This window comes from Mucilaginibacter ginsenosidivorax, assembly GCF_007971525.1.
Classification (GTDB): Bacteria; Bacteroidota; Bacteroidia; order Sphingobacteriales; family Sphingobacteriaceae; genus Mucilaginibacter; species Mucilaginibacter ginsenosidivorax.
Genome location: NZ_CP042437.1, coordinates 3,106,117 through 3,221,459, shown reverse-complemented (window position 1 = coordinate 3,221,459; position 115,343 = coordinate 3,106,117). Strand labels below are relative to the sequence as shown.

Annotated in this window: 113 protein-coding genes, 1 tRNA gene and 1 pseudogene (2 of these 115 only partly in view); 61 read left to right on the top strand and 54 right to left on the bottom strand. The window is 43.3% G+C overall.

Annotation, left to right across the window (positions count from 1 at the left end; all coding sequences use genetic code 11):
• The 6 genes from FSB76_RS13465 to FSB76_RS13440 form a co-directional block, all read left to right on the top strand.
• Window positions 1–995, top strand: the 3' portion of a protein-coding gene (locus FSB76_RS13465; RefSeq protein ID WP_147054112.1) for a hypothetical protein. The gene continues 289 nt to the left of window position 1, outside the view; only the last 995 of its 1,284 coding nucleotides appear in the window; its start codon lies beyond the left edge, outside the window; the stop codon is at window positions 993–995.
• Window positions 996–1,019: 24 nt separating this feature from the next.
• Entirely contained in the window at window positions 1,020–1,715 is a 696-nt protein-coding gene (locus FSB76_RS13460) for a hypothetical protein (protein WP_147054110.1), read from the top strand.
• Complete coding sequence (locus tag FSB76_RS13455; RefSeq protein ID WP_147054108.1) at window positions 1,708–2,796, top strand: DarT ssDNA thymidine ADP-ribosyltransferase family protein; 1,089 nt, start codon at window positions 1,708–1,710, stop codon at window positions 2,794–2,796. Before FSB76_RS13460 ends, FSB76_RS13455 begins: the two co-directional genes overlap by 8 nt.
• On the top strand, window positions 2,797–3,378 hold the full coding sequence (locus tag FSB76_RS13450) for a DUF6939 family protein (protein WP_147054106.1): 582 nt from the start codon (window positions 2,797–2,799) through the stop codon (window positions 3,376–3,378).
• Window positions 3,379–4,075: 697 nt separating this feature from the next.
• Window positions 4,076–4,528, top strand: coding sequence for a pyridoxamine 5'-phosphate oxidase family protein (locus FSB76_RS13445; RefSeq protein WP_147054104.1), 453 nt, complete (start codon window positions 4,076–4,078; stop codon window positions 4,526–4,528).
• Window positions 4,529–4,746: 218 nt separating this feature from the next.
• A complete protein-coding gene (locus tag FSB76_RS13440; RefSeq protein WP_147054102.1) occupies window positions 4,747–5,571 on the top strand; it encodes a universal stress protein in 825 nt (274 codons plus the stop codon).
• A gap of 107 nt (window positions 5,572–5,678) precedes the next feature.
• On the opposite strand, the gene FSB76_RS13435 is transcribed toward FSB76_RS13440, so the two are convergent.
• The 3 genes from FSB76_RS13435 to FSB76_RS13425 all read right to left on the bottom strand — a co-directional run bounded on the left by FSB76_RS13435 (window position 5,679) and on the right by FSB76_RS13425 (window position 7,835).
• The gene (locus FSB76_RS13435; protein WP_147054100.1) at window positions 5,679–6,068 is read right to left on the bottom strand and encodes an HIT family protein; all 390 of its coding nucleotides are present in this window, start codon (window positions 6,066–6,068) and stop codon (window positions 5,679–5,681) included.
• An 88-nt stretch (window positions 6,069–6,156) separates the two neighbouring features.
• A complete protein-coding gene (greA, locus tag FSB76_RS13430) occupies window positions 6,157–6,630 on the bottom strand; it encodes a transcription elongation factor GreA (RefSeq protein WP_147054098.1) in 474 nt (157 codons plus the stop codon).
• A 275-nt stretch (window positions 6,631–6,905) separates the two neighbouring features.
• Window positions 6,906–7,835, bottom strand: a complete 930-nt coding sequence (locus tag FSB76_RS13425) for a 2-hydroxyacid dehydrogenase (RefSeq protein ID WP_147054096.1) — start codon at window positions 7,833–7,835, stop codon at window positions 6,906–6,908.
• Window positions 7,836–8,025: 190 nt separating this feature from the next.
• Between FSB76_RS13425 and FSB76_RS13420 the strand changes: the two genes are divergently transcribed.
• Window positions 8,026–8,580, top strand: coding sequence for a hypothetical protein (locus FSB76_RS13420; RefSeq protein WP_147054094.1), 555 nt, complete (start codon window positions 8,026–8,028; stop codon window positions 8,578–8,580).
• Window positions 8,581–8,592: 12 nt separating this feature from the next.
• On the opposite strand, the gene FSB76_RS13415 is transcribed toward FSB76_RS13420, so the two are convergent.
• Window positions 8,593–10,482 carry a DUF4153 domain-containing protein gene (locus FSB76_RS13415; protein WP_147054092.1) on the bottom strand — a complete coding sequence of 630 codons (1,890 nt, stop codon included), beginning with the start codon at window positions 10,480–10,482 and terminating at the stop codon, window positions 8,593–8,595.
• A 140-nt stretch (window positions 10,483–10,622) separates the two neighbouring features.
• On the opposite strand from FSB76_RS13415, the gene FSB76_RS13410 reads away from it, so the two are divergent.
• Together FSB76_RS13410 and FSB76_RS32965 are read left to right on the top strand one after the other, a co-directional pair.
• Entirely contained in the window at window positions 10,623–11,606 is a 984-nt protein-coding gene (locus tag FSB76_RS13410; RefSeq protein ID WP_090651446.1) for a pyruvate dehydrogenase complex E1 component subunit beta, read from the top strand.
• Between the two features lie 111 nt (window positions 11,607–11,717).
• A pseudogene (locus FSB76_RS32965) lies at window positions 11,718–11,938 on the top strand (PhnA domain-containing protein).
• Between the two features lie 812 nt (window positions 11,939–12,750).
• Here the strand turns inward: FSB76_RS32965 and FSB76_RS13400 are convergent.
• From FSB76_RS13400 to FSB76_RS13385, 4 genes are all read right to left on the bottom strand, one after another.
• A complete protein-coding gene (locus FSB76_RS13400; protein ID WP_225976505.1) occupies window positions 12,751–14,211 on the bottom strand; it encodes a TolC family protein in 1,461 nt (486 codons plus the stop codon).
• A complete protein-coding gene (locus FSB76_RS13395) occupies window positions 14,211–17,375 on the bottom strand; it encodes an efflux RND transporter permease subunit (RefSeq protein ID WP_147054090.1) in 3,165 nt (1,054 codons plus the stop codon). Before FSB76_RS13395 ends, FSB76_RS13400 begins: the two co-directional genes overlap by 1 nt.
• 161 nt (window positions 17,376–17,536) lie before the next feature.
• Entirely contained in the window at window positions 17,537–18,676 is a 1,140-nt protein-coding gene (locus FSB76_RS13390) for an efflux RND transporter periplasmic adaptor subunit (RefSeq protein WP_147054088.1), read from the bottom strand.
• Window positions 18,677–18,793: 117 nt separating this feature from the next.
• The gene (locus FSB76_RS13385; RefSeq protein ID WP_147054086.1) at window positions 18,794–19,192 is read right to left on the bottom strand and encodes a hypothetical protein; all 399 of its coding nucleotides are present in this window, start codon (window positions 19,190–19,192) and stop codon (window positions 18,794–18,796) included.
• Between the two features lie 237 nt (window positions 19,193–19,429).
• Here FSB76_RS13385 and FSB76_RS13380 point away from each other — a divergent pair, with 237 nt between their 5' ends.
• The 3 genes from FSB76_RS13380 (at window position 19,430) to FSB76_RS13370 (ending at window position 20,588) form a co-directional block, all read left to right on the top strand.
• Window positions 19,430–19,660, top strand: coding sequence for a hypothetical protein (locus FSB76_RS13380; RefSeq protein ID WP_147054084.1), 231 nt, complete (start codon window positions 19,430–19,432; stop codon window positions 19,658–19,660).
• On the top strand, window positions 19,653–19,973 hold the full coding sequence (locus FSB76_RS13375) for a type II toxin-antitoxin system PemK/MazF family toxin (RefSeq protein WP_147054082.1): 321 nt from the start codon (window positions 19,653–19,655) through the stop codon (window positions 19,971–19,973). The genes FSB76_RS13380 and FSB76_RS13375 overlap by 8 nt, the downstream gene beginning before the upstream one ends.
• Before the next feature lie 96 nt (window positions 19,974–20,069).
• Entirely contained in the window at window positions 20,070–20,588 is a 519-nt protein-coding gene (locus FSB76_RS13370) for a hypothetical protein (protein ID WP_147054080.1), read from the top strand.
• A gap of 61 nt (window positions 20,589–20,649) precedes the next feature.
• Here the strand turns inward: FSB76_RS13370 and FSB76_RS13365 are convergent, their stop codons facing one another.
• Window positions 20,650–21,345, bottom strand: a complete 696-nt coding sequence (locus FSB76_RS13365; RefSeq protein ID WP_147054078.1) for a molybdopterin-dependent oxidoreductase — start codon at window positions 21,343–21,345, stop codon at window positions 20,650–20,652.
• A gap of 166 nt (window positions 21,346–21,511) precedes the next feature.
• Complete coding sequence (prfA, locus tag FSB76_RS13360; protein ID WP_147054076.1) at window positions 21,512–22,585, bottom strand: peptide chain release factor 1; 1,074 nt, start codon at window positions 22,583–22,585, stop codon at window positions 21,512–21,514.
• Between the two features lie 233 nt (window positions 22,586–22,818).
• Between prfA and FSB76_RS13355 the strand changes: the two genes are divergently transcribed.
• Both FSB76_RS13355 and FSB76_RS13350 read left to right on the top strand, forming a co-directional pair.
• Entirely contained in the window at window positions 22,819–23,040 is a 222-nt protein-coding gene (locus tag FSB76_RS13355) for a hypothetical protein (RefSeq protein ID WP_090651455.1), read from the top strand.
• Between the two features lie 234 nt (window positions 23,041–23,274).
• Window positions 23,275–23,619 (top strand): hypothetical protein, encoded by a 345-nt coding sequence (locus FSB76_RS13350; protein ID WP_147054074.1) that lies wholly within the window; start codon window positions 23,275–23,277, stop codon window positions 23,617–23,619.
• Between the two features lie 55 nt (window positions 23,620–23,674).
• Here the strand turns inward: FSB76_RS13350 and FSB76_RS13345 are convergent, their stop codons facing one another.
• Entirely contained in the window at window positions 23,675–24,589 is a 915-nt protein-coding gene (locus FSB76_RS13345; protein ID WP_147054072.1) for an AraC family transcriptional regulator, read from the bottom strand.
• Window positions 24,590–24,683: 94 nt separating this feature from the next.
• On the opposite strand from FSB76_RS13345, the gene FSB76_RS13340 reads away from it, so the two are divergent.
• The gene (locus FSB76_RS13340; protein ID WP_147054070.1) at window positions 24,684–25,049 is read left to right on the top strand and encodes a SnoaL-like domain-containing protein; all 366 of its coding nucleotides are present in this window, start codon (window positions 24,684–24,686) and stop codon (window positions 25,047–25,049) included.
• Window positions 25,050–25,229: 180 nt separating this feature from the next.
• Here FSB76_RS13340 and FSB76_RS13335 read toward each other — a convergent pair whose 3' ends face one another.
• The gene (locus FSB76_RS13335; RefSeq protein ID WP_147054068.1) at window positions 25,230–25,982 is read right to left on the bottom strand and encodes a hypothetical protein; all 753 of its coding nucleotides are present in this window, start codon (window positions 25,980–25,982) and stop codon (window positions 25,230–25,232) included.
• Window positions 25,983–26,311: 329 nt separating this feature from the next.
• Here FSB76_RS13335 and FSB76_RS13330 point away from each other — a divergent pair, with 329 nt between their 5' ends.
• From FSB76_RS13330 to FSB76_RS13310, 5 genes are all read left to right on the top strand, one after another.
• On the top strand, window positions 26,312–28,432 hold the full coding sequence (locus FSB76_RS13330) for a prolyl oligopeptidase family serine peptidase (RefSeq protein ID WP_147054066.1): 2,121 nt from the start codon (window positions 26,312–26,314) through the stop codon (window positions 28,430–28,432).
• A gap of 79 nt (window positions 28,433–28,511) precedes the next feature.
• A complete protein-coding gene (locus FSB76_RS13325; protein ID WP_147054064.1) occupies window positions 28,512–29,693 on the top strand; it encodes a DmpA family aminopeptidase in 1,182 nt (393 codons plus the stop codon).
• 11 nt (window positions 29,694–29,704) lie between these two features.
• Window positions 29,705–30,472, top strand: coding sequence for a GDSL-type esterase/lipase family protein (locus tag FSB76_RS13320; RefSeq protein ID WP_147054062.1), 768 nt, complete (start codon window positions 29,705–29,707; stop codon window positions 30,470–30,472).
• 130 nt (window positions 30,473–30,602) lie between these two features.
• Complete coding sequence (locus FSB76_RS13315; protein ID WP_225976504.1) at window positions 30,603–31,448, top strand: hypothetical protein; 846 nt, start codon at window positions 30,603–30,605, stop codon at window positions 31,446–31,448.
• Window positions 31,449–31,610: 162 nt separating this feature from the next.
• Window positions 31,611–33,881, top strand: a complete 2,271-nt coding sequence (locus FSB76_RS13310; RefSeq protein ID WP_147054060.1) for a Tex family protein — start codon at window positions 31,611–31,613, stop codon at window positions 33,879–33,881.
• A gap of 301 nt (window positions 33,882–34,182) precedes the next feature.
• Here FSB76_RS13310 and FSB76_RS13305 read toward each other — a convergent pair whose 3' ends face one another.
• Window positions 34,183–36,273, bottom strand: a complete 2,091-nt coding sequence (locus FSB76_RS13305; RefSeq protein ID WP_147054058.1) for a PAS domain S-box protein — start codon at window positions 36,271–36,273, stop codon at window positions 34,183–34,185.
• A 58-nt stretch (window positions 36,274–36,331) separates the two neighbouring features.
• Window positions 36,332–36,874, bottom strand: coding sequence for a 5' nucleotidase, NT5C type (locus FSB76_RS13300; RefSeq protein ID WP_225976503.1), 543 nt, complete (start codon window positions 36,872–36,874; stop codon window positions 36,332–36,334).
• Between the two features lie 271 nt (window positions 36,875–37,145).
• Between FSB76_RS13300 and FSB76_RS13295 the strand changes: the two genes are divergently transcribed.
• The 5 genes from FSB76_RS13295 (at window position 37,146) to FSB76_RS13275 (ending at window position 42,067) form a co-directional block, all read left to right on the top strand.
• Window positions 37,146–37,655: a 30S ribosomal protein S16 gene (locus tag FSB76_RS13295; RefSeq protein ID WP_147054056.1), complete on the top strand. Its 510-nt coding sequence runs from the start codon at window positions 37,146–37,148 to the stop codon at window positions 37,653–37,655.
• A gap of 138 nt (window positions 37,656–37,793) precedes the next feature.
• A complete protein-coding gene (gene rimM, locus FSB76_RS13290) occupies window positions 37,794–38,321 on the top strand; it encodes a ribosome maturation factor RimM (protein WP_147054054.1) in 528 nt (175 codons plus the stop codon).
• A gap of 228 nt (window positions 38,322–38,549) precedes the next feature.
• On the top strand, window positions 38,550–38,858 hold the full coding sequence (locus FSB76_RS13285) for a GIY-YIG nuclease family protein (RefSeq protein ID WP_147054052.1): 309 nt from the start codon (window positions 38,550–38,552) through the stop codon (window positions 38,856–38,858).
• A 256-nt stretch (window positions 38,859–39,114) separates the two neighbouring features.
• Entirely contained in the window at window positions 39,115–40,476 is a 1,362-nt protein-coding gene (locus tag FSB76_RS13280; protein ID WP_317131373.1) for a UDP-N-acetylmuramoyl-tripeptide--D-alanyl-D-alanine ligase, read from the top strand.
• A 922-nt stretch (window positions 40,477–41,398) separates the two neighbouring features.
• The gene (locus FSB76_RS13275) at window positions 41,399–42,067 is read left to right on the top strand and encodes a hypothetical protein (protein WP_147054050.1); all 669 of its coding nucleotides are present in this window, start codon (window positions 41,399–41,401) and stop codon (window positions 42,065–42,067) included.
• A gap of 337 nt (window positions 42,068–42,404) precedes the next feature.
• On the opposite strand, the gene FSB76_RS13270 is transcribed toward FSB76_RS13275, so the two are convergent.
• Both FSB76_RS13270 and FSB76_RS13265 read right to left on the bottom strand, forming a co-directional pair.
• On the bottom strand, window positions 42,405–42,656 hold the full coding sequence (locus FSB76_RS13270; protein ID WP_147054048.1) for a hypothetical protein: 252 nt from the start codon (window positions 42,654–42,656) through the stop codon (window positions 42,405–42,407).
• Window positions 42,653–42,913: a type II toxin-antitoxin system HicB family antitoxin gene (locus tag FSB76_RS13265; RefSeq protein ID WP_147054046.1), complete on the bottom strand. Its 261-nt coding sequence runs from the start codon at window positions 42,911–42,913 to the stop codon at window positions 42,653–42,655. Before FSB76_RS13265 ends, FSB76_RS13270 begins: the two co-directional genes overlap by 4 nt.
• An 863-nt stretch (window positions 42,914–43,776) precedes the next feature.
• On the opposite strand from FSB76_RS13265, the gene FSB76_RS32705 reads away from it, so the two are divergent.
• From FSB76_RS32705 to FSB76_RS13250, 4 genes are all read left to right on the top strand, one after another.
• Complete coding sequence (locus FSB76_RS32705) at window positions 43,777–43,905, top strand: hypothetical protein (protein WP_262713509.1); 129 nt, start codon at window positions 43,777–43,779, stop codon at window positions 43,903–43,905.
• Between the two features lie 32 nt (window positions 43,906–43,937).
• Window positions 43,938–44,321: a (deoxy)nucleoside triphosphate pyrophosphohydrolase gene (locus tag FSB76_RS13260; RefSeq protein ID WP_147054045.1), complete on the top strand. Its 384-nt coding sequence runs from the start codon at window positions 43,938–43,940 to the stop codon at window positions 44,319–44,321.
• A gap of 1 nt (window position 44,322) precedes the next feature.
• Complete coding sequence (locus FSB76_RS13255) at window positions 44,323–47,469, top strand: DEAD/DEAH box helicase (protein WP_147054044.1); 3,147 nt, start codon at window positions 44,323–44,325, stop codon at window positions 47,467–47,469.
• A gap of 463 nt (window positions 47,470–47,932) precedes the next feature.
• A complete protein-coding gene (locus FSB76_RS13250) occupies window positions 47,933–48,232 on the top strand; it encodes a hypothetical protein (RefSeq protein WP_147054043.1) in 300 nt (99 codons plus the stop codon).
• 429 nt (window positions 48,233–48,661) lie between these two features.
• Here FSB76_RS13250 and FSB76_RS13245 read toward each other — a convergent pair whose 3' ends face one another.
• Window positions 48,662–49,120 carry a hypothetical protein gene (locus FSB76_RS13245; RefSeq protein ID WP_147054041.1) on the bottom strand — a complete coding sequence of 153 codons (459 nt, stop codon included), beginning with the start codon at window positions 49,118–49,120 and terminating at the stop codon, window positions 48,662–48,664.
• Between the two features lie 889 nt (window positions 49,121–50,009).
• Here FSB76_RS13245 and FSB76_RS13240 point away from each other — a divergent pair.
• Window positions 50,010–50,846: an N-acetylmuramoyl-L-alanine amidase gene (locus FSB76_RS13240; protein WP_147054039.1), complete on the top strand. Its 837-nt coding sequence runs from the start codon at window positions 50,010–50,012 to the stop codon at window positions 50,844–50,846.
• 113 nt (window positions 50,847–50,959) lie between these two features.
• Here the strand turns inward: FSB76_RS13240 and FSB76_RS13235 are convergent, their stop codons facing one another.
• Window positions 50,960–52,618, bottom strand: a complete 1,659-nt coding sequence (locus FSB76_RS13235) for a glutamine--tRNA ligase/YqeY domain fusion protein (protein ID WP_147054037.1) — start codon at window positions 52,616–52,618, stop codon at window positions 50,960–50,962.
• A gap of 245 nt (window positions 52,619–52,863) precedes the next feature.
• Here FSB76_RS13235 and FSB76_RS13230 point away from each other — a divergent pair, with 245 nt between their 5' ends.
• The 4 genes from FSB76_RS13230 (at window position 52,864) to FSB76_RS13215 (ending at window position 55,540) form a co-directional block, all read left to right on the top strand.
• Complete coding sequence (locus FSB76_RS13230) at window positions 52,864–53,226, top strand: TM2 domain-containing protein (RefSeq protein ID WP_147054035.1); 363 nt, start codon at window positions 52,864–52,866, stop codon at window positions 53,224–53,226.
• A 31-nt stretch (window positions 53,227–53,257) separates the two neighbouring features.
• Window positions 53,258–54,355: a Nif3-like dinuclear metal center hexameric protein gene (locus tag FSB76_RS13225; RefSeq protein ID WP_147054033.1), complete on the top strand. Its 1,098-nt coding sequence runs from the start codon at window positions 53,258–53,260 to the stop codon at window positions 54,353–54,355.
• Window positions 54,355–55,098, top strand: coding sequence for a zinc ribbon domain-containing protein (locus FSB76_RS13220; RefSeq protein ID WP_090652193.1), 744 nt, complete (start codon window positions 54,355–54,357; stop codon window positions 55,096–55,098). Before FSB76_RS13225 ends, FSB76_RS13220 begins: the two co-directional genes overlap by 1 nt.
• A 67-nt stretch (window positions 55,099–55,165) precedes the next feature.
• Window positions 55,166–55,540, top strand: coding sequence for a ribosomal maturation YjgA family protein (locus tag FSB76_RS13215; RefSeq protein ID WP_147054031.1), 375 nt, complete (start codon window positions 55,166–55,168; stop codon window positions 55,538–55,540).
• A gap of 1 nt (window position 55,541) precedes the next feature.
• On the opposite strand, the gene FSB76_RS13210 is transcribed toward FSB76_RS13215, so the two are convergent.
• From FSB76_RS13210 to rsfS, 8 genes are all read right to left on the bottom strand, one after another.
• Window positions 55,542–56,612, bottom strand: coding sequence for a PA0069 family radical SAM protein (locus FSB76_RS13210; RefSeq protein ID WP_147054029.1), 1,071 nt, complete (start codon window positions 56,610–56,612; stop codon window positions 55,542–55,544).
• Between the two features lie 29 nt (window positions 56,613–56,641).
• Complete coding sequence (locus FSB76_RS13205) at window positions 56,642–57,286, bottom strand: response regulator (protein WP_147054027.1); 645 nt, start codon at window positions 57,284–57,286, stop codon at window positions 56,642–56,644.
• Window positions 57,249–58,082, bottom strand: coding sequence for a sensor histidine kinase (locus tag FSB76_RS13200; protein WP_147054025.1), 834 nt, complete (start codon window positions 58,080–58,082; stop codon window positions 57,249–57,251). The genes FSB76_RS13205 and FSB76_RS13200 overlap by 38 nt, the downstream gene beginning before the upstream one ends.
• 155 nt (window positions 58,083–58,237) lie before the next feature.
• Window positions 58,238–58,735 carry a hypothetical protein gene (locus FSB76_RS13195; RefSeq protein ID WP_147054023.1) on the bottom strand — a complete coding sequence of 166 codons (498 nt, stop codon included), beginning with the start codon at window positions 58,733–58,735 and terminating at the stop codon, window positions 58,238–58,240.
• A gap of 607 nt (window positions 58,736–59,342) precedes the next feature.
• Window positions 59,343–59,699: a hypothetical protein gene (locus FSB76_RS13190; protein WP_147054021.1), complete on the bottom strand. Its 357-nt coding sequence runs from the start codon at window positions 59,697–59,699 to the stop codon at window positions 59,343–59,345.
• 243 nt (window positions 59,700–59,942) lie between these two features.
• Window positions 59,943–60,593: a LutC/YkgG family protein gene (locus FSB76_RS13185; RefSeq protein WP_147054019.1), complete on the bottom strand. Its 651-nt coding sequence runs from the start codon at window positions 60,591–60,593 to the stop codon at window positions 59,943–59,945.
• A gap of 55 nt (window positions 60,594–60,648) precedes the next feature.
• Window positions 60,649–62,745 (bottom strand): ATP-dependent zinc metalloprotease FtsH, encoded by a 2,097-nt coding sequence (gene ftsH / locus FSB76_RS13180; protein ID WP_147054018.1) that lies wholly within the window; start codon window positions 62,743–62,745, stop codon window positions 60,649–60,651.
• Window positions 62,746–62,835: 90 nt separating this feature from the next.
• Complete coding sequence (gene rsfS / locus FSB76_RS13175) at window positions 62,836–63,210, bottom strand: ribosome silencing factor (protein ID WP_147054016.1); 375 nt, start codon at window positions 63,208–63,210, stop codon at window positions 62,836–62,838.
• Between the two features lie 47 nt (window positions 63,211–63,257).
• Here rsfS and FSB76_RS13170 point away from each other — a divergent pair, with 47 nt between their 5' ends.
• The 4 genes from FSB76_RS13170 to pfkA all read left to right on the top strand — a co-directional run bounded on the left by FSB76_RS13170 (window position 63,258) and on the right by pfkA (window position 67,390).
• The gene (locus FSB76_RS13170; RefSeq protein WP_147054014.1) at window positions 63,258–64,031 is read left to right on the top strand and encodes a biotin--[acetyl-CoA-carboxylase] ligase; all 774 of its coding nucleotides are present in this window, start codon (window positions 63,258–63,260) and stop codon (window positions 64,029–64,031) included.
• A gap of 3 nt (window positions 64,032–64,034) precedes the next feature.
• Window positions 64,035–64,487 (top strand): protein-disulfide reductase DsbD N-terminal domain-containing protein, encoded by a 453-nt coding sequence (locus FSB76_RS13165; protein WP_147054012.1) that lies wholly within the window; start codon window positions 64,035–64,037, stop codon window positions 64,485–64,487.
• Window positions 64,488–64,505: 18 nt separating this feature from the next.
• Window positions 64,506–66,269 carry a protein-disulfide reductase DsbD family protein gene (locus tag FSB76_RS13160; protein ID WP_147054011.1) on the top strand — a complete coding sequence of 588 codons (1,764 nt, stop codon included), beginning with the start codon at window positions 64,506–64,508 and terminating at the stop codon, window positions 66,267–66,269.
• A gap of 143 nt (window positions 66,270–66,412) precedes the next feature.
• A complete protein-coding gene (pfkA, locus tag FSB76_RS13155) occupies window positions 66,413–67,390 on the top strand; it encodes a 6-phosphofructokinase (protein WP_090652205.1) in 978 nt (325 codons plus the stop codon).
• Between the two features lie 124 nt (window positions 67,391–67,514).
• Here the strand turns inward: pfkA and ku are convergent, their stop codons facing one another.
• Window positions 67,515–68,282, bottom strand: coding sequence for a non-homologous end joining protein Ku (gene ku, locus FSB76_RS13150; RefSeq protein ID WP_147054010.1), 768 nt, complete (start codon window positions 68,280–68,282; stop codon window positions 67,515–67,517).
• Window positions 68,283–68,514: 232 nt separating this feature from the next.
• Between ku and FSB76_RS13145 the strand changes: the two genes are divergently transcribed.
• Together FSB76_RS13145 and ypfJ are read left to right on the top strand one after the other, a co-directional pair.
• A complete protein-coding gene (locus tag FSB76_RS13145; RefSeq protein ID WP_147054009.1) occupies window positions 68,515–69,201 on the top strand; it encodes an SIMPL domain-containing protein in 687 nt (228 codons plus the stop codon).
• 391 nt (window positions 69,202–69,592) lie between these two features.
• The gene (gene ypfJ / locus FSB76_RS13140) at window positions 69,593–70,459 is read left to right on the top strand and encodes a KPN_02809 family neutral zinc metallopeptidase (RefSeq protein WP_147054008.1); all 867 of its coding nucleotides are present in this window, start codon (window positions 69,593–69,595) and stop codon (window positions 70,457–70,459) included.
• 85 nt (window positions 70,460–70,544) lie between these two features.
• On the opposite strand, the gene FSB76_RS13135 is transcribed toward ypfJ, so the two are convergent.
• Entirely contained in the window at window positions 70,545–71,678 is a 1,134-nt protein-coding gene (locus FSB76_RS13135; RefSeq protein WP_147054007.1) for an NAD(P)/FAD-dependent oxidoreductase, read from the bottom strand.
• Window positions 71,679–71,874: 196 nt separating this feature from the next.
• On the opposite strand from FSB76_RS13135, the gene FSB76_RS13130 reads away from it, so the two are divergent.
• From FSB76_RS13130 to FSB76_RS13110, 5 genes are all read left to right on the top strand, one after another.
• The gene (locus tag FSB76_RS13130; protein ID WP_147054006.1) at window positions 71,875–72,603 is read left to right on the top strand and encodes a zinc metallopeptidase; all 729 of its coding nucleotides are present in this window, start codon (window positions 71,875–71,877) and stop codon (window positions 72,601–72,603) included.
• A 194-nt stretch (window positions 72,604–72,797) separates the two neighbouring features.
• Complete coding sequence (locus FSB76_RS13125) at window positions 72,798–73,379, top strand: RNA polymerase sigma factor (protein ID WP_147054005.1); 582 nt, start codon at window positions 72,798–72,800, stop codon at window positions 73,377–73,379.
• On the top strand, window positions 73,376–73,879 hold the full coding sequence (locus FSB76_RS13120; protein WP_147054004.1) for an anti-sigma factor family protein: 504 nt from the start codon (window positions 73,376–73,378) through the stop codon (window positions 73,877–73,879). The genes FSB76_RS13125 and FSB76_RS13120 overlap by 4 nt, the downstream gene beginning before the upstream one ends.
• Window positions 73,880–74,266: 387 nt before the next feature.
• Window positions 74,267–75,373, top strand: a complete 1,107-nt coding sequence (locus FSB76_RS13115; protein WP_225976502.1) for a PAS domain-containing sensor histidine kinase — start codon at window positions 74,267–74,269, stop codon at window positions 75,371–75,373.
• Between the two features lie 189 nt (window positions 75,374–75,562).
• Window positions 75,563–76,450: a PfkB family carbohydrate kinase gene (locus tag FSB76_RS13110; protein ID WP_147054003.1), complete on the top strand. Its 888-nt coding sequence runs from the start codon at window positions 75,563–75,565 to the stop codon at window positions 76,448–76,450.
• A gap of 157 nt (window positions 76,451–76,607) precedes the next feature.
• Here the strand turns inward: FSB76_RS13110 and ruvX are convergent, their stop codons facing one another.
• Window positions 76,608–77,018 (bottom strand): Holliday junction resolvase RuvX, encoded by a 411-nt coding sequence (ruvX, locus tag FSB76_RS13105; RefSeq protein ID WP_147054002.1) that lies wholly within the window; start codon window positions 77,016–77,018, stop codon window positions 76,608–76,610.
• A gap of 361 nt (window positions 77,019–77,379) precedes the next feature.
• On the opposite strand from ruvX, the gene FSB76_RS13100 reads away from it, so the two are divergent.
• Genes FSB76_RS13100 through FSB76_RS13090 form a run of 3 tightly spaced genes read left to right on the top strand, consistent with a single transcriptional unit; the run spans window position 77,380 to window position 80,562 of the window.
• Window positions 77,380–78,525, top strand: coding sequence for a DNA polymerase III subunit (locus FSB76_RS13100; RefSeq protein WP_147054001.1), 1,146 nt, complete (start codon window positions 77,380–77,382; stop codon window positions 78,523–78,525).
• Between the two features lie 2 nt (window positions 78,526–78,527).
• On the top strand, window positions 78,528–80,078 hold the full coding sequence (ricT, locus tag FSB76_RS13095; protein WP_147054000.1) for a PSP1 domain-containing protein: 1,551 nt from the start codon (window positions 78,528–78,530) through the stop codon (window positions 80,076–80,078).
• A gap of 1 nt (window position 80,079) precedes the next feature.
• Complete coding sequence (locus tag FSB76_RS13090; protein ID WP_147053999.1) at window positions 80,080–80,562, top strand: gliding motility lipoprotein GldH; 483 nt, start codon at window positions 80,080–80,082, stop codon at window positions 80,560–80,562.
• A gap of 212 nt (window positions 80,563–80,774) precedes the next feature.
• On the opposite strand, the gene FSB76_RS13085 is transcribed toward FSB76_RS13090, so the two are convergent.
• Together FSB76_RS13085 and FSB76_RS13080 are read right to left on the bottom strand one after the other, a co-directional pair.
• The gene (locus FSB76_RS13085; protein ID WP_147053998.1) at window positions 80,775–81,161 is read right to left on the bottom strand and encodes a hypothetical protein; all 387 of its coding nucleotides are present in this window, start codon (window positions 81,159–81,161) and stop codon (window positions 80,775–80,777) included.
• A 47-nt stretch (window positions 81,162–81,208) separates the two neighbouring features.
• Window positions 81,209–81,982: a UDP-2,3-diacylglucosamine diphosphatase gene (locus FSB76_RS13080; protein WP_147053997.1), complete on the bottom strand. Its 774-nt coding sequence runs from the start codon at window positions 81,980–81,982 to the stop codon at window positions 81,209–81,211.
• A gap of 338 nt (window positions 81,983–82,320) precedes the next feature.
• On the opposite strand from FSB76_RS13080, the gene FSB76_RS13075 reads away from it, so the two are divergent.
• Window positions 82,321–83,691 (top strand): DNA recombination protein RmuC, encoded by a 1,371-nt coding sequence (locus tag FSB76_RS13075; protein ID WP_147053996.1) that lies wholly within the window; start codon window positions 82,321–82,323, stop codon window positions 83,689–83,691.
• Window positions 83,692–83,856: 165 nt separating this feature from the next.
• Here the strand turns inward: FSB76_RS13075 and FSB76_RS13070 are convergent, their stop codons facing one another.
• The 3 genes from FSB76_RS13070 to FSB76_RS13060 form a co-directional block, all read right to left on the bottom strand.
• The gene (locus tag FSB76_RS13070) at window positions 83,857–84,219 is read right to left on the bottom strand and encodes a TM2 domain-containing protein (protein ID WP_225976501.1); all 363 of its coding nucleotides are present in this window, start codon (window positions 84,217–84,219) and stop codon (window positions 83,857–83,859) included.
• Between the two features lie 476 nt (window positions 84,220–84,695).
• Window positions 84,696–84,986, bottom strand: coding sequence for a DUF2752 domain-containing protein (locus tag FSB76_RS13065; RefSeq protein ID WP_225976500.1), 291 nt, complete (start codon window positions 84,984–84,986; stop codon window positions 84,696–84,698).
• Window positions 84,979–85,386, bottom strand: coding sequence for a DUF4199 domain-containing protein (locus FSB76_RS13060; RefSeq protein WP_147053995.1), 408 nt, complete (start codon window positions 85,384–85,386; stop codon window positions 84,979–84,981). Before FSB76_RS13060 ends, FSB76_RS13065 begins: the two co-directional genes overlap by 8 nt.
• 160 nt (window positions 85,387–85,546) lie before the next feature.
• Between FSB76_RS13060 and mfd the strand changes: the two genes are divergently transcribed.
• Entirely contained in the window at window positions 85,547–88,900 is a 3,354-nt protein-coding gene (gene mfd / locus FSB76_RS13055) for a transcription-repair coupling factor (RefSeq protein ID WP_147053994.1), read from the top strand.
• Between the two features lie 12 nt (window positions 88,901–88,912).
• Here the strand turns inward: mfd and FSB76_RS13050 are convergent, their stop codons facing one another.
• Together FSB76_RS13050 and hpt are read right to left on the bottom strand one after the other, a co-directional pair.
• Window positions 88,913–89,431: a hypothetical protein gene (locus FSB76_RS13050; protein WP_147053993.1), complete on the bottom strand. Its 519-nt coding sequence runs from the start codon at window positions 89,429–89,431 to the stop codon at window positions 88,913–88,915.
• Between the two features lie 67 nt (window positions 89,432–89,498).
• Window positions 89,499–90,035: a hypoxanthine phosphoribosyltransferase gene (hpt, locus tag FSB76_RS13045; RefSeq protein WP_147053992.1), complete on the bottom strand. Its 537-nt coding sequence runs from the start codon at window positions 90,033–90,035 to the stop codon at window positions 89,499–89,501.
• A gap of 155 nt (window positions 90,036–90,190) precedes the next feature.
• Here hpt and FSB76_RS13040 point away from each other — a divergent pair, with 155 nt between their 5' ends.
• Together FSB76_RS13040 and def are read left to right on the top strand one after the other, a co-directional pair.
• Window positions 90,191–91,417, top strand: coding sequence for a M16 family metallopeptidase (locus FSB76_RS13040; RefSeq protein WP_192910166.1), 1,227 nt, complete (start codon window positions 90,191–90,193; stop codon window positions 91,415–91,417).
• 20 nt (window positions 91,418–91,437) lie between these two features.
• Complete coding sequence (def, locus tag FSB76_RS13035; protein ID WP_147053990.1) at window positions 91,438–92,010, top strand: peptide deformylase; 573 nt, start codon at window positions 91,438–91,440, stop codon at window positions 92,008–92,010.
• A 120-nt stretch (window positions 92,011–92,130) separates the two neighbouring features.
• Here def and FSB76_RS13030 read toward each other — a convergent pair whose 3' ends face one another.
• From FSB76_RS13030 to FSB76_RS13020, 3 genes are all read right to left on the bottom strand, one after another.
• The gene (locus FSB76_RS13030) at window positions 92,131–92,757 is read right to left on the bottom strand and encodes a hypothetical protein (RefSeq protein WP_147053989.1); all 627 of its coding nucleotides are present in this window, start codon (window positions 92,755–92,757) and stop codon (window positions 92,131–92,133) included.
• A gap of 115 nt (window positions 92,758–92,872) precedes the next feature.
• The gene (locus tag FSB76_RS13025; RefSeq protein WP_147053988.1) at window positions 92,873–93,151 is read right to left on the bottom strand and encodes a NifU family protein; all 279 of its coding nucleotides are present in this window, start codon (window positions 93,149–93,151) and stop codon (window positions 92,873–92,875) included.
• A 148-nt stretch (window positions 93,152–93,299) separates the two neighbouring features.
• Complete coding sequence (locus FSB76_RS13020; protein WP_192910149.1) at window positions 93,300–94,388, bottom strand: Mrp/NBP35 family ATP-binding protein; 1,089 nt, start codon at window positions 94,386–94,388, stop codon at window positions 93,300–93,302.
• A gap of 117 nt (window positions 94,389–94,505) precedes the next feature.
• Here FSB76_RS13020 and FSB76_RS13015 point away from each other — a divergent pair, with 117 nt between their 5' ends.
• Both FSB76_RS13015 and FSB76_RS13010 read left to right on the top strand, forming a co-directional pair.
• Entirely contained in the window at window positions 94,506–96,755 is a 2,250-nt protein-coding gene (locus tag FSB76_RS13015; RefSeq protein WP_147053987.1) for a transglycosylase domain-containing protein, read from the top strand.
• Between the two features lie 68 nt (window positions 96,756–96,823).
• Entirely contained in the window at window positions 96,824–97,453 is a 630-nt protein-coding gene (locus FSB76_RS13010) for an NAD(P)H-dependent oxidoreductase (protein WP_147053986.1), read from the top strand.
• Window positions 97,454–97,602: 149 nt separating this feature from the next.
• Here the strand turns inward: FSB76_RS13010 and FSB76_RS13005 are convergent, their stop codons facing one another.
• The gene (locus tag FSB76_RS13005) at window positions 97,603–98,613 is read right to left on the bottom strand and encodes a LacI family DNA-binding transcriptional regulator (protein ID WP_147053985.1); all 1,011 of its coding nucleotides are present in this window, start codon (window positions 98,611–98,613) and stop codon (window positions 97,603–97,605) included.
• Between the two features lie 204 nt (window positions 98,614–98,817).
• On the opposite strand from FSB76_RS13005, the gene FSB76_RS13000 reads away from it, so the two are divergent.
• Both FSB76_RS13000 and FSB76_RS12995 read left to right on the top strand, forming a co-directional pair.
• Window positions 98,818–99,183, top strand: a complete 366-nt coding sequence (locus FSB76_RS13000; RefSeq protein ID WP_158642896.1) for a response regulator — start codon at window positions 98,818–98,820, stop codon at window positions 99,181–99,183.
• A 131-nt stretch (window positions 99,184–99,314) separates the two neighbouring features.
• Window positions 99,315–99,545, top strand: a complete 231-nt coding sequence (locus FSB76_RS12995) for a hypothetical protein (protein WP_090652238.1) — start codon at window positions 99,315–99,317, stop codon at window positions 99,543–99,545.
• A 181-nt stretch (window positions 99,546–99,726) separates the two neighbouring features.
• On the opposite strand, the gene FSB76_RS32485 is transcribed toward FSB76_RS12995, so the two are convergent.
• The 5 genes from FSB76_RS32485 to FSB76_RS12970 all read right to left on the bottom strand — a co-directional run bounded on the left by FSB76_RS32485 (window position 99,727) and on the right by FSB76_RS12970 (window position 103,014).
• A complete protein-coding gene (locus tag FSB76_RS32485) occupies window positions 99,727–100,410 on the bottom strand; it encodes a diguanylate cyclase (RefSeq protein WP_225976499.1) in 684 nt (227 codons plus the stop codon).
• Between the two features lie 190 nt (window positions 100,411–100,600).
• Window positions 100,601–100,912, bottom strand: coding sequence for a hypothetical protein (locus FSB76_RS12985; RefSeq protein ID WP_147053983.1), 312 nt, complete (start codon window positions 100,910–100,912; stop codon window positions 100,601–100,603).
• Window positions 100,913–100,942: 30 nt separating this feature from the next.
• On the bottom strand, window positions 100,943–101,680 hold the full coding sequence (locus FSB76_RS12980) for a heavy-metal-associated domain-containing protein (protein ID WP_147053982.1): 738 nt from the start codon (window positions 101,678–101,680) through the stop codon (window positions 100,943–100,945).
• Between the two features lie 86 nt (window positions 101,681–101,766).
• Window positions 101,767–102,327 carry a helix-turn-helix domain-containing protein gene (locus FSB76_RS12975; RefSeq protein WP_147053981.1) on the bottom strand — a complete coding sequence of 187 codons (561 nt, stop codon included), beginning with the start codon at window positions 102,325–102,327 and terminating at the stop codon, window positions 101,767–101,769.
• 273 nt (window positions 102,328–102,600) lie between these two features.
• Complete coding sequence (locus tag FSB76_RS12970; protein ID WP_147053980.1) at window positions 102,601–103,014, bottom strand: hypothetical protein; 414 nt, start codon at window positions 103,012–103,014, stop codon at window positions 102,601–102,603.
• A 222-nt stretch (window positions 103,015–103,236) separates the two neighbouring features.
• Between FSB76_RS12970 and FSB76_RS12965 the strand changes: the two genes are divergently transcribed.
• A complete protein-coding gene (locus FSB76_RS12965) occupies window positions 103,237–103,452 on the top strand; it encodes a histidine kinase dimerization/phospho-acceptor domain-containing protein (RefSeq protein ID WP_147053979.1) in 216 nt (71 codons plus the stop codon).
• Window positions 103,453–103,569: 117 nt separating this feature from the next.
• On the opposite strand, the gene FSB76_RS12960 is transcribed toward FSB76_RS12965, so the two are convergent.
• From FSB76_RS12960 to FSB76_RS12950, 3 genes are all read right to left on the bottom strand, one after another.
• Window positions 103,570–104,553 (bottom strand): ankyrin repeat domain-containing protein, encoded by a 984-nt coding sequence (locus FSB76_RS12960; RefSeq protein ID WP_147053978.1) that lies wholly within the window; start codon window positions 104,551–104,553, stop codon window positions 103,570–103,572.
• A gap of 49 nt (window positions 104,554–104,602) precedes the next feature.
• The gene (locus tag FSB76_RS12955) at window positions 104,603–105,733 is read right to left on the bottom strand and encodes a DUF1624 domain-containing protein (protein WP_147053977.1); all 1,131 of its coding nucleotides are present in this window, start codon (window positions 105,731–105,733) and stop codon (window positions 104,603–104,605) included.
• Between the two features lie 173 nt (window positions 105,734–105,906).
• A tRNA-Pro gene (locus tag FSB76_RS12950) sits at window positions 105,907–105,980 on the bottom strand.
• A 256-nt stretch (window positions 105,981–106,236) separates the two neighbouring features.
• Here FSB76_RS12950 and FSB76_RS12945 point away from each other — a divergent pair.
• Genes FSB76_RS12945 through FSB76_RS12930 form a run of 4 tightly spaced genes read left to right on the top strand, consistent with a single transcriptional unit; the run spans window position 106,237 to window position 110,981 of the window.
• Window positions 106,237–109,566 carry a DUF4175 family protein gene (locus tag FSB76_RS12945; RefSeq protein WP_147053976.1) on the top strand — a complete coding sequence of 1,110 codons (3,330 nt, stop codon included), beginning with the start codon at window positions 106,237–106,239 and terminating at the stop codon, window positions 109,564–109,566.
• 1 nt (window position 109,567) lies between these two features.
• Complete coding sequence (locus FSB76_RS12940) at window positions 109,568–109,990, top strand: ATP-binding protein (RefSeq protein ID WP_147053975.1); 423 nt, start codon at window positions 109,568–109,570, stop codon at window positions 109,988–109,990.
• Entirely contained in the window at window positions 109,990–110,421 is a 432-nt protein-coding gene (gene ybeY / locus FSB76_RS12935; protein ID WP_147053974.1) for an rRNA maturation RNase YbeY, read from the top strand. Before FSB76_RS12940 ends, ybeY begins: the two co-directional genes overlap by 1 nt.
• Window positions 110,422–110,462: 41 nt before the next feature.
• Window positions 110,463–110,981 carry a glutathione peroxidase gene (locus FSB76_RS12930; RefSeq protein WP_147053973.1) on the top strand — a complete coding sequence of 173 codons (519 nt, stop codon included), beginning with the start codon at window positions 110,463–110,465 and terminating at the stop codon, window positions 110,979–110,981.
• A 775-nt stretch (window positions 110,982–111,756) separates the two neighbouring features.
• Here the strand turns inward: FSB76_RS12930 and rplS are convergent.
• The 6 genes from rplS to FSB76_RS12900 all read right to left on the bottom strand — a co-directional run.
• A complete protein-coding gene (gene rplS, locus FSB76_RS12925; protein WP_090651474.1) occupies window positions 111,757–112,104 on the bottom strand; it encodes a 50S ribosomal protein L19 in 348 nt (115 codons plus the stop codon).
• Window positions 112,105–112,292: 188 nt separating this feature from the next.
• Window positions 112,293–112,538 (bottom strand): hypothetical protein, encoded by a 246-nt coding sequence (locus tag FSB76_RS12920; RefSeq protein WP_147053972.1) that lies wholly within the window; start codon window positions 112,536–112,538, stop codon window positions 112,293–112,295.
• Window positions 112,539–112,542: 4 nt separating this feature from the next.
• A complete protein-coding gene (locus FSB76_RS12915) occupies window positions 112,543–113,034 on the bottom strand; it encodes a hypothetical protein (protein ID WP_147053971.1) in 492 nt (163 codons plus the stop codon).
• A 42-nt stretch (window positions 113,035–113,076) separates the two neighbouring features.
• Window positions 113,077–113,640: an RNA polymerase sigma factor gene (locus FSB76_RS12910; protein ID WP_147053970.1), complete on the bottom strand. Its 564-nt coding sequence runs from the start codon at window positions 113,638–113,640 to the stop codon at window positions 113,077–113,079.
• Between the two features lie 249 nt (window positions 113,641–113,889).
• Window positions 113,890–114,564, bottom strand: a complete 675-nt coding sequence (gene trmD, locus FSB76_RS12905; RefSeq protein ID WP_147053969.1) for a tRNA (guanosine(37)-N1)-methyltransferase TrmD — start codon at window positions 114,562–114,564, stop codon at window positions 113,890–113,892.
• Window positions 114,565–114,610: 46 nt separating this feature from the next.
• Window positions 114,611–115,343, bottom strand: partial view of a hypothetical protein gene (locus tag FSB76_RS12900; RefSeq protein ID WP_147053968.1) — the 3' portion only. 125 nt of this gene lie beyond the right edge of the window; the window shows 733 of its 858 coding nt (coding positions 126–858); its start codon lies off the right edge, out of view; it ends in the stop codon at window positions 114,611–114,613.

Sequence of the window (115,343 nt, the reverse complement as noted above, 5' to 3'; positions counted from 1 at the left end):
AGTGGCGTAAAGCCAATCAGGGAAATTCCAACATAGCCTTTGAGAATCAATATGGTTTCGGTGGCGAGGAATGGCTGTTCAACCCGCGTTACATCATCGACGGGTATCAATATGGATTCATAAGAGGCGTAAGTGATCTTGCAACCGATGTAATATTGGTTCCAAAAGCATGGTTATTCAGCTTAAACCAGGAAACCAAGGAGCGTTTTTTAGTCGGACAAATCAACGATCTGGAAGTCATCAAAGCTAAGCCTGATATTATGCGTATAGCTGAAAAATTATACAGGCATCACTTCGAGGATGTGAAAGTTGAATTACACGACGTTGATGCAGATGAAAATGGTTTGGATAATTACGGATTACTGCCAAACGTTCGTTTTCGCCTAACCGGTGAAGAACTTTTTGAAGTCATGTTGCCAGCTCCCGCACTTGACGGCCATCAGTATAACCGTTTTTTACCTTATATCGTCGATGATGAACTGCAGTTACTCATAGATGGTGTGTTGCCCGAAGATGATTTCGTTTTTAATCCTGGTGTGGCCCGAAACAGCGGAGGGCATCAGCGGGTTACTAGTCCGTCCGTCCGTGTAATCCAAAGAATTCACAGTGATATTTCTACCGCATTAGAGCAGTATTTAAGACCGCAATTTGCACGCAGCAACAAAAACATATCAATTGAAAAAACCCGCTTTGGTGATAATATTGCCGATGTAGTACTCATTCATCACGCAAAAGAAATAACGATACTTGAGATAAAAACCTCCGGGCTCGCCCGAAAAAATATTAGGGAGGCCCTCGGTCAATTACTCGATTATGGCTGCTGGTATAGCGGCCTGAAAATAAAAAAACTGATCATCGTTGCACCATCGTTTTTATCAGTACGGGAAACGGCTTATTTTCAACGGGTAAAAAATGTACTTGATATACCGATTGGTTACTGGCAGTATTTACCTAACGCCGTTAAAGGACAACCTGAGTTTGAAGAAATAATATAAACTTATCAACTTATTGATTCGCAAATGCTGACACAACAAATAGCCGAACAAAAGCTGTATGAATCTTTAGCTGATCTGCAGCAAAAGAAAGGAAATCTGATCTTACAGGATGTAGAAACAGAAACCATCAACGTGGCCTGTCTGCTCATCCTGGAAAATCACAGGCAGCAAATATCATCTCATCACGATATTAACCAGCTACAAAATTATGTTAACGCCAATATGCGTTTTCATGATATCGCACTGTGGTTTACAAATTATACTGCGCGGCTTTTTCCGCAGGACTATACTCAAAACCATGTTACTACAGCGTCATTTATGATCGTCCAAAATATCTCATGGGCTGGTATGTGGGATTTTCTGAGGGAGTATTTTTTCAGAACACATGGCAGAGCGATAGATAACGTGGAATCCGACATGTGCATTTTTGATTCCGTTCGCCACGAAAGGTATGAGAACAATTTAATGGTAAACAACTCCATTGCCGATCGTAAGGTAATCGTCAATTTTACAGATGAAAAAAGAAGGGCGATGATTAGTATCGAACCAACCTTGTCTGCGAAAAGTGCCAGGCTATCGCGCCGAAACGGCAACCAGTTGGAATATGCTGGGGAAGATCCTGATTATGCTTTTCAAATTACTGTTAACAGATTTGATCAAATCGAAAAATTTATATTAAAGATGCCAAACAGGCGGCTGGAGATTATTTATTATGTCTGAAAAAGTTATCGGTCCCGATGCACACGCGGAGTATATCAGAACGCTTGAGCGGCTTCTCGGGAACGTCGCTGAAATCAAATCACTGTTACTTAATTATGAACAGAAAGACAAGCAGGTTAATGTCCGGGAACTTATCGGCATCTACGATAATATATTTCAGGATCAGGCATTAAGCCCTCATATCGACTATGAGATAAAGTTCGTTCCGAAATCCACCTACGCTTACATCCCGGCAGAATTAAATGAGGAAAACGCTTACTACCATCTGACGCTCAAAATATCCTCCCCAGAGTTTTCATGGCTGAATGATCTTTATGCTGGTAGGATTGATGAACTGCTGCAATACTTCAGATATTTATTTTCCAGCGTAGATTCTGTCTTTGTACTGCGTAATAAAACGAAGTTAAATCAATTTCAGGCTCTGACAGATGAGATCGCAGCCGACATTACTGCATTTCTGGAAAAAGTGCTGGAAAACGAGCACAATCTGCCTGATTTCCTGAGACAACAGGATGCCGAAATTGAACTGTTACGAGCCCAGCCGAAGGAAAAGGTAATTTACAAAACTGATGCGGAGGCCTTTAACATCATCATTAAAAAGAACGGCATTTACAAGTTGTATCATTTTACAGACCGAAGTAATATTGATTCCATCCTTCAACACGGCTATCTTTACTCTTGGAAATATTGCGAAGAAAACGAAATTTTAATTCCCGCACCCGGCGGCAATTCGCTATCAAGGGATTTGGACAGTCGCAAAAAACTCGAAAATTATGTTAGAACTTCATTTTGCCAAAAACACCCTATGCTAAATCGGGTGATCGGGGACGGGACTGTTAAAAATCCTGTATTTTTAGAAATAGATCCTGAGATCATTTATTGGAATGGTACAAAATTCAGCAATATGAATGCAACCCGAAAAGACGCGATGATTGGCGAGTCTGTTGCAGATTTTACCCGGATAAATTATGCATTAACGCAACGGACGCCTCAATATGGTGATAGGTCTCATTATGATGCTTTTCAGGCTGAAGTGCTTGTATTCGAAAAAATCCCGATTGCTTACATAAAAAACTTATAGATGATCTTTATTGAAAGCAAACGAAAAAAAATGCAGGGATTAGTTCAGAAATACCCGGAAGCGATAATACTAGATTTTACGTCATCGGGCATAGATGAGTACAAACAATTTAGCCCGTTCTATCCCCATGGAGACATACCCGTTCCATTTTGCGATGCGTTCGCGAAAAGCGTTGAAGGAATATGGCAAGGCCTGAAAGTTTTTGAAGATCAGGATATTGATACCACTAAATTTATGATTGAAGACATGAAGAACATAAAACGCTCCGTTAGAAAAAACGGGCGGGTATGCGGACATCGAAAAGGCGTTTACGGAACAGAGCTGCTCGACTATCAGGAGGCCAGAAAAAAAATTTATTTAAAAACGTATGCCTGGGTATTAGATCATAAGCTACAAACATTGTTAGGAAAGCTAACACAATTAGCTCTGCAAAAGGATTTAGTTTTCCTGGACTATGAAACCAATATCGAAATTGAAAACTTAGAAAAGCCCTTATCCCATGCCGGTTTGGTAAAACGATACCTTGAAAAGAAAACACCTGCTATTACTTTAAAAAAATCAATTCCTAATCTTTTATTCTGAATTGATTGCGAGTTTATAACCTCAACCGCGGCAGTTGCAGTGTAGGCAAAGACGTGGCGTACTTGTGCCTTTAACGGTTTTGCTTTTTATAATTAAGAGTGATGTAAGTGTCAAAGCGTTTACGCTGTCGCCAGAAAATGATTAAGAGCATCTACTCAAAAAGCAATCTGCCGGATAAGCAGATATTAATAAAATCGAGTAACTTCTGATTAAAATCAGAGAAGGGTATAATCAGTTTTTAAACAGTAGTTTTAAAAATTCGGCGAATAAAATTGCATCAAAACATACTTTTTCATAGCTTTGACGTAACCCATTTGCACTCAATCAGTTGCAAAAAATAGGTGAGCATCTGGTGAGCACCAGGTTTTTAGAAAGTAAAAACATTGAAATTCAACAATATAAGGGCATGGTTCATGTCCCGTCCATTCCGCTGAAAACATTTAAAAAATGTTAAAAAGCCTTTAAATCATATGATTTAAAGGCTTTTTGGGTTTTAAGCCCCTCCAAAGCGAACCGGATTGTGGAAAAGTGCGCCAGGTTAAATCAATTATTTTGATTGAGCCATATTTTTTCCAGTACCTCGCCTTCAGTCATTGTTTCGTGACGAGCATCACTTTTAAACGATAAAATGATCATTTTTTAACCTGTAGCCGGAGCATACTTTTGACGTTACTAATCAACGTTTAAATTTAAAATCATGTTGGGGGTACTTACAGACATACAGATTGAAAGTTTGCTGAAACAGCAGGTTACCGGTCGTTTAGCATGCCATGCCGGCGGTACTACTTATATTGTCCCGATAAATTACTTTTATAGTGCGCCATATATCTACAGCCATTCGGCATATGGCAAAAAGATTGAAATGATGCGACAGAACCCGGAGGTGTGTTTTGAAGTTGATGACATCCAAAGCATATTCAGCTGGAAAAGCGTTGTCGCCTGGGGGCGTTTTGAAGAAGTGACCGATATAGACGAAAAAGCTCGCCTGATGCAGGGCCTTATACATCGGATAATGCCCCTGGCCAACCACCCGGCTAATCATCCTTCGCATGGGATAACCGAAAACGACAGCGATGTGGGTGAAAAAGTTGAATTGATTATTTACAAGATCAACCTTGATAAAATAACCGGCCGGTTCGAAAAAAACTGACAATCGGTGATGCCGTTTTACCAGGGCCCGATCTGTGTTATCGGCGCCATCTCCCGATGATTTTCTTGCTGCATTTTACCAGAATAGTTTTTTATCCGTTGATATTATAACAATGGTTGTAAGTAAGTGATCATAAGCAATTTATAGAGTGACCAGCATCATGTTTCCTGTGAAAAGCGTTTGTGAAATTTACGACAGAAAATTATAACCCCGATACCATGAAAACAATTATTGTAATTAATGATGGCTCAGCCTCTGCGGCGCACGCATCAAAACTGGCATTTGCAATTGCGCAGGCGGTAAAAGCCAATATTTTAGTGGCCAACACCTATAAGGTTAACACGATGGCAAAAGTGATGGCCGGGCATCATACTGAACAATCGTTGTTGATTGCCAGGGAACCTATAGTAAAATTGCTGAATGAGCTTAGCCATGATGCGGGGGCTTACCGGCCCGAAATATCAGCTGAGGATATCGTGGGATTTGATACTACGCAATTGGCCGCTATGATAATCAAAAGAAATATTTGGCTAATGGTAAGCGGAAGCGGTACCACGTTGCAAAATGGGCCTCGACAACCTTTACTAAACCTCCAAAGTGTATTAAATAAAGTGCAGTGTCCGCTGCTGATAGTGCCCGAAAACTGGACATTAAAAAACATACAACATATAACCTATATGGCCGATTTACGGTATTGCCGCGCTGCCGTTGTAAAATACCTTGTTCAACTGGCCGAACCCATGCAGGCCAGCGTAGCTGTAGCGCATTTGTCGGCTAAAGGAATTCCGGATATTGAGGAAAATTATGGACAGCGGCTGTTTACCGAACAGGTTGGAAACCATATACATAGTTACCCGGTTGGCTTTAACAACATCAGGGAAAAAGATATCCACAAGGCCGTTGATGTGATAATTAACGGGATGCATAACGATGTGCTGGTGCTTGTTAACCACCGTTATCATTTTAAAGAAATCATTGGGGATTATTTGACCGAAGCGCTGCCGGGGCATATTTCAATACCATTGCTGATATTTCCTTATTAACCAAAGCCGGGGGCATCATGGATGCTTTTGCTTTCAGGGTTCAAATAAAACGGGCATTGCTTTAAGCAATGCCCGTTTAAGTTTTTTTCAGATCATGCAGTCAATATTTAAAAAGCTGATTTGATCTTATCTTTTGTAATACTCAACTCTTCGGCGCTAAAACTTAGTTTGGGCCTTGAAAAATTAAGATCGTCAACCCGGTTCAGGGGAATAAGGTGGATGTGCGCATGCGGTACCTCGAGGCCGATAACTGCTACCCCTACCTTTTTGCATGGTATGGCTTTTTTAATTGCGGTCGCTACAATTTTAGCAAATATTTGTAACCCGGTATAAGTTTCATCATCCAGGTCAAAAATGTAATCAACTTCTTTTTTCGGAATCACCAGCACATGCCCTTCGGCCAGTGGGCTGATATCTAAAAAAGCTAAAAACTCATTACTCTCGGCAACAACATGTGCCGGAATCTCGCCTGCTATAATTTTTGAAAAGATGCTCATTTTGGGGTTGATTATGTTGATTAGGTGAGTGGTTGATTAAGTTTACGGACGGCTAACTCAATCAACCACTCACCTAATCAACCAATAACTACCGGCTTACTTCCAGTATTTCAAATTCAATTTTACCTGCGGGTACGGTGATCTCAATTTTTTCGCCTACTCTTTTGCCTAAAAGGCCTTTGGCTATGGGCGATGCCACCGAAATTTTACCGGCTTTCATATCAGCCTCGCTTTCGGCTACCAGCTGGTAACTCATGGTGGCGCCGTTTTTAAGGTTTTTGATTTTAACGATAGATAGTGCCAATACTTTTGATGTATCCAGTTTAGATTCATCAAGCAGGCGGGCATTTGCCAGTGTTTCCTGCATCTGAGCTATTTTAGCCTCGTGCAAGCCCTGGGCTTCCTTGGCAGCATCGTATTCGGCATTTTCAGACAAATCGCCTTTATCGCGCGCTTCAGCAATTTGTTTTGATATATCCGAGCGGCCGGTTGTTTTTAACCTTTGTAATTCTTCTTTTAGTTTTTCTAAACCATCTTTGGTAAAGTATGATACCTCTGCCATAACACGTAAATTAATTATTGTTTATCCTATTGGTTGTCCAAAAAAAACCGCCCTCCCTTTTTTAAGAAGGACGCAACGACTATAAAAACAAACAAGACTATATGGGCCATGCCTACATAGTCTTGTTTAGTATTAAACGAAGATAAGTGATTTAAGTTTTAATATGCAAATTTATTTGAGGGGTGAGTGGTTGATTGAGTTAGATTAGGTTGATTATGTTTTTGCACCTTTCATAGTAGACTATTCAACTTAATCTAACTCAATCAACCACTCACCTAATCAACCAATTTAACCAATTTTTCAGCCATCACTTCACTTATCTTCCGGTACGAATCAAACGTCCAGCCGGCAACGTGGGGGCTAAGAATAACCTTGCCGCTTTGGCGCAGCTCATCGTACCAGGCCTGCTCGGCCAGGGTAGGGAATTTTTCCACTTCAAGCACATCTAATCCTGCACCCAATATTTTGCCTTCTTTAATGGCTTTTAGCACGCTGCTTACTTTTGCGGTTTTTCCCCTGGAGGTGTTGATAAAAAATATCGGCTTTTTAAAGTGAAACAGGTATTCGTCATCAATCAACCCATTGGTTTCTGATGTAAGCGGTACGTGTATGCTTAGCACATCGCTTAGTTTTACTATTTGCTCCATGCTTACTTCGCGCGCATAACGGTCGCTGAAGCCGGTTTTGTACTTATCGTAAGCAATTACATCAACCTGGAAACCCGAAAGCTTACGGGCAAAGCTATGCCCCATATGGCCGTAGCCAATAATGCCCACAGTTTTTCCTTTCAGTTCGTAACCGCGGTTGCCCTCCCGCTCCCATTTGCCATTCCTGATCTCGGCATCGCCCCGGTTAAAATTATTCATTAATGATAGCAATAATCCTATGGCATGTTCGCCAACAGCATCGGAGTTGCCTTCGGGCGCGTTAATCAGTTTAATTCCCTTTTGGGCGGCGTAAGCCTCGTCAATATTGTCCATCCCGGCACCTGCGCGGGCCACAAATTGCAGGTTTGTGGCCAAATCAAAAACTTGCCTGCTTACCTGGAATTTTGAGCGGATAACCAGCCCCGCGTAATTGCCTATAATTTGTAAAGCTTCTTCGGTTTTTATGGTTGGCCTGTAATCGCATGTATAACCCTTGGCTTCGGCCTGATCCATAAATATGGGGTGTACATCATCAACAATAAGAATGTTATTTTTCAACTGGGCTTAAAATTTTTATGAACCACAAATTTACTAAACAACCATGATACTTATATGGTTAACTATCTGCGGGGTAACTTAATTACAAAACAACTACCTATTCCCGCCATTTTTACAGGCTTTATAAACTGGCACGCGAATAGCGTAACAATATACAAGGGCTTGCCCTTTACTACATAAATCAATTAAAATGAAATCATTAAAGCAAATAGGCACCGATATAAAACACTATTCCGAACAATTATCGCACGATGGGTTTAAGCAGGTGTTTGATCATATCGACCAATTGAATGTAAAAAAGGGTGTCGACAAAATGGGCCTTGATAAATTTATAAACCAGTGCGCAATTATGGCTGCCGGCAGCGGTGCTATATCGGGAAGCGGCGGTGTTTTAACCATGGTGATAGGCATGCCTGTTGATGTGCTTAACCTGATAACCCAGCAATTCAGGGTTACCATGGCTATTATGTACCATAACAGGGGCAGCTACCAGATGGGGTTTGATGAGTTTATGAAACTTGTAGCTATATCTTTTAAAGTAGAAACCGGAATTGCCCTCAGCAAAACCATGATGGAAAGCGTAGCCGAAAAAATAATCCTCAACCTGGGCGTACGCACTGCCGAAAGGTTGGTGCCGGTTGTTGGCGCTGTTATTGGAGGAACAACCAACTACTTGTTTATTAAACGGATGGCAAAATCGGTTAAGGAAATGCAAGGCTTGCCAATGGTGATACAGGTGAATTGATACTATGGGCACCTACTTTGTTTTGATTAAATAGGTGCCCAATATTTTTATGTCGGCTGGCTTTTCTTTTCCGGTAATATTAAAATTTATACTGTTGATCTGAAATGCTACTTTATACATAGCTGTTTCTTTGATAAGTAAAGTCTCTTTAGCCGGCAGATCGTAATTTTTATAATATTCAGATTCTGTAGGCGTGTGATATTTATTAAGCGTTGCTGTATCCGCCAAAAATTTACGGGCAACATCAAAAGGTCTGAAATTAAAAGTTTCGCTATTGAGTTTCAAGGTAAATGATCCGTTTGCCGTTTGTGTTTGCTTAATTTGAATGCCGTTGAAATTATTAGTCAGCGTATCAGTATACTCATCGGCGGCGAGGGTTATATCATAGCCCTTTACAACTAATATTTTTTCTTTTTTGCTAAATGTATAGTAACAGGTCATCACGTTATCATTCTCGTTGTACCAGGTTTCAAAATGATGCAGGCCAAGGGAAATTCGGGCCCACTCATACTTGCTTTCCCTTAACTCTCTCCGCCCATAATCTCCCGTAGTGCGCCAGTCACGGCTTTTCAACTTACCTAACGAATCGGACAATGCGGTAAGGTTCTTGTTAAAATACGGCTGCAAGGGTGTGATATCGTATTTGTAAATAAAATAATTTAAAGATGCCACAGCTTTGCTGCCTTCCTTTTCGCTCAACTTTGTGCTATCAACCGCGATGAATTTGCCATTTTTCAACGCATTGTGCTTTTCAAAAAATTTGACAATAATTCGCCTTTGCGAATACATGCTTACCGAAAAAGCACTTTGCGGGCCGTAAACCGATAAAATGGTTACTATACATAAGGAGATGGGCATAAGCTTTATATTCTGCTTTTTAAAAGCTAAAAAGTAAACACAAATAAACAACAGCCAGCAGGCAAGCGCTATTAAAAAATAACGCCATTCAGTAATGCCATACATGAAAACCCTTGCACCAACCGCCACAAACAGCAGGCCCAACAGGGGGATCAATAAAAAATAAAAGCTGCGCGAATAATTTTTGATCCATTTATTGCCATCATGTTCGCGAATGGGATATACCAGCAATAATGACAGCACCCCAAACACCGCATAGCTTAAAATAAGATTTGATACCAGGCCCTTTGGCAGGCTCCAAAGTATAATGATCTTAACTTCGTAGGCTAATAAAATAAGCACATATATGGTTGATAGCGGGATCAATACAAACTGCGTAAATATTTTCAATGCTTTGGGGTAGGTCAAATCGTCGTTAAGAGATTGCGTATTGGCAGGTACGCCAGCCAGGAAAAAGGTGGTGGTAAACAAACCTGCTATCCAAACCCAAAGTATGGCATAAGTATCCCACTCAAACTTAAAGTTGAATAAAAAGTTAGTGGCCGCAATGGCGGCAGCAATCCCTAAAAACAAAACCACACCGTACAACACACTTGTTAAAAAACGAAGGAACAATGTTTTATTAAATTGCCAAAACCCGTTAACCTGCCCCTTACCCGTAAATGCCGCAAAGGCAACCAGCAAATGAAAAGAAAGCGATAGCAGGAAAAACCGGATATAATCGGCCTCGCGGGCTGTGGGATCGATAATGAAAACAAGCGAGGCTGCAAAAAGTGCAGTTATGATTTTTATAATGAATTTACTTTGTTTGCTAAACTGCCGGCTTTGCGTAAAAAGCGTTGCCGACAGGCTTAAAAGCAAACCCAGGTTGGCCGTCATCACACCGCGCATCAGCCAGCCTTCATGTACCCGGTTCAAATGCCGTAATTCAACCTCGGTAGTGCCCGCCAAAGTGCCAATAAGGGCAAAGAATAGCTCGAATGGGTAACGTTTTATAGTAATTAAAAAACCTTCGGCAAGCGTTTTTATGGATGGGAATTTCATTGTGGCAGGGTTTATACAGGCAATGTAAGTACAATTTGTAAAATATGTGTACTAAAAATGTAAAGTGCATGGGTGGCAATTGCATTTAACACATTAGTGATTATATTTGCGGTCGCAAAAAACATCATTTATACAATATAATGAGAGAAATACAATTCAGAGAAGCGCTACGTGAGGCTATGGTCGAAGAAATGCGCAACGACGGAAATATATACCTGATGGGTGAAGAGGTTGCCGAATATAATGGTGCCTACAAAGTAAGCCAGGGTATGCTGGATGAATTTGGTGCTAAACGCGTTATTGATACGCCCATCTCTGAATTAGGCTTTGCCGGTATTGGTATCGGTTCGGCTATGAATGGCTTACGCCCGATCATCGAGTTCATGACCTTTAACTTTTCGTTAGTGGCTATCGATCAGATCATCAACGGTGCGGCCAAAATCATGTCGATGAGCGGTGGCCAGTTTTCTGTGCCAATCGTTTTCCGTGGGCCAACCGGTAATGCAGGTATGCTTAGTTCGCAGCACTCACAGTGCTTTGAAAACTGGTATGCCAACTGCCCGGGTTTAAAGGTTGTTGTTCCATCAAACCCTTACGATGCAAAAGGCTTATTAAAATCTGCAATATTGGATCCGGATCCGGTTATTTTCATGGAGTCGGAATTAATGTATGGCGATAAGGGCGAAGTTCCTGAAGAAACTTACTATATCCCATTGGGTAAAGCCAAAGTGGTAACAGAAGGTACCGATGTAACTTTGGTTGGTTTCGGCAAGATCATGAAAGTGGTTATTGCTGCCGCTGCCGAGTTGGCAAAAGAAGGCATCAACGCCGAAGTGATAGATTTGCGTACTGTACGCCCTATTGATTACGAAACAGTAATCAACTCGGTTAAAAAAACAAACCGTTTGGTAATTATCGAAGAAAGCTGGCCTTTAGGTTCAATTGCTACCGAGGTTGCTTTTAAAGTACAAAAAGATGCTTTTGATTACCTTGATGCGCCTATTCTGCGTATTATGGGTGGCGATGTTCCGTTGCCTTATGCGCCAACTTTAATACAGGAATACCTGCCAAACCCTGAAAGGGTTGTTAAAGCCGTTAAAGAGGTAATGTACGTTACTAAATAATAACACGATTTAAGGATTATACAGGATTGACAGGATTTTTCTTGTCATTTTTAAAATCTAAATAATATCAAAAAGCCCGGTATTTGTATCGGGCTTTTTACTTTAATACAAATGCATAATAGCGTATCAAACGTAAAAGACAGCAACGGAAACATCCTGAACGATGGCGATTCGGTAACACACATCAAAGTTTAAAAGTTAAAGGCGGCGTAGCGCTTAAACAAGGTACGCCGGTAAAAAAAACTCGCTCTACGGATGAAGACAAAGAAGTTGACTGCAAAATTGACGGTATGAGTATTGTGCTTAAAACGGAATTTTTGAAGAAAAGATAATTGCTGATAACCGGAGAAAGCCAAAATTACCATTGGGTGCCCATCAGGTAAAACTAAAAAATGGGACTGCGTGTTGGCTTTAGGTTTCAATAACCTGTCGGGTAGTAAAATTCGCGGATTCCAAAGAGAAAGCGACATTTAAAAATAAACGACTGTCATCTTGAGTTGTAAAATTTCGTGAAATTCTTAAGGGGGAATGACATACAATAAGAGAACTGTCATCCTGAACGTAGTGAAGGATCTATTCGCGAACTTTTCCGTCGGTGATGCATGTCGGTTAACAGACTCTTCACTCCGTTTATAATGACGTGTTTTTAAGTTGTTGATTATCAAATATATTTTTTAGCTTCTAATGTATGAAATGCAATTAGGCGTATCCTATGTTTTATTCCCCTCTCGAGAGGGGGCGGGATGGGAAGCGCGTTAGCAGGGGTGTGTTTTTCCGCGTTTTATCGCGCGTACATAAACACACCCCTCCGCCCCTCTCGAGAGGGGAATCGCACATTTCCTCCGCTTTTTTTAAATGGATCCACAAAATATTATTGCGTCTACAACAGCCCCATTTGCAACGATGTCATAACTGTTTTTTCCAGCCTAAGCTGGTGGTTACTCAGAATGATAAAGGGAGGTGTTTACAACATTTCATGGGTAGGTATGAAGGATCTATTCGCGAACTTTTCTAGCGGTCATGCATAACTGATAGATCCTTCGTACCTCAGGATGACAGGAAAATTGGATATGTCCCATGCATCGTATTATAGGTCTACGATATGGTAGTTTTTACCTCAAAACAACGTACGCAACCTATCAACCTACCGCCACCCCCCTCCTACCGCCTGGTACAAATTCACCGAGCTTAAGAATATATTTCGCTTAATGCTGGTTAGTTCCAGTTCGGCATCCAGTACGCTGCGTTGGGCGGTGATGATCTCGAGGTAATTGGCGCGGCCAACCAGGTAAAGATCATTAGCTACCGATAGCGCGTTGTTGAGCGCCTGCAGCTCCTGTTGTTTAAATTCAAAGGCCTGTTTATAATTGCCGATGCCGCTCAGGTTATTGTTAACCTCCTGGAAACCCGATAGGATAGTTTTCTGGTAATTATAAACCGCTATCTTTTCTTCGGCAATGGTACGTTCATATTCGGCCTTTATGCCCTTGCGGTTAAATACAGGCGCTGTAAGCCCGCCAATCAACCCATAGGTAAACGAGCCGGGGTTAAACAGCAAGCCCGCGTTAAAGCTGTTATAACCGGCGTAAGGCGTTAAGGTAAGTGTGGGAAAAAAGTTTGCCCTGGCCGCTTTAATATCGGCATTCATGGCCGTAAGTTCCAGCTCGGCAGCGCGGATGTCGGGGCGGTTAAGTAATAGCTGTGACGGTACACCCGCCCCGATAATTACCGGCAATGCAATTTTCATGATAGCCGTATCCCTTGTAATTTTTCCATTAAAACTGCCCGATAAAAAATTAAGCTGGTTTTCAGTTTCGGTTATTTGCTGCAACGTTGTGTATTGCAGGCCTTTGGTGCGCGCCAATTGGGCCTCAAACTGCTGTACGGCAAGCTCGGTAGCCCGGCCGCCCAGTTTTTGAATTTTTACAATTTCCAGCGCGTTATCCTGTAGCGCTATGTTTTTTTTGATGATGGCCAACTCGGCATCAAGCGCCAGCAATTGGTAATATAGCCCGGCTATTTGTGCCGTAAGCTGGGTTGTAATTAGCCGGTGCCCGCTTTGGCTGGCCAGGAAACGGGCAAAGGCAGCTTTTTTTTGATTGCTTAGTTTGCCCCATAAATCAACCTCCCATGAACTTTGAAAACCCAGAAAATAATTGGGCGTTGGGTTGGGGATGTGCTGGTTGCTGCTGATGTTTTGCGAAAAGTTGGTATCGTAATTACCAACGCCGTTTTGCGTATAATCACCATATTTTTCCAGCCCGGCATTGGCGGCGATGTTAAGGGTTGGTAATAGTTTTGATGTGCTGAACCTGAGGTTGGCACGCGATGCTTCTACCCGCTGCAATGCCGTCAGTATATCCGGGTTGGCCTTTAGCGCGGTATCAATAAGGCTGATGAGTTTTTGATCGGCAAAAAACTGGCTGATGGGTAAGGCTGCTATGGTTGTAGTATCCGTGCTACTCCCAAAGGTGCCGGGTAAATTTGCGGCCGCATCCGGGCCCTTAACGGGCTTGTACGTTTTGCAGCCTGCTGTTAAAATCAATAAAAACGCGGTAGTCAGGATATATAAATTTGCTTTTTTTAGCATGAGTAGCTTTTTCATTAGTTAACAATTTTCATTTCATGGTGCATTTCGGTAAGCGGCTCTTCGGGCTTTTTGTGTTTACGTGCGGCCATTCCGGCAAATATTACATACAGGCCCGGTATTAATATTACACCGAAGATGGTGCCCATCAGCATCCCTCCCGCCGCCGCGGTACCTATCGACCGGTTACCCATTGCCCCCGCGCCATCGGCAATACATAATGGAATTAAGCCGGCAATAAATGCCAGCGATGTCATCAGGATGGGCCGTAAACGGGATACCGCGCCTTCAATAGCGGCTTTAACTATCGATAGCCCCTCTTTTTGCCGCTGGATGGCAAATTCCACTATCAGGATGGCGTTTTTGCCCAGCAAGCCAATGAGCATTACCAGGGCTACCTGTGCGTAAATATTGTTTTCGAGCCCGGTGATCTTTAAAAAGAAAAATGCACCGAAAATACCGGTAGGTAATGATAGGATAACGGGAAGCGGGAGCAAAAAGCTTTCGTACTGCGCAGCCAGCAGCAGGTAAACAAATATTAAACAGATGATAAAAATGTAAATAGCCTGGTTGCCCGATAAGATCTGTTCCCGTGTCATGCCCGACCATTCAAAGGTATAGCCTTTGGGTAGCTTTTGTTTGGCTATGCGTTCAATAGCGGCGTTGGCATCGCCGCTGCTGAAACCTTTGGCCGCATCGCCGGTAACCATGGCCGATGTGTACATGTTGTAGCGGGTAAGCTGCTCGGGGCCGAAAACTTTCTCCATTTTAATAAAAGTGGAAAATGGCACCATTTCGCCCTTATCGTTTTTAACCTGCAGGTTTAAAACATCCTCGGGCCGGGCGCGGTACTCGGGCGCGGCCTGCACCATCACCTTGTACATTTGCCCAAAGCGGATAAAGTTGGATGCATAAAAACTACCCATTAAGGTTTGCAGGGTCGACATCGCTTTATCAACCGTAATTCCCTTTTGGGCCGCCGTTTGCTGATCGACAGAGATCATGTACTGTGGAAAATTAGGATCGAAGCTGGTAAACGCGCCCGAAATTTCGGGTGATGCATTTAGCGCATCCACAAAATCTTTGGTTACTTTGGCGGCTTTTTGCAGATCGCCCTGGCCGGTACGGTCAAGTACCCTGATCTCGAAACCGCTGGAGTTACCAAAGCCCGGCACCGTTGGCGGCGGAAAATACTGGATAGATGCATCACCTATGTTTTTGGTTTTTGCTGTCAGTGTGGCAATAATATCCTCTAACGATTCCTTACGCTCATCCCATGGTTTCAGGTTAATCATGGCCATGCCGTAAGATGCGCCTGCAATTTCGTTTACCAAACTATAGCCCGATAAAGTGGATATCGACTCAATTGCCTTGATGCTTTTGGTTTTGCTGGCTATCTCTTTTAAAACCTGTTCGGTACGCTCAACTGTTGCACCGGCTGGCGTGGTTACGTTTACGTAAATCATCCCCTGGTCTTCGGTAGGGATAAAGCCTGTTGGTAATATGGCGCTGGTGCCCCAGGTAAGCACAAAAAAGCCCACCAGTAAGGCAATTGTTATTCCTTTACGCGGCGACAGGAACGTCATGAAGCCCGAATACTTGTTTTGCAGGCCGTCATAACGTTTATTAAAGCCCGTGAAAAAGCGTTGGGTGACGCTTTTCTTTTTAGGCTCGGGGTTATGCTTTAGCATTATGGCGCAAAGTGCAGGGGTAAGGGTTAATGCGTTTACACCTGATATCACAATTGATATGGCCAGCGTTAATGAAAACTGCCGGTAAAATACCCCTACAGGGCCCGACATAAAAGCCACCGGCACAAATACTGCCGACATTACCAAAGTAATGGCCACTATAGCCCCGCTAATCTCTTTCATGGCCTGTATGGTTGCATCCATAGCGTTCATGTGCTCTTCGGTCATTTTTACGTGCACGGCCTCAACCACCACAATGGCGTTATCAACCACAATACCAATAGCCAGTACCAACGCGAATAATGTAAGCAGGTTGATGGAAAAACCCAGAAGCTGCATAAAAAACAGCGAACCAATAAGCGCCACGGGTACAGCCAAAGCAGGTATTAATGTTGAGCGGAAATCCTGCAGGAAAATGAACACTACAATAAATACCAGTATAAAGGCCTCTACCAAAGTGCGCAACACTTCGTGGATAGATGCATCCAAAAAGCGCGATACATCATAATTTACATTAAAACTCATGCCGGCCGGGAACGAGCTTTTTTTGAGCTCGGCCATGCGGGTTTTAATGTTGTTGATAACATCCCGGGCGTTTGAGCCGGGGCGTTGTTTTATCATGATAGATGCTGATGGCTTACCATCGGTATTGGATACCATGCTGTAAGTAAGCGAGCCAAATTCAACATCGGCAATTTCTTTCAGTTTTAATACAGATCCGCCTTCTTCGGCGCGGATAACAATGTTTTCATATTGTTTGGGCTCAAAAAACTTGCCCGGATAGCGCAAAACATATTGCAGCATTTGCGGCGATTTATCTGAGCTTTGCCCGGTTTTACCCGGCGCAGCTTCCACGTTTTGCGCGCGGATAGCATCAATGACATCATCAGTAGATACCTTGTAGGCCATCATCCTATCGGGCTTCAACCAAACCCGCATAGAGTATTCTTTGGCACCCATAATTTCGGCACGGCCAACGCCGTCAATACGCTTTAATTCCTGCAGTACGTTGATGTCGGTAAAGTTGTAGATGAATTTCTCGTCCATGCCGGGGTCTTCGCTGATGATATTCAGGTACATCAGCATACTGTTTACCTCTTTTTCGGTGGTTACCCCGGCTTTTATCACCTCTTCGGGCATCTCGTCAATAATAGTGGCAACACGGCCCTGTACATTTACAGCAGCCTGGTCGGGGTCAACCCCAACGTTAAAATAAATTTGTATCACCGTAAGCCCGTCGTTACTGCAAACGGTGGTCATATAGGTCATGCCGGGTACGCCGTTAATGGCGCGTTCAAGCGGGGTTGCCACGGCCTTGGCGCAAACCTCGGCGTTCGCACCGGTATAGTTGGCGGTAACGGTTACCGATGGCGGCACAATATCAGGGAACTGGGTAACCGGCAGTGTTATTAACGCCAGTACGCCCAGCAGGGTTATTATTAAAGATATCACAAGCGACAGCACCGGCCGCTTTATAAATGTTTCGAACATAGCGTGTTGGGGTTTGTATACAATAAACTAAGTCTTGAGTTCTAAGTCCCGGGTTTTGAGTCAAAAGAGCCAATAGCCATAGCTTCAGGCAGAAAACTTCGAGTATAAAACATCAGGCTTGCGACTTTAGGCTTATTACTTTAGACTAAAGACTTAAAAAACTACTTCATGGCTAATAATGAATCCCTGCTGAGTTTTCTTGGTTTAATGATCATTCCGTCGCGTACATTCTGGGTGCCTTCCAGCAATATTTTGTCGCCGGGCTTTAAGCCGTCTTTTACAATGTAATAGTTAGAAAAACGGGTTTGCGGTACAAAGGCACGCATGTGCAGCTGGTTGTTTTTATCAACTAAATAAACGTAGCTTTTATCCTGGATATCAAATACCGATTGTTGCGGCACCATCACCACGTTATCGGCCCTGGTTGATATAAACAGCTTGCCGGTGGCCCCATGCCTCAAAAGTTTTTGCGGATTGGGAAAGCGTGCCCTGAAATTAATAGATCCGGTTTTTTGTTCAATTTCCGCTTCAACGGTTTCAATATCACCCTCATACGGAAAGTCGAGGCCATCGGCCAATACCAGCCGCACCTTGTCGCTTGTTTTGCCGGGCGCGGTTTTGCGTTTCCGAACGTATTGGAGGTATTCGTTTTCGGGGAAGCTGAAGTACGCGTACATCGAGCTGATATCCGACAGGCTGGTAAGTAAGGTGCCCTCATCAATTAAACTGCCCGATTTAAGGGGGATTCTATCCACAATGCCATCAAACGGCGCGTGGATGTAGGTATAGGCCAGCTGGTCTTCGGCGCTTTGCACCATGGAACGGGCCTCTTCAATGGTGGCTTTATCAGCACTCAGCTTTGATTCGGCCACATCCAGTTCCGATTTGGAGATCACTTTTTTATCAACCAGCAATTTAACGCGGTCAACCTCCAGCGCTGTCGCCTTGGCATCGGCCACGGCGTTACTTAAGGCAGCTTTGGCCTTGGTAAGGTTTACCTTAAACTCCTGGTCGTTAAGTTTAAAAAGGAGCTGGCCTTTTTGTACCGACGCACCTTCGTCGATAAATACTTTTTCTAAAAAACCACGCACCCGCGAACGGATATCAATGTTTTTTAAGGCCTGGATATCGGCTACGTAAGGCTTTTGGATAACCGTATCGCGTGTGGTTAATGTAAATACAGGTAGTTGCAGGGTGTCGGCTGTTTCTTCCTGCGTGCTTTGTGCTTTTGAGGCGCAACCCGTGACATATATAGATGTTATAACCGCCAGTAAAGGCAGCATTGCTTTAAATGTTTTCATTTTTCTGATAGCGTTATAAGCATAGTGGTAGCATTCACGTACCAAAATGGCTATGTTAATATTTCGTTAAACAGGAGGTATAATGCACCGGGGCGGGGCATCGTATCAGAAAAAAGATCAGAAAGGGCTTAGCCGGAACAGGAAGCTGTAATATGCCGGAAGAAAGGCTTCCCTGACAATATTTTGCTTGGGTTCCTGCTTTATAAAGCTTGTAACAATGCCGGACAACGATTGATTGGCCGGTTGTAGAATTGCGGAATAATTTGTGCGGACATGAACAAACCTTACATAAACACAGGCATGGCTGTTTTGGCTGCCGCCGGATTCCGGCGAATCGTCGCTTAGTTCCTGCTGCTGTGCAATGTTAATGAGGTTGTGGTGCAGCCTGGAGATATCGTCGGCTGTTGAACCCCATCGGTTATAATGTTTTAAAATTGTATCCGCATTGGCAGCAACAGCTACAGAAAGCTGGAAAAAAAATAATACAAAGAATATTTTTTTTGTGAGTGCCATCATTGCGAATTTAGCACATAATTATTCTTTTTTCAAATGATTTTGTATTTTATTGAACGTAAAATGAATTTATTTTGAATTTTTGGGCTTGATTGTTAGTATTTTAGCTTTTTCGCTGCGATGAAGTGTGTTTTTGACACCTGCTGCGCCAATATGCCGGGTTAATTCATAGTAGCGTAGCCTCGTTATAGCGTAGCATCCTTATATATATTCTTATATTTGAATATAAACCCTTTGGACATGACAAGACAGGCAATCATTGAGCGCACAGTTAAAGCAATTAACCAACTGCCGGAAGACAAAGCAGAAGAAATTTCTGACTTTGCAGACTTTGTAAGTAAACGTTATGAGGAACATCAATTAACTCAGGGCATACAAAAGCTTGCCTCTGACAGTAACACTTTTGACTTTTTAAATAACGAGGAAGAGCTATATTCTGTAGTAGATTTAAAAGAGGTTTACAATGGCTAAAGGTGACATTGTGCTTATTACTTTTCCTTTTACAGACCTGAGCGGTAGCAAATTAAGGCCTGCTGTGGTACTCGCTAACACCAGTCTTGATCTGACTGTTTGCTTTATTACGACACAAACCAGCTGGCAGGAACCGACCGATACTATGCTGATGCCAAATCCATTAAATGGATTAAAGAAGCAATCTCTTATCAGAACAAGCAAAATTGCTACCCTTGACAGGTCGTTAGCAAAGGGACTCTTGGGCAGACTTTCGGCGAATGAACTTACTGATATGAATGGTAAGCTTAAAATCTTATTTCAGTTACCCTGATAGGTGCTGATAAATTGCCATCAAGCGTATTTATAGTAAGCAGATAAGTGGCTTTTTATTTAAATTCCCTATTTTAGGCACACAAATACCAACAGTATGCTCAACTCCCGTTTTAAAGCCACAAGGCTTATAGTTTTAATTGTGTTTGCAGGTGCTATCGGCAGCAATTTATCAGCACAAACCAAAACCCCAGCTACAACAGCAAAACCCGAAGCCGCCGCGAAAACGCCAACAGCTGCAGGAATTATAGCGCCTACAACCCTTATAGAAAAGTTTTTCAGGAGTTACGATAAAGAGAGCACCACAAAAGCGATGATTGATATATTTAAAACCAATCCGCTTATTGATTCCAACAGCCTGGTGAAGCTTATTTCAAAAATAGATACTACGCGGAGCATTATCGGCGCTTATACAGGTAAAGATCTTATCGTTCAGCGCAGGGCATCTAATAGCCTGATATTGTACAGTTATCTTGTAAAACATCAAAACCAACCCCTGCGGTTTACATTTATGTTTTACAAGCCTAAAAACGAATGGGTAATTTACCGCCTGTATTTTGACGATTCGGTAAGCAGCGAGCTGGAGCAATCGGCAAAAATCACAGCGAAACCGTAAAGGCGCTTAAAGAAAAACGCCTATAGCAGGAAGCTGTTTTTGGTAAAACGTTAGCTTTCTGCTAATCACTATACCTGTCGTTTCGCCAGGGATAGGCCGTGTTTGAATAGCCGCGATCTTCCCAGAAACCTAATTTGTTTTCGGTTAAAAACTCAATCCGTTTTATCCATTTTGAACCTTTCCAGGCATAAAGCTGGGGTGTAATCATGCGTACCGGGCCGCCGTGTTCTATTGGCAAAGGCTGCCCCTCAAAAGTATGCACCAATAAAACATCGGGTTTAAGGGCTTCTTCTAACGATATATTGGTGCTATACGTATCGTATCCGTAGCACATAATATGAGTGGCGTTTTCTTTAGGGTGCACCAATGCCGCAATATCAAGCAGGCTTACACCCTTCCAGGGCATATTTAATTTAGACCAGGTGGTTACGCAATGAAAATCGGAGGTGTCTTTGGTTTGGGGTAAATCTAAAAATTGTTTCCAGGTAAGCTTAACCGGGTTGTCAACTGCTCCATCAATGGTCAGCCTCCATTTTTCGGTTGGTATATTGGGCTGGTAGCCCAAATCAAGCACAGGCCATTTAACAGTAGCCGTTTGACCTATGGGGATAGCCGGCATGCCATGCCTGTTTGGTGCGCCGGTACCGCGGGGTTTGTCGTCGGCTACTGATGGTGTAAGCTTCATCTTTTCCTCAAACCGGGCTTTAAGTTTCATGCGGGCCTCAATAATACGATCGAGTTTTTCTGGTTCGTCCATAGTTGTAGTGTTTACTAAAGATAGCTAAAACCCTAAAAAGATTCAGCAAAAAAGAAAGGCCTTCAGCATATTGCTAAAAGCCTTCAATATTATTCAGGTGTTATAAAGGCCTAAAAAGCAGGCCGGCAAACCTTTTACCTTTCTCCTTTTGCCTTTCACCTTACCTTTAAACTACGGTTCCTTCTTTCAGTTTCTCTGCATTTTCTGCAAACTGTAAAGCTTCCATTATTTCCTGTAAATCGCCGTTTAACACGCCGGGCAGGTTGTATATGGTAAGGCCGATGCGGTGCTCTGTTAAGCGCCCCTGCGGATAGTTGTAGGTACGTACCTTGGCCGACCTGTCGCCGGTTGATACCATGGTTTTGCGCTTTTTGGATGTTTCTTCCAGGTGCTTTTGCAGCTCCATTTCGTACACGCGTGAGCGTAATACCTGTAATGCCTTATCGTAGTTTTTTAATTGCGATTTTTGGTCCTGGCACTGCGCCACAATACCTGTAGGCAAGTGGGTTAACCTTACTGCCGAGTAGGTAGTATTTACCGATTGACCGCCCGGGCCCGATGCGCAGAACAAATCCTTGCGGATATCGCTAACCTGCAGGTCGATATCAAACTCATCCACCTCGGGCAATACTACAACCGATGCGGCCGAGGTATGTACCCGGCCCTGGGTTTCGGTATCAGGAACGCGTTGAACGCGATGTACGCCCGATTCATATTTTAAGGTACCGTAAGCGTCTTCGGCTATTACGTTAAATACAATTTCCTTGTAGCCGCCGCTGGTGCCTTCGGTATAATCAACCAGTTCGGTTTTCCAGCCGCGTTTTTCGCAATAGCGCATGTACATGCGGTAAAGGTCGCCGGCAAATAAAGCGGCTTCGTCGCCACCTGTACCGCCACGAATTTCTACCATCGCGTTTTTTGTATCTTCAGGGTCTTTCGGAATCAGCATCAGGCGGATGGCTTCTTCCATCTCTTCCTGTTTGCCCAATAACTCATCCAGTTCCATTTTGGCCATTTCACGAAACTCTTCGTCTTTTTCGGTAGCCAGAATTTCTTTATTGCTATCAATATTGCTCATAATGTTGCGGTATATGTTATACTCGTCAACAATTTTAGCAAGGTCTTTATATTCTTTATTCAGCTGGGCATAGCGTTTCATATCCTGCATTACTTCAGGATTGCTCAATTCGCCTTCAACGGTTTTCCAGCGTTGAAATATCAGTTCTAATTTCTCTAACATACTCGGTATATTCAAAAGCTAATCAAAGCAGCTTTGCTTGATGATGGTCCGGCTACAAAAGGCGTTACGTTTCGGTCGGTTTACAGGCTTGCTTCAAAAAACGCACAAAAATACGTATTTTCGGGGATATATTATTTCAGCGGATTGTAAGTTGTTTTGGCCGCTATTTATGTAACTTTAATTTAAAACCTAATAAGCGTTAATGCTGTTACTCAATAAAAAACAACCATATTATGCCACTTCCAGAAAACCCCAATCTTGACGATAACCAGGACGAAAAAGACCCAGGCAACGAATACGAACAAAACGAAGGCCAGGACACTGGTAACGAACGTTTGGATACTGACGTTGCAGATATTGCCGCTTTAGAAGCTGCCACCCGCGCCTCCGAATCGGCATTTACCTTAAATGTAGAAGACGGCTTAACGCCCGATGTTGATGAGGACGAAGATTAACACACGAATACTGGCAGGGTGTTTAGCAATTGTATCGAATTTCAATACACACGAATACTTGCATGGCGTTTAGCAATTGTATCGAATTTCACGAATTGATTGGCATGCGGATTATTGCAGCAGCTGCATTGATAATCTGAATTTTGAAGGATCAATCAGGCTTTGTTTGTGTAATTCGAAGCCATTCGTGAAATTCGTGTTGATGAAATTCGTGTTTATATAATGGGGATTTATATGAAAAAACTGATATTAACCGCTTTGATGGCAACTGCGTTAGCAGGCACGGTAAAAGCGCAAAATAAATTCAACGCTGCCGATTTTAAGGCTGGCCTGGGCAAAACCGGCACGTTATGCGATACCGTTTACTCGCTCAAAATAGTGAGCGATACACTTACATTGCTTAACATGGGCGGTGTTTATCCGCATCAAAAATATACCATCGCAATAAAGGGGAATAAGGTAACGTTAGACCTCCCTAATATTAAACGCAAAGCAATTTGCGTTACCGGCGTTTTCGAAATGTTTAAAGATCAGCCCGAAGTAGTAGCCAGCCGCGCTGAGCAAATTGAAGTGCATTAGTGCAAGAATCAAGAAATTAGAATCAAGAGTTAAGAAAAAAGCGTGGCGGGAAAAATTACCGGTTAAGCTTACTTCTTCGGTAAGCCGCGGGCGTTTGCCCGGTTTTTAATTTAAATACACGGTTAAAAGCCGCTTCTGATTGATAACCCACGTTTGCCGCTATTTCGGCCACATTGTTCTTATCCATCAGTAACAACTTTTGAGCTTGCCGTATGCGCCAGTTGGTAAGGTAGCTTAATGGCGTTTCGTATACTAATTGTTTAAACTGGTTAAAGAAAACAGACCGCGACATCCCAACCTCCAGTGCAAGAGAATCAAGCGTCCAATTCTTTTGGGGCGAGTCTTGCATCAGTGTCAGCGCCTTGCTGATCCTCGGGTTATTTAATGCCGAGAGAAAACCACTTTGGGGCGCATCCTGTTCTAAATATGCCCTGATGATATTCACAAACATAATTTCGGATAAACACTTCAGCATTACCCTGCTCCCCGGTTTTTCGTTATTGAGTTCGTTCAGCATTAACTGTGCAACCTGCTTTACCAGCAGCTGATTTTCGGTTACATATTGCCTGATATGGATAACTGCGGGCAAATCTTTTAAAAAGGGATGTAAGGCCTGGTAATCAAATTCAAAATGGCCCGCTATCAGCGTGGTTACATTGCCCCCGCTATTAAAAACGGGTATTCCCGCCCTGCGGGCTTTCACAAATTCCGGCGATGGCATACGCAGGCTTGTAGGTTTATCGGCTATCCAATGGGCGCTGCCGTGAGGCACAAATACAAGGTCGCCTTCCTCCATTTCTATGATACGGCCGTCGGGTGTGCCAATGGCACAACTGCCGCTCACCAACCGCCAGAATTGCGAATTATCATCTTTAACAATATCCAGCCCCCAGGGGGCCGAAAGCGGGATTTTGCTGTAAACAACACTCCGCAGGCTGGTTGCATCTAATATTGTACTTAAAGCGTCCATTGTAAATTGATACGATCAAGCAAATATATAGCACTATTTGATGCTTTTAGTGTTATAAGACCGATTAATTTTGTGATATCAAAATCAGAAAAAAATGACAACACAGGAATTAGCTGATAGCTACAATGAACTTTTTCAACAACGGAAAGTAACAGAAATTTATGAACAGCTGTATAGTGCCGACATAGTTTGTACCGAACCGGAACATGCCTTGGCCATGGGCGTGCCCACTGTTACAAAAGGTATTGAGGCGGTTTTAGCAAAATCAAAAGCCAGGCAGGAACTCATAGCCGAAGTGCACAGCTTTTTTTGCAGCCAGCCGGTGGTAGGCGGCAACTATTTTAGCGTAGCCATGGGCCGGGACATGACGCTAAAAAATGGCCAAAGGCTACAAGTAGCAGAAGTAGCCGTTTTTGGTGTAAAAGACGATAAGATAATAACCGAAACGTTTTTTTACTAATCGCCGGGTACTTTGCGCCAAAGGACAGGCCGCAAGCAAATATGAATTTTTAAATAAAAAAAGGGATGTCTCAAACTAATGAAACATCCCCTTTTTATCCTGTCTTGATTCTTGACTCTTAATTCTTGACTCTTTTTAAATTCCGTCTTGATTCTTGACTCTAATCTCTTGATTCTATTTTTAAAACTCTTTATATAAACCAAAAATGGCCTGTCCCTCCGTCATAGCCTGGTTGGTAACCGTGCGGCCAAGTACCAGTGTACGGTCAGTATAGGTAATTTTTGGTCCGGCAGAGTTAATATAATTAGCTTTCAGGAACAAGCCCCATCCTGCGCCAGTATTTAAGCGGATAGCCGCACTGCCTCCGTAAGCAAAAGCAAATTTAGTTGAACTGTGTTGCAAAAACTCGCCGCTTTGTGCATCAACGCCCTGTATTTGCACAGCAACGGTAGGTGTGGCAAAGCTTTTAATGGCGCCGGCAGATGCCCTGAAATCGAACGAAAAAGCGTGCCATACAACGGTATATTGCGGGCCCAATAATATATTAAGGCTGCGGTAGCGTTTGTTGGCAGTAACTATCGATCCATCGGCTTTATAGCTATCTGTATACCCCTGCGAAATCTTTTGATCATCATCATAAACAAGATTACCCTGGTCCTGGTAGGTCACGCTATATCCTAATGCTGCGCGCTTAAAAAAGTAATGTGCACCATCTAAAGAATATACCAGGCCTTTTTTGGCAAAACCCGATTTGTTGTTGCTGTAATCAGTTGATTTAAAATCGCCATAAGGCCTTGACTGGCCAAATCCCAAACTTAAATAACTTTTAGATTTTTCGGAAACCGTTTCGTCATCCTGCACATCCTGCGCCTTTGATTTAAATGCCATCAGCATAAAAAAAGCTGCAGCCAATAATGTAAAAGTTTGTTTCATGTTGTAATAGTCCTAATAAAATAAATCTGGTTTGCTAAAACCCTGCTTATTTGGTTTAGCAAACGCCTAAAAAAATGCATTATTATCGCTAATGGCGCCTAAGTTAAAAAAACAGGCCTAAGCAGATAATATACACGCCGAATCCGCGCAAACGCAGTTAAGGCAACAGCTACAGCCGCTTTTAGTTACAGGGCGCTAATATAGCTTGCCCCGGTCAATTAAACAGCAGCAAAGGGCAAAATTAACAACTTTTAACCTTTAATGGCCTAAATCATTTGTGCCCGTGTTGTGCAAATCACTATCTTTAGTTCCCTGTAATTTAAATGGAGATGAAAAGAACACCCTGCTTACTTGCATTAGCTGTTTTATTTTACAGCTATTCCCACGCGCAACAAATGACTATTAAAACACTGCCATACCCCAAAACAAAAAAGGTTGATACCGTTGATACATACTTTGGTACCCAGGTGCCCGACCCTTACCGCTGGCTGGAAAACGACCAGGCGCCAGATACAAAGGCCTGGGTAAAAGAAGAAAATAAGGTTACCCAGGATTACCTGAAACAGATACCCTATCGCGAAGACATCCGCAAACGGTTGGAAACATTGTGGAATTACGAGAAATACAGCGCTCCTTTTAAAGAGGGGCAGTACACTTATTTTTATAAAAACGACGGGTTGCAAAGTCAATCGGTTTTATACAGGCAAATTGGCGATAGCGGTAAACCCGAAGTGTTTTTAGACCCCAATAAATTTTCGGCCGATGGTACTACCTCTTTACAGGGCATCGATTTTACAAAAAACGGCGACCTGGCCGCCTACCAGATCTCGGAAGGCGGATCGGACTGGCGCAAGGTTATCGTGATAAAAACCAGCGACAAAAGTGTGGTTGGCGATACCCTTATCGATGTAAAATTTAGCGGCCTGGCCTGGAAAGGCACCGATGGCTTTTATTACAGCAGCTACGATAAACCTAAAGCCGGCAGCCAGCTGTCGGGCTTAACGCAATACCACAAATTGTTTTACCACAAACTGGGTACGCCGCAAAGCACCGATAGGCTGATATTTGGCGGCGAGAAAACCAAACGCCGGTACATTGGCGCTTACCTTACCGAAGACGAACGTTTTTTGGTGATAACCGCTGCCACATCAACCACCGGCAATGAGTTGTACATACAGGATTTGAGCAAGGCCGATAGCCCTATAGTTACCGTGGTTGATAATTTTGACAACCAGCATAATGTATTGGACAATGTGGGCAGCAAGCTGTATATCCTAACCAACATTTATTCGCCAAATTTTAAAATAGTTACCGTTGATGCCGCAACGCCCGGCATAACCCATTGGAAAGATTTGATACCCGAAACAAAAAATGTTTTAACGGCCAGTACCGCCGGGGGCAAAATTTTTGCCGAATACCTGAAAGATGCCACCTCTTTTGTGCAACAGTACAGCATGGATGGCAAGTTGGAACGAACCATCACCCTGCCATCAGTTGGAACTGCGGGTGGCTTTGCAGCCAAAAAAGAAGAAAAGGAAACCTATTATACTTTTACCAGCTACATATACCCTCCTACCATTTTTAAGCTGGATATAGCTACCGGGCAATCGAGTATCTATAAAAAATCGGGCGTGCAGTTTGATCCCGAACAGTACGAATCGAAACAGGTGTTTTACGCGTCGAAGGATAAAACCAAAATCCCGATGATCATCACCTATAAAAAAGGTACGGTGCTAAATGGCCAGAATCCTTTAATGTTATATGCCTACGGCGGTTTCGGCGTGAGTTTAACACCTGCGTTCAGCACATCGAACATTATACTGTTAGAGCATGGCGGTATTTACGCTGTGCCAAATTTGCGCGGCGGCGGCGAGTACGGCGAAACCTGGCATAAAAAGGGCATCAAAATGAAAAAACAAAACGTTTTTGACGATTTTATTGCCGCTGCCGAATACCTTATCAAAAACAAATACACGTCTAAAGAGCACCTGGCGGTATCCGGCGGTTCAAACGGCGGCCTGCTCATCGGGGCAATGCTTACCCAGCGGCCAGAATTGTTTAAAGTAGCCTTCCCGGCGGTTGGCGTTATGGATATGCTGCGTTACAATAAATTTACTGCCGGCGCGGGCTGGAGCTATGATTATGGCACGGCAGAAGATTCGAAAGAGATGTTTGAATACCTGTACAAATACTCGCCCTACCATGCCCTTACACCCCGGGAATATCCTGCAACAATGGTTACCACAGCCGACCATGACGATCGCGTGGTTCCTGCTCACTCCTTTAAGTTTGGCTCGCGGCTACAGGAGTACCAAAAAGGGGCCGGGCCGGTACTTATTCGCATTGAAACCAATGCCGGTCATGGCGCAGGCCAATCAACCGCCCAGGTGATAAGCGGACAGGTTGATAAATGGGCCTTTATGTTTTGGAATTTGGGGGCGAAGTGGTGAGTAATGTGCTTGAATATTAGAATTTTGGGGGCTGATATTTCGAAATTTATCGCATATTTATCAACCTAAATCGATAATTATGACAAGCCGCTATTCCCGTTACTTTGCTGCAATAACATTAACTTTCGTAACCATCGGTTCTTTCGCCCAAAAGCCCAGGGCGCGCGATATAGGGATCCCTTTTGAAGGCACAACCGGTAAAAACAATGCCATTACCGATGTGGCGGGGGTTGAGGTTGGTTACAGCACTATTATTTCGGGCTCGGGAAAAAACGTTATTGGCAAGGGGCCGGTGCGTACCGGTGTAACGGCTATTTTTCCTAATGGGAAGGTAAACCATCACCCGGTGTTTGCCAACTGGTATACTCTTAACGGCAACGGCGAAATGACGGGGACTACCTGGCTAACCGAATCGGGCTTCCTGGAAACGCCGGTAATGATCACTAACACCAATAGCGTGGGTGTGGTGCGTGATGCTGTTTTGAAATGGTTTGTTGATAAAAACTGGTATGGCAATGAAGAATATTGGTATACCTACCCTGTAGTAGCCGAAACCTACGATGGCGGGTTAAATGATATTTATGGTTTCCAGGTAAAGGAAAGCAATGCCTTTGAAGCACTCAACAACGCCACCGGTGGGCCGTTAAAAGAAGGCAATGTTGGCGGTGGTACAGGCATGATGTGCCTGGGGTTTAAAGGCGGTACCGGTACATCATCAAGGGTGATTAGTATTAACGGCAAGTCCTATACCCTGGGTGTACTGGTTCAATCAAATTTTGGACGGAAAAAGAACCTGACCATAGCCGGCGTTCCCATAGGGCGTGAATTGAAAGACACGCTGAACTACGAGCTAAAGGCAGCCCCGCAATCTAAACACCAGGAGGGCGATGGCAGCATTATTGTGATATTGGCTACAGATGCACCCCTGTTGCCGCACCAGTTAAAAAGATTAGCTGAACGGGTTGCCTTAGGGGTTGGAAAGGTTGGCGGGCGCGGCGAAAACGGTTCGGGCGATATATTCCTGGCGTTCTCCACTGCTAACCCTGCGGTTTTTAGCAGGAAAGATAATACCCAGGCCGAAATGCTGGCTAACGACCAGATGAACCCACTGTACGAGGCAACCGTGCAATCTGTTGAAGAGGCTATCATCAACGCTATGGTTGCCGCAGATACCATGGAAGGTATTAACGGCAACAAGGCTTACGGCCTGCCGCACGATGCCGTAATAAGGGTATTGAAAAAATATAACGTGGTGAAGTAACAAGAGGCAATATGAAACAATTTATTTTATGTGTAATTGTGCTGTTATTGAGTGTTTTATCTGCTGTTGCCCAGGATAAAAAACCAAACCTCAATATTGTTTTTATTGGCAACAGCATAACGCAAGGCGTGCAATTGCCCGATGCTGCAAGTGATGCACCTCCGGCTACTGCTGTCGCGTATCTGCACCGGCAGAAAGACTTAGGCACGGTTGAATTCAGCAACCAGGGACATAGCGGTTATACCACGCTTGATTTTTTGCCCGGCACCGGCACTTTTAGCAGGATAGAAGAAGCGGCTAACGCATTTGCGGATAAAAACGCATTGCTTATATTTTCGATAAAACTGGGTACAAATGACAGCGCTATTGAGGGCCCGCACGGCGCGCCGGTGTCGCCAGGTGATTATATCCGGAACGTGGAGGCCATTACCGGCAAATTACTGGCCGATTTTCCGAATGCCATTGTAATATTACAGCACCCTATCTGGTACAGCCCCAATACCCAAAACGGCGCTAAATATCTGCAGGAAGGCTTGTCAAGGTTGCAAAGCTATATTCCGAAACTGGATAGCCTTGCGGCTACCAACTCCAAACACCTATTTATAGGCGATAAAAAAGCTTTCAAATATTTTAAGAAACATCACCTTACGCTCCAGGTCCCCGAGAATGGAAAGCAAGGTTTATTTTACCTGCATCCCAATAAAGCGGGAGCCATTGTTTTGGGCGAATTTTGGGGCAAGGCAATTGAGAAAGTAGTACGGAAAAACTTTGAGGAATAGGTATGATAAAAAAAGTTTCGCGGAAGCGCTTTTTGAAAAACGATATACCACGATAAATATTCAACGCAGACTGAAGGTTAATGGGAGACTTGCTGAAAATCTAACTAACTTGCTTTAAACCGATGCGGCCATGAGGTGTTGGAAAAATGTGTTTTATATTGTTGCCATATGTTTACCGGTTTTTGGGTGTAAGGCAAACCCGGCAGGTAAAGCATTGCCGTCGGCCTTAAAGTCGTCGGTTCCGCAATCTAAAAACATCGCTTATACAAATCTTTCCTGCAAAGTAATTCATGTTTTTGTTGCCTTGTGCGATAATAAATACCAGGGTATAGTACCTGTACCGCCCAAAATAGGCAACGGACAAGATCCTGAAACCAATTTATACTGGGGATGCTATAACGGAGTGCGCACCTATTTTAAACGAAGCAAGGATTGGCAGCTGGTTAAAAAACAAAAGGGCAAAAAGATGATTATCGAGCGGCTGATATTTAAACACCGCACCCAGAACGTTTTCCTTGTTGCCGACGCCTGGGACGGGCAGGCCATCGAAAAAACAACCGAGGACTTTTTGTACAGCTGTGCCGGGCAGTTAAAGGATACCATTCATTATCAAAAACAGGTGATAGGGATTGATGGCAATGCCCAGTTACTGGCTTATATAGGACATGATGGGCTGATGGATTTCGGGCTGCCCAATAAGTTTAAAAACGCCGATGGCAAAACCCGGGATTGTATTATACTGGCTTGCATCAGCAAAAAATACTTTAGCGGCTTTATTACGCAGGCCAAAGCTAACCCCCTGGTTTGGACAACCGGCCTGATGTGCCCCGAGGCCTACACTTTACACGATGCTATTGCCGGTTACATTAAAAATGAACCGGGAGAAAAGATCAGGACAAGGGCGGTATCTGCCTACGTGAAATATCAAAAATGCAGCGTGAATGCAGCAACCAATTTGTTGGTATCAGGCTGGTAATACTTTTTTTTACTTCACCGGCCGAAAATCATATCAACACTATGCGTACTTTAATTCAACTCTCCACTCACAACTGACCACTCACTACTCCCCCCATTTGTTAACAATCTTTTTTTGAATTGTAAGGCTATTCTCTCAACTTCGCAGTCCGAAATTTGATGTATGATATCGCATTCTAAAAAAATAGCCTCTGAGCTTTCCATATCCGAAAAACAGGTAAGTGCAACAATAGCATTACTTGATGAAGGAGCAACAGTCCCGTTTATTTCCCGTTACCGTAAAGAGGTTACCGGCACGCTCGACGAGGTGCAGGTGGCCGAGATACGCGACCGCGCCCAACAACTTCGTGACCTGGATAAACGCCGCGAAGCGATCCTGAAATCGCTTACCGATATGGGGAAACTAACACCCGAACTGGAAAAACAAATAAACGAAGCCGAAACCATGGTTTCGCTGGAGGATATCTACCTGCCCTATCGCCCTAAACGCAAAACCCGCGCTACCGCGGCCCGCGAGAAAGGTTTACAGCCCCTGGCCGATTTGCTGCTGGAACAACGCAAAGCCGACCTGCAAACAGAAGCCGCTGTTTTTATTGATGCCGAAAAAGGCGTTAATAGCATTGAGGAGGCATTGGCCGGCGCAAGGGATATTATTGCCGAAACCATTAGCGAAAATGCCGAAGTACGTACCCGCATCCGCGAGCTTTTTATAGAGAAAGGTACTTTCCAATCAAAAGTAATTGATGGTAAAGAGATAGAAGGTATTAAGTATAAAGATTATTTTGACTGGACCGAACCTGTAAAGTCGGCTCCATCGCACCGCATATTGGCCATGCGCCGCGGCGAGAAGGAGGAAATTCTTTGGCTGGATATAAAACCGGATGAAGAAGAAGCCATTGCTGCGCTGGAAGACAGCTTTGTAAAGGCTAACAACCCATCTGCCGACCAGGTGAAACAAGCCATTGCCGATGGCTACAAACGCCTGCTGAAGCCATCGATGGAAACAGAGGTACGCCTGTTTACCAAAAAGAAAGCCGATGAAGAAGCTATCCGCGTATTTGCCGAAAATGCACGTCAGCTGCTTTTAAGCGCCCCGCTTGGCCAAAAGCGGGTTATGGCCATCGACCCTGGTTTCCGCACCGGCTGTAAGCTGGTTTGTTTGGATGAACAAGGTAAGTTATTGGAGAATACCGCCATTTACCCACACACCGGCGCCGGACAGGCGCGCGAGGCGGAAAAAACGGTTCAGCATTTATTTGATAGGTATAAGATTGAGGCCATTGCCATAGGCAACGGTACTGCCGGTCGTGAAACCGAATTATTTGTGCGTAACCTTAACCTGCCCGGCGTTGCTATTGTAATGGTGAACGAAAGTGGTGCTTCTATCTACTCCGCATCCGATGTAGCCAGGGAAGAGTTTCCTGATAAAGATATTACCGTAAGGGGCGCCGTATCTATCGGTCGCCGTTTGATGGATCCGTTGGCCGAGCTGGTAAAAATCGACCCAAAATCAATTGGCGTAGGCCAATACCAGCACGATGTGGATCAAAACAAGCTGCAAACTTCGTTGGACGATACCGTAATGAGTTGCGTGAACGCGGTTGGTGTAGAGTTGAACACGGCATCAAAGCAAATTTTGGCCTATGTATCGGGCCTGGGGCCGCAGCTGGCACAAAACATTGTGGATTACCGCGACCAGAACGGGGCTTTTAAACGCCGAGATCAACTCAAAAAAGTACCCCGCCTGGGCGAAAAAGCGTTTGAACAGGCGGCAGGATTCCTCCGCATCCACCATGCCGAAAATCCGCTGGATTCGAGCGCGGTACACCCTGAGCGTTATAGCTTGCTGGAGCAAATTGCTAAGGACATGAAGTGCACGGTGAAAGATTTGATGGGCGATGCCGCTATCCGCAGGAGCATTCCGCTGCAAAAATATACGTCGGAAACAGTAGGACTACCCACGCTGAACGATATTATGGCCGAACTGGCCAAGCCGGGCCGCGACCCGCGCGAACAGTTTGAAGCCTTTAGCTTTACCGATGGTGTAAATGCAATTGGCGACCTTAAAGTGGGCATGAAGCTGCCCGGCATCGTCACCAACATAACCAACTTTGGCGCCTTTGTTGATATCGGCGTGCACCAGGACGGATTGGTACACCTAAGCCAGATTACCAACCGGTTTATTAAAGATCCTAACGAGGTGTTGAAAGTTCACCAGAAAGTTGAGGTAACCGTAACCGAGGTTGATGTTAACCGCAAGCGGATTGCCTTATCGATGAAAGAAAACGATAAAAGTGAGCCCGCGGCCAGGAGGAATGATGACAGAAGGCCGGCCGCCGGAAATAACAAACCTAATTTCAACAGGAAACCACAGGAAGCACCAGAGACAGACATTGCTATAAAACTGGCGGCATTAAAAAATAAGTTTAAGTAAATCAGTCTTTTTTTTGTTATCCAGGGTAATAAAATTTGCGAAAATCTGAAAGAAGAGTGACAATAGTTTAATTCCCAATGTCATGCTGAACTTGTTTCAGCACCCCACATGCTAAGTCTACTTCATGCGGGTCGCCTGTCCTGTGGGATCCCGAAACAAGTTCGGGATGACTTCCGTTTTTCAACTTGTCATGGGTGGCAAAATGTCCGTTTACCCTGTACTGCCGATACAAAGGTTTACAAATGGATTATTCCCGGATGACGAAAATGCTATTGTTTACCAATAATCAATCCTGTTTACCTTAGCCGTGGCTGGTAAAAGTGCTATCTACAATTAAGCGGATAACATCGTCAATTTCGGCACTTACGGTGAACAGGTGCTGGATGATCTGTTCGTTTTCCGGGTTAAAAAAGTTTTCCTTATCCATGATGCTGATCAGGCCCATCATACTGGCAACGGGCCGCCTTATTTCATGCGAGCTGAGCGAGGCGATATTCCGTAAGCGCTCGTTTTGATCAATCAGCTCCTGTTCAATTTTAAGGCGCCGCGTAATATCACGGGCAAAACAACCAACGCCAATGATATCGCCCTGCTGCGTATAAATGGGGTTAAAACTAACCTCAAAATATAATGGGGTTTTTGTTTGCCGGTCAATGCTTTCATTAATAATGGTGTATTGTTCGCCAAGGAGCGCCCGCGAATAGTAAGCCACCCACTCGTTGTGTATCTCTTCGCTATATCCTTTATGCAGGTATGAATGCGCCCCGGCTATAGGTTCAACACCGGTTAAATGTGTGGTTTCCCTGATGTAGGCATCATTCATATATACATAGCGCATTTCCCTATCAACCGACCAAATGTGGTCATGCGTATTGTTTATCAGGGCCTCCAGGCTTGTTTTTGTCCAGTGGGCTTCTTCCTGGGCCCGGCGCTCATCGCTAATATCTTTAACGTATATGGTAATGCCTTCGGCAGATGGGTAGGCCGATGTGCTTAGCCACCTGTCAATAGGTTCAAAGTATTCGGTAAACTTTACGCTTTCGCGCTTTTCAATCATCTCATAATATGCCCTGCCAAAGCCCGAATCCATAATTTCGGGGTATACATCCCAAAGCACATTGCCCAGCATTTCCTCCCGCGGGGTGTTGGTCATTTTTTCGAATGCCGAGTTTACCTTCACAAACCGCCATTCATTATCTATAATAAAAAACGAATCGGTTATACTTTCAATAAAAGCATCCAGCTTTTCGGCGGCCTCTTTTATTTCCCGTTCAATTTTAAGTTTGGCGGTAATATCCTGGCCTATTCCCTGTACCTCGCAAACCTGGCCGCTATCGTTGGTAATGGATATAAACTCCCAATCGGTATCATGAAGCCCGCCCCATACATCTGGTTTTTTGTGCAGTAGTTTTACAATTTTGCCGGGGTTGCTTACACAGTTAACAAAGGCTTCTTCGCACAAATGCAGTTCCTGGGGTATAGTGGTAATTGCAAAATGCTGCCCTATCAGTTCGGTGGCGTTGTAACCAAAGGTTTTCAAAAACTGTTTGTTAACAAAACTAAAACGCCCCTTAATATCTATCCTAATCAAAAAATTGGTTTGCGAATCAATCAGCGAGTTTAAAAACTGTTCGCGCCGCCTGGCTTCGTCCTGGTATTGCAGCTTGGCGGTAACATCGGTAGCAATTGATAAAATACAATTGCGCCCCTTGTACTTTATACCAAACCAGTTAACATCGGCGTAAATAATTTGGCCGCTTTTGCTCGAATGCTTCCATATACCGGCACGGTTAAAATCGTCGGCGCTTATTTCAAAGTTTTCATTTTCGCTTAAATATGTTTTTAAGCTCCCGATTTCTTCCGGCGGGCGGATATCACTAAGTGTTAATAATAAAAACTCATCTTCGGTGTAGCCATAATGCACCGTAGCCGCATGATTAACCTTTAAAAAACAGAGTGTTTGTTTATCAACTATCCATACCGGGTTTGCGTTTTTGTAAAACAAATCGCTAAAAAGGCTATCCTCTGTGGCATTGCCGGCGGTAGGCTGCGTTTGTACACTAATAGTGCTTACTAAAACTTTATGATTGGTAGCCTCATCAATTACCAGGTTTTTTTTATCGATAATGGCCCTGGTTGTGTTTTGCGGGGTGTTTATAAGGTAATTAAGTTCAACCGACTCATTTATATCCAGGCTGGCAACCGCAGTTTCTATGCCTCCGCGCTGGGTTTCGCTTATCATATCAAACCACAAACTGTTGTTGCTAAGCAGCTGTGCAGCGGTAATGCCTAAAATATTAATTATAGCAGGGCTAATGAAAAGGTATCTCTGTTCATCGGTATCAAAAATAATTATACAATCGGTTGTGGGAGCGATGGTGTTAATTGGCATGCTTGATTTGGTCCCGGCTTATTGTATAAAGTTAAAATATTTATATTAAAGTAATTAGCTATTCGGTCAATAATTTATCGGCAACATCCTGCCAGTTATTTACCCTTTCAAAACCGTCAATCAGCACGTTATGAGGCGATGTATACAACAGTTTGCGACCTTTAAAAGTTACAAAGTTTTTAATGCGGTCGTCAATCATAATATCAACATCCAGTATTTTGTGCCCGCAAAAAATAATGTTCGTCCATGATATAAAGGGAAAGTGCTCCTCCAGCCAAGCCTGCTTATCCTCCAGCGAGTACTTAAACTCCATAGCTGCCGATGCTATGTATACATCATATCGCTCCATAAGCGCTTTTACCACCTGCTGGCTGCCGGGCATTACTTTAATATCCCTGAAAAAACCACGCTCGTTAACATAGGCCCTTACCGTGCTGCTCAGGTGCGGCGGCAGGGCCTGTCCAATTTCCATGCCGTGCATATCGGCCAATATTACTTCATGGCTGTGGCGCTGTTTATACAGTTCAATAAATTTATCAATGGTATCTGCCAATACCTCATCCATATCAATGGCAATGCGGGGTTTGCGGGTGATGCTCATGCCGGTAATTTGCAAAATTTAAAGTATAATTAAAAGGCGCATATTACAACCAATCAGAATGTGTTGGCTATCAATTGTATAGTCAATGCGCCCTACCCAATAAAGCATTCTGTTGCTTATCGGGTGGCCTTAATCCAACCACTCACCTAATCAACCACTTAACCACTCACCAATAATAATTACAACCCCTTTAAATTGTTAATAATAATTTATACCTTTGCATCCCCGCAGAAAGAACTCCGGGGACATGTTGAATACATAAAATAAAGAAATGGCAACTAAAATCAGACTGCAAAGACACGGTAAAAAAGGAAAACCTTTTTACTACATCGTAGTAGCAGATGCCCGCGCACCTCGCGACGGTCGTTTTATTGAGCGTTTAGGTTCATACAACCCAAACACCAACCCTGCAACTATCGAAATTAACTTCGACAAAACTTTAGAGTGGGTTAACACTGGTGCCCAGCCTACCGATACTTGTCGTGCTATCCTTTCTTACAAAGGTGTGCTGTACAAAAAACACTTAGAAGGTGGTGTAAAAAAAGGCGCTTTAACCGAAGAACAAGCTGCAGAGAAATTTGCTGCCTGGACTGATGCTAAAGAAGGCAAAATCACCGGCAAAAAAACCAGCCTGGTAACTGCAAAAGACGAAGCCCGTAAACTGGCTTTGGCTGCCGAAGCTAAAAAGAAGGAAGAAAAAGCTGCTGCAATAGCTGCTAAAAATGCTCCTGTTGCCGAAGAAGTTGCTGCTGAAGAAGCTCCGGCTGAAGACGCAGAATAATTTAACCCAGAGCCAGGAAATTAGAATCAAGAGTCAAGAAATAAAATTCTTCTGTCTTGATTCTCGACTCTTAACTCTTGATTCTACAAAACAATGGCGAAGCGAAAACTTCGCCATTGTTATTTAACACTGTTTTTTATGAAAACCGAAGATTGTTTCAGGGTTGGCAGCATACTGAAAACCAAGGGCCTTAAGGGCGAAATGCAGATATATGTTGATTTTGATAGCCTGGACGCTATTAAATTTGATGCCCTTTTTATTGATATGGCCGGCAAAATGATCCCTTATTTTGTACAATCTATCAAGTACCTGCAAAAAAGCAATGCCTACTTGTTTTTGGAAGATGTGGATACCATCGAGAAAGCAAGCCTGCTGGTAAAACGCGACCTGTACCTGCCCAACAAACTGAAACCCAAAAAGAAAAAAGCCGAATTTACCCTGAACGATGTAGAAGGGTTTATGGCTATCGACGAAACCCACGGCGAGCTTGGCGAAATAACCCAGGTGCAGGAATATCCGCAACAACTGATAGCCACGGTGACGTTTAAAGGCAAAGAAGTGCTTTTCCCACTCAATATAGAGATCATTAAGGGGATTGATATTGAAGCCTGCGAAATTTACATCGATTTGCCCGAAGGGCTGCTTGATGTTTACTTGGAGGGATAGTAATAACCACCTTTTTGTCTTCCTTAAGGCATTGTGTGTACACTTCTTTTCAATAAAAGAAAATGTCATTTCGAACGAGGTACGAGGAGAAATCCTATACGCCCTGCATCAACATATCCCCTCGTGATGCAAATCGCATAAGATTTCTCCTCACCCCTGCCCACACAATCCACCGCCGGTTCGTTCGAAATGACAACAGGTTATGAATAATTTTTTTATTTTCAACCCATGTGGAATCATAATTACTATATATACATTACCACCAATCCTGCCAAAACGGTACTGTATATTGGGGTTACCAATGACTTATGTGTTAGATTGCTTCAACATCGGGAAAACAAAGGAACTAAAAAATCCTTTACCGGTCAGTTTTATTGCTACAATTTAGTTTACTACGAACATTTTACGCACATCGAACATGCGATTGAAAGGGAAAAGGAAATTAAGAAATGGCGCAGAGAAAAGAAAGACGCCTTAATAGCCACCACAAACCCAAACTGGACTTTCTTGAATAAGGAAGTGTGTGATGATGATTGACAAAGGGTTATTGATAAGAAAATTGTCATTTCGAACGAGGTACGAGGAGAAACTACCTCTTGAGCGTAGCGAAAAATCCTATACGCCCTGCATCAACATATCCCCTCGCGATGCAAATCGCATAAGATTTCTCCTCACCTCCTCTGCGCAATCCCACTGCCGGTTCGTTCGAAATAACACTTTATTAACGTATACATTTCGTAACTATCATTCAAAAGAGGCTTTTTATTACCTTTACTTCGCCAATGCATCACGTATGATTACTACCCAGCAACTTTACCAGCTATACCTGCAGCACCCTGTTATCAGTACCGACACCCGCAAAATTGCCGCCGGCAGCCTGTTTTTTGCCCTTAAAGGCGATAAATTTGATGCCAACACCTTTGCCCAACAGGCCATTGCAGCAGGCGCAGCCTACGCCGTAATTGATAATCCCGCCTACCAGCTGGGCGATAATTATTTGCTGGTGGCCGATGTGCTTACCGCCCTGCAGGATCTGGCCCGCCACCACCGTCGCCAGTTAAGCATTCCCGTTATAGGCCTTACCGGCACCAACGGCAAAACCACCACTAAAGAGCTTATCAACGCCGTGCTATCCCAACACTTTAAAACCCAGGCCACTCAGGGCAATTTAAACAACCATATAGGCGTACCCCTCACTATTTTAACCATCGACGCCAGCCACCAGATGGCCGTTATCGAAATGGGGGCCAATCACCAAAAAGAAATCGAACTGCTTTGCACCATCGCCCAGCCATCGCACGGCTTAATAACCAACGTAGGCAAGGCGCACCTGGAAGGTTTTGGCGGGGTAGAGGGCGTGAAGAAAGGCAAAGGGGAATTATATGATTATTTGGCCCCCCGGCCCCCTGAAGGGGGAGTGAGCAGCCCAGGTGGCGTTACCTTTATTAATAGCGACGACCAAACATTGCTTGATATGGCTGCCGCCCGTAAGCTGAGCAACGTGGTATATTATGGCACCAATACTATTGATGATTTGGTGAGCGGGCAACTAATAGAAAACTCGCCCCTGCTTGCTTTGGAATACACCAACAATAAAACCGGGCAAAGCTACACCGTAAAAACCCAGCTCACCGGCGCATATAACCTGCATAACATTTTGGCGGCCATAGCCATAGGCAGCTATTTTAATATCCCTGCCGAGCAAATAAACGCCGGTATCGAAGGCTATCAGCCCAAAAACAATCGCTCGCAAATTGTGAAAACGGCAAGCAATACCCTTATTTGCGATTACTATAACGCCAACCCCAGCAGCATGTTTGTAGCTATAGAAAACGTTGGCAAGCTGCAGGCCCCACGCAAAGTACTCATCCTGGGCGACATGTTCGAGATGGGCCCCGAGTCGGCCGCCGAGCATGCCTCCGTGATCCAAAAAGCACTGGATACCCCGGTTGACGAACGCATTTTTATCGGGAAAGACTTTGCCGCTGCCGCTCAGTCCATCGACCATGGACTATGGACCATGGGCCAAAACACCTGTTACGCCACAGCCGAGGATGCCATTGCTGCATTAAAGGCCAGCCCCATCACCCATTCAACCATCCTCATCAAAGGATCGCGCGGTATGGCCCTGGAGCGGCTGGTGGAGTTGTTTTAACAAGGGTGAAGGAAGAGAATGATAGGAAAATACACAACTGTCATCCTGAGTGGTTAAATTTAGCGAAATTCTGAAGGGGGAATGACAGCGACTTAATCCCCAATGTCATGCTGAACTTGTTTCAGCACCCCACATGCTAAGTGTACTTCATGCGGGTCACCTGTCCTCTGGGATCCCGAAACAAGTTCGGGATGACTTCCGTTTTTAAACTTGTCATAGGTACGTACGAAGCATCTATTCGCCAACTTTTCTAACGATCATGCACAGCAGACAGCTCCTTCCTTCGTCAGGATGACAGGAAAAAAAACAACTCTCATCCTGAATCTATACCAACAATGCTATAGTAATCCCCATCCTCCCCCAAAAAAAGTCTTAACTCTTGATTCTTGGCTCTTAACTCTATTCCGTGCGTTCGCCGCTGGTAGAAGCGTCGCCGGGCTTTACATTCATACGCGCACGAGGCATTAGGCGCGGGCCGGTACCCATTTCAATCCCTAACGCTGAGCTGCGGTAAACACAACACATCCCTTACCATAAAGCTCAACAATTCCCAATGTAAAAGCAGGGGCCCGCGCGATTTCCCCTCTCGAGAGGGGCGGAGGGGTGTGTTTACAAATTTGTATTGAATACGGGATAAATACCGCTACCATTAGCCTGTAAAAGCTGCCTGTTAGTTCAATGATTGTTGGGTGTCGTGCCCATGTGTAAACGGACACATTACTGATGGCGCAAAACGGCCACTAAACCGCGAGGATTATTTTCACTACAACCACACAATAGTTCTGTAAAATAAAGAATATTCTTTGAGGCGATGTCAAGAGGGGGCTGTGGGGGTGAGGTTGGGGGAGCGGACGGGCGGGCGTTAACACTTTAACATTTTGAACATAGATTATAATCAGTAAATTTATAAAAACCTTGTCAAATGAAATTAATCGAAAAATCTAATTCCAAACGTTATTCGGCAGTTATATTATATAAAGATGACTTAAAGAATATTTGCGATTTCTTGCTGAGTAAATCTAATAAACTGACCTTAAATGACAGTCAATATCGATATGACAACTTTGATGACTTCATTCACAATTACAAAGGCGACTGCGACTTGGAATTCAGTATTTATGACTTTTCAGAAAAGAGGGTCAATGTCCAGCTTAAAATCAGTAAATATAGCGCCAGTTTAAACACCGTTGGCTCAGACAGCGAAATAGGAGCTCATGTATTCATTTACTTGGACAGAATTCTATCAGAGAACGTAAAAAAGAAATATTTTTTTCTTTCTACCCCCACTACATTTATTTATACCTTATTAGGGTTTTACGTAATGTTTGATCCTTTCAACTTTCTGCATTTTGAGAAGACTATTAAAGGTCTTACAGGCTTTGCTTGTATTTTATTAGGAAATATATCGGGCCGTTATGCTTTACCTACTTCGAAAATAATACTATCACGAAAGCAAGATCATAAGAATATATTTCAACGCACTAAAGATGACATTTTTTCAAATGTCGCTGCATCTTTGATCACCGCTATTATAGGTTTTATCGCTGGTGTTATGGCGGTAAAATTAGGTATAATACCAGCTTCAAAATAATAGATGACGAGTTTCTATCCTTTATTATAATGATCGTAGAGACTACAACCTTTAACAGAAAAAGACAATGATTAATGAAATTATAGATCTTGTAGTAAATACTTTTGATATGCCCAGGAATACTGTTGCTACAATTCTAATAACTCGCGCTTGTTAGAGTTGTCTCCAACAAGCCAAAGTTAATCGATCAAGAAAGCCATGGGTGAGAAGCTAAATCCGTGTACATACAGAATTTGTTGTTGACAACGCCAACAAAGTGCAGTTAGGCTTAGAAGGTTTTATAAATTAATATTAAAATAAAAACTCCAATTAGCGTGGAGCTTTTATTTTATGTGTATTACTCTTTTGATCCGTGATTTTTATGGGCGAGATCAACGATGCCTTGCCCATCTTCTGACTCTTTAGGAGGATCAACTTCTAGTGTTTTACATATTCGACATGCCGTGATATTGTAGACCTCCTCTTCTTTCGGCACACCGGAAATTTTGCCATTCATTACGTTTCTGACAACTGAATATCCTTGATTAGCGTTTCTTACTACAACACATCCATTGTCAGTAAGGTATTTAATGAATGCGTCCCGGTTCATGAAATAGATAAATTAAATGACTCTTTAGTAATAAGTAAATCGCCTTCCTCGTGTTCATCATCCTCTAATTCACTTTGTTTAAACTCAAGCATTATTCTAAATGCCTCAAGTAAGTTTTTTTTTGCCTCTTGGGTATTTGATCCTTGGGCGATTACTTCTGGAAACTCTGCAAAATAAGCAGTTATCTCCGTTTTTTCAGCGTCTGAAATCATAATACCAGTCAAAGTCAGTTCTGGTTGTGCTTGTGCCGCTTGCATAGTTGGTAAGTGTTTAATAGCCGTTTAAATTCTAAACTGTTTTAAGTTGGTTGTTAATAGTTAATTATGCAACTTAATAATTAATTATTAACAATTCAAATAATCATAACAGAAATATCAAAAATTACGCCACTAGTATAATCTTAATAATTAAATTCATTTAAATTATAATTATATAGTTGTAGATAAGTATTATTAGTTGCTATACTATATACATTTAAAGTACTTTGTTCTTGATATTCGCTCCCCCTCTCGCCCTTTTTGGAGTTGTCTCCAACAAGCCAAAGTTAATCGAATAAGAAAGCACTTAATGGGGTTAAAGCCATGTACATGCCGAAAGACATTGACAGTGTAGACCACCTATTATCGTTTTGAGCGCTAATTATATTCCACCTGCTCCACAAAATAGGTCAAATGTTGATTTTTTATTCAAGTTGTGGATAACAACACTTCACAAAATTTCACATTGAGAATTCATTTCACGTTCTTTGTTTAGAGGAAAACAAAAAAGCCCCGAGAGGGCAAATTCTCGAGGCTTTAATCGTCCGGACGGAATTTTACCGTCGGATATTGAGTCCGTTCTCAATACTGTTTCATCTCTATCGGACTTACTTTTTAGACAAACATCAAAGGAGCATTTAGCTCCTTTTTTGTTTAATTCAAATATAAAGTTAAAATAGTGGATACATCCTCTTGCGGATATAATGTGGAAAAATAGCACATATTAACACCAAAGCAAGCGCCCCTCGTGTTTCCTTGTCTGTTTTCGATATTTTTAATGATTTAAACGTCTACAAAGCTATAAACAACTAAGTTAACTTATGTCCAATTGTAAACCCCAGCGCCGCTAAATACCTTTACACATGCTCCCAAAGTATTTAATAACCGACCAGCCCACCACCTGCCCTATCTGCGGAACCCGAACGGATGTTGTTGCCGACTTTGTATACCATTCAACTATCTATTCAGGCATGTTTAAATACCCAATGTAAACACGTATTTTTCGAGGTAGAAGACGAATAACATGCTCCAAGTAACCTGCGCCCTTATAATAAACGCTCAAAACCAAATCCTGGCCGCCCAACGCGGCCAAGCCATGAGCCTGCCTTTAAAATGGGAGTTCCCCGGCGGTAAAATTGAACCGGGAGAAACCGCTGAAGATTGCTTGATGAGAGAAATCAAAGAAGAATTAAATATCGAAATCAGCATTATACAAGCGTTACCATCCAACACCCATACCTACCCTAAAATCACCATCGAACTGATCCCTTTTATTTGCGAGCATACCAGCGGGGAAATAATATTGAAGGAACATGCGCAATATAAGTGGCTGCATAAAAATGAATTGTTAGCTTTGGATTGGGCAGATGCCGATGTGCCCATTGTAAAACATTACTTAAACCTTTAAAATGCCAGCAGTTGAATTAGGCTTGTACGAGCAATTGATTAATAAACTGATTGCCAACAAGCTAAACCTGTTGAGTAACGAAGCCTTTTTTATTAAAAGCACCCAACTGGATAAAGAGGAAGCGGCAAGGTATTTAAGTTTGTATTTATCCGAGACCATTAAATTCGCCTTAAATGAAATTAAGGACGAGCATAAAACACTCAAACAAATTGAACTCTCCAACAAAATCATTCAGTTATTAATAACAGAATTGCCGGGCGTTAGCCTTTCGGAAAACCTGATTGATAATGAAGGCAAAATATTGGATGCTGTTTTCTCTAAACTGGATTCGCCCTTTGCTGATTTTAATAACCGGATAAAAGAAATTACGCCTTACACACGGCTAAGCCAAAGCGAATTATTTACAGGTAATAACGTAGGGATTTCGTTAGAGAGCGAGATTAAAAAAGAGATTCTTTCTTCGGATGAAATTTGCTGGCTGGTATCGTTTATTAAATATTCGGGCATCCGCATATTTAAGGAGGAACTGGAAGAATTTACCAACAGCGGTAAAAAGTTGCGCATCATCACCACATCGTACATGGGTGCAACCGATGTAAAGGCAATTGAGTTTTTATCGAACTTAAAAAACACCGAGATTAAGGTATCCTATAATTCGGACCATGAACGGTTGCATGCCAAAGCGTATTTATTTGTCAGGAATACGGGCTTTACAACGGGCTATATTGGTTCATCCAACATATCCCGGTCGGCTTTAACCAACGGCTTAGAGTGGAACTTGAAAGTAACCTCCAAAGAGATTAACCACATTATTGATAAGTTTAAAAAGACTTTTGAAACGTACTGGGTTGATAAGGATTTTGAGCCCTATGAGTTTGGCAAAGACAAACAGAAATTAAGAGCTGCGCTAAAACAACAAAAATCGTACGATAAACAAAGCATCACCAGCTTTTTTGATTTAAAGCCTTTTCCGTACCAGGACGAAATTTTAGAGAAGCTACAATCGGAACGGATTGTACACAACCGTTATAAAAACTTAGTGGTTGCGGCTACAGGTACGGGTAAAACGGTAATATCGGCTTTTGATTATCGCAACTTTAAAAACAATAACCCGCGGGCGCGGCTGTTATTTGTAGCGCATCGTAAAGAGATTTTGGAGCAAGCCCAAAACACGTTTCAGCACATATTAAAAAACGCCAACTTTGGCGAGTTGTGGGTGGATGGGCAGGAGCCCGGCAATTACGAGTTTGTATTTGCATCGGTACAAACCCTGGCCAACCAGATCAGTAAACTGGCGCTATCACCCGGCTTTTATGATTTTATTATCATCGACGAGGTACACCACATAGCGGCATCAAGCTATCGCCCCATTTTGGCACAGTTTGAACCGCAGGTTTTATTGGGGCTAACAGCCACACCCGAGCGTGGCGACAGCGAAGATATTTTGAAAGGTTTTTGCGGCGTAATAGCTGCCGAAATACGATTACCCGAAGCGCTCAACAGAAAACTACTATCGCCGTTTCAATATTTTGCCTTATCGGATAGTGTTGATTTATCAAAACTATCCTGGAAAAATGGCCGGTACGAAATTAATGAGCTAACCAAACTTTATACCGAAAGCGACCGCAGGGTGGGCGATATTTTAGCCAACTGCGATAAATACCTTACCGACTTGCACGATGTAAGGGCCTTGGGCTTTTGCGTAAGCATGGAACATGCCCGCTACATGGCCGAGAAATTTAACATGGAAGGGCTTAAAGCGGATTACCTGACAAGCGAAAACTCGGAAAACAGGGAAACCATCAGGGAGCGGTTACGGAATAAAGAGATCAATTACCTTTTTGTACGCGATATTTTTAACGAGGGTGTCGACATTCCCGAAATTGATACCGTATTGTTTTTACGGCCGACCGAAAGCTTAACCATATTTCTGCAACAGTTAGGTCGTGGTTTACGCCTTGCCCCAAATAAAGACTGTTTGACCGTTTTAGACTTTGTAGGCAACGCCCGACCGGAGTACGACTTTGAACACAAATTCAGAGCGCTGGTGGGCAAAACCCAAACTTCGATAATTAAGGAGATTGAAGATGAATTTCCGCATTTGCCCTTAGGTTGCTCCATTGTGTTGGAGAAGAAAGCCAAGGAGGTGATCCTGAAAAACATCCGAGCCGCCATTGGCTTTAACCGCAGGCAATTGGTGATTAAAATTCAAAACTTTAAACATCAATCCACGCTGTCACTTTCCCTGAAAAACTTCATCGAGTTTCAGCATATCGAACTACAACTCATCTACAAAAAAGATAACTGGAAACGGCTATGTGTAGAAGCTGGTGTATTACCAAATTTCATCGAACCCAACGAAACCGAAATCACAAGCTGTATTAAACGCTTGTTGAGGTGTAACTCTATAAGCTACCTTAAGTTTTTGCGTGAACTAATTGAAAGCGGATTTAACGCAGGCAATTTATCGGTCGGGCAGGATTTGATGTTGTTAATGTTCCATTACGATGTTTGGCAAAAGGCCGGACCGCAATTGGGTTTTAAGTCGATACAGGATAGCATTAAACAGATTGCCCAAAATCCCGTGATGGTATCAGAATTATTGGAGGTGGTTAATTATCTGATCTCGAAAGTCGACTTTATCGAAAAAGATATCGACCTGAATTTTCCGTCGCCCCTTAAAGTGCACAGCAGGTACAACCGAAGCCAGATATTGGTAGCAACAGGTTTGCACCAGTTTGATAAAGCATCATCAAACCGGGAGGGCGTTGCAGCCAACAAGGAGTTGAATATCGAATCGCTGTTTGTCACCCTTAAAAAGTCGGAGAAAGAATATTCGCCATCTACCTTATATGATGATTATGCCATCAATGAAACCTTGTTTCATTGGCAATCGCAAAACGCCACCACGCCCGAATCGGCCAAGGGTTTATCGTACATTAACCACAATTCGCAGCACAAAAGAATTTTGCTTTTTGTCCGCGAGCAAAACGATGATGAATTTGGTTTTACAATGCCTTACGTTTTCTTAGGCGAAGCCAACTACATCAAATCGAGCGGCGCCAAACCCATGAACATAGAATGGCAATTGCACGAGCCTATGCCAGCCTATATTTGGAAAGAAAGCGGGAAGTTGGCGATTGGGTAATAACTATTTGGGTACTGTTGCTAAGTGTTATGCCTCTCATATGCAGCCTGCGCCATAGGCGCTACCCATTTGTAGCCCCGATAACAAAAATGATTTGTGCGCCGTAGGTGCTACCTGTGCCCTTCTGTAGATTACCCGAATGTTAGAAAGGTAGCCCGCTACGGGGCAAAAACGTGGTGGTACATTGTTGCTACAAACGGGTAGCACCGATGGTGCATGAAAACCGGAGTTGCGGATGGGCATTCCATATTGACAATACCGGTAAAATGGTGGCGGTAATACAGTTGTTGCCGTCTCCTCAGGTTCTCTCGTCGAGGAACCTGAGGAGATGGAGCCCATCGAAAACCCAAATGCTTTCGCCGTATCTTTTCAAGGAGACCCCGAGGGTACAGAAACCGGGTTCTGGCCTACAAGTTCACTTATCTCCGATTGCCCAATCCAAGCCATCCGCCTAAATTGCCACATGGCCAACATCCAATTCAACTACCTGTACCGCGATGGCGGCAACTATAAAAAATATGGTTCGATAGTGTTTGCCAACCCGGGCAATGTGGGGGTTCAGGAACTCGCCGCCCTCATCCAATCCAAACTTATTGACCAAACCTGGTTTTACCACCACCACTGGCACCTGCCCGATTTGCGCGCCCCAACGTTCGATACCACCATTGACCCCACCTGGCACGAGTTCGAAAATGTGGCCTGCACCAGCCGGTCGCCGGATATGCCCATCACACTTGCCGGTTTTATGGCTTTGCTGGGATAAGGTTGTTGGGCCGTCGGGCACCGTTGACCAAATGTTATACCCTTCATTTGCAGCCTGCGCCATAGGCGCTACCCGTTTGTAGCCCCCGATAACAAAAATGTTTTGTGCGCCGTAGGTGCTACCTGTACCCTTCTGTGGATTACCCGCATGTTAGAAAGGTAGCCCGCTACGGGGCAAAAACGTGGTGGTGCGTTGTTGCTACAAACGGGTAGCACCGATGGTGCATAAAAACTGGAGTTGCGGATGGGGGATCAATTTGCCGATACCGGTAAATTGATGGTGTTAATACAATTGTTGCCGTCTCCTCAGGCTCTTCTATGAGCGAACCCGAGGTTCAGAGTCCATCAGGGCATCAGGAGCCCCGAAGTCGTCGCCTTATAACCCACAAGGTTCTTTTTCAGGGAAACCTCGGGGATACAGAAATAATATCTATTCTTCTTCGTCGGCGTACTCTTCTAAAAATTCTTTTATTTCCTTTATTGCCTCTCCCCCAGGGATTCCAGATAGAATACTGCCTAAAAGTGAATTAAGGTAGTTTAGGAACTTTTTTATTAACTTCTTTACCGCTCCGTCAAAAAGGTTTAGATTTTGGCCATTACTATTATAGCGATCAACTATTTTTTTCCACAATTTATTTAGTAAAGCAGCCTTTAGTTTTATTGACTCTCCAGTAAATCCAATGCCAATTAGCCGCTGGTCTAAATCAAAAGGGATGTCCACCACCATTGGCACCTGCCCGATTTGCGCCCCCCAACGTTCGATACCACCATTGACCCCACCTGGCACGAGTTCGAAAATGTGGCCTGCACCAGCCGGTCGCCGGATATGGCTATCACGCTGGCCGGTTTTATGGCTTTGTTGGGGTAGGGTTGTTGGGCGGTCGGGCACCGTTGGTCATGGGTTATGCCCTTCATTCGCAGCCTGCGCCATAGGCGCTACCCATTTGTAGCCCTTGATAACAAAAATGATTTGTGCGCCGTAGGTGCTACCTGCGTTGCCCTGTAAGTTACCCGCATGTTAGAAAGGTAGCCCGCTACGGGGCAAAAACGTGGTGGTACATTGTTGCTACAAACGGGTAACACCGATAGGACAGGAAAAACGGGGTTGCGGGGAGGCAGACCATATTGCCGATACCGGTAAATTGATGGTGGTAATACAATTGTTGCCGTCTCCTCAGGTTCCTCTACGAGAGAACCTGAGGTCCGGAGCCCATCGAAAACCCTAATGCCCTCGCCCTGCCTTCCTCTCGCCACCTCCGAAAAAAAGTGTAAAATTATATCCCATTAATTTCATTTCCTTTTAATTTCCCCACCCAAAAATTGGATATAAGTATAAATTATTTGATGTTTTTTGTGCTATTATATCCGCAAACGGTAAACTCCAGCCACCCAAATCCAGTCATCCCTAAAATGGTGCCCCTAAGGTGGCTACCAGGTAAGTAGCCGGTGCCCGAACGGTTGTCGGGCGGCGCCCGGCGGTACCTATAAAGAGGCATTTTTGCCGCATGTCCGCACGGACCACCGCTCACCGTGCAAGCGCCCCCCTCCAAATTCCACCCCGAACACCTTAAAAAACATAAGTCGCTGATAATCAACACTAATAAAACAAACTGCCTAACAAGCCAAAACACCTAACCCATTAATTAACAACCAATTAAGTGTTCGCCCCCGAACACCCCACTCATCCCCTCCCAAAACCGAACACCTGTACATGGGCACAACTATTTTCGGCTTCGGTGGTTAATTGCTTACTTTAGCTTTAAGCTTACTTTGTGCCTATGAAAAATACCGCTTATTATATACTGCCCCTGGCTATTTTGTTAACCGTGGCATCATGCTCGCCCAAGGTACTGCCCTACGCAGCCACCAACAAGGTATACAACCACCAAACCGATTCGCTGCTGGAAGTGTTTGCCCGCGAGCAGCCTGCCATGTTGGTTGATAGCCTGGGCATGCCCATCCCCAGCGAATGGATTGGCACCGTTAACTTTAACGCCCGCAAGCCCAATTATGTAATTATCCATTATACCGCGCAGGATTCGCTGGCGCAAACCATTAAAACCTTTACGCTGGTAAAACCGCAGGTGAGCGCCCATTACGTGGTGGGCAAGGATGGCAAAGTGGTACACATGCTTAACGATTACCTGCGCGCCTGGCAGGCCGGCATCAGCAAGTGGGGCAGCATTACCGATATGAACAGCTGCTCGATAGGTATCGAGATTGATAACAACGGCCACGAGCCTTTTACCGACCCGCAGGTACGCAGCCTGCTGGCGCTGCTGGCTCAGCTTAAAAAGGCCTATAACATCCCCACAGCCAACTTCATCGGTCACCAGGATATTGCCCCCGCCCGCAAGCCCGATCCGGGCCCGCTATTCCCCTGGAAACTACTGGCCGCCAAAGGCTTCGGCTACTGGCCCGACGAACTGCTTGAACTGCCCCCCGATAACTTTGACTACGCCACCGCCCTGCGCCTCATAGGCTACGATACCAGCAACCTGCCCGCCGCCATAACCGCCTTTAAACGCCATTTTGTACAAATTGAAGACAGCCCCACCATGGGCCAGCTGGATTTAAATGTACTTTATAATGTGTATAGGAAGTATGCCCCCTAACCCCCTGAAGGGGGAACTATAACGGAATAAAAAAGGCCATTCGCTTTTAGCGAATGGCCTTTTTGGTTAAAGCCGCAAATAAAAGGCTCCCCCTTTAGGGGGCTGGGGGGCTGCTATTTCTTCACCCACCCATCCTTCAGCGTTACTGTTCTGTTGAAGATCAGCTTATCATCGGTTGAGTATTTATCCAACGTAAAATATCCTTTGCGCATGAACTGTACGGCGGTGCCGGGTATGGCGTTGGCCAGGTCGGGTTCAATATAGGCGGTTGGGATAATATGCAGGCTGTTGGGGTTGATATAATCTTTAAAGTCGCCTTCTTCGCTTTGCGGGTTCTCTACCTGGAAAAGGCGGTCGTACAGCCTTACTTCGGCGGTTTTGGCGTGCGGTACGCTCACCCAGTGAATGGTACCCTTCACGTTAATGCCGCTGGTATCGTTACCCGATTTTGATTCGGGCAGGTAGCTGCAATGAATTTCGGTTACGTTGCCATCGGCATCTTTCACAAAGTCGTCGCAACGGATGATGTAGGCATTTTTAAGCCTCACCATCAGCCCCACACCCAGGCGAAAGAATTTTTTTGGCGGTACCTCCATAAAGTCTTCCCGTTCAATCCAAAGTTCGCGGCTAAACGGAAACTCGCGGCTGCCGTCGCCATCCTCGGCTTCGGGGTTATTTTCGCCATGCATAATCTCCACCTCGCCTTCAGGGTAGTTGGTCAGGATGCATTTTATAGGGTCGAGCACAGCCATACGGCGCCATGCGGTTTTGTTCAGGTCTTCGCGGATGCAGAACTCCAGCAGGCCAACGTCAATCATGTTTTCGCGTTTGGCTACGCCGATGCGTTCGCAAAACTCGCGGATACTGGCAGGCGTATACCCCCGCCTACGCAGGCCGCTAATGGTAGGCATGCGCGGGTCGTCCCAGCCGTCAACATGTTTTTCAACCACCAGTTGCAGCAGCTTGCGCTTGCTCATTACGGTGTAGTTGAGGTTAAGACGGGCAAACTCGTATTGTTTGGATGGGAAGATGCTTAACTGCTCAATAAACCAATCATACAATGCCCGGTGGGGAATAAACTCCAGCGTACAAATAGAGTGGGTTATCTGCTCAATAGCATCCGATTGGCCGTGGGCAAAATCGTACATGGGATATATGCACCAGGCATCGCCGGTACGGTGGTGATGGGCATGTTTAATGCGGTACATCAAAGGGTCGCGCAGGTGCATGTTGGGTGCAGCCAGGTCAACCTTGGCACGCAGTACTTTAGCGCCATCGGGGTATTTGCCGGCTTTCATATCGGCAAACAACTCCAGGTTTTCCTCAACAGAGCGGCTGCGGTACTGGTTGGGTACGCCCGGCTCGGTAGGGGTGCCTTTTTGATGGGCTATCTCTTCGGCTGTGCTATCGTCAACATAAGCCAGGTTGGCTTTAATAAGCGTTACCGCAAACTCATATAGCTGGTCGAAATAGTCAGAAGCGTACAGTTCTTCGGCCCAGTTAAAGCCCAGCCATTTAACATCTTCTTTAATGCTGTCAACATATTCCACATCCTCCTTAACAGGGTTGGTGTCATCAAAACGCAGGTTGGTTTTACCGTTGTACTTTTGGGCCAAACCAAAGTTAAGGCAAATAGATTTGGCGTGGCCAATATGCAGGTAACCATTGGGCTCGGGCGGGAAACGGGTTAATACCCGGCCGCCGTGCTTGCCGTTGGCTATATCTTCTTCAACAATTTCTTCTATAAAGTTCAGTGATCTTTCTTCGCTCATGAGGGCAAAAATAATAAAAAAAAGCCCCCTCCGCCCCCTAAAGGGGGAACTTTTGAAAGAACGCGGCATCTTGATGCGCTGACGAGCAGTATGCTAATCAAAAGTCTCCCCTTCAAGGGAGATTATTCACGATTTGATTTTTTTAAGGCGTTCATGAAAGCGGCGTTATTTAGAGGGGCTTCTATTGTTTTTAGCAGAAAAACATTAAATTTGAAAAACCGCTAACATCAAACCCTACACCCAACATGAACATGAAGCAAGGCAACTACATGAACTTTACGGATATGACTCCCGAAGAGATGGCCTTTTTACAACAAGCTACCGCAAACCTCACCGAAAGCCAAACCGACTATTTTTATATGGTTTATAGCAGCAAAAGGAAATCGGCACAGGAAATACTGATTTTTACCCTGCTTGGCTTTATAGTGGTTGCAGGCGTGCAGCGTTTTGCTTTGGGACAAATAGGAATGGGTTTGCTTTACCTTTTTACCGGTGGTTTTTGCCTGATAGGAACAATTGTTGATTTGGTGAACAATAAATCGCTTGTATTAAAGTATAATAAAGAGATGGCTTACGATAGTCACCGGATGGCGTTAATGACGCCTTAAACCAAGGCCATACTTATTTCTATATTTGTTCATGAAACTATCCGCACTTACTGCTTACCTTGAAAGCCTTGCGCCGCTTGTTTACCAGGAAGATTATGATAATGCAGGCCTTATTGTAGGCCACCCCGACCAGGAAATATCCCAGGCGCTGCTTTCTTTAGATTGTACCGAAGCGGTTGTTGACGAAGCCATTGCTACAGGCTGCCAGTTAATTATATCCCATCACCCTATAGTTTTCAGGGGATTAAAGAAGTTTAACAGCAAAACATATGTGGAGCGCGTGGTTGAGAAAGCCATTCGCAAGGGTATAGCCCTGTACGCCATTCACACCAATCTTGATAATGTCATGCACGGGGTTAACAGCCGCATATGCGATACCCTTGGCCTTAAAAACTGCCGCATACTACTGCCTAAACATAACCTGATTAAAAAGCTGGTTACCTTTGTACCCCACAGCCATGCCGATGCCGTGCGCGAAGCATTGTTTGCCGCCGGGGCGGGTAATATTGGCAACTACAGCGAAGTTAGCTTTAACGCCGAGGGAACCGGCACATTTAAAGGGAATGAACTAACGGTACCTCATGTAGGCGAGCCGGGCAAACGTCACCGCGAAAGCGAAGTTTGCATCCAAACCGTTTACCCGGCCAACCTGGAGAGTAAAATAATAATGGCCCTGATACTGGCCCACCCTTACGAAGAGGTAGCTTACGACCTGTACAGCTTAACCAACCAAAACCAACAGGTAGGATCGGGTATGATTGGCGAGCTGGAAGTACCCACCAACCAGGAATCGTTTTTGTTTCATGTAAAAGATAAGATGCGCACGCACGTGATAAGGCATACCGCTTTTACCCACAAACCCATCAAAAAAGTGGCTGTTTGCGGAGGCTCGGGAGGCTTTTTACTGAAGCATGCCATAGCCGCCGGGGCCGACATTTTCATCACCTCCGACTACAAGTATCACGAGTTTTTTGATGCCGAAGGAAAGATAGTGATTGCCGATATCGGACACTTTGAGAGTGAACAATTTACGGTGCAATTATTGTATGAAATAATTAGAAAAAAATTCCCTATCTTTGCCGTCCGTTTAACAGAAGTAAATACAAACCCCGTCAAATATTTTATTTAATGGAACAAACCGTAGAACAGAAGCTTAAAGCTTTATACGAACTCCAAACCATCCACACTAAAATTGACAGAATACGCCAGGTACGTGGCGAGCTGCCAATGGAAGTTGCCGATCTGGAAGATGATGTTGCAGGCCTTGAAACCCGCATACAGAAAATCAAATATGAGCTGGATGATGTAGAGGATGAGATTGTAACCCGCAAAAACCTGATCAAAGATGCTCAGGCCAACATCAAAAAATACGAAGCGCAACTTAACGAAGTTAAGAACAACCGCGAGTATGATGCGATATCAAAAGAAATTGAGATACAAGGATTAGATATACAGGTAAGTGAAAAGAAGATAAGGGAATATGGTTTCGAGATAACTTCAAAAACCCAGGTGTACGAAAAAGCCCTTGCCGATCTGGAAGCACGTAAGAACGATCTTGATGCCAAAAAAGATGAGTTAGGTGTTATTACCGCCGAAACTGAAAAAGAAGAGAACGACCTTGTTGCCCAGGCAGAAAAAGCTATCCCGAATATTGAAGAGCGTTTATTTACAGCTTATACCCGTTTGCGCCAAAATGCAAAAAATGGTTTAGCAGTAGTAACCATTCAACGCGATTCATGCTCTGGCTGTTTTAACCAGATCCCGCCTCAGCGCCAGTCGGATATCCGTCAACGCAAAAAGATCATCGTTTGCGAACATTGCGGACGTATCCTGGTTGATGAGCAGATGGCTTTGGAAGCCGAAACGGTATAAGCAAACCACTTATAAAATTAATATAAAAGGCATCTTCAGGGTGCCTTTTTTTGTTGACTGAGTTTTTATGAGAAGATCAAGGTTCCTTTATTTTATGCTCATTACAGCTACCATAATTACTGGCCTGCTTTCCCGGCATTTTAAAAGCATACCATTGTTTGTTGGCGATATTCTTTGGGCGCTGATGGTTTATTTTATCGCGCGCTTCCTGTTTATCAATAAGCCTATAAAATTCGTAGTTGTTGCAAGTTTATTGTTTTGCTTCGCGATAGAGTTCAGCCAGCTTTATAAAGCGCCCTGGATAAATAATTTGAGGCATACCCTGTTTGGCAGGCTTGTTTTAGGCGAAGGCTTTTTATGGAGCGATTTGCTGTGTTATGTGGTTGGTGTGGGGATAGGTTGTATTATTGACTTTTACATACTTAAAAAAGGCCCAAAATAGCCTAAAACATACTCGTCTGCCTGCCCCTCCTCGGCACAAATAAGCTATAGTCATACTCCGGCATCTGCCGGCCATCCAAAAAGCGGTTACAGGCCATCCTGAACATCTGGTGGATAGATTCGGCCACCTTTCCTTCACCACTCATGCGCCTGCCAAAGTCGCTATCATTCAGGTTACCATCGTGGCAGGACCGGATCATGTTCAACACCTTTTCGGCACGGTTGGGGAAAGCTTTATAGATCCAGTCGCTAAATAATTCGGCAATACTCCCATTAAGGCGCACTATAGTAAAGCCGGCAGCTAAAGCGCCCCTATCGGCTGCAGCCTTGATAATGTTGGGCACTTCGTTACTGTTCAAACCCGGAATTATAGGTGCTGCCATTACCCTTACCGGAATGCCTTTTTCTGAGAGCCTTTGAACAACAGCCAGCCTGCCGGTGGCGGTAACCGTTCTTGGCTCCAGTTTTTGCCGAAGTTGTTCGTCAAGGGAAGTAATTGATACGTTAACATGAACCAGGTTCATGGCGGCCAGTTCGGTCAAAATATCCAGGTCGCGCAGTACCAGGTTGTTTTTGGTGATGATGGCTACCGGGTTTTTATATTTCAGGAAAACCTCCAGCAGCCGTCGGGTAATTTGCAAATCGCGTTCAATGGGCTGATAACAATCGGTATTGCCCGATAGCAGGATGCATACCGGTTTATAATTTTTTTTGTTAAAATATTGTTCCAGCAATTCAGGAGCGTTGCGCTTTACAATAATCTTGCGTTCAAAATCAAGGCCGGCGCTAAAGCCATAATACTCATGCGTGTTGCGGGCATAGCAGTAAATACAACCATGCTCGCAGCCCTGGTAGGGGTTTATGGAGTACATGTGGCTTAAATCGGGACTATTTGATTCGCTTACAATTTTTTTAGGATTTTCTTCAAAAAGCTGCGTGGCGCTGTTTTCAAGCAACGGTTCGTCAAGCCCTTCCATATGGTCGGCCACGTATTTGCTTTTCAAAAATTTGTTGTGGGTATTAACCTGTGCCCCCCTGCCCTTAAAAAAATCGGGGTTGTCCTCATGCGCCATAAGGCAAATTTGCTAAATTAATTAGCAAATTACAAATCTATCAGCTTGTTTTTAATACTATATAAAACCAGTCCTACCCGGCTTTTTATCTGTAGCTTTTCAAAAAGATGATCGCGGAAACTATCAACCGTACGCACGCTGATATTCATGGTGTCGGCAATCTCCTTGTAGGTAAGTTCGGTACTTGTAAGGCGCAGGAATTCAATTTCGCGGGGGTTTAGCTGCACCTGGGCTTCCTTATCGATGTTAAAATTATTTAATAGGTGGCGGGTAACAAAATCCGGGTAAAACAGGTCGCCTTCACTTACTTTAATCAGTGCGCGTTCAAATTCGTCGGGCTCGGCATCTTTTAGTAAATATCCTTTTACGCCAGCCCTTACCATTAATAATACCTTCTCGGCATCTTCAAACATGGATAGGATAATGATACGGATAGACGGATGATATTTGCGAAGCCATTGCGCGGTAGATATGCCATCCATTACCGGCATATTAATATCAAGCAAAATAATATCAGGCACAAGCCCTGCGCTAATACTTCCTATTAATTCCTGCCCGTGCGTGGCTTCAAATAGTATATTATAGCCACCAAAGCTATCAATGAGCGCTGCAATGCCACTCCTGAAAAGGCGATGATCATCTACCAGGGCTATTTGAATGGGTTTCGTTAGCATAATTTTCTTCAACCAGGGGGTTAAGTGACAGCTTAATAGTACAGCCTTGTTTGAGCGAACTGGTTATAACAGCCTCAGCCCCAATCAAACCCGCCCTATTTTTCATGTTACGCAACCCCGATCCGCTTTTGTCGGTCAGCAATTCGGGTTGGAAACCTGCGCCATCATCTTCGATGGTCAAATTAAACATTTGTGCATTATAATACAAACCGATTTTAATGTTTGCTGCATCCGCATGTTTCAACGCGTTATTTAGCGCCTCCTGGAATATCCTGAACAATACCAGTTCGCGCTGCTCGCCAAGGGAGTACATTTCGCCCTCAACGTTTAAATCCATATTAATAAGGCCGCTCTTGTTCACCCTTATCGCCTCCAGTTCCAGCGTTTTCACCAGGCCTAACGCGTTGATATGTTCAAAACTTAAACTTTTTGAAAGGTTACGCAAATCTGTAATGGTTTGCGCTATAAGTTCACGGCTGTCATTCAACTTTACCTTTTGTTCGTCGGTAAGCTTGTTGGCCAGCAGGCCCATATTGAGTTTTACAAATGATAATACCTGGGTAATGTTATCGTGCATCTCGCGGCTTACATAGTTCAGGGTTTCTTCCTGTATCTCTATCCGGGTTTTTAACAACTCCTGTTTAAACGACGATTTCAACTCGGCCTTCTCCATGGCATTTTTATTTTGTTTTTTTTGAAACATCAATAAAAAACCAACCATAAAAAACCCCAGCAACAGCAGTAAAGCTGTACCGGCTATAATTATAAGAATAACTTGTTCGTCTTTGAAAAGCATAAAAAGGCAGATATTAAAAGTGGGTTTAGTAATAGGCTTGAAATTCCCGACTGCTCAATTGCAAGGATAAGAAAATAGCGGCTATTTTCATACGATGTATTATTCAAAACTACGTTGGGGAGGAATCAAAATGTTTCGGGTGCAGCAAATAGTCGCTATTCAGCAATACGTTTATTGTTATAAGAACATAGGAAAGCATACGCCAATAGACCATTTAACAATAGATTTGAAATTCCCGGGATACTCGTCGCAACAATATAAAAATGATAATTATTTTTATATATCATATAACTAAAACAAGCATAAAACAGCGTGTTTGACAAGAAGAAAAAAAGCAGCCCAGTTGCAGCTAAAAACGGTGGATGTTTTAAAAGAGCCAACCGCTCATCTGCCTCTTCAAATAGCGAGCGATAATAAATACAAATTAATACTACCAAAAATATGCCCTGTAGTACTATTGCAATTGTAGCACGTTTAAAAAATCCCTGTATATATACAATATCAACCAAAGAAAGCAATATTGGTATTGCAGCAAATTTATAAACCGATTTCCTGTATCGTTCATTTTTAACAAGCGACGCTAAAAACCATGTAAATAGGGCAAGTTCCAGCAAGCCCTCAAGATTATTGCACCAGGCGTTGCTTTTTTCCAATAGCATTAGATTAAAATAATTAACCAATTCATAAATAATTACGAACGCAAAATATGGCAGAAACCATTTAAAATTCCTGTCAAGATGCTTGTAAGCGTAAAGGCAAAAAGCAAAGGTTATAGGGAGCGATACCAGGTATAAATTATATAACATTCAATATTTATGTACATTAAGTTTTAGCCTCTTACAAAATTAGCACAGCACCTTATCGGCTGTCGTAAAGTGTAAAGATAGCTTTGCGGATTTATATGAACAGAAAAAAAGTACATAACAATAAGACACTGATTATCAGAACAGAAATATTCGACATTATTTATATCGATGTGCGATAAGCCCTAAGATTTTTATATGTCAAAAACGAAAATTTGCATCGAGATATTTATAGTCTTACTAAGCAGAAGGTTTCTATTACAATCAATTAACCATAATATAGACGATGCAAAATAACATGAGAAACGCTAACTATAAACTGCGGCAACGGTCTGAATTTTGTGAAAGATTAACAAAAATAAATTAAAAACCCGATAAGTAAAGAAAGAGGATTTGACTTTGTTAACGGTCAGCAATCGTTACTATCTTACTTATCGGATGTAAATTTATTTTAAATCTATGCGGTACAATCAGGTGGGCAGTTTTTCCCTTGATTTACCGGATCCAATCCTTCGGCCAGTAAACTATTATCTGATAACGCGTCAGTATGGTTACTGTCTTTACTAACGGTCCCGGCAAGCATCACGGTTGTTTGGCCCGGTGTTGTAGGGTGCGTTTCATCATAACTGGCCAAATGAACCCGCACACCGGTAGCATGTGCCGGCAGCTTGTTTACAAAATCTTTAAATGCGTCGATATCAAACCAAACAGACTTGGTATCATTAATACCATGTGTTTTGTCGATAACTGTTTTACGGGTGGCGTGGTAGTGGTCTACCATTTTTTTTGCTTCGGTTAAATCAATTTTTTTCATGTTAATAAGGGGGTTTTAATTAGGGTTATACGTGTTTAAACTGCATTGAGTTATTAAAAACAAGTATAATTTATTTTAACTATAAATCCACACCATCTGATATTTTAATAATATTTTTTGGCCGTTTACTGTGCTACCACTACCAAAGCGTGCAAGAATTGTTAGCTAATATTCAGCGACAGATACAGGCGAAGTAGCCATGCCGCATGGCCGGAATATGAATTCAAAAAAATATCTTGGATATTATGCCTCGTGCGAGTCATCTAATAAAAAAACAAACAGCTCTTTGGGGCCATGGGCGCCAAGCACCAGGGTTTTTTCAATATCGGCAGTGCGACTGGGGCCGGTTACGTTGGTGATCATTGATGGCAGGCGATTGCCATATTTATTTTTTAGGAGTTTAAACCCATCCTTAATATCCATCACCATTTGCGATGTATAAGCCAGCACAATATGTACCGGCGGATAAATGCTTAAGCGCCGGCCGGCCATATTGCCATTGGATAGCAAAATGCTGCCATTACGGGCTATCAAAGCTTCGCACAGGGTAAATCCTACTTCGGCCAGTTCAAAGTCTTTATCGGTTTCGTAAAAGGGGTATTCAAAACGGGCGAGTACCTCCTGCAGGCCGGGCTCCCAGCAATATATTTTATGCCAGTTACGTTCTTCGGCCAGGGTAAGCAGGGTTTCTATAAATTGCACCTCGTCTTCGCAAAAAATAAACTGGCCGTTAACGGCAGTAAATTGCTCGGCAAAAACAACCTCGGGTATTTCATCATCGGTTGCATAAAGCGGCAGGTCTTCCAGTTGGGGATATGGGTTGTCCCTTTTCTCCAATAGCGCCTTGCGTATCTTTTTAAGCAGTTTTTCTTTTGATGTGGTAATATCCCTCATGGTACAAAAAGGAAAGCCACCAGCTAAGCTGATGGCTTTTTTATAAAGTATCTAATTAAAACTTCGGATCGGGCTCATCCATCCTTGATAACTCAGGATTGATCACATTCTCGGGTATCGCATTGTTATCAGGTACTAAAGTTGGTTCGCCGTTTACAAACTTATCATAAGCAGTACGGTGCTCAAAAGGGCGTTTGCCCAAAAGTTCTTCCAGGTCGGCCTGGAACAATACTTCTTTCTCCAATAACTTTTTCGCAACTTTTTCTAATCCGTCGCGGTGTTTAATCAGCAATTCTTTTGTTTTGGCATACACATCTTCAACCAGGCTTCTTACTTCCGAGTCGATAAGGTTTGCGGTGACATCAGAGTATGGTTTGCTAAACTGGTTTTCGCCTTGCGGATCGTAAAACGATACGTTACCAACTTTACCGTTCATGCCATATATTTTTACCATGCCATAAGCCAGGCGGGTAATGCGTTCCAGATCGCTCAGGGCACCGGTGGTAATTTTGCCGAAAGTAATATCTTCGGCAACACGACCACCCATTGATAATATCATATCATCAATCAACTCTTCTTTAGCAACCAGGAACCTTTCGTTTGGCAGGTACTGGGCATATCCTAAAGCGGCAACGCCACGCGGTACAATAGAAACTTTAACCAGCGGATCGGTATGTTCTAAAAACCATCCGGCTATAGCATGGCCGGCTTCGTGGTAAGCTACAACGCGTTTTTCTTCGGGCGAAATCAGGGTGTTTTTTTTCTCCAACCCACCAATTACACGGTCAACCGCATCCTGAAAATCCGACATGTCAACCGCCTCTTTGTTTTTACGGGCCGCTATAAGGGCAGCCTCGTTACAAACGTTGGCAATTTCGGCACCTGCAAAACCAGGGGTTTGCGCCGATAATTTTTTGGCATCAACATCATCAGCTAATTTAAGCGGTTTTAAGTGAACCTTGAAGATCTGCTCACGGCCATTCAAATCGGGTTTATCAATAGATACCTGCCTGTCAAAACGTCCGGGACGTAATAAGGCCGAATCCAATACATCGGGGCGGTTGGTTGCGGCAAGGATAATGATACCCGAATCGGTACCAAAACCATCCATCTCTACCAACAGCTGGTTCAATGTGTTTTCGCGCTCATCGTTACCACCAACAATATTGTTTTTACCACGGGCACGGCCAATGGCATCAATCTCGTCAATAAATATAATACATGGCGCTTTATCTTTTGCCTGGCGGAACAAGTCGCGCACACGTGATGCACCTACACCCACAAACATCTCCACAAAATCAGATCCTGAGAGGGAGAAGAACGGAACGTGGGCTTCGCCGGCAACGGCTTTTGCCAATAAGGTTTTACCTGTACCCGGCGAACCTACAAGCAATGCGCCTTTAGGAATTTTACCACCCAGGTTGGTGTATTTTTTAGGGTTTTTCAGGAAATCAACAATTTCCATAACCTCTTGCTTGGCCTCTTCTAAACCGGCAACATCATTAAATGTAACGGTTACCTGTGCCTCTTTATCAAACAAGGTTGCTTTTGATTTGCCGATATTGAATATCTGGCCACCCGGGCCACCGCCCGAACCACCACTCATACGGCGCATGATAAATATCCACACTGCTGCAAATAATATCACCATAATTACACCCTGTACAAGCCAGTTTGATAAAAAGCTTTCGCGGCCCTGTTGCAATTCAAGCGAAACATCACTTAAAGATGGGTCGGCAGCTTGTGCTGCAGCAATTGATTTTTTAAGGCTCTCAAAAGAGTCGTCGGTAAAAGTATACTGGGGGCCGCTGCTTCCTGCAAACATGTGCTGCTCTTTACCAAGGGCAGTATATTCTGGCTTGGTATCAAGGCTTTGCTTTTTAATATATACTTCACCAATGATCAAATCGCCGCTTTTATAAGCTATAATTTTTTCAACATCATGCTGCTTAAGCATCTTGGTTTCAAAATCCTGGTAGGTTATCCGTTTACCGGTATCATTGCTTAACAGTGTTGTTGCAAGCAGGAATGCTAATACAATGATGCCATATATCCACATAATATTAAACTTAGGTGGCTTAGGCGGCGTTTTTTTATTCAGGATCTTCCTGATCGGTTTCGGACTTTCTGATTTATTATCGTTATCTTTCATCTCTTTGTTACGAGCTCAAACTTACTATCTATAATTTAAAAAACAAGGTTATTACCATGACGCTATTGCAAGCCTTTATGTGACTATAGCTTAAGCGCTTTTGTAATATTTTATTTCGGCATCACCCCACAATTCTTCTACGCCATAAAATTCACGCTTGTCTGTCCGGAAAACGTGGATCACAACATCCACGTAATCAAGTAGTATCCACTCGCCATATTCCAAACCTTCTTTACGCCAGGGCTCGGTTTGGGTTGCTTTAAAAATTTCATCTTCAATGCTGTTGGCTATCGCTTTTACCTGCGTGCTTGAATCGGCATGGCAAACTACAAAGTAATCTGTTACCGAACTATTTAGGTTACGAAGGTCTAACCTTACAATTTCATTACCTTTTTTTTCCTGGATACCATGTATCGCAAGTTCAGAAATATAGGTTGATTGCCCTACCTTTTTATTTTTTACCATCAAAAAGAATTAGTTTTGAACGTTTTTTGGTTAAAAATTATTACACTTTGCAAAATAACATATTTTCGGCATTATTTGTTGGTCAAAATTTAGTAACAATTAAAGAAGTTGATTCAACCAACACTTACCTTAAAACATTACTGTCAAATTCCAAGCCATTGCCCGAAGGTACAGCCATTATGGCAGAAAGCCAATTTGCCGGGCGGGGCCAGCAGCAAAACAAATGGCATAGCGAGCCGGGCAAAAACCTAACTTTTAGTATTTTGCTAACCCCCTCATTTTTACCTGTTTTACAACAATTTGACCTTACGCGGGCTATAAGCCTGGGCGTAATTGAGGCGCTTAATCCGCTGCTGGGCGACCGCTTAAAAATAAAATGGCCAAACGATATTTATTATGACGACCACAAACTTGGCGGTATTTTGATTGAAACACACCTGCAGGGCGACAGGATAAAAGATGCCATTATTGGTATTGGGCTTAATATAAACCAGGAGCATTTTGAGGAGGGTGCCGGCAATGCCATATCTGTAAAGCAGATATTACAAAAGGATTATGATTTACGAGCTTTATTATTAGAAATTTGCGGGCATATTGAAGGATACTATCTTAAGCTTAAAGCCGGTAAATCTTTGTTTGTAAGGAACGCTTATTTAAACCGACTATACTGGTTAAACGAAGCAAGAAATTTCCGGTCAGACGGTGAAACGTTTACGGGGACCATTGTTGGGGTGAAAGATGAAGGGGTGCTGGTAGTTGAACATAATAATTTGGGCACCCGTGAGTTTAGCTTAAAACAAATTGAATTTTTAAATAAATAATACATGAAAAAGTTATTGTTATTGATGGTAGCGCTGGTTATTTGCGCCGGGGCCTATGCACAAATTGAAACACCGGTACGCTGGGCATACGCGGCAAAAAAACTGAACAGTAAAGAGGCCGTTGTATATTTAAAGGCAACCATACAACCCGGCTGGCACATTTACTCGCTTAATGTTGGCGATGGCGGCCCGATAAAAACATCCTTTGAATTTACACCGTCAAAACTTTACGCGCCGGTTGGCAAAACCACCGAGCCAAAACCACTGTCTAAATACGAGGAATCATTCAAAATGAATGTTACTTATTTTGAAAAAGAGGTTGTTTTTTCGCAAAAAATAAGCTTAAAGTCGGCAACGGCCGGCAGTGTAACAGGTAAGCTTACTTATATGACCTGTAACGATAAAAAATGTCTTCCACCAGATGATGTAGATTTCACCATTCCTTTAGGCAAATAATTACCAGGGAATAAAAAGATGAACCTATTTAAAAAGATCAACTGGTTACCAACGTCAATAGCTGTAGTAACCCTGCTTATTATATTTGGCTTAAACGCGCCAAAACCGGTTTACGCGGCGCAAAAAAGCGGTAAGGATACAACAGCGGCGCCTGCCGATATACAGTTTACCAGTATCCCTACCGCGGCCGATAGTATTGCCATACGTAAAAAGGCGGCAATGCAGGATGCAGAAAAACTTTCGCAACAAGCAGCAGCAGCGGCAAAACAATCGGTAGTTGCTGCCAAACAAGCGGCTCATTCAAAACCCGAGGTACCAAAAACACTTTGGCAAATATTTATAGAGGGCCTTATTGGGGGCTTTACCGCGGTAATACTCCCTTGTATTTACCCTTTATTGCCATTAACCGTTAGCTTTTTTACCAAAAAGAGCGGCAGCCGCAGTAAAGCAATTATGCAATCCTCTATTTACGGGGTATCAATCATTGTAATATACGTAACGCTTGGATTATTAATCTCTATAATTTTTGGTTCAAGCGCGCTTAACCAGCTGGCTACAAATGGCATATTCAATATGTTTTTCTTCCTGCTGCTTATTGTTTTTGGTATATCGTTCCTGGGGGCATTTGAAATTACATTGCCAAGTTCACTGGCCAACAAGCTCGACGAAAATGCTGACAAAGGAGGCCTTGCAGGCATCTTTTTTATGGCATCAACCCTGGTGGTTGTTTCGTTTTCATGTACCGGGCCTATTATAGGCACATTGCTGGTAGATGCCGCCTCAAAAGGCGACAGGCTTGGGCCGGCAATGGGCATGTTTGGCTTTTCTTTAGCGCTGGCATTGCCGTTTACTATTTTTGCTTTGTTCCCCTCTGCCTTAAAAAGCTTACCAAAATCGGGCGGATGGCTAAACAGTGTAAAGGTGGTTTTGGGCTTCCTTGAATTGGCTTTCGCCCTGAAGTTCTTATCGAATGTTGACCTGGCCTATCATTGGCATTGGTTTGACAGGGAAGTGTTTTTATCGCTTTGGATAGCCATTGGTATAATGGTAGGGCTGTATCTTTTAGGCAAAATTAAGTTTTCACATGATAGCGATGCGCCCTATCTATCTATCCCAAGGGTGTTTCTGTCCATAATTGTATTTGCATTCGTAGTTTATATGATTCCGGGCCTGTGGGGCGCTCCGCTCAAATCTATCGGAGCCTTTTTACCACCAATAGGCACACAGGACTTTGACCTTTCGCCGGTGCCGGGAGGCGCTATTGCCACCACAGCAAAACAAGATGGCAGAGCGCGAAAATATGCTGCAAATTATTCGGCCCTTACCATAAAAGGCCTGGCCCCATGGTTTGATTACGACCAGGCTTTGCAGGTTTCAAAAGAACTGCATAAACCAATACTGATTGATTTTACAGGCTTTGCCTGCGTTAACTGCCGAAACATGGAAGCCAACGTATGGTCGGACCCGGTGGTATTTAGTAAACTACAGAACGACTTTGTACTTTTACAACTTGTGGTAGATGATAAAGCGGCCTTAGATATTAAAGATCAGTACACATCAACCTACAGTTTTAAAAAGATAACTAACATTGGCGATAAGTGGAGCGAGTTGGAAGCAAGCCGCTTCAACTCAAATTCGCAGCCATTATATGTGATGCTTGATAGCGATGGCAGGGAAATGACCGATAAAAACGGAACTGTTTTGCCACACTATAATGCCGACTACCATATTGACCGTTACATCAAATTTTTAGATAGCGGTATAGCCGCTTATAAAAAGTGATACAGCGTTAAAAAATTAAGTGTAAATTCGCGGCAACTTTTAAAAGTTTGCCGCGTTTTTTGGTTACGGGGTTGTTTAAAAGCCACTAATTAAATTATTCAATTTTTTAAGGTAGGGTTTAACAAGCCATATCAGGATAAAAAATGACGCAGATTAAAAAAATAGGACTTTATACTTCGGGCGGAGATTCGCCGGGCATGAACGCTGCCATCAGGGCGGTTGTACGTACGGCTATATATTATGGTATCGAGGTGATGGGCATTCGCCGTGGTTATGAAGGCATGACTAAGGGCGATTTTGTACCCATGAACCGCAAATCGGTTTCAAACATTATTCAACGCGGCGGTACTATACTAAAAACCGCACGCTGCGATAACTTCCGCACGCCCGAAGGCCGCCAGCAGGCATATGACCATCTTAAAAAAAATAACATTGATGCCCTTGTAGGTATTGGTGGCGATGGTACATTTACCGGGGCCAAAGTTTTTGGTGCCGAATATGATATGCCTATCATTGGCCTGCCAGGTACTATTGATAACGATTTAATGGGCACCGATTTTACTATAGGTTATGATACCGCCATTAATACGGTTGTTGAGGCTGTAGATAAAATTCGCGACACAGCAGAATCACATGACCGCCTGTTTATAGTTGAGGTAATGGGGCGCGACTCGGGCCTGATCGCCTTACGTACAGGCATTGCCGCAGGAGCCGAAGCTATACTTATCCCCGAACATAAAGGCGGCATGGAAGGCTTATTTAACCGCCTTGAGCACGGCCGTAAAGATAAAACATCGCGTATTGTAATTGTTGCCGAAGGCGAAGAAGCCGGTGGTGCATTTGAGGTAGGGCGCCTGGTACAGGAGCGTTTCCCTAATTATGATACCCGCATATCTATACTGGGCCACATCCAGCGTGGTGGCGCCCCAAGCTGTATGGATAGGGTTTTGGCCAGCCGGGTAGGCGCAGCCGCTGTTGAAGCTTTAAGAGACGGCCACCGCAACGAGATGATTGGTATCATCCACAACGAAATTGCCTATACACCGTTTGAGCACGCCATTAAACACCATGTGGAGATTAATCCCAACCTATTGAAGCTGGTTGAGATTTTATCGATGTAATTTTACTGAAACAAACATATTATTTATATAGAGGCACAAATTGTTGTGTCTCTATATATTTAAAAACCGAAAATCCGGTCATTATAGCAAAGCGTCTTCCTGCTTTGCTTCCCTTAAATACTTGTCAGGCTTTCTTTTTCAAACTGCTCATCAATTGATCATACAGGTCATCGCTATCGGTTTCACGTGGTTTAAGTTTCTTAACCGTAGCCCGTTTGCCTTTTGATTTGGCCTTGATAATTTTTAGCAACTCGTCGTTGTATTCATCTTTGAATTTAGATACGTCAAAATCCTCGGCATATTGGTTAATAAGGGCAAGGCCAACGTCAAGTTCTTTTTTACTTACAGTTACATCTTTGGCTATATCCAGATCTTCGGCACTACGTATTTCCTGTGCAAAACGAATTCGGGTAACTACCAGCGCATGATCAACAGGGTGCACAATACACAGGCTTTCGGTACTGCGCAGTACAAAGCGTGCCAGCCCCGCTTTTTTTGACTGGATGAGGGCTTTCAGCAAAAGTGCATAGGCCTTGTTGCTTTTAGTATCGGGCTCGGTATAGTAGGATGTTTCGTAAAACATAGGGTTTACGTCGGCAATATCCACAAAGCTTTCAATCTCGATGATCTTACTTTTTTCGGGTGCGGCATCCTCAAAATCCTGGTCCTCTACAATCACATAATCGTCATTGGCCAGTTTGTAACCCTTCACAATTTTATCGTAGGGTACCTGCTTATGCGTTTTCTCGTTTACCCGCTGATACCTGATGCGTGAATGATCGCGGCTATCAAGCATATCCAAATCAAGCGAACTTGTTTGCACTGCCGAATACAGTTTAACCGGGATGCTAACCAATCCAAAACCAATTGAACCTTTCCAGATAGACCTCATATCAAAATATTTATCGTTTGCCTGTTACTACATGATGTAACCACGATAAACCCAAACGGTTTTTAAATAATTGACTTACAGGCATACGGAGAAAAAACAAAACAAATCCCCCTGGTTTTTCATTACCCCGGTATTCAAGGCCCCAACAATAGTTCATTATACCTGTTACATATTAAACTATCTGCCCGTCATTACAGTCATACAAACAAAAAATAACCATACACATTACATCATGAAGAAGCTATTCATCATTGCCACCCTGCTAACATTTACTTACGGAGCCTTTGCGCAGGCTGTTGATTTGCGCCGCAAAATAGAAGTTACCGGCACCGCCGAGCAGGAAGTTACTCCCGATATCATCAACGTTACCATATCGCTGCAGGAATATATGGATGGTAAAAAGCACATCCAGATCTCGGACCTGGAAGACCAGCTTGAAAAAGCTGTTAAGGATGCAGGTATACCTGCCGCTGATTTTACCGTAAATAATGTATCGGCCTGGAACAATACCTTCCAGAAAAAGAAACAGCCTGATTTTTTAGCCGGCAAACAATACGGGCTGCGGATAAAAGACCTGAACAAGTTTAACCAGATTGTATCTAAAATAGATCCTAAAGGTATTCAGTCGACCAATATTGACAGCTACGACTATTCAAAAATAAACGAGCTGAAAAACGAACTGAAACTTAAAGCGCTGCTTTCGGCACGCGATAAGGCTTCATTTTTATTGAACGGACTTGGCAACAAACTGGGCGATGTGCTTAACATTACCGAAAGTGATAACAGCAGCTTCCCCCAGCCACGCCAGTACAACACCATGATGTATAAAGCTGCCGTTGCCGATGCCCCTCAATCCGACATCGACTTTAAAAAGATCAAGATCAGCCTGCAGATAAACGCAGTGTTTGAGATAAAGTAGGCCCCCGGACCTCCTAAATCCTCCCAGGCAGGCTACTGTGTTTACACATCTGTTTAGAATCGCATCACTAAACAAAACTGATGTCATTTCGAACGAATCAGAGGTGGATTTAAGTGGTGGGGTGAGGAGAAATCTTATACGTCCTACATTCCGACAGGCTTTTTGGGATGTAAATTGTCTAAGATTTCTCTTTCGCCCCCTCACTCCTGCCCCTACTGCTCTATCGAAATGACATTTTCTTTTATTAAAAAGATGGGTACACACAGTAGCTCCGATGGGAGGGGTTTAAAAACATGCCCTTTCAAAAGTCTCCCCTGCCAGGGGAGGTTTAGAAGGGGCTTCTCAAACATTCTGACCGTTTTTCCTGTTACCCCTAAAAAATCACGGAATTATGCAATGGTTTGGCAGGGGCGAAAGCGATAATGTAGAAGATCAGCGTGGCAGCGGCGGTGGTCGCGGTATAGCAATTGGCGGCGGAATACTGGGCCTTATTGGGGCTGTAATTTATATGTTTACGGGGATTAACCCCTCGCAGCTACTTAACCAGGGTGGCGGCGACCAGCAACAACAAACCGAGCAACAAAACCCCAATGCACCCGAAGACAACGGCAAAAAATTTGTGCGTGTAGTACTTAAGGATACCGAGGACATTTGGGCCAAACTATTTAACGATATGGGCAGGCAGTACCAGGACCCTAAGTTGGTTTTATTTACCGATTATGTGCAATCGGCCTGCGGTAACGCCAGCTCGGCCACGGGGCCGTTTTATTGCCCCGGCGACGCCAAAGTATATATAGATTTGAGTTTTTACGACGAACTTAAAACGCGTTTTGGTGCCGGCGGCGACTTTGCCAATGCCTACGTTATAGCGCACGAAGTGGGGCACCATGTGCAAAACCTGCTGGGGGTAAGTGCAAAAATGGACCAGGCCCGCAGCCGGATGAGTGAACGCGAATACAACAAACTATCGGTAAAGCTTGAATTACAAGCCGATTTTTACGCTGGTGTTTGGGCTCATTACGAGCAAAGCATTAATAAGGCAATTAACGAAAAAGATATAGAAGATGCCTTGAATGCAGCCAACGCCATTGGCGACGACCGTTTACAAAAACAAAGCCAGGGCCATGTGGAACCCGACAGCTTTACCCATGGCACCAGCGCCCAGCGTGTTTACTGGTTTAAAAAAGGCTACGAAACAGGCGATGTAAAACAAGGGAACACGTTTGCCGATGACAGGTACGCTTTTCTGGCTAATTAGTCATTGCGCTGCGCGGTCATTTGCTGACGCGTTATTGGTCATTGGTGTGTCGTTTACAACGTAATTGGATTGGCATTTACTATTGTTAAATATCGCATAATACCATTTCTGCCACTTCCTCGCCTACCAAACTTCCCATAGCTACACCCATGCCGTTACAGCGTACCGCGCAGAAAACATGGGGCTGTACCGCTTTCACTATCGGGCTTAGTTGTTCGCCGAAGCCCATGATGCCGCTCCACCAGTAATCAATCTCTGTTTTTTGATCGGGGAGGATAACCTGGTCTAAATAGGTTAAGAGTTTTTCCTTAACCTCATCTGTATGCCCAAACTCCCAGGTTTCTTCGGCCTTGTAATTCAGGTTGCGGCCGCCGCCAAATAGCACACGGTTATCAATGTTCCTGAAATAATAGTACCCTTCGTTAAAATGATAGGTGCCCTTCAGTTTTAAACCATCAACAGGTTTTGTAACCAGTACCTGTCCCCTGCCGGGCACCACATCCAATTCCGGGTACAACTGGCTTGCAAATGCATTTGTTGCCAGTATTACTTTGCCTGCCTTAAAAGTACCCTGTGTAGTTTGCAGCCTAACGCAAGCAGCCTCGTGCTCAATTGCCGATACCTGTACGTTATTTAAAACCAACACTCCCAGCTCATACACTTTATACAATAAAGCCCGCATCATTTTACCGGTGTCAATCTGTCCCTCAAAGCGGTTGTAAATTATGCTGGTTACATTATTGAAGCCAAAATCTGCAATTTTTTCATTCGCAACTGCATAAATGTCAGTGGTCCCGATAATGGGCTGTAATAATTTATTAAGATGATCAACCTGGTCCAACGCGATGCCTGCGGCCTGGGCTTCATCATTCATAAACAATTCGTGCCCGCCATGTTGATGGTAATCAATATTCTTATCCCCAAGGTTTTGCCGCAGGCGCTGCAGGCCGCGCCACTTATAATCAACCAAATGCATGGCCTCGGCTTCTGATGATCGGTTTATTACCTCAATTTGCTCGCTAATTGTACCAAAACAGGCAAAACCAGCGTTTTTAGTACTGGCACCGCTTGGTAAAAAGCCCCGCTCAAGTACCAGTACTTTAAGCAATGGCTGTTGTTTTTTTAAATGCAGGGCGGCACTTAGGCCCACCAGGCCGCTGCCAATGATAATTACATCGGCGTTATCAATAAAAGAAGTTTGCTCCCAGTAGGAAAACATTTTTTTTAAGTCAAAATTAAAAATTCAAAAATCAAAACCTATCTCTGTGGGCATTACTTTTTAACATGCGTATTTGGTACGGAATGGTTTTTGAATGTGATAAGTTATAAATGCATGTGAATGTACGTATATACATTAAGCTTAAGCGGCTTGCTGCATGCCAATCATTTTTGAATTTTTAATTTTGACTTAACAAATGAATCACTTATCATTTATAACAGCCTATATTGGATATAACTCTGCCTGGTTCCTGATGATCCTGGTTGCCATTGTTAGCTTTATAGTACAATGGCGTTTTAAGAGTAAATTTAAACACTACTCAGAAGTTGGTTTGCTATCAGGCCTGTCGGGCCAGGAGGTAGCGGTTAAAATGCTGCGCGCCCATGGCATATTTGATGTACAGGTAATATGCGTAGATGGCCAGCTTAGCGATCACTATAACCCCGAAACCAAGACCGTTAACCTGAGCCAGGATGTTTTTTATAGCCGCAGTGTTGCCGCGGCGGCAGTTGCCGCTCATGAGTGCGGCCACGCTGTACAACATGCACAGGCTTATGCATGGCTCAGCTTCCGGTCGGCCATGGTTCCTGTTATTAATATAGCATCAACACTAACGCAGTGGACATTGCTTATTGGTGTAATGTTGCTCATCTTTTCGCATAATCCTTTTGTGTTGGCTGTTGGCGTAGCAGCGCTGGCATTGGTTACATTTTTTAGTTTTATAACGCTACCGGTTGAGTTTGATGCCAGCCATCGCGCATTGGTTTGGCTCAATAACAACTATAGCATTATGCAAACAACCGAAGAGCACGAACAAGCCAAAGACGCCCTTTGGTGGGCCGCCATGACCTACGTGGTAGCCGCCCTTAGCTCATTGGCAACTTTGCTTTATTACGCATCATTTTTATTTAACAGGCGGAATTGAGTAGCCCCCCAGCCCCCTGAAGGGGGAGTTTTTTGAATTGCATAGTTAAACCTGGTTTTTTGCCGGGTTTTCTTTTACATATAAACATTGGCTATCTTTATACATTAAAGTTCCCCCTTCAGGGGGTTAGGGGGCTTTATTTACATTTCGGTGTAACCTAAGTAAAAGCCCTGTTGTCAGAGAGGTTGTAACACATGCAAAGCAAGCTTTCAGATATCGATCTTATTGAACAAACACTGGCGGGCAACCAATCGGCGTATGCCGACCTGGTGAAGCGGCACCAGCGGTTTGTGTTTACACTTGCTTTGCGTTTTTCAAAAAACCGCGAGGATGCCGAAGAGATTGCACAGGACTGTTTTATAAAGGCGTACCGCGCGCTGGCAACATACGGCGGGCAATCAAAATTCAGTACATGGCTGTACACTATTGTGTATAATACAGCCATGACATTTTTACGAAAAAAAAGAGTAGCAACCGATTCGATAGATGACGAAGCTACCTTTATACAGGTTGAAAACAACGAGTCGGCTTATGATGCCTACAACGTTGAAAATAAATCGCGATCGTTTTATGTTAACCAGGCCATAGCGCAGTTACTGCCCGATGATGCCACCATTATAACCTTGTTTTATAAAGGCGAGCAATCACTGGAAGAAATTGCCCAAACTTTGGGGATGGAAGCCAATACGGTTAAGGTAAAACTATTCAGGGCGCGCCAGCGTTTGAAAGATAAGCTGGAGCGTAATTTAAAACATGAGGTTAAAGAACTGATATGAATACCATAGAAGAAGAACTCTGGAACTATATTGACGGCAACTGCACGCCTGCAGAGCAGGCTGCCATTGCCAGGCTTATTGAGCAGGATGAGGCCTACAGCAAAAAATACCAGGAACTGCTGCAGCTAAACCAGGAATTTGCAGCCATGGAGCTCGACGAACCATCAATGGCATTTACCTATAACGTGATGGAAACCATCCGCACCGAAAACGCGCGCCAGCCGCTTAAAGCGGCTATTGATAAACGTATTATTATAGGCATAGCTGTTTTCTTTATTTTTACCATACTTGCGTTGCTGGTGTTCGCTTTTGCAAACACTCATTCGCAACTGTCGGCATTTGATGTAAAAGTTAAATTGCCGGCTGCTGTAAAACTGCCAAATGTTGCCAATATTTTTACCAGCCCGGTATTTAAATGGTTTATCATGTTTGATGTGGTATTGGCCTTATTTTTATCAGACAGTTATTTGCGTAGAAAAAAAACGACAAAACAGGCCTAAAGTGTTTACCATGTAGTACGCAAAAGTTTACAATTAACTAACACCGGCTTTTTTTTAATTGATATTTATTTTTTAACCGCCATTTTTAACTCATATAGGCATATAATGGCAACTTGCTAAAAAAATTTACGAAGTTTTAATTTTTGGTATAGTAATTGTGTAGGTATATATGAACTGGTAATCCTTACCGGTTTAATTGTGATAAGGTTTAGGTTGAAAGTCGCCCGACGCAAGGTCTGGGCGGCTTTTATTTTTTACATGGAATCCGTCATCGTGAAAACATCAACCCCAAAAACCAACGCAAATTCTTAATTTTCGCAGGTAAACTATTTCATCCGCCTTACCGTATAACCAAAACACAATAATAGCTCACTCCCCTTGATAGCTATGCCAATTGTATACTACATGATAAATCGTTTTGAAACAAACACCGGGGCAGATTTTAATTTCGAACGTTTTTTCGAGTTATCGGCCGATCTTTTCTGCATTGCAGGCTACGATGGCTACTTTAAAAGAATTAACGCCGCTGTTTCAAAAACTTTAGGATATACCAACGAAGAACTTTTTTCGAGCCCGATAAACTCTTTTGTACACCCGGACGACCAGATTATAACCGAAAGAAAACGCGATAACATCAGGCACGATGTACCGCTTTTAAATTTTGAAAACCGCTATATAACTAAAAGCGGAGAGGTAGTTTGGCTTGCCTGGACATCGATGCCCGTTGATAAAGATCAGCTTGTTTTTGCCATTGCCAAAAACATTACCCACAAAAAAAAGCAGGAAGCTGAGCGTAACGACCTGATAACCCACCTCACACAAATAAACGACGACCTGAAACAGCTTACCTACACCACATCGCATGACCTGCGTTCGCCGGTAAGTAACCTGCTGTCGGTTTTTAATTTTATTGATGTTTCAAAAATACAGGACCCTGAAACCATTGAGTTTATCGGCATGCTTAGGTCGGCTTCAGAGAGCCTGAAAGAAACACTTAATAACTATGTAGATGTTTTGAGCCAGAAAGACAGCCTGACCGTTCACCGGGAAAACATCAACATTAACGAAACCTTAAACACCGTTCTGCATTCCGTTAGTTCCCTGGTGCAAGATTCCGGTGTTACCATCAACCTTAGCTTTACCGGCGATTGTATTATTAATTTTAATAAATCGTACCTCGAAAGCGTATTTTTAAACCTCATCACCAATTCAATAAAGTACGCCCGTCCCGAAATTTCCCCGGTTATAGATATCAGCTTCAGGGTTCATAAGGGGTTAAAACAAATATTGTTTGCCGATAACGGTTTAGGTTTTGATATGGACCGCGTTAAGGATAAAATATTCGGATTTCACCAAACGTTTCATCATCACCATGATAGCAAAGGCATCGGGCTATACTTGGTTTATAACCATATTACCAGCCTGGGCGGACAGATTGCCATCGAAAGCAAACCTAACGAAGGAGCCACCTTTATCATATCGTTTAAAGATTAATGTAGGCTGCATTTCAAACACCATTAGCGGTGTTTTTAGAGTAAATCAACTAAAATATACAAACAATTGGGCAATTACTGGCTTTATATCATGGGTAATAAAAACCTTACATTAATTAAACATTGATATTATATACCTTTGCGGCTCGATCCTGACTGGAGGGGTAATTGACAATAATAAAATAACAGCATGTACGATATTTGTTGCGTTGGGCATATAACGTTAGATAAGGTGGTAACGCCGCGTGTAACTGCCCACATGGCCGGTGGCACCTCTTTTTACTTTTCAAATGCCATCCGCAATATGGATGTTAGCTACACGCTGGTAACAACACTTGCCGAAAGCGAAATGGTTGTTGTTGAAAAACTACGCGCCAAGGGCATTAACGTAAATGCCTGCGCCTGCGGCCTTTCTGTTTATTTTGAAAATATTTACTCCGAAAACCAGGACCACCGCACCCAGCGTGTGCTGCAAAAAGCCAATCCTTTTACTGTTGAGCAATTACAGGAAATTGACGCCCAAATTTTTCATTTAGGCCCATTGCTTGCCGATGACATGCCGGTTGAACTGATTAAGGAATTAAATAGCCGCGGCAAAGTATCGCTTGACGTGCAGGGTTACCTGCGCAAGGTTGAAGATAAAAACGTTGTGGCCATAGATTGGGCCGATAAGCGCGAAGCCTTGCAATACATTGATATCCTGAAAGCCAACGAACACGAAACAGAAGTGCTTACCGGCAGTAAAGACATCCACGAAGGTGCCCGCATTTTGGCCGACTGGGGTGTTAAAGAAGTTGTACTTACCCTGGGCAGCATGGGATCTGTAATTTATACAGGTGGCGTTTTTTACAATATCCCGGCCTACAAGCCATCTGCCGTTGTAGATGCAACCGGTTGCGGCGATACCTATATGGCCGGCTACCTTTACCAGCGCATTAAAGGCGAATCTTTTCAGCAGGCCGGTGAGTTTGCCGCAGCAATGGCAAGTTTTAAAATTGAATCATCCGGCCCGTTTACCGGCACCGAGGATGATGTTTTAAACCTTATTGCCCGTGGCGAAAAAACTTACGCCTACTGAGCTATAAATTGGGCCGCGCAACGAATATCGTTAAACGAATGTTCTAAACTACCGTCATTGCGAGGGACGAAGCAATCCCTAACTATGTGGGACTTAGCATGTAGGGGATTGCTTCGTACCTCGCAATGACCGTAGTTTTTTTATTTTCAGATAGTTTCTAATAAGCTTTAGCCATCCAGCTTTGTAACAATATTACGGCCGATATGGTATCTACCAGCTCTTTATTTTGGCGTCCTTTTTTATTCATGCCGCTTTGGGCAATGGTGGCCGATGCCATTTTGGAGGTAAACCGCTCATCCAGCATTTCGATAGGGACCTCAGGAAAAGTTTTTTTAAGCAGCCCCACAAAACCTTTAACATGTATGGCCGATTGCGATGGTGTATTATCCATCTGCTTGGGCTCGCCAACAATAAAGCGCTCCACCTGCTCGGTTTTTAAATAAGTTTTCAGGTAATCAACAATGTACATCGGGTGCACGGTATCCAGCCCAGTGGCTATAATCTGCAAAGGATCAGTAACCGCTATACCAATGCGTTTGGTACCGTAATCGAAAGCCATGATTCTCATTTTTAGATATGAGATATGAGATGTGAGATATGAGATTTCATTTCGTAAAGATAGGAGATGAGACATATGAGATGTTAGATTTTTTACTTTTGGGTAAAATGAGTTTTTCTTAACAAAAAGATGTAGTGGAGATCGGCCAGAAGCGCGGCTCTGTCTCAAATCTCATATCTATCTTTAGATTTTAGATTTTAGATGTGAGATATGAGACGTGAGATTTCATTGCGTAAATGATCTTAGATTTTTTGCTTTTGGGTAAAATGGTTTTTTCTTACAAAAAGCACGGTGCAAATTAGCCAGAAGCGCGGCTCCTGTCTCAAATCTCATATCTCACATCTCAAATCTATTTACTATTTTGCACCAAATGCAGTTTAAGGAAATAGTTGGACAAGCGGCAACAAAGCAAAGGTTGCTTAACTCGGTGGCAGAGAACCGGGTAAGTCATGCGCAATTGTTTTTAGGCCCCGAGGGTTCGGGCAGCCTGGCGCTTGCCGTGGCCTACGCCCAGTACCTGAGTTGCGAAGATAAGCAGCCCGATGATTCCTGCGGCGTATGCTCGTCATGCCGCAAGTACAACAAACTGATGCACCCCGATCTTCATTTTTCGTACCCCTTTTTCGCCAAACATAAGGACGATACCGCCCTTACGTTTATTGAGCAGTGGCGCGAGGCTTTTGGCGCCAACCCATATTTAAACCTGGATGCCTGGCGCGGCTACCTTGATGCCGAAAACAAACAGGCTAATATTAATATAGCCGAGTGTCATCAGATTATTAAAAAACTCAGCTTTAAGCCGTTCGAGTCGGCCTATAAGATCCTGATTCTTTGGCTGCCCGAATATTTGGACAAAGAGGGTAACGCGCTGCTTAAAATTATCGAAGAGCCGCAGCCCAATACGCTGTTTATATTGGTGGCCCAAAACCAGGACCAGATACTGAATACCATCCTGAGCCGCACCCAGCTCATTAAAATACCTTGCCTGCATTCGGCAGAAGTAAAAGAATACCTGATAGACCAGCACCACCAAACCGAAGATGCCGCCGGCGAAATTGCTTACCTAACCAATGGTAACTTAACCGAGGCGCTTACCATGCTGCAGCAGGATACCAAGAGCTATCATGAACTTTTTGTACAATGGCTGCGCCTGTGTTTCAGCAACAAAGGGCTGGAGGTTTTAACTTTTGTAGATAGCTTTGCCAAAATGGGGCGCGAAAACCAGAAGAATTTTTTACGCTATGGTATCAGCTTTATCCGCGAGTGCTGCCTGCTGATGGCCGGTGCCGGCAACCTGGTGCACCTGCCCGCAAAAGAGTTGGAAACCGCCCAAAAAATGACCAACGTCCTTGATATTAACAAGGCTCAATATATAAGTACCGAGCTTGAAAAAGCACACTATCATGTAGAGAGAAATGCAAACCCTAAAATTTTATTTTTAGATGTATCTTTACAGATTATAAAAATATTAAATTTAAAAACCATCCCCTCGGGGAGTCAATATATACCAAGTTAATTATGGGATGTGGAAGTTGCTCAACAGGGGGCGGATGCTCACCTGCGGGCTGCAAAAGTAATGGCTCATGCCTTACCAACGGTTGCAGCAAATTAGATGTTTACGATTGGCTGTCCCACATGGATATGCCAACAAATTATAAGCCTTTTCCTGTTATCGAAGTAAAATTTAAAGGCTCGCGCAAGGAATTTTACCTCAATAACGATAATATTTACCTGGAAGCAGGTGATTTGGTTGCCGTGGAAGCTACCACCGGTGGCTATGATATTGGCCACGTATCTATCACCGGCGAACTGGTGCGCATGCAAATGACCAAGCGCCATGTAAAGGAGGCCGATGTAGTTAAAAAAATCTATCGCCGTGCTACCGTTGCCGATGTGGATAAATGGAAAATGGCCAAGGACCTGGAGTGGGAAACCATGCACAAATCGCGCAAGCTGGCCCTTGATTTAAACCTGAACATGAAGCTGAGCGACGTGGATTACCAGGGCGATAAAACCAAAGCTACTTTTTATTACACTGCCGAAGGCCGTGTTGATTTCAGGGAGCTGATCAAAAAAATGGCCGAAACCTTCCGCATCCGTATCGAGATGCGCCAGATAGGTATGCGCCAGGAAGCAAGCCGTTTAGGCGGTATTGGCTCCTGCGGCCGCGAGCTTTGCTGCTCAACCTGGTTAACCGATTTTAAAACAGTATCTACATCGGCAGCACGTTACCAAAACCTGTCGTTAAATACCCTGAAGCTGGCAGGCCAGTGTGGTAAGCTTAAGTGCTGTTTAAATTACGAGCTGGATACCTACATGGATGCGCTAAAGCACATCCCTGATAATGTAAACGTGCTTAAAACCGAAAAAGGCGATGCCCGTTTGCAAAAAACCGACATATTTAAAAAGATCATGTGGTTTAGTTACCCGCGCGAAGAAGCGTGGATACCCATGCCCATAGCCAAAGTTAAAGAAATTCAGCAGCAAAACCGTGAAGGTATTATACCTGCCGACCTGGGCGAGCTGGAGATGGAAGAAACCGAGGTAATAAAAGCCCTTGACTACGAAAACGTAGTTGGGCAGGATAGCCTTACCCGTTTAGACGACCGTAACCGCGCCAAAAATCAAAAGAAAAACAACAACAATAAAAACCGCAACCAGCAGCAAAAAACTGGCGGTGCCGATGGCAGGCCTGCAAACCAGCCCCGTCCTCAAGGCGCAGCCCCGGTAGCCGAGCGCCCGGCCGGTGCCCCCGAAGGTAACCGCCCGCCAAAGGGCAACAGGCCGCAGCAGCAGGGCAACAAGCCGCCTCAAAACCAGGGCAACCGTACACCACAGCAGCAGGGGCAAAAACCCCAGCAGCAGCATGGCCCGCAACAAGGCCCAAGGCCGCAACAGCAACACGGCCCGCAGCAGGGCCCAAAGCCACAGCAGCAAGGCAACCGCCCGCCGCTGGAAGGCGGCAGCAGACCCGAAGGCAGCGGCAACAACAGGCGCCACAGGCCAAACCGCCCCAATAATCAAAACCGGAACAACAATAACCCGCCACAGGATAATACGCCACAATAAAATGAAACGGTTTATCAAAATACTTTACCCGGCAACATGTGTGCTAATCACCATGCTGTTGGGTAGCTGTACCGATCCCGCCGCAATTGTAGATACCAACACACAAATTGCCGATCATAACTGGTCGTACGTAAACCGGGCTAAGTTTGATTGTAAGATAGATGACGAAAAGGCGGCCTACAACCTGTACTTTAACCTGCGGGTAACCGATGCCTACAAATACTCCAACCTGTTTGTACTTATCCATCAAAAAAGCCCCAACGGCTACATTAAAACCACCCGTTACGAATTGAAACTGGCCAGTAAGGATGGCCAGTGGCTGGGCAAAGGATCGGGCAATTTATATAGCTACCAGGTGCCTTTTCAAAGCGGTTTTAAATTCCCTGCTAAAGGCATCTACCATTTTGAGATTGAGCAAAACATGCGCGACAACCCCCTGCACGAAGTGAGTGATGTGGGGATACGGGTGGAGAAGGTGAGGTAATTGCCAGCCAGGCTTCCGTAATTAATCGAACAATGAAGACATGAAGGAAAGTATCGGTGTTCGGTAACTCACCTCAGGCAATCGTATTTATCCTTTTCAGCTACCAACGGTTAACCTTTTCAAGATAATACACTTTTTGCTCCATAGGAGCTACCTCTTCAGGATCAACTTTTAAAGGCGATTGACCAGATCCTTCTCTTACTTACAATTGACTACGGAACTATATAGCCCACGCCAAATATCGTATGCGTATAGGCCTGCCCGTTTGTATCCTGTAGTACTACTTTATCATCATTGTAAATGGTGTAGGAGATGGTATTGGAAACATCAGACAGCAGGCTAAATGAAAGGAAGCCCGTTGATTGTAATTGTTCGGAATAAGTATAGGTTGTTCCCTTGGCTACAGCTAACGAATTTGCCACTAATTTTTCTGCTGCGCCGGCGGTTGTAGAGGTTGTTACCGTTAAATTAAAGTCGGCGCTGCCGCTAATGGTAATTTTAACAGTATGCAGGGCCGGCGTAACCGTATTATTCTTCTTTGAGCATGATGCAGTCAAAATGCAGAGGATGGAAATCGCTATTAGTTTTAATTGCTTCATAAGTTGTTTGCGGGTTTAAAATTAGGTGAACATTGCTGACTAATATACTACCGATCAGCACTCATCATATCAAGTTTTTCAAAATACTCCAGCTTCAGCTCCTCCCCGTCAAATACTGCGTAGCTAAAAAAATTAACCCATTCGCCAAGGTTAATATAACGGCTCCCGGGTGTCATTTGTATATCTAAAGGCAGGTGGCGATGGCCAAACACCAGGTAATCATAAAAATTTGATTGCAGTTCTTCGCGGCAAAACGTAACCAGCCACTCCTGTTCGCCGGGTTTGTGATCTTCTTTTTTTGAATTGGCAATGCGGCTGTTGGTCGACCAGTAATTGGCTATGCCAACACCAAAGTTAGGATGCAAACGGGCAAACAGCCACTGGCAAAACCGGCTGCGAAAAAAGTTTTTGAGCAGCTTATAAAAGTTATCGCCGGGCCCCAGGCCATCGCCATGATGCAGGAAGAATTTTTTGCCGCCGCGCTCAATTTTCAATTCATTGCTGATGATGGTGGCGCCAAGTTCCTTTTCAAAATAATCAAACATCCACATATCATGGTTGCCTTTAAACAGGTAAAGCTTTACACCGGCATCGGTAAGTTCGGCCAGTTTGCCCAAAAAACGGATATATCCTTTAGGGACAACGGTTTTGTATTCAAACCAAAAGTCAAATACATCGCCCATTAAAAAAAGTTCGGCAGCATCGGCTTTAATGGTATCCAGCCATCGTATTATCCTGTCTTCACGGGCGCGGCTACTGCCGAGCGCCCCGGCGCCCAAATGAAAATCAGAAGCAAAATAAAGTTTGTTACGGGATGGCATAGGCGGCAAAAATACAGTTATTGAGCGAAAGGAAAAAATGGGGGATTTGGCGAGGGTGTAGGCTTCCTGATGTCGGAATACTGAAACGGAAACCATCGGTTTGAACGCCGGTCACCACTCACCCCGGCTACGCTGCGCTGGCCGCCCTCTCTCCGGCTGCGCCGCAAAGAGGGTGAACCTCATTTTTTTACTCTTTCTTGCCCCTCTATGCGACGCAGTCGGAGAGAGGGGTGACGGGCGTAGCCTCGTCGGGGTGAGTCGTCTCCGCCATGCGATTAAGCTAACGCCTTTATGATTACTAAAAATATTAACCTAAATTTGCTAATATTTTTATCAAAATGAATGCAGAGATACTTATTATTGCCTCGGTTGTTATACTGCTGATAGCCGTTTTGCTGTTTATTAAAAAGCCCAAAGCCATTGAGTTGATCTCGGCAAACGATTTAAACAAGCTGCGCTCAGAGAGTGATCAGCTTAAAATTGCTTTGGCCAAAGCCGAAGAAAAAGCCAGCGGCCTGGCGGGCGAAAAAGAAAACATTACCCAATTTTTAAAAGACGAGAAAAACCGGCTGCTGGATGAGTTGCTATATGAACGCACCCAGTTGGCTGCTGCCAATAAATCGTTGGAGAATGCACGCGCCTACTATACATCGCAGCAGGAAAAAATGCAGGAGCAAAAGGTGGAGATAGAACAGATACGCACGCAGTTTCAGCGCGAGTTTGAGAACGTGGCCGAAAAACTGCTGAAAGAAAAATCAAAAGAGTTTATTGATGTAAACCGCAACAATCTTGATCAGATTTTGAATCCGCTTAAAGAAAACCTGAAAGCTTTTGAAGATAAGGTAGAGAAAGTTTACAATATGGAAGCTGCCGAGCGCAACACCCTGAAAGGCGTAATAACCCAACTGATGGACCTGAACAAACAGATAAGCGACGAGGCACAAAATTTGACCCGGGCGCTTAAAGGGGATAACAAAAAGCAAGGCAACTGGGGCGAGGTGATCCTGGAACGGGTGTTGGAACGGTCGGGCCTGGTGAAAGACCAGGAGTACCGGATACAGGCTGCCATGCAGGCCAACGACGGCACCCGCTATCAGCCCGATGTGATTATCGACCTGCCGGATGAAAAACACCTGGTTATCGACTCAAAGGTTTCGCTGATAGCTTACGAAAGGCTGATAAGCGCCGAAACTGAAGAAGACCGTAAGCTTTTTGCCAAAGCGCATGTCGAGTCGATTAAAAACCATATTGGTGGTTTATCGGCCAAAAAATATCACGATCTGTATAAAATAAACTCGCCCGATTTCGTACTGCTTTTTGTGCCGATAGAATCGTCGTTCAGCATAGCTGTACAACTGGATGGCGAGCTGTTTAACTACGCCTGGGATAAAAAGGTGGTAATAGTAAGCCCATCTACCCTGCTGGCTACCCTGCGCACCATTGCCAGCATGTGGAAACAGGAGCGCCAAAACCGGAACGTACTGGAGATAGCCCGCCTAAGCGGCGATATGTACGATAAATTTGTGGGCTTTTTAGGCGATATGGATAACATTGGCAAAAATATTACCTATACTCAAAATGCCTATAACAGCGCGGTAAATAAACTATCAGACGGCCGCGGAAACCTGACCACCACAGCCGAAAAAATCAAAAAACTGGGCGCAAAAGCCGATAAACAAATTGACAACAAGCATTTGGGAGAAGAGTAGCTAAAACAATTAAGCATAAAGTGCAAAGCCGATAAATCGCATAATTTACACGAGTTTCGGTTTTTTGCCGGGTGCTAAAACCATTAAGCTAAAAAATCCACCCCGTAACAGAAGGTGGATTTTTTTGATGTATATATGTTGAAACTTTGCCCGTAACCGGGAAACTTAGTTGGTCATTTTAGCAATATTGAAGCTTTCGAAGGCCATTTTTTGATTGTACTCGTTGGCAATGCCCTTATAATTAATCAAGTCGACGATGGTACCGATAAAGCAAAAGCCTGCGGTAAAAAAGTATACAATGCCCATTCCAATCTGGTCGGTCAAAAAACGTTGAATACCTGATACGCCCAGGAAACCCGCAAGCGTGGCCAGTAAAATATCCTGGGGATTGCGGCGTTTGCTGGCGTAAACACCCATAAAATAACGTTGTTGATTTTCGGTCAAAGCGGCGGTGGCCTGTTGTACAAAAGAAAATTCTTCGGGAGTCATTCCGTCGAACATCATATATGAATTTGGGTAAGTGCTCATTTTAGTAATGTTTAATTTTGTGTTTGTTTTGATGACATAAAGGTACACCGGCACCCCAAAAACACCTACAGGATATAGGTTAGCAGGGCTAACAAGTCGGTGAAACCATGAGTTTTAGCGGTGAAAAGTACCTAACCTAAATCCTCTCCAAAAAAGAGGGTTTTAAAAAGCCGGCTGGTGGTAATAAAAACGCCTGTATTGTAGGATATGCTTTCAGTTTTTTGTACTTTTGTGTACAGCCTTGTTTACCGTGCCGGGCAAATAGCAACCAGTCGGTTTTCTATAAAACGCAAAGACGTTGTTTTTGCAAAAACACCATTTAAGTTATTGGTAATAAGGAAATTGTATGTTTAAAAAAGCATGCAAAAGTGCATGAAAGGTGTGTAAATAGTGATAATAAGTATACCAAAAGTATATTAATTGTACGCATTAGTATACTATTTTGCAGAGGCCTGTAATAGACACAAAATATTCCGTCACGGGAATAAGTCAAAGCGCTGCCGGGTCAAAATATATATCCGGTGAAAAATAACCAGTACGGCCGGTACACCCAGCCAATGCGCATGAAATGAATTGGAGATTTGCCCGTGAAACAGGTAAATGATAGCGTGCCCCAAACCGCAGCCGGGGCACCAGGTTATCCCCATCAGTTTTAAAGGGCACAACGTAAAATGCGATGTGGCCTGCGGCGACGTAAACGCCAGGCACAACATCGCGGTGATCCAGAAAGTGAGTTCAAAATAGTTGCGAAATAGCCGTTTAATCAACCTTATTGGATTTATTGGTAAACAGTAAAGATACTGCAAACGCCAATAAAACGCCAACTAACAAGGCACCGAAGATGCGGCCCGAAAAATCGCGCAACGTATTTGCAGACGATACATAACTAAAATATAATATACTTGCAAAAACGGTTACAATTCCGCCGGCAATTAAAATTTTAAAGCTTTGTATCAGGGCCTCTAAAAAACCCATCTGCCCCTTGCATTCGTTTTGCCTATAACTGTAAATGCCAATAAGCAATCCTATGGCCGGTATAATAAACGAAAAGTATTCAAGCGTGGCTACTTTGTCGCTGGTGGGCACAATGCCCGAACTGTGCATCACAAACATCCAGATTCCGCTCAATACGCCAATAATAACGCCCCAAATAATCGCATTCTTCATAATAATAACATTTTGGTTTAAAAATTAGGTTCAGCTCCGGGGGGAAATAATACCCTAATTTATCATTAAAAAGTAAATAAGCCATCATATTGTTTGCATTGTTTTATAGTATTTATACCTGTTTATTTAAAAAGGCTTTTTTGCGTACATTTGCAGCAGTTTGAACATCCGTGATATATTAGATAGGTATAAAGCTGATGACCGGATTAAAGCATTAGCCCTTGCGCTTAATGCTTCAAAAAATCCAAGGGTACAGCTGCGTGGTTTAGTCGGATCGAGTGATGCGGCCATGGCGGTAGCATTATATTTTTTGCAGCACAAGCACATGGTGTTTGTATTGCCCGAGCGAGAAGAAGCCGGCTATTTCCAGGCAGACCTGGAAAACCTTACGGGGAAAGAAGTACTGCTTTTTCCCTCATCATACCGCAAGCCATTTGAATTTACACAGCCCGACAGCAGCAATGTATTAGCGCGCGCCGAAGTATTGAACGAACTTAACCACGCTTCGGAATTTGGCCAACTGATAGTTACCTACCCCGAGGCCCTGGCCGAAAAGGTAATTGACCGGGCGTCCCTTGAAAAAAACACGCTTGAAATTGCAGTAAGCAATAAACTCAGCATCGAGTTCATCAACGAGTTTTTAATTGAGTACGATTTTGAGCGCGTTGAGTTTGTGTACGAGCCGGGGCAGTTTTCTGTTCGCGGCGGCATTGTAGATATCTTTTCGTTCTCGCACAACCTGCCTTACCGGGTGGAGTTTTTCGGTGATTTTATTGAATCTATCCGCACATTCGAGATCGAGAGCCAGTTGTCCGTCGAGCAGGTAAAAACCATTACCATTGTGCCCAATGTACAATCTAAATTTTTAACAGAGAGCAATATTTCGTTGTTGGAATATGTAGAGCCGGGTACCCAGGTTTGGATTAAAGATGTACAGTTTACGTTGGATATCATCCAAAGTGGCTTTAAAAAGGCCACCAATTTATGGAAAGCATTGTCTGCAGACGAAAAAAACCAAAACCCGGACTGGATTGATCCTAAATTTGGCTTTACCGACGAGAAACTGATTGCCGACCAGCTGTTTGATTTCCCCGTGGTGGAGTTTGGCAAACAATTTTTTTATCAGCCAAGCGCGTCAATCAACTTTGACATGCGCCCGCAGCCATCTTTCAATAAGGATTTTACGCTGCTGATCCATAACTTCAAAAATAACGAGGCGGAAAAGATAGAAAACTTTATCCTTACCGATTCATCGCGCCAGGTGGAGCGTTTGTACGCTATATTGGATGATTTGGATAAAACGGTAAAATTTACGCCAATAAGTATATCAATCCGCGAAGGTTTTGTTGACCACGAGCAAAAACTGGCCTGCTATACAGATCACCAGATTTTTGATCGTTATTATAAATACAAGCTTAAAAAAGGTTATCAGCGCTCGCAAGCCATTACCCTAAAAGAACTGCGCGACCTGAAACCAGGTGATTACGTTACCCATATTGACCACGGTATAGGCAAATATGCAGGCCTGGAAAAAGTAGAGGTAAACGGCAAACAGCAGGAAATGATCCGCCTGATTTATGCGGATAACGACTTGCTTTATGTAAACATTAACTCGCTTAACCGCATATCTAAATATAGCGGCAAAGAAGGCACCGTTCCACGCATGAACAAGTTGGGCACCGACACCTGGGAACGCCTGAAAAAAACAACAAAAAAAAAAGTTAAAGACATAGCCCGCGACCTGATTAAGCTTTATGCCCTGCGTAAAGCCCAGCATGGGAATGCCTTTTCGCCCGATAGCTACCTGCAAACCGAGCTGGAGGCCTCGTTTTTGTACGAGGATACTCCCGACCAGGAAAAGGCCACTGCCGACTTTAAAAAGGATATGGAATCGCCGCATCCTATGGACAGACTTATCTGTGGCGATGTGGGCTTCGGCAAAACCGAAGTGGCCGTTCGCGCCGCGTTTAAAGCCGTTGCCGATAGTAAACAGGTGGCCATATTGGTGCCAACCACCATTTTAGCGGCGCAGCACTACAAAACATTTACCGATAGACTGAAAGGCTTCCCGGCCAATATAGATTACATAAATCGCTTTAAAACCAGCAAACAGATAAAGGATACGTTAGAGAAGCTGAAGGAAGGCAAAGTAGATATCATTATAGGTACCCACCGCCTGGTAAGCAAGGATGTGAAGTTTAAAGACCTGGGGCTGATGATCATTGACGAGGAGCAAAAATTTGGCGTAAGTACCAAAGAGAAGCTAAAGCAAATGCGCGCCAATGTAGATACGCTTACATTGACCGCTACGCCGATACCCCGTACCCTGCATTTTTCGCTGATGGGCGCGCGCGATCTATCTATCATATCCACACCACCGCCAAACAGGCAGCCAGTGGTTACCGAACTGCATGTATTTAACGATAAACTGATAAAAGAAGCTGTTGAGTTTGAAATTGAGCGCGACGGCCAGGTTTTCTTTATCCACAATCGTGTAGCCGATTTGCCGCAATTAGGTGGCATGATTCACAAACTGGTACCTAAAGCCCGCATAGGCATCGCCCATGGCCAGTTGGAAGGTGATGCGCTTGAAGATGTAATGCTGAAATTTGTAAACCACGAGTACGATGTACTGGTGGCCACAACAATTATTGAGGCCGGCCTGGATATCCCGAACGCGAACACAATTATTATAAATTACGCCCACATGTTTGGCCTGAGCGATTTGCACCAGATGCGCGGCCGCGTGGGCAGGAGCAACAAAAAAGCTTACTGCTACCTGCTGAGCCCGCCGTTATCAACGCTCACCAACGAAGCCCGCAAGCGCCTTAGCGCCATTGAGGAGTTTAGCGACCTGGGCAGCGGCTTTAACGTAGCCATGCGCGACCTTGACATCCGCGGTAGCGGAAACTTGTTAGGTGCCGAGCAAAGTGGCTTTATTGCCGAAATAGGCTTCGAGATGTACCATAAAATTTTGGACGAAGCCATCCAGGAGCTTAAAGACGACGAGTTTAAAGGCGTATTCCCCGATGATAAACCAAGGCCTTATATTTCCTTTACCCAGATAGATACCGATCAGGAGATATTGATCCCGGATGAATATGTAACCAACCTATCCGAACGTTATAACCTATACACCGAGCTATCTAAACTGGAGCGGGAGGTTGAACTATCGGCTTTTCAACAGCAACTGCATGACCGTTTTGGGCCAATACCGCCGCAGGTGCATGACCTGTTGAATACTATGCGCCTGCAATGGATGGGCAAGGCCATTGGTTTTGAAAAAATCTCGTTGAAAAAGAATGTGCTGCGTGGTTATTTCATTACCAACCAGCAATCATCGTACTTTGAAACCGAAGCATTCCACAATGTGCTTGCTTTTGTGCAGGCCAACCCAAGGCGCACTAATTTAAAAGAAGTTAAAAATACCTTGCGGCTGAGCGTCGAAAACGTGCAGAATATTGACCAGGCACTGGTGTTTTTGAATGAGATGGCGGGGCTGGTTGGAGCGTAAGCGATCTCTACATTAAAAAACAACAACCGGCCAATATACATTTCTAAATTCCCGGCAGGTATTTATCATCGCATTCTTATCAACAGGCATCATCTCGCCATATACCGAGTTTTGTAATACCTGGTTATGGGCATCTAAAACTATACCCGATCGAAACACGGTCTTTCCGTTCTTTAACAGGTAAAAAACGCTTTCAACAGTTGCAACATCTCCTTGTGTTATTTTAAACCGCCACTCGCGCTTCATTTTTTGCATAAGATTCCTGTCGGTTGTTTTCAGGCAGGTGCGATGAGGAATTTGGGAGTTAAGATCGACAAAGTCTGACGACGGTATTACAATATAAGCAACCCAATCGTCCTTTGTAAAATCGAATTGTGAAAAAACATTTATAGTATCGCCGCTCTTCTGCTTAAGAACGGGAAGGATATCGCCGTTTTGAGAAACGGGAACAACAATATTATACCCTTTTTCCGAAAGAAAAATTGCCGCGAGGATAATAATTCCACCGGCAATTGTTAATGCTCTTTTCATGGGCATTGTTTATTATATCTTGCAACATAAATCAATCCGAAATCGATCCCTCTACTCCAAAAGGAAGTTATACCTTCTTATAAATGGCATCAAGGTTCCGGCCCATTTCCTTATAATCCAGTCCATAGCCTACCACAAACTCATTTTCAATTTCAAAACCAACATATTTTAGTTCGTCAATTTTCTTTTGAAGGGCGGTCGGTTTTAGTAACAACGAACATACTTTAATAGAGGCCGGGCCGCGTTGTTTTAGTTTGTCTATGAGGTAGTGCACTGTGTTACCGGTATCAACAATATCTTCAATAATTAACACGTCGCGACCTTTAATATCCACAATCAAATCAATATCATCCCGGATTTTTAGTTTACTGGTTGTGCCGCCGTAATAGGAAGCCAGCTTTGTAAACGAGATTTCGCAGGGGATAGAGATTTGCTTTATCAGGTCGGCTATAAATAAGAAGCTTCCGTTAAGTACTCCCACAAATACCGGAACACTCTGTTTAAAATCTTCATTTAACTGTAGGCCAATAGCTTTTACACGTTCTTCAATCGTTTCGGCATTAATAAGGGGCTCAAACTCAAGGTCTGCAATTTTAATTTTCATTGGTGCGTTTTTACAAGGGGTACTACCGGCTATAATCGCATCACTATAGGTGCTTTCGCCGGTATGGTATCAATCTACTAAAATAGTAAAATCGCTTGCAAATTACACGTAAAATAATTGTAACATATATAACGTTATCTTTGCACTCTTATATGATCGACTACCAGGCCCACACCTTACCAAATGGCATCCGTATTTTATACAAGCAATCGCCATTTGCCATAACGCATTGCTGCTTTATTGTAAACGCAGGCTCGCGCGATGAAGCCAACCAGCAGGAGGGGCTTGCCCATTTTATTGAGCACCTGTTATTTAAAGAAACAGAAAGACGCAATACCAACCAGATCCTGAACCGGCTGGAGCTTGTTGGCGCTGATTTAAACGCTTATACTACCAAAGAGTATACGTGCATACACGCTTCGTTGCTTAACCAGCACCTGGAACGTGCTATTGATTTGTTTGAGGATATCCTGTTTCACTCCACGTTTCCCGAAGATGAACAGGAAAAGGAACGTGGCGTAATATTGGATGAGATAGCCTCGTACCTTGACCAGCCCGAAGAAGCTATCCAGGATGATTTTGAGGAATTGCTGTTTAAGGATGATCCGTTCGGTAAAAACATTTTGGGTACGCCAGAAACTGTTGGCCGTATGAACAGCGACGACATGCGCGCCTTTATCAAAGCTAACTACAGCACCTCCGAAATGATATTTGCCGTACATGGTAATTACGATTTTAAGAAAGTTGTTAAGCTGTGCGAAAAATACTTCGGCGGAATACAGGCCCATCACCCCAAAAAGAACCGGATAGCGCCAAAGGCCAATAACAGCGGTATTGTAGTTGTTAAAAAGCCTATATCGCAAACGCATTGCATAATTGGCGGGCAGGCTTACCCTTCATCACATCAGCACAAATACGGGTTATTACTGCTTAATAACCTGTTGGGCGGCATGGGCATGAGTAGCCGTTTAAACCTCGAGATCCGCGAAAAATACGGCATCGCTTATACCATCGAATCAAACTACACCCCGTTTAGCGATACCGGCATTTTCTCAGTTTATTTCGGTACCGATAGCGAAAAGGCCGAGAAGGCATCACGCCTGGTACACAAGGAGCTTAAAAAATTGCGCGATCAAAAACTGGGCACCCTGCAGCTGCACCAGGCCAAGCAAAAGTTTATTGGGCAAATAGCCCTTGCCGAAGAGAACCGGATGAGCCTGATTATATCAATGGCCAAAAGCCTGCTTGATTTTAACCATATTGATACGCTGGAAGATATTTTTGATAAAATAAATGCCGTTACCGCCGAACAATTGCTGGAAATAGGCAACGAAATATTTGATAATGACAGGCTTATTACATTGAAGTTTGAGCCTAAATAATAAACCTGTATTTTTGCAAAATGAAGTACCCTATCATCGCTTACGGAGACCCTGTTTTAAGAAAGAAAGCAACAGCCATTGAGCCGGATGAATATCCACATATTAAAGAATTGGTTAATAACATGTTTGAGACCATGTACGGTGCCCGCGGCGTTGGCCTGGCAGCTCCGCAGGTAGGCATGTCTATGCGTTTGTTTGTAGTTGATGCCACCCCCTTTGATGATGATGAACCTGAACTTAAGGACTTTAAGAAAGCATTTATAAACGCAACTATAATAGAAGAAACCGGCGAAGAGTGGGGTTTTAACGAAGGCTGCCTGAGCATCCCGGATATACGCGAAGATGTTTACCGTAAACCGGTTATTAAGATATCCTATTACGATGAAAACTGGAAACACTACGAAGAAACCTTTAAAGGCATGGCCGCCCGCGTTATCCAGCATGAATATGACCACATTGAAGGTAAACTATTTACTGATAAACTAAGCCCGCTACGCAAACGCCTGATTGAGAAAAAACTGAACGATATTTCGAAAGGTGCCGTGAATGTGGAATACAAAATGAAATTCCCGGCTGTAAAAAAGGGGAGATAAGTCTGAAGTTTTAAGTCTTCAGTCTGAAGTTAACACATCTTATAAAACCAAGCCTGCATCAGTAGGCTTTTTTTATTGCACCAAAGCAGCCTTTTGACATTATACTCCGGGACTTACGACTTACTTGCTATCCGCGTCTGATATCTGCTTAATCAGGCTGCCCCAGGCTAATGGGTTAAGCAATGGGTTGGGGGTAAGTGAATGCGTGTTGAGGATGGTATTGTGCATTGATTGCGCGTTTGCCGATTGTATTTCCTGTGCATCTCTGGGCAAGGTATTATACAAGGCTGATAATGATGCCTTGCTGATATTTTTACGCGCGATTTCGAGATCGTCATCAGCAAGTTTTATAGCTAAAAAATCTTTCTTAAACTCGTCTGTAGTGGCCCACGGAAATACGTGAAATGTAGGCAGGTTAATAATTTGCGGCTTAATATTTACCTGCAAAGTATAGCTTTTGGTATTCAGGTTTGATGGTATAACCACCAGTATTTGCCCATACCCAACGCAGGTAAAGCGCAGGGTATCCTGCTCATGCGCTACAAATGAAAAATAACCTTTGTAGTTACTTAAATATACCTGGTTATGAAACGATGTATTGGTAATTGATACATAAGGCACAATAACATCTGTACTATCGGCATTATGCACTACCCCGGTAAATTGCACAAGCGGCCTGTCATCGTGTTTTTGCGCAAATGCCGCAACCGATGCAAATAATAAAAATATAACAACCAAGTACTTCATATACCTAAACACCTATTTGCTGTATGTTACCTTAATAACGCCAAATGGTTTCAAAAAGTTGCTCAAAAATAGTTATTACAGTAAATTATTAAACAGGATTTAACAATACTTAACACTATCTCAAATTCTCGGGCAGCACAGCGTTCGGATCATCAATGTCGGTAAGGTTTAATGCCTCAACACCGGTAATTTCGGGTACTGCTTTTTTTATGGCTTGCTCAATGCCCGCCTTTAGGGTCATGATGCTCATAGGGCATGAACCACATGAGCCCAATAATTTTAATTTAACAACACCCTCGGGCGTAATCTCTTCAACTGAAACATTCCCGCCATCAGCCTCCAGATACGGACGAATGGTATCTAAAGCTGCTTCAACCTGACTTAATAAACTCATTTTTACCAATTTATAACTAAAGTAAAGTTATTAATAATTTGCAATATATTTTATACTTAAAATGGTTAGTCCAAAGTCTTAAGTTCTAAGTCAAAAAGTATGGGTTTGACACTTTTGACCTGCGACTTCCGACTCAAGACTTAGAACTTTAGGCTTCTGACTCAAGCCTCGCTTCAAAAGCCTTCGCGTTTGATATAGCTACTTGCTGCGCTACGCGCTGGGCCATATCAATAAATGCCTTGGTCATTACGCCATCAGCCTCCAAAATTGCCGGGGTGCCTGCGTCGCCCGAGTCGCTGATACTTTTTACCAGCGGAATCTCGCCTAAAAAGGGTACATCCAGTTGCGCAGCCAGCTTCTGGCCGCCGCCTTTGCCAAAAATATAATATTTATTATCCGGAAGCTCGGCCGGCGTAAAGTACGACATGTTTTCTACCACACCCAGTATAGGCACATTAATGGCAGGCATCATAAACATACCTACCCCCTTTCGGGCATCGGCTAAAGCTACATTTTGCGGTGTAGTTACTATAACAGCTCCGGTAACCGGGAAGGTTTGCGTGATAGTAATATGAATATCGCCCGTACCCGGCGGCAAATCTACAACCAGGTAATCCAGTTCGCCCCAGTCGGCATCATTAAACAGTTGTTTTACAGCTGTTGACACCATTGGTCCGCGCCATGGCACAGGTTGGTTTGGATCGGTAAAAAAACCTATTGAGAGTAGCTTTATACCATACTTCTCAATCGGTTCAATACGGGTTTTACCGTCAACAACGCCTGCCTGGGGGCGTGCGCCTTCAAGCCCAAACATAATAGGTACAGATGGGCCGTAAATATCAGCATCAATCAATCCTACTTTGGCGCCGGATTTTGCCAGCCCTAAGGCCAGGTTTGCAGCAACGGTTGATTTACCAACGCCGCCTTTACCCGATGCTACCGCGATGATGTTTTTAACGCCTGGCACGCCTGTATTTTTTTGCGTGGTAACGCGCGATGTCATGTTGATATCAACCACAACATCTTTGCTGACGAAATAGCTGATGGCATTGCGGCAGGCATTTTCAATCATAGCCTTTAACGGGCAAGCCGGCGTGGTTAAAATTACCGAAAAGCTAAGCTTGTTGCCATCAATATGTATATCCTGTATCATGTTGAGGGTAACCAGGTCTTTTTTCAGGTCTGGCTCTTCAACATTGCCCAGTGCTTGTAAAACTTGTTCTTTAGTGATTATCATAATATTATGGCAAATTTATGAAAACGAGTGGTTGATTTGTGTTTAAGCAGGAAACAAATTACAGAAACAACCGTTTGCAGGGGATAAGAATTAGTTTAGTTTTGGAAAAATTTACTTATGAAGCGCCTTAACCCTAAATATATACGCATAGCCGCATTTGTCCTTATCCCGCTGTTCCTCATATTGTTAATAGGTGGTTATATTGCCTATTCAAAACGCGAAGCCCTGCTTCAAAAAGCTATTGTCAAAGCTACTGCAAAAGCAAAGCGCGATTATAATTTAGATGTAAAAATCGGATCGGCTCATTTTACCGGTGCCGCAACAGTTTCTTTTTCGGACGTTACTATAGTACCTGAGCAGCGCGACAGCCTGCTGCGAATAAAAAACTTTGTAGTGAGCGTTAAGCTGTTGCCACTTATTGTGGGCAATATTAAATTATCTGACGTTTTATTACAGGATGGCTTTATTAACCTCACCAATATCAAAGGGGTTAAAAACTTTGATTTTTTGTTTAAAAAGAAACGCGACACCACATCAACAACCAAAGCTGATCTAGCTGTGCTGGCCAACAACCTGGTTAACGAGGTATTATATAAAATTCCGGATAACCTTACATTGAGCAATTTTGTGGTGAGTTTTAAGGACGATAGTACTAAACTAAAACTACTTGCAAAAACTGCACAGATAAAAGACGGCAACCTTACATCAACCATTGATGTTGATAATGGCGAATCGACCTGGCATTTTGTGGGTAAAATGCATCCGTCGGATAAAAACATCGATGTAAAACTTTATGCCGATGGCAAAAAAATAGAATTGCCTATTATACAGGAAAAGCTTCACCTTAAAATAAATGCCGATACCATATCAACCAAATTAACCAAAGTTGAACATAGTGGCGGCGAAACCCGCATTTACGGATCATGGGGGGTAAGTAACCTGCTCATCAATCATCCCGGCTTATCGCCGGGTGATATTATTTTTCCAAGGGCGTCTATTGATGCAAACCTGTTTGTGGGCAGCAATTATGTATCTATCGATAGTTCGTCAACAATTCATATAAAAAACCTGGTGGCCAGGCCATATATCAAATACACGCTCAATCCAACCAAAATATATGAGTTAAAAATGAACACCGACTGGCTTAACGCCACAGATGTTTTTGACTCCTTTCCACAAGGAATGTTTGATGCCCTGGATGGCATTAAGGTTGCCGGTAAACTAAAATATAGCATGCATTTTTACATGGATGCAACTAAAATAGACGACTTGCAATTTGATTCGCGCCTGGATAAGGATGGCTTCCGGATAATTAAGTATGGTAAAACCGACCTGGGAAAGTTGAACAGCCCGTTTGTTTACACCCCTTATGAAAAAGGCAAGCCGCAGGCGCCGCACCTTATAGGCCCGGATAACCCTGAGTTTACTCCATTAGAACAAATAGCCCCTAACCTGCGCAACGCAGTTATGACTGCCGAAGACCCTTCATTTTATACAAACCACGGCTTTGTAGAAGAAGCATTCCGTAAATCATTGGCAACTGATTTTAAAACCAAAAAATTTAAACGCGGCGCCAGTGGTATATCTATGCAGCTGGTTAAAAATTCGTTTTTAAACAGGGATAAAAACCTGGCCCGTAAAATTGAGGAGATATTGATTGTTTGGATCATCGAAAACAACCGCATCATGACGAAAAACCGGATGCTGGAAGTTTACCTGAATATTATTGAATGGGGCCGCAACATATATGGAATTGACGAGGCGTCACACTTTTACTTCGGCAAGTCGCCATCGGAGCTTACCCTGGGCGAGAGTATTTATCTTGCTAGTATAGTGCCGTATCCCAAAGGTGGCTTATACGCGTTTCAGCCCGATGGTAGCCTGAGGCCCGGCCTGCACGGCTATTTTAACCTGATAGGTAAGCTGATGGCCGAAAAGGGCCTAACCGCACGCGATACCAGTGCCTATGGCTTTTACAACGTAAGGTTAAAAGAAAGCTTAAGAGAAAAAATTGCGCCTATAGATACTGCCAAGGCAGATAGCCTGATGAAACAGGGTGGAAATGATGATAATGAAACATTACCTGTTATTGAGGAACCTGTGAAAAAGCCCAATTTTTTTCAACGCCTGTTTGGTAAAAAGGATAGCGTGGAGCAAAAGAAAGAGCAGGTAGAAAAACAAAAAGAAAAAACCGCTAAAGAAAAACTTAAAGAGCAAATTGAAGCGCTAAAACAGGATTATAAAAACCGGATTGACAATATTGATACAGCCGGCAAAACCCGTAAAGACATCCGCCAGGAAAAACGGCGGCTTAAAAAAGAAGAAAGCGATAAGGAAGACGAACTGAAAGCCAAAGCCAATTTATAGTTTACGGTAGCATGACGCATTTAAGTGTTTAAACATCTATTTTTGTTGTAACAAAATTAGAAATCGTCATGTCACTAATAGATCAATTACAAAAAAGGGCTGCAGTAAAAAAATTCGACCCTTCGAAAAAAATATCAGCCGAACAATTAGATCAATTGCAAAGCGCAATACAACTGGCACCATCATCATTAGGCCTACAGTCATTCAAGGTGATTGTTGTTCAGGATGCCGAAACACGGCAAAAGCTTCGTGCTGCTGGTTATAATCAACCTCAAATCACAGATTCATCTGCATTATTCGTTTTTGCTTCACTAACGTCATTGGACGAGGCTTTTGGCAAAAAATTCATCGACCTGGTTGCCAATGTCCGCAACGTTGAACGTGAAAGCCTTGCGGGTTATGAGCAAATGATTTTAGGTAAATTGAGCAGTCTTACAGATGAGCAAAAATTAGCCTGGTCGCATAAGCAAACGTATATTGCTTTAGGCGTATTAGTATCCCAAGCTTCCGAATTAGGTATTGATGCAGCGCCAATGGAAGGTTTTGACGCCGCCAAATTTGATGAGATTTTAGGCTTGAAAGAGTTAGGTTTAACCACATCGGTTATTGCCGCTGTGGGGCACCGTGCTGATGATGATGTTTACAGCAAAATGATTAAAGTACGCAGGCCTAAAAGCGAGTTGTTTATACATGTTTAAGTTGGTGAGTGGTTGATTAAGTTGATTGGGTTAAGTGGGTGACAGGGTTTGGAAAGCTTGATGAAGTTTATGACTTAATCCGATTAACTTAATCTAACTCAATCAACTTAATCCAACTCAATCAACCGCTCACCACTTAACCCAATCAACTACTCACCAGAACTCCTCCTGATAAACAATTTGGATTTTAAAACCACATGCCGCTTATGGTTTGTGGCGGCCTTGTGCTCCAATGCTTCAAATAGCAGGTTGGCGGCCTTAATGCCCATTTCGTAGGCGGGCTGGGTAATGGTTGATAGTGCTGGGCTTAGCAAAGGGGCAATCCCCAAACTGGAAAAACTAACTATTTTCAATTGCTTCGGAATGTCAATCGCCAGGTCATTGCAAACGTAATATGTGGCAAATGCCAAACGCTCTACCGAGCTAAAAATCCCATCGGGCTTTATTTCCTGTAACACCTTGGTCAATATCTTGTAGTTTACTTTCTCGTCATTACTGCAATCAATAACCAGTTCATCGTCAAAGACTACATTGTGCTTTTTAAGTGCATCCATATAACCCTGCATACGCACCTGCCCAATAGAAATACTTTTGTTTACCACCAGGTAGGCTATCCTTCGGCAACCGGTTTGCAGCAAATGCTCTGTGGCATCAAAGCTACTATCGTAGTCGTTGGTGGTTACTTTGGCTGCATCAATATCTTCATATACCCTATCAAAAAACACAACCGGAACATTTTTCGACTCCAGCTGGCGCAGATAATTATGGTCGTTTGCCTCGCCGGATACCGACATGATGATGCCATCAACCTTGCCATTATTGAGGTAATTTACAAACGATACTTCCTTTTCAAAAACATCATCTGTACGGTAAAGTAAAATATAAAAGCCTTTTTTACGGGCCACCTCTTCAATCCCGTTTATGGCTTGCGAAAAAAAATCGTTGGCTATCTCGGGGATGATAACGGCCAGTGTTTTAGTTTTTTTATCCCTTAAATTACTGGCATAATGGTTGGGTAAAAAATTATGCTCTTTGGCAAAGGCAAGTATACGTTCTTTGGTATCCTTATTAATATCAGGGCTGCCGTTAAATGCCCTTGAGATAGTTGACGTAGAAATATTAAGCTCCTTCGCCAGTTTCTTTATATTAACAATATCCATTTATTATCTCGTAAATCTTTTATCCAGCCAAATGTAACAAAACTCATTTATTAAGCCCCGAAAAACTGCGGGCAATTATTGTAAAATATGTTAAAATTATATCATAATCTATACACCTTTCACTTATCGAAAGTCGGGTTTAACTGTAAGTTAATCAATGGCATGCGCTTTGCACTTGTTAAGCCGAAGGGGATTGAAATGAGTATGGCAAAGAAAATATTGATAGTTGATAACAACGAGTTAATGATAGAGGTAATGACCTATATTTTAACCGCCAACGGATATGATGTGGTATCGTTTCATGATGCCGGTAATATTTTTGCCGAAATTAAGACCTCCCATCCAGACCTGGTAATTCTGGACGTATTGTTACCGGGTTTGGATAGCCTGGAGATTTGCAAGTTAATAAAGCTTAACCGGAACACTAAAAACCTGCCGGTAATCATCTGCCTGCCAGGTGAAGATGTTGGCACAGCGCTAAACCAAAAAGGCGCACCCGATGATGTGCTATTGAAACCATTTGGCATCAACAACCTGATTGAAAAGGTAGAATACCAGCTGGCAGCTTAACAAGCAACATTTTTATGTTATTTTTTAATGAACTATACCTTAGGTACTTACCATAAGATTGCCATCATTGTATCATCTTTTTGCCTTTTTGGACTATTGGATTTGTATATTTACCCGGAGAGAAGACACAGATGGGACTGCCACTAAGAATAACGTACAACGATACCGACCTTGTTTACCAGGTCAACACATCGCCAATAAACAAGACTACCAGCGAACTTGAAATTTTACTTAACGGCGAAACAATCACCCTTCAAAAAGATGAACGAAGTGTATGGATACAGCAGGGGAATGGCCCGCTGATTGATCCTGAACTGGCGCAAGCTTTAGGCAGATCGGTTTCCTTAAGATTTAGGATGTAACACCCATTAGCTTGAGCTATCGGCTATTACCGCGGGCACGCACATTAACGCCTTATAAAAGGCTATAGTTTTATTTCGCCGGATTTTTTAATGTGGTTTTGTAAAACAGATAACTTAACCCCCGTTGCTTTTTCCCTTCTTTTCCAGTTCACTCACAAAAACGGTTAGTTCTTTTGTAAAATCATCGAGTGCGATGGCTGAAGTCTCCATATATCCAACCATTTTTTTTTAAGGTAGCGGGCGAACGCAAGAACTGGTTAAGAATTTGGGAAATGCCTAAAATGTTGGCAACCGGTTGGCGTACTTTATGATGGGTCAAAAACATCATTTTCTCCAGCGCAAAGATGTATTCTTTTAAAAACTCTTCAGTTTTTTTTATTTTGTTATACGCCGTTTCCAGCTCCTCGGCGCGGTTTTGTTTTTCCTGGTTCTGAAATTTCAGTTCATCGTTGGCTATGATCAATTCAGCCGCCCGGTTCTCCTTCTCGGAATTTTGAAAAGCCAGTTCAAGGTTGGCAATATTTAACTCCTCCGCCCGGTTTTGTTTTTCCTGGTTTTGGAATTTGAGCTCGTTGTTGGCAATCACCAATTCAGCAGCCCTTTGTTCTTTCTCGGAATTTTGGTAGGCCAGCTCCTTATTGGCGATAATCAACTCGTTTGCACGTTTCTCTTTTTCGGCGTTTTGATAGGCTAACTCGTTATTTGCGATGGCAAGTTCGGCCGCACGTTTCTCTTTTTCGGAGTTTTGATAGGCTAATTCGTTGTTTGCCACGAGTAATTCACCGGCGCGTTTCTCTTTCTCGGTATTTTGGTATGCCAGTTCTTTGTTGGCGATGATAAGCTCATCGGTTGTCCCTCTATGCATATAGCGGTTAATAATGGGTGATTTAATTAATTATCGCTTAAGCGATTAAACGTGTAATTATTGTCACCCCGTAAACATGACAACAAAGGCCTGGGTTTTAATATCCGGTAAGTGCGTTACCTGGGTAACGACCAATAAAATCGATTTATTAGCGTGAAAATACTATTATTAATATTAAAAACGATTGATTTTAAGCTAATATTAAATAAGCAGGATGTTTTTCATGAGCAAGCTCATCTTTTAGTTTATCCACCAGGATTTCTATCCCTTTATCGTCGGCTATATCCAACATCAAGCCGATAAGCTCTCCGCCTGACCGCCTAACGAATTCTACGCTTTTAACTTTAATAATCAGGTGGCAAATACAAATAAGGTTGCCCGGACTTATGGTGCCGTCAACAAGTTCCCCGGCAACTACAAGCCCCCGGCCCGTAATCCGGAAGTAGTCTTGTAACAAAAAACTGCCGCACTTGATATTGTTAACCCGGTTATCCCCATGCATTATTTCATCGGTATTTAATTTACTATTAAGTTATAAAATCAAAAGCATAGTAACCCCCATTGCTATCATCAATCCATCTTCAATAATGGTAACCGTGCTCATAGGCAGGTTAAATACCGCGCCAAGGCATGCACACCTGATTTGCTGCTTACTGACCACGCTTTTTAACACGCCAATCAAACTTATAGACATTATTACGATAGTAACGATATTAACTATATATGGCGTAAAATTAAACGCGAATGCCAGGCCTAATCCCAGTTCAATAAAAACATACAAGCGCCCCCAGCCGTGCCATTTACGGGCAACAACATCATACATGGCATAACTATCGGCAAAGCCTTCAACATCCAGTAATTTAAAAAAAGAAAACACCAGGAAAAAGCCGCTCATAAAAATGCGCATCGCAGTCATTATATCAAAGCTTTTTGCATGATAACCAGCTATAAAAGCGACCACAGTAATGTATCCAAAAATGAGCAGGATGGGTTTGTATGTTTGCAGCCAGGTTTTATTCCCGGTATTGTCAACAATGGCTAACGTATCCGGGTGATGCGGCGCAGTATCCGTTATCTGATATTTTGGATAGGCGGCAAGTGCTTCTTGCAAATCAGCGGTGGCAACGTGTCGGTTCATGGTAATATCAGCCGTTCCTTCGGCAAGGGAAATATCCACTTTTTGAATATGATTTACCTGCGATAACAGGCTTTGAACTTTAGCCCGGCAGCCGGTACAGGTCATGCCGGTAATATTATAGGTATGTGTCATGATAATTGCTAATAAATTAACTGACACAAATTTACCGCCACCGACAGTTTATGCACTTACGGTATTATAGCTATGTTTTATGATATTTACAGGTCTTCGATATTTTTTCGTTTGTTACCCTGCAGTTTTTTAAATGCCGATGGTGTCATCCCGGTAACCTGTTTAAACTGGCTCGATAAATACGCCACGCTGCTATAACCCAGTTGGAAAGCAATTTGCGAAAGGCTAAGCTCGTTATAAACCAACAGCTCTTTAACTTTTTCGGTCCTTTGGTTGATATAATATTTCTCGATAGTTGAACCCTCTACTTCCGAAAAAAGGTTACTAAGATATCCATAGTCGTAATTAAGCTTATCTGCCAGTATAGCCGAAAGTTTTAAAGGCGCAGGCGCATCTGCATAATGCACTTGCCCGATGATGGTCGTTTTAATTTGTTCAATCAGGCGACTTTTCTGATCGTCAATTAATTCAAACCCCAGTTGCTTTAACGACGCTGTCAGTTTCATTTGCTGCAGGTTTGTTGGCGGGTTTTTAATTTCAACTTCGCCCAGTTCAACACCAAGTACCTGCAGGCCTGCTTTTTCAAGCTCACTTCTTACAACCATTTTGCACCTGCTGCACACCATATTTTTTATATATAGCTTCATGGCGATAAAATTACTTTATTTAAAGATATCGGGGCCGGCTTTTAACCAGGGAAATGAAGGCATAAAAAAAGCCTCTTTGCTCTCGCAGCTCAGAGGCCTTTACCTAAACCTTATCACAATAGGGCGTGCGCCCCGATTTGCACTGCTAACATACAACAACCATCATTAAATAAATAAAAGCATCGATGAACAGCCCGAATCTATCGACGGATACTGCTAACGGGCCTTTTATCGCGGTTATTTATTCAGTAATCTAAGCCTGGGCTTACTTTATTAGGTTATTATTTTATCGGTAATGTTATTTGTTGTTAATAATAAAAATGCAGGCTTCTTGTTTTTTCCTGCAATAGGAATTATATCCAGTTGCCACCAGCTTTCAACTATTATATCGGGATTAGCCGATGGAATATTATAGTGGAAGGGCGGTGTTACAATAGTTTCATTGTTTACAACTGCGCGCGTAAGTGTATCGAGCAAAAATTTATCCCCATCGCTGCCTGCATGTTTTGGGTCAAAGGCCTCCCATAAATACCACCCGACAATATTGCGGTAATGCGTATAGGTTGCTTTCATATAAGCCTCGTTATAGGTTAATATGGTGAAATTTGGTGCATCGGCCTTTAATATTATCCGGGGCGTATCCGTAAAAAATAAAGCTTTGAATAGCGGGTCGTTTAAAAAACTCATTGATAATAAACACGTTGGGTTAAATCACTATAATGGCTTTTTTCAGAAACTGTAAAAAAAGCCACTATTGCTTATCTTGTACGCAATAACTTGCCCATAGGTTTAGCGGAGGCCGTTTTGGTTAAAAAGAGGCCTCTTTAATTGACTATTTCTTAACGTTTTTTTACATACTAAGCAATCCCAATAGTCAAAATAGGTTGTTGATAAAAGGGCGGTGCATAATTGATCTCACGGATCCAGTCGCACGTGGTCCGCGCCCCTTTGGCCAGGATTATGGGGCTATTGCCGCTGGTTAAAGAATTATCGGGACATAACGACGAAAGAGAAAAGATGTTTGAATATCTCATGTCCTCGGCCAATGAGCTGGACGAACTGATTAAAAATATCACAGATAAAACAACAAGGGCCGACTATCCAGTTATTCAAAAAGGAAAATGATCCCGTTTTTTAATCTGCTGTCGCCCGTTGTTCAAGGATAATTTCAAGTCGACTAAAGCTTTAGTAAGCCGGTAAGGTTTTCCAAAGACGCAGATTACAAGTTCAACTGGATATATTTTATATATCAATTGCCCCGTACTGCCTTAACAAACCTTCTATTTCGGAATGCCCCTTACGTATGGCCCAAGCCAGCGGCGCAGACCATGGCGCGCCGGATTTGTTGGGATCGGCCCCTTGTTTTAGCAAATAGCCGGCCATATCAAAATGCCCCCACCTTGCCGCCATCCCCAGTGGTGTTGATTGGTACTCTTCATCAAGCGCATTGATATTAGCGCCGTGTTTTAACAGCAGTTCGGCCTTAGCCAAATCTCCTTTTTGAGCCATATCGTGTAATATGGTAACATGGTGCCAACTCATGGTATTGGGACTCATCCCATTCTCCATCATATACGTTGCTCCATCTATGCGCTCGAAGTAATATTTTTGTGTCCATTTTAAAATATCAGGAACTTTCGCTCCATAGCTCAGGAGCACATCTGCCATGGGCCGGTTGTTTACCTTGGCTGCAAAAGTTAATATTCCTTCACCCCAAAAATAAGTTTCATCCGGTGCAAACTCGGGGTTATCCTTCAATATACGGGCGGTGTGTTCAATATCCCCGTCATAAACTGCTTTTTCAAACTCAAGTTGTAATGGTGTCCTGTTAAAAAATATCTTACCATTATCGCCAAAATATTTTTGGCGTTCGGGATGTGTTGCATAGTCGTTTAGCAAATCTACAATCTCATCATGCCCTCTGTCGGCCATAAGTTCAAGGCGTTCCAAAAAAGGGTAAGTTTTATAATTGCTGTCGTGGGCACCTTGCTTAAGCAGGTACCTCACCAATTCGGTATGCCCCTCGCGTGCCGCAAAATGTATGGGCGGGGTGTAATTATATTGCGCATATATCAATTCGGGGCACTCATCCACCAGTCGTTTTACCGCTTCCAGGTTACCTTCACGGCTGGCCGTTAAAATTTGCCACACTTTATCGGTTGTAGATATCACTTTATTGGCCACTTCCATGGGCAGGCCAAGGCTCATTTCATAAGGTTGTATCATCGGTTGCTGTTGTTATCTAACCATTGTTTGCCTGCTACTTCAATGCCCTTTAAAGATATTTAAGCCATAACTTTTCGGGATGTTTAGCTTTGTAAACACTGTATTGCCTACAGGCAAAATACAACACCACCTCGGCAGTAATAAAGATAGCGTAAAGTAATGGCAAACCCCAGCGATAGTCTTCGGGTACATTTGTAAACGGCGCGGTATTATACCACTCCTGGTGGCCACTGCCATAAAGGATACCATTGAGGCCCAGTGCCAGCAGGTGGATGAGTGCGATGTGCAGGATATAATAAAATAAAGGTACCCGGCCAAAAGTGTTCAGGACACGTGCAAGCACTCCTTGCGCTTTTTCTGCCAGCGGTACCAACGTTATGAGCGGCCCTAACGTCATCAGCAAAAAAAGCTGCGATGGCGGATATTTTTGCTGGCTAAGCAACCGGAGAATAAAAGGTAAATTATTTTTATGGCCCGATGCCGCAATTATACTGCCTGCTACTAAAAACAAACCTATCGCCGAAAGCCCTATTTGCAGGCACAGTTTGTTGCGCCGGTCCGGTTCAAAAATCAATAGCTTACCAAAACCATACCCCGCCATCATAACACCTATCCAGGGCACCAATACATACAGCACGTGAATCCAACCGGGCCCTTCTTCGCTCCTTGGATATAAAAAATCCCACCAGGTCCAACTCGCCGGAATCAAGCCAAATAGTTGTTGTGCGGCAATAATCACCAATCCGCTGATCCAAACCGCGCGAAAAGACAACCGGATAATTCCCGACAACAGCACCATGCACCAGCCAAGCATCCATATTACCCCGGCCAGCATAAAAGTCTTAAAATCCAGGTTAAAAGACCAGCAAAAACGGATTAGCGTAAGTTCCAGAATCACCAGTAATAAACCGCGGGTAAACAAATAGCGGGAGAGCTTATTGGGGTTATTGATTTTATGCCCATATAAAAAAGCAGCTGCGCCCGCGAAAAATACAAAGCCGGAAACACAAAAATGGGTAACCCAGCGGGTGAAAAAAATAGCAGGATCGGCGCCACCAGATGGCATGCCGGAATAAACGCGAACATGGTCAATAGCCATCAGTACCATGATGGCCCCGCGTAAAAAATCTACTGATCGGATACGCGCGCTGTTTGCCGGGGATATTTCGGAATTGATCATCAGCTACAAGTTAAGAGTTGCATAAATATCTGAAAAACAGAACGCAAAATTACTGGCATATAGTCAAAAAAAATACAGCCTTTTCACATTACGATAAGATCTCAACTTGCGGCTTTTTGCTTTCTAGATTTAAAACAAAAAGCCTTGCTGAAAATTCAACAAGGCTTAATAAGTCGGGATGAGAAGATTCGAACTTCCGACCTCCAGCACCCCATGCTGGCGCGATACCGGGCTACGCTACATCCCGAAATAATGTAGGGATTGCAAATATATAACTTGCAGATTTAATTCAAAACTGTAAATCAAATCACCACCCTTTTTGTGAGTGCAAAAATACTTTTAACCTATTTAACCGTTTTGAGTAAGGGGCTTCGGCCATTATATTATTAAATGTTATAACAATGGCTTTTATTGTGGTTTGATTTTTTATCTTAACACCCTGGTAAATATAATTTACGAATATTTTTCGTTTAATTATGTATTTGATATTTTAGCGCTGAACTATGACTTCTGCCGAAAATTATGAATTACTCATTGAAAAGATAAATATCTTTATAAGGAAGTATTATTTTAATAATTTTTTGCGTGGCCTGATATTTTTAGGCGCGGGTTTATTCTCCGCTTATGTAATAATTACATTGAGCGAATATTTTGGTAATTTTAATATTCTCTTCCGTACTATTCTTTTTTATTTTTTTATTCTGCTCAACGCTGCCCTGGTGTGTTGGCTCATATTACCCCCCCTGTTGTCATGGCTTAAATTAGGTAGGTCATTAACACACGATGAGGCAGCTGCAATTATTGGTAAACACTTTCAGGATGTAAACGACAAATTGTTGAACACCCTGCAACTAAAAAAACTGGCTGCCGACGACGAAAAACACCGCGCCCTCATCGAAGCCAGTATCGATCAAAAAATTGAGTCGTTAAAGCCGGTAAGCTTTCCATCGGCTATCAACATCCGCGAGAATGTCAAATACCTTAAGTATATCCTGGTACCGGCTGCCATTATCCTGGTCATCGGCCTGGCAGCCCCATCTGTTTTAACCGAAAGCACAAAAAGGTTAATCAGGCATAACGAGTTCTTTGTGCCCGCTGCCCCTTTCAAATTCAATATACTCAACCAAACCCTTTCAGTAGTTCAAGGCGATGACCTAAAGCTTGATTTGAAGCTGGATGGCGATAAATTACCTGCCGACGTATATGTAGAAACCGCCAACAATACATTTAAGCTTGATAAAGAGAACATCAGCCGTTTTCATTATCAGTTTACAAATTTGCAGCAAAACACCAAATTCAGGCTTATCGGCAACGGTTTTACATCGGCCCCGTACGAGATTAAGGTAAACCAGAAACCGGCTTTACTTCATTTTGATGTAGCATTAAATTACCCGGCCTATCTGCATAAAAAAAATGAAATCCTTACAAATGCGGGCGATTTGGTGATACCAGCTGGAACAGCAGTCAAATGGCTGTTACATACACAATATGCAACCGGGCTGCAGTTTTTTATGAATAATGAACCACGCCAGGCAGTGGCAAATGGCCCCGGTTTATTTGTACATAACGAAAAGGTTTACAAAAACGCGGTTTACAGGCTTTACCCGGTAAACAACCAGGTAAACCACAGCGACTCGGCTACCTACCATATCAACGTAATTTTGGATGAACCACCGGTGATCAGTGTTGATGAAAAACCTGATTCGGTAAGCATGAAATCACTATATTTTAATGGAAAAATCCAGGACGACCATGGTTTTTCGGCCTTGAATTTCCATTATAATGTACAATCATCCGGCAATAAGGGCAATACAAAGGCGTTTGTAAAGCGTGTGGAGGCGGATATGGGACAAACACAGGCAGATTTCTTTTATTTCTGGAACTTAAAAGATATGGGCATTAACCCGGGCGACCAGGTGACCTACTTTTTTGAAGTGGCAGATAACGATGGTATAAACGGACCCAAAAAAGCCCGTACTCCTGAGCGTACACTTCACGTGCCCGATGCCAAAGAAGTAAACCAGCAATTGAATGCCGGCACCGAAGCCATCAAACAAAAAATGCAATCGGCCATTAAACTGGCCGGGCAGGTTGAAAAAGAATCGCAGAAACTAAACCAAATGCTGTTGAACAAAAACAGTCTTTCGTTTGATGAAAAAAAACAGATAGAAGACCTGCTGCAAAAAAGGAAAGACCTGGAAGATTTGGTTAAGGAAATAAAAGACGATAACAAAAAAAACCTATACAGCAGGCAGGAAAACCAACAGCAAAATGAAGAGATCCTGGCCAAACAGAAGCAAATTGAAGACTTGTTTAACAACGTGCTTGACCAAAAAACAAAGGAACTATTACAAAATCTGCAGCAATTGCTAAACGAGCAACAAAAGGACGCCACCCGCGATGAACTTTCCAAAATGCAGATGGACAACAAGTCGCTAAAAAAGGAGCTTGACCGCATGCTGGAGTTATACAAAAAACTTGAATTTGATCAGAAGCTAAACCAGCAGATTGATGAGCTAAATAAGCTTGCCGATAAACAGCAAAAGCTATCTGAACAAACACAAAAACAGGGTGCCGATAAAAAACAATTGCAACAGGAGCAGGACGGTTTGAAAAAGGAATTTGACGATGTAAAAAAAGGATTTGACGATTTGCAAAAAACAAATGAACAAGCCGAGCACAAAAGCGATTTCCAGAATCCCGAAAAAGAAACACAAAGCATAGCGCAAAAAATGGAACAAAGCGCCGGCGATTTACAAAAAAACGATAAAAACAAAGCCAGTAAATCGCAAAAGCAGGCGGCCGATGAAATGAGGGATTTGGCCGGCAAGCTACAGCAACAAGACCAGGAAGGCGAAAGCAAAGAAAACGCGGTTGATGCACAGCAACTACGCGAGTTGTTAAAAAACCTGGTGAACAGTTCCTTTAGCCAGGAAAAGCTGATGCAAACACTAAAGAGTACCAGCCCTACCGATCCTGCTTACATTACGCTGTCGCAAAGCCAAAAGGATATTAAAGACAACCTTAAAACAGCCGAAGATAGTTTGTATGCGCTCAGCAGGCGAATCCCGCAAATTCAATCAACCGTTAATGCCGAAATTGGCAGTATAAATTCCCGCATAGACCAGGCCCTGGATAACCTGGGCGATAGGCGAACGGCGGAAGCCAACCGCAACCAGCAACTTGCCATGACATCCATGAACAACCTGGCCCTGATGTTGAGCGAAGCGTTAGATCAGCTGCAAAAAATGATGAATAAAAGCAAGGGTGGTAAAGGCAAGCCGCAATCCATATCGCAGCTAAATAAAATGCAGCAGCAGCTAAACAAAAACATGCAAAAAGCGCGGGAGCAAATGCAGCAGCAAGGCAATAAACCAGGGCAAAGCCAGCCCGGGCAAGGTAACATGAGCGAACAGCTGGCCCGTATGGCACGCCAGCAACAGCAGATAAGGCAACAGCTGGAGCAGATAAATCGCGAAGAAAATAAGAATGGTACGGGTAAATTAGGTAATTTAGATAAAATTTCGCAAGAAATGGAACAAACTGAGCGTGATCTCGTAAACAGGAAGATTACAGACGAGGCGCTAAAGAGGCAACAACAAATACAGAGCCGGTTATTGGAAGCTGAAAAAGCGCAACAGGAGCGTGAGCAGGATCAGCAGCGGGAAAGCCAGGCCGGCAAAAATATACCTCCGGGATACATAAAAGCGTTGCAGGGTTACCAGCAACAACGGGCAAAGCAGACAGAACAGGTAAAGACAGTATCTCCGGCACTTAATTTGTATTACAAGCAAAAAATTAAATCTTACTTTGATCAACTTAATGCCAAATAATATGGAACAGGCAAATGTTCAAACCGGCGAATTATTCACGTTACAGCTACCGTCGAACCCGGAGAGCATAACGCAGCTTGAAGCGCTGATAGAAGAGATTGCTGATAAATACCATGTTGCAGATGATACATTTGCCAACATGATGACCTGCTTAAACGAGGCCGCTATAAATGCTATTATTCATGGCAATAAACTTGATGCCGCAAAAAAGGTAATTATTAATGCCGATGTTGCCCCTAAGCGTGTAATATGGACTGTTACCGACGAGGGCGATGGTTTTGATTACAATCACCTGGCCGACCCAACAGCGCCAGAAAACCTGGAAAGCCTTACCGGCCGTGGCGTTTTTATTATTAAACACCTGGCCGACCAATGCATTTTTAATGCAAAAGGCAACGAAATTGAACTACATTTTAAGATATAATGCCCGCTATCAGCTTTTTTGAAGAAGATATAAACTATAAGCTAAAAAACAAAGCCCTTGTGCGCCAGTGGATTAAAGACACCATTGTTGCCGAGGGCTTCAAATTAAAAGAGCTGAACTACATTTTTTGCTCAGATGCTTATCTGCTTACCCTTAACCAGCAATATCTTGACCATGATACCTATACAGATATCATTACTTTTGATAACAGTGAGGTTGAAGGCAATATTGTAGGCGATATTTTTATATCGATAGAACGCATCCGCGAAAATGCCATCAAATTTGGCCATTCGGAAACAGAAGAGCTTCATCGTGTTATCATTCATGGTGCGCTGCACCTGGTAGGCTACACAGATAAAAGTGTTGTTACAAAGAAAAAAATGACACAAAAAGAGGATGAGTATTTAGCTAAGCGAAGTTTTATTGGCTAATTTTACCTGCATATTTGTTTAACCATCAATTATTTAAAACCATGAAATTACTTTCTTTAATATTAGGCTTTGTTTTAATGACGGCCGCCCCGTCTTCGGTTTATGATTTTAAGCTGAAAACTATCGATGGCGACAACTTTTCGCTGGCCAAATACAAAGGCAAAAAGGTATTGATTGTAAACACAGCCTCAAAATGCGGCTTTACCAAACAATACAAAGATTTAGAAGCATTGGCCGAAAAATACAAAGGCAAACTGGTTGTAGTAGGGTTTCCTGCTAACAACTTTGGTGGCCAGGAACCGGGCACTAATCAGGACATAAAGACCTTTTGTCATGACAATTTTAACGTAACCTTCCCGATGAGCGGAAAAGTTAGCGTTTTAGGTTTAGATATCGATCCTTTATTTCAATATCTTACAACCGCACCAAATCCTGATTTTACAGGCGACATCAAATGGAACTTTGAAAAGTTTTTGATAGACGAAAATGGCAAACTGGTACACCGTTTCAGGTCGGCAACAACTCCGTTATCTGACGATATTACCAAGTATCTTAACTAAACCATTAGATAGATATTATGATTTTGAGGGCTTCGGTTTACCGGGGCCTTTTTTATGCACTTTCGGTATGGGGCTACTCATGAAGCATTCTTTTTTTGTCATCTTGGCACTAAAATCCACAGATTCTGGAAGAGGCAATGATATCATAAATAAAGACTGTCATGCTGAGTGGTAAAATTTCGCGAAATTCTGAAGGGAGAATGACAATAAAAAAAACGACTGTCATCCTGAGGAACGAAGGATCTATTCGCGAACTTTTTTGGCGGTTATGCATGGCGTAAAATAGATCCTTCGCTATCGCTCAGGATGACAGAAAAAGAAACATGTCATGGGTAGGAACGAAGCATCTATTCGCGAACTTTTCTATCGGTAATGCACAGCTGATAGATTCTTCGTACTTACCCATGACATGTCGTACTTTCGAGGGTGCGTAGGCTTGTCACCCTGAGTAACCTTTATTTGCACACAAATGATCGCATTGCAAATGACACTTTTTTCCAATTGATAATCAAATAGTTACAAATGTGTTAATGGCAGCCTGTCGAAGGGACGCGCGGAGAGGCCTTTGCCCGCAATGGTTCGACAGGCTCACCATGACAGTCCTTTTCAAGATGTCATTCCGCTTTCGGAATTTAGCAGCCTTTTACAACCCGGCATCATAGGCGCGCACCGGGTAAATCTCGATTTTTTCCATAAAAAAGGCCTTTCCCAACGAATCAGAAAAGGCCTTTTTTGAAAGCTTTGTTGTATGCCTCTTAAAAAAGAGGTAGGATAATTAAACTCTTTTTGATTTGATACGAGCTGCCTTACCGGTAAGGGCACGCAGGTAGTATAATTTAGAGCGACGCACTTTACCAACGCTGTTCACCTCTATTTTGTCAATGTTTGGAGAGTTAATAGGGAAGATACGCTCAACACCTATACCGTTAGAAACTTTACGAACAGTGAATGTTTCCGAGTTACCTGCGCTGTTACGTTGTATAACAACACCCTGGTAAAGCTGGATACGTTCTTTGTTTCCTTCTCTGATTTTATAATGCACACTTACAGTATCACCGGCCTTGAAGGAAGGAAACTGTCTTTTTTCTATTGATTGCTCTTCAACAAATTTTACTAAATCCATGATTTTTAGCTCTTAAAGCGATTTTTAGCCCGTAAAAATCGGATTGCAATTATAGGGCTTTTTTTTGATAAATAAAAACCTATTTTAAAAATTTCCACAATTTGTAATTTGTTAACAATCTGGGGGTGGTGAATGGTTGATTGGGCTGATTATGTGAGTGGTTATTTATCGCTTTTGCAATTGCTAAACTAATCTTCCAAATCGTCGGCAACAGGCCTTTTCTCGGTAAAATAGGCAATCACCGTATAAATCAGACCGATGATGAGCAGGTTAAAAACAAAATTGATGAGCGTATCGCTTACCGAGTGCGAGCGTTTGTCGATATCAATAAATGTGTAAACGGCATAGGCAAATGCTATAGCAAATATGAGCCAGCCTGCAACAGCGGCGGGCAAATAAAAAATTCCTTTGCGGGTAAACCAGTTTAATTTCATGAGCTTAACTTTTAATGGAGATACTTTCGGTCATTACATAACTTATAAAAACAAATACAATAGCCAGGCTAATCAGGATGAGCACGATGTTCCAAAGCTTTACTTTAATGGTAATGCTCACTTCCTTTACCTTGCGTCTCTCGGGGTCGATGTTTTTTACACCCACGTGCAGTATAGAAAGCACATTGATAATAATGCAAACAATGGGTAGTACAAATAATACTACCGGTCCAAGGAAATCTATAAAAGGGACTTTTGCCAATCCCGACATCAGGTTAAACATAGCGGCGAACCAGCCCATACGGGCATGGAAGAAATAAAACATAAACACACATAATAAAAAATAGCAGGGTACTGCTATAAGCCATACCCCAAGGGCGGCCGAGCGGCTGGCATTCATGATGGCCATTTTTACCGTATTTTGATGCTGCGAAGGGTTTACATCCGGTACTTTTAAATTTTCCATTTCCTTTAAAAATTCGTCGTTATTTTTCATGTTAATACCCTTATAATGCGTTAACTCAATTTGGTTGCAGTGTTACAACATGTTTCTTAATTTCTCTAACCCGCGTGACAGCAGCGACTTAATTGTTCCTTCGTTTTTGCCCAATATCTCGCCAATTTCGGTATTGGTTTTTTGCTCAAAATAGCGCAGTGATATTACCTCCTGGTATTTTATATCCAGCTTCAACAGGTTTTGACGTATCCGGTTATAATTGTCATAGGTTTTAAGTTCCTGCTCCATCATCTCCCGTTCGTCGTCGGCGTTTTCATGCAGCAGCTTCTCCATCTGTGGGTTTTCCATCAGTTGCTGTAGCGATTGCGGTTTGTATTTACTGCTGCGGTAATACTGGTTAAGCTCGTTGGTAGCTATGCGGTACAGCCACGACGATAGGCGGATGCCCCGCCACTGAAAGCCCCCGATTTTTAAAAAAGCTTTTAAAAAAGTCTCAGCGGCAATATCTTTCGATAAATCATAGTTGCCGGTGCGGCGCATAATATAGCCAAACACAGGTTTGTACCAGGCGTCAAACACCTGCCCAAAAGCAGCCGCGTCCGTTCGGCATTGTTCAATAAGCTGGGCTTCCTGGCTGGGGTTCATGATTACAACATACCTGTAATGCAAAAGGCATGGTTTGGTTGCAATCTAATTTAGGGAAAATCGGTGAGTGGTTGATTGGTGAGTGAACAAGGAGTTGTCATTTCGATAGAGCTTGGGCAGGGAAGAGCGCGGCGCGAAAGAGAAATCTTAGACGATATGCTATACAACGGAACCAAGTGTATGCAAATCGTCAAAGATTTCTCCTCGTACCTCGTTCGAAATGACATTTTTTACATAGGAATCACCCCATCACTCCAACAAATCCGGCCTCCGTTGTTTTGTACGCTCCAGCGCCTGCTCAAAGCGCCATTTTTCAATTTCGGGGGTATTGCCGCTTAAAAGGATATCGGGTACTTTGTGCCCATTCCAGTCGGCGGGGCGGGTATATACGGGGGCATCCAGCATATCGTCCTGGAACGAGTCGCTGAGGGCCGATGTTTCGTCGCTAAGTACGCCGGGGATAAGGCGCACAACAGCATCCACCAAAACAGCTGCCGGCAGTTCGCCGCCAGATAGTACATAATCGCCTATGCTGATCTCGCGGGTAACATAAATATCGCGGATGCGCTGGTCTATCCCTTTATAATGTCCGCATAAAATAATGATGTTGCCTTTAATAGATAATTGGTTGGCAATAGCCTGGTTAAGCCGCTCGCCATCGGGCGACATGAAGATCACCTCGTCATATTCCCGTTCGGCTTTAAGCTTTTCAATACAGGCTGCAAAAGGCGGGATGGTCATTACCATGCCGCTGCCGCCACCGTAGGGATAATCATCCACACTTTTTTGTTTGCTGGTTGAGTAATCGCGCAGGTTATGCACATGAATTTCGGCGATGCCCTTTTTTTGGGCGCGTTGTAAAATAGAATGTGCAAAAGGGCTTTCCAGCAAACCCGGTAAAACAGAAATGATATCAAAACGCATGTGCAAATATGCGGATTATTGATTTCAGATGTGCAGATTTCAGATTTCAAATGTGCAGATGCTGGATAGACCTGGGCGCTTTAAACCGCATTAATTCAAAAGTAACAATGAAAACAAGTTGTAAAGCCACCAGCCCCAATAATAATGCTACCCAGTAATCAACGCTATATAGTACCCAGGTTAACACAATAAGTAAACCATAAACAATGTAAACGCTTATGAGCATCGCTTTAAGCCTGATAGATTCTTTGATATTATCTTCGTTTTTCCCCTTCGAAGCTATCCATATCAAGGTAAATGGAAATATCAGATACCGCGTAATCTCCGGAACTTTTATATTCCATCGTGATAAAGCAATCAGGGTTATTGCGCCAATTAAAAAAATTAAAGTAAGCCATTTTCCTACTATATTAAATGGCAGATAAGGCAGGTAAAATGGTTGCCCCATTACTCCTTTGGTACGTAAATAATATAGCCTTGCAATAAATATGATCAGCAGAAAAAGTAGGTTATAGTTAATAACGATATCTGAAACAACACTGTTATGCCATCTGAAAATTCCTGATAAAAATATGATTATCAGTGTCATCATCAAAAAAAGGTGTACCAATACCGCCCAATATAAAGCATTCAACCTTAACTTATAAATTTGAGCGCTTTCATCTTTAAACTTCGAAAATCCGATAAATAACAGGCCTCCGATCAATAAGGTTGTTGCGACTTCATCCGTGAAGTTGTCATGCCCTGTTGCTAAAAAAAATCCCGAACGCCGAACAGGA

Coding starts and splice junctions, on each gene's coding strand:
- FSB76_RS13460 (WP_147054110.1), top strand. CDS start 1,020: ATGCTGACACAACAAATAGCCGAACAAAAGCTGTATGAATCTTTAGCT.
- FSB76_RS13455 (WP_147054108.1), top strand. CDS start 1,708: ATGTCTGAAAAAGTTATCGGTCCCGATGCACACGCGGAGTATATCAGA.
- FSB76_RS13450 (WP_147054106.1), top strand. CDS start 2,797: ATGATCTTTATTGAAAGCAAACGAAAAAAAATGCAGGGATTAGTTCAG.
- FSB76_RS13445 (WP_147054104.1), top strand. CDS start 4,076: ATGTTGGGGGTACTTACAGACATACAGATTGAAAGTTTGCTGAAACAG.
- FSB76_RS13440 (WP_147054102.1), top strand. CDS start 4,747: ATGAAAACAATTATTGTAATTAATGATGGCTCAGCCTCTGCGGCGCAC.
- FSB76_RS13435 (WP_147054100.1), bottom strand. CDS start 6,068: ATGAGCATCTTTTCAAAAATTATAGCAGGCGAGATTCCGGCACATGTT.
- greA (WP_147054098.1), bottom strand. CDS start 6,630: ATGGCAGAGGTATCATACTTTACCAAAGATGGTTTAGAAAAACTAAAA.
- FSB76_RS13420 (WP_147054094.1), top strand. CDS start 8,026: ATGAAATCATTAAAGCAAATAGGCACCGATATAAAACACTATTCCGAA.
- FSB76_RS13415 (WP_147054092.1), bottom strand. CDS start 10,482: ATGAAATTCCCATCCATAAAAACGCTTGCCGAAGGTTTTTTAATTACT.
- FSB76_RS13410 (WP_090651446.1), top strand. CDS start 10,623: ATGAGAGAAATACAATTCAGAGAAGCGCTACGTGAGGCTATGGTCGAA.
- FSB76_RS13400 (WP_225976505.1), bottom strand. CDS start 14,211: ATGAAAAAGCTACTCATGCTAAAAAAAGCAAATTTATATATCCTGACT.
- FSB76_RS13395 (WP_147054090.1), bottom strand. CDS start 17,375: ATGTTCGAAACATTTATAAAGCGGCCGGTGCTGTCGCTTGTGATATCT.
- FSB76_RS13390 (WP_147054088.1), bottom strand. CDS start 18,676: ATGAAAACATTTAAAGCAATGCTGCCTTTACTGGCGGTTATAACATCT.
- FSB76_RS13385 (WP_147054086.1), bottom strand. CDS start 19,192: ATGATGGCACTCACAAAAAAAATATTCTTTGTATTATTTTTTTTCCAG.
- FSB76_RS13380 (WP_147054084.1), top strand. CDS start 19,430: ATGACAAGACAGGCAATCATTGAGCGCACAGTTAAAGCAATTAACCAA.
- FSB76_RS13375 (WP_147054082.1), top strand. CDS start 19,653: ATGGCTAAAGGTGACATTGTGCTTATTACTTTTCCTTTTACAGACCTG.
- FSB76_RS13370 (WP_147054080.1), top strand. CDS start 20,070: ATGCTCAACTCCCGTTTTAAAGCCACAAGGCTTATAGTTTTAATTGTG.
- FSB76_RS13365 (WP_147054078.1), bottom strand. CDS start 21,345: ATGGACGAACCAGAAAAACTCGATCGTATTATTGAGGCCCGCATGAAA.
- prfA (WP_147054076.1), bottom strand. CDS start 22,585: ATGTTAGAGAAATTAGAACTGATATTTCAACGCTGGAAAACCGTTGAA.
- FSB76_RS13355 (WP_090651455.1), top strand. CDS start 22,819: ATGCCACTTCCAGAAAACCCCAATCTTGACGATAACCAGGACGAAAAA.
- FSB76_RS13350 (WP_147054074.1), top strand. CDS start 23,275: ATGAAAAAACTGATATTAACCGCTTTGATGGCAACTGCGTTAGCAGGC.
- FSB76_RS13345 (WP_147054072.1), bottom strand. CDS start 24,589: ATGGACGCTTTAAGTACAATATTAGATGCAACCAGCCTGCGGAGTGTT.
- FSB76_RS13340 (WP_147054070.1), top strand. CDS start 24,684: ATGACAACACAGGAATTAGCTGATAGCTACAATGAACTTTTTCAACAA.
- FSB76_RS13335 (WP_147054068.1), bottom strand. CDS start 25,982: ATGAAACAAACTTTTACATTATTGGCTGCAGCTTTTTTTATGCTGATG.
- FSB76_RS13330 (WP_147054066.1), top strand. CDS start 26,312: ATGAAAAGAACACCCTGCTTACTTGCATTAGCTGTTTTATTTTACAGC.
- FSB76_RS13325 (WP_147054064.1), top strand. CDS start 28,512: ATGACAAGCCGCTATTCCCGTTACTTTGCTGCAATAACATTAACTTTC.
- FSB76_RS13320 (WP_147054062.1), top strand. CDS start 29,705: ATGAAACAATTTATTTTATGTGTAATTGTGCTGTTATTGAGTGTTTTA.
- FSB76_RS13315 (WP_225976504.1), top strand. CDS start 30,603: ATGAGGTGTTGGAAAAATGTGTTTTATATTGTTGCCATATGTTTACCG.
- FSB76_RS13310 (WP_147054060.1), top strand. CDS start 31,611: ATGATATCGCATTCTAAAAAAATAGCCTCTGAGCTTTCCATATCCGAA.
- FSB76_RS13305 (WP_147054058.1), bottom strand. CDS start 36,273: ATGCCAATTAACACCATCGCTCCCACAACCGATTGTATAATTATTTTT.
- FSB76_RS13300 (WP_225976503.1), bottom strand. CDS start 36,874: ATGAGCATCACCCGCAAACCCCGCATTGCCATTGATATGGATGAGGTA.
- FSB76_RS13295 (WP_147054056.1), top strand. CDS start 37,146: ATGGCAACTAAAATCAGACTGCAAAGACACGGTAAAAAAGGAAAACCT.
- rimM (WP_147054054.1), top strand. CDS start 37,794: ATGAAAACCGAAGATTGTTTCAGGGTTGGCAGCATACTGAAAACCAAG.
- FSB76_RS13285 (WP_147054052.1), top strand. CDS start 38,550: ATGTGGAATCATAATTACTATATATACATTACCACCAATCCTGCCAAA.
- FSB76_RS13280 (WP_317131373.1), top strand. CDS start 39,115: ATGATTACTACCCAGCAACTTTACCAGCTATACCTGCAGCACCCTGTT.
- FSB76_RS13275 (WP_147054050.1), top strand. CDS start 41,399: ATGAAATTAATCGAAAAATCTAATTCCAAACGTTATTCGGCAGTTATA.
- FSB76_RS13270 (WP_147054048.1), bottom strand. CDS start 42,656: ATGAACCGGGACGCATTCATTAAATACCTTACTGACAATGGATGTGTT.
- FSB76_RS13265 (WP_147054046.1), bottom strand. CDS start 42,913: ATGCAAGCGGCACAAGCACAACCAGAACTGACTTTGACTGGTATTATG.
- FSB76_RS32705 (WP_262713509.1), top strand. CDS start 43,777: ATGCTCCCAAAGTATTTAATAACCGACCAGCCCACCACCTGCCCTATC.
- FSB76_RS13260 (WP_147054045.1), top strand. CDS start 43,938: ATGCTCCAAGTAACCTGCGCCCTTATAATAAACGCTCAAAACCAAATC.
- FSB76_RS13255 (WP_147054044.1), top strand. CDS start 44,323: ATGCCAGCAGTTGAATTAGGCTTGTACGAGCAATTGATTAATAAACTG.
- FSB76_RS13250 (WP_147054043.1), top strand. CDS start 47,933: ATGGCCAACATCCAATTCAACTACCTGTACCGCGATGGCGGCAACTAT.
- FSB76_RS13240 (WP_147054039.1), top strand. CDS start 50,010: ATGAAAAATACCGCTTATTATATACTGCCCCTGGCTATTTTGTTAACC.
- FSB76_RS13235 (WP_147054037.1), bottom strand. CDS start 52,618: ATGAGCGAAGAAAGATCACTGAACTTTATAGAAGAAATTGTTGAAGAA.
- FSB76_RS13230 (WP_147054035.1), top strand. CDS start 52,864: ATGAACATGAAGCAAGGCAACTACATGAACTTTACGGATATGACTCCC.
- FSB76_RS13225 (WP_147054033.1), top strand. CDS start 53,258: ATGAAACTATCCGCACTTACTGCTTACCTTGAAAGCCTTGCGCCGCTT.
- FSB76_RS13220 (WP_090652193.1), top strand. CDS start 54,355: ATGGAACAAACCGTAGAACAGAAGCTTAAAGCTTTATACGAACTCCAA.
- FSB76_RS13215 (WP_147054031.1), top strand. CDS start 55,166: ATGAGAAGATCAAGGTTCCTTTATTTTATGCTCATTACAGCTACCATA.
- FSB76_RS13210 (WP_147054029.1), bottom strand. CDS start 56,612: ATGGCGCATGAGGACAACCCCGATTTTTTTAAGGGCAGGGGGGCACAG.
- FSB76_RS13205 (WP_147054027.1), bottom strand. CDS start 57,286: ATGCTAACGAAACCCATTCAAATAGCCCTGGTAGATGATCATCGCCTT.
- FSB76_RS13200 (WP_147054025.1), bottom strand. CDS start 58,082: ATGCTTTTCAAAGACGAACAAGTTATTCTTATAATTATAGCCGGTACA.
- FSB76_RS13190 (WP_147054021.1), bottom strand. CDS start 59,699: ATGAAAAAAATTGATTTAACCGAAGCAAAAAAAATGGTAGACCACTAC.
- FSB76_RS13185 (WP_147054019.1), bottom strand. CDS start 60,593: ATGAGGGATATTACCACATCAAAAGAAAAACTGCTTAAAAAGATACGC.
- ftsH (WP_147054018.1), bottom strand. CDS start 62,745: ATGAAAGATAACGATAATAAATCAGAAAGTCCGAAACCGATCAGGAAG.
- rsfS (WP_147054016.1), bottom strand. CDS start 63,210: ATGGTAAAAAATAAAAAGGTAGGGCAATCAACCTATATTTCTGAACTT.
- FSB76_RS13165 (WP_147054012.1), top strand. CDS start 64,035: ATGAAAAAGTTATTGTTATTGATGGTAGCGCTGGTTATTTGCGCCGGG.
- FSB76_RS13160 (WP_147054011.1), top strand. CDS start 64,506: ATGAACCTATTTAAAAAGATCAACTGGTTACCAACGTCAATAGCTGTA.
- pfkA (WP_090652205.1), top strand. CDS start 66,413: ATGACGCAGATTAAAAAAATAGGACTTTATACTTCGGGCGGAGATTCG.
- ku (WP_147054010.1), bottom strand. CDS start 68,282: ATGAGGTCTATCTGGAAAGGTTCAATTGGTTTTGGATTGGTTAGCATC.
- FSB76_RS13145 (WP_147054009.1), top strand. CDS start 68,515: ATGAAGAAGCTATTCATCATTGCCACCCTGCTAACATTTACTTACGGA.
- ypfJ (WP_147054008.1), top strand. CDS start 69,593: ATGCAATGGTTTGGCAGGGGCGAAAGCGATAATGTAGAAGATCAGCGT.
- FSB76_RS13135 (WP_147054007.1), bottom strand. CDS start 71,678: ATGTTTTCCTACTGGGAGCAAACTTCTTTTATTGATAACGCCGATGTA.
- FSB76_RS13130 (WP_147054006.1), top strand. CDS start 71,875: ATGAATCACTTATCATTTATAACAGCCTATATTGGATATAACTCTGCC.
- FSB76_RS13125 (WP_147054005.1), top strand. CDS start 72,798: ATGCAAAGCAAGCTTTCAGATATCGATCTTATTGAACAAACACTGGCG.
- FSB76_RS13120 (WP_147054004.1), top strand. CDS start 73,376: ATGAATACCATAGAAGAAGAACTCTGGAACTATATTGACGGCAACTGC.
- FSB76_RS13115 (WP_225976502.1), top strand. CDS start 74,267: ATGCCAATTGTATACTACATGATAAATCGTTTTGAAACAAACACCGGG.
- FSB76_RS13110 (WP_147054003.1), top strand. CDS start 75,563: ATGTACGATATTTGTTGCGTTGGGCATATAACGTTAGATAAGGTGGTA.
- ruvX (WP_147054002.1), bottom strand. CDS start 77,018: ATGAGAATCATGGCTTTCGATTACGGTACCAAACGCATTGGTATAGCG.
- FSB76_RS13100 (WP_147054001.1), top strand. CDS start 77,380: ATGCAGTTTAAGGAAATAGTTGGACAAGCGGCAACAAAGCAAAGGTTG.
- ricT (WP_147054000.1), top strand. CDS start 78,528: ATGGGATGTGGAAGTTGCTCAACAGGGGGCGGATGCTCACCTGCGGGC.
- FSB76_RS13090 (WP_147053999.1), top strand. CDS start 80,080: ATGAAACGGTTTATCAAAATACTTTACCCGGCAACATGTGTGCTAATC.
- FSB76_RS13085 (WP_147053998.1), bottom strand. CDS start 81,161: ATGAAGCAATTAAAACTAATAGCGATTTCCATCCTCTGCATTTTGACT.
- FSB76_RS13080 (WP_147053997.1), bottom strand. CDS start 81,982: ATGCCATCCCGTAACAAACTTTATTTTGCTTCTGATTTTCATTTGGGC.
- FSB76_RS13075 (WP_147053996.1), top strand. CDS start 82,321: ATGAATGCAGAGATACTTATTATTGCCTCGGTTGTTATACTGCTGATA.
- FSB76_RS13070 (WP_225976501.1), bottom strand. CDS start 84,219: ATGAGCACTTACCCAAATTCATATATGATGTTCGACGGAATGACTCCC.
- FSB76_RS13060 (WP_147053995.1), bottom strand. CDS start 85,386: ATGAAGAATGCGATTATTTGGGGCGTTATTATTGGCGTATTGAGCGGA.
- FSB76_RS13050 (WP_147053993.1), bottom strand. CDS start 89,431: ATGAAAAGAGCATTAACAATTGCCGGTGGAATTATTATCCTCGCGGCA.
- hpt (WP_147053992.1), bottom strand. CDS start 90,035: ATGAAAATTAAAATTGCAGACCTTGAGTTTGAGCCCCTTATTAATGCC.
- def (WP_147053990.1), top strand. CDS start 91,438: ATGAAGTACCCTATCATCGCTTACGGAGACCCTGTTTTAAGAAAGAAA.
- FSB76_RS13030 (WP_147053989.1), bottom strand. CDS start 92,757: ATGAAGTACTTGGTTGTTATATTTTTATTATTTGCATCGGTTGCGGCA.
- FSB76_RS13025 (WP_147053988.1), bottom strand. CDS start 93,151: ATGAGTTTATTAAGTCAGGTTGAAGCAGCTTTAGATACCATTCGTCCG.
- FSB76_RS13020 (WP_192910149.1), bottom strand. CDS start 94,388: ATGATAATCACTAAAGAACAAGTTTTACAAGCACTGGGCAATGTTGAA.
- FSB76_RS13015 (WP_147053987.1), top strand. CDS start 94,506: ATGAAGCGCCTTAACCCTAAATATATACGCATAGCCGCATTTGTCCTT.
- FSB76_RS13010 (WP_147053986.1), top strand. CDS start 96,824: ATGTCACTAATAGATCAATTACAAAAAAGGGCTGCAGTAAAAAAATTC.
- FSB76_RS13005 (WP_147053985.1), bottom strand. CDS start 98,613: ATGGATATTGTTAATATAAAGAAACTGGCGAAGGAGCTTAATATTTCT.
- FSB76_RS13000 (WP_158642896.1), top strand. CDS start 98,818: ATGGCAAAGAAAATATTGATAGTTGATAACAACGAGTTAATGATAGAG.
- FSB76_RS12995 (WP_090652238.1), top strand. CDS start 99,315: ATGGGACTGCCACTAAGAATAACGTACAACGATACCGACCTTGTTTAC.
- FSB76_RS32485 (WP_225976499.1), bottom strand. CDS start 100,410: ATGCATAGAGGGACAACCGATGAGCTTATCATCGCCAACAAAGAACTG.
- FSB76_RS12985 (WP_147053983.1), bottom strand. CDS start 100,912: ATGCATGGGGATAACCGGGTTAACAATATCAAGTGCGGCAGTTTTTTG.
- FSB76_RS12980 (WP_147053982.1), bottom strand. CDS start 101,680: ATGACACATACCTATAATATTACCGGCATGACCTGTACCGGCTGCCGG.
- FSB76_RS12975 (WP_147053981.1), bottom strand. CDS start 102,327: ATGAAGCTATATATAAAAAATATGGTGTGCAGCAGGTGCAAAATGGTT.
- FSB76_RS12970 (WP_147053980.1), bottom strand. CDS start 103,014: ATGAGTTTTTTAAACGACCCGCTATTCAAAGCTTTATTTTTTACGGAT.
- FSB76_RS12960 (WP_147053978.1), bottom strand. CDS start 104,553: ATGATACAACCTTATGAAATGAGCCTTGGCCTGCCCATGGAAGTGGCC.
- FSB76_RS12955 (WP_147053977.1), bottom strand. CDS start 105,733: ATGATCAATTCCGAAATATCCCCGGCAAACAGCGCGCGTATCCGATCA.
- FSB76_RS12945 (WP_147053976.1), top strand. CDS start 106,237: ATGACTTCTGCCGAAAATTATGAATTACTCATTGAAAAGATAAATATC.
- FSB76_RS12940 (WP_147053975.1), top strand. CDS start 109,568: ATGGAACAGGCAAATGTTCAAACCGGCGAATTATTCACGTTACAGCTA.
- ybeY (WP_147053974.1), top strand. CDS start 109,990: ATGCCCGCTATCAGCTTTTTTGAAGAAGATATAAACTATAAGCTAAAA.
- FSB76_RS12930 (WP_147053973.1), top strand. CDS start 110,463: ATGAAATTACTTTCTTTAATATTAGGCTTTGTTTTAATGACGGCCGCC.
- rplS (WP_090651474.1), bottom strand. CDS start 112,104: ATGGATTTAGTAAAATTTGTTGAAGAGCAATCAATAGAAAAAAGACAG.
- FSB76_RS12920 (WP_147053972.1), bottom strand. CDS start 112,538: ATGAAATTAAACTGGTTTACCCGCAAAGGAATTTTTTATTTGCCCGCC.
- FSB76_RS12915 (WP_147053971.1), bottom strand. CDS start 113,034: ATGAAAAATAACGACGAATTTTTAAAGGAAATGGAAAATTTAAAAGTA.
- FSB76_RS12910 (WP_147053970.1), bottom strand. CDS start 113,640: ATGAACCCCAGCCAGGAAGCCCAGCTTATTGAACAATGCCGAACGGAC.
- trmD (WP_147053969.1), bottom strand. CDS start 114,564: ATGCGTTTTGATATCATTTCTGTTTTACCGGGTTTGCTGGAAAGCCCT.